This is a genomic window from Sanguibacter sp. A247 (assembly GCF_052324925.1).
Lineage (GTDB): Bacteria > Actinomycetota > Actinomycetes > Actinomycetales > Cellulomonadaceae > Flavimobilis.
Window position 1 is genome coordinate 227,841 of record NZ_JBQPRE010000003.1, and the last position, 114,821, is coordinate 342,661.

The window sequence follows — 114,821 nt, forward strand, 5'->3', positions numbered from 1 at the left end:
TCAGCAGCGACGCCGGGTGCGTAAGAGGCGAGCCAGGGACGGTCGGCAAGATCCATGCCTCAAGGCTAACCTACGCATCCGTAGGTTACGGACGCGCGGGCGTGAAAAACGCGATCCCGCACCCCCGGCGAGGGGTGCGGGACCGCGTCCGGACCACAGTGACCTCAGCGCCCGAGGGTCGCCTTGAGGTCCATGATGCGCGCGAGCAGACCGTTGACGAACCCCGGCGATTCGTCGGTCGACAGGCCCGAGGCAAGCTCGACGGCCTCGTCGATCGCGACGGCATCGGGCACGTCGTCGTTGTAGACGATCTCCCACGTCGCAAGTCGCAGGATCGCGCGGTCGACCGCAGGCATGCGGTCGAGCGTCCAGCCGTTCGAGTACGTCTCGAGGACCTCATCGATGCGAGCCGCGTTCGCGTCGTACCCCTCGACGAGCTCGCACGCATACTGCGGCAGCGCCGCTTCCGTCCCGGGGGACGTGATGCGATCGGCAAGCATCGTCAGGGGTGCGACATCGCGCTGCTCGGCCTCGAAGAGGACGTCGACGGCCCGCTTGCGGGCCTTGCTCCGGGCTGCCACGTCAGTCGGTCACACGGCCCAGGTAGGACCCGTCACGCGTGTCGACCTTGACCTTGGTGCCCTGCTCGAGGAACAGCGGAACCTGGATCTCGGCGCCCGTCTCGAGCGTCGCGGGCTTCGTGCCACCCGTCGAGCGGTCACCCTGCAGGCCCGGCTCGGTGTACGTGATCTCGAGCACGACGGAGGCGGGAAGCTCGATGTACAGCGGAGTGCCGTCGTTCTGCGCGACGAGGACCGACTGGTTCTCCAGCATGTAGTTGACAGCGTCACCGACGACGGTGGCCGACACGGGCACCTGGTCATAGGTGTCGGTGTCCATGAAGATGAAGTCGTCGCCGTCCTTGTACAGGTACTGGTAGTTGCGCTTGTCGACGTTCGCGGTCTCGATCTTGAGGCCAGCATTGAAGGTCTTGTCGACGGTCTTGCCCGTGACGACGTTCTTGATCTTCGTGCGGACGAACGCGCCGCCCTTGCCAGGCTTGACGTGCTGGAACTCGATGACGGTCCAGAGCTGGCCGTCGATTCGGAGCACGGTGCCGTTCTTGATGTCGTTCGTGGTCGCCACGGTTCAACTTCCTCTTGGGGGCCTCAAGTGTCGGTGTGCGGGCGGCCGGTGCGCCCCGAAGGGCGTTGGCCGAGACGGAGCCGCCGCAGGGGCGGCAGCCGCCGCAACTGGTCGAGTATACCGATCCGGCCCGCACGTCGCTGCCGAGGGCGCGGGTGGTGTGCGCCACCACGCGCGGTGCCGGGTGTCAGTCCGCGGCGAGCGCCGAGATCGCGAGCCGGTAGGAGTCGAGGCCGAAGCCCGCGATCGTCCCCGTCGCGACGGGGCCGATGACCGACAGGTGCCGGAAGGCCTCGCGCGCGTAGGGGTTGGAGATGTGCACCTCGATGAGCCGCAGCCCGACGTCGGTCACCTGCGCCGCAGCGTCACGCATCGCATACGAGTAGTGGGTGAACGCCGCGGGGTTGATGACGACGTCCGAGCGGGTGTCGACGGCCTCGTGGAGCCAGGCGACGATCTGCGACTCGTCATCGGTCTGACGGACGTCGGCCTCACGACCGTGCGCGGCGGCCCAGCGTTCGCACGCGGCCCGCAGGTCGTCGAGCGTCGCGTGACCGTAGACCTCGGGCTCACGCACGCCGAGGCGACCGAGGTTGGGACCGTTGAGGACCAGGACGCGCGTCATGCGGCGAGCGTAGCGAATCCCACCGGGCACCCGCGGCACGTCCCGCCCTGCGGTCGCGTCGGGCCGCGGACGGGAGTGCCGACGGCCCCCCGGTAGGTGCACTCCCGTACGTGGTCTCCACACACTTGAGCCCGCGGGCTCGCCCGCCGCGCCCACGGGCGCGCGCGTGGCTAGGCTCGCGCTGCCGCAGGGGTTGTGAGGCCCGACGCGGACGACGACGCCCGCACTCGAGAGGTCCCCGATGACTGCCACGTTCCGCGCCCCCGCTCGCTTCGGCGCCGCCCTTCTCGTCACGCTCGGGCTGACGCTCACGACCGCGTGCACGAGCGGTCCGGCGCCCGGGCCATCGCCCACGCCGACGGGGACGGTGTCGCTCGCACCGACGGTCAACGAGCTGCGCGGCCCGGACGGGACGCCCCTCGTCGCGACGACGGTCGACATCGCGACGGCCCAGCCGGCAGCCGAGGGCACGCAGTACTCGGTCGTCGCGGAGACCCCGCCGCTGACGGAGCAGGGCGATCCTGCGACCGCGTTCGGTGTGCAGCCCGACGGGACGGCGCTCCTCGCGGGCATTCCCGCCGACTTCGTGGCGAAGGACGCGACCCTCACGGGCGAAGCGACGTTCGGCGGGTACCTCGAGGGGACACTCACGGAGCTCACGCGCGCGAAGGCGCTTCCTGTTGGAGCATCCTCGACGGACGACGTCACGGTGTGGGTCGAGTCCCTCACGGGCGATGTGGCGAACGGCCGTTGGCGGATCCGCGCAGTCGAGGCCGGGGGTGCGGTGACGACGCTCGCCGAGTCGAAGGACCTCGGGGTTCCCGGCAATGTGCACGCGGCGATCGCGACGCCCCGCCCCGTCGTCCACGACGACCGCGTCTACTTCAACGCTGCGTACGTCGAGCAGGACGGGACGAGCCGCGTCCAGGTGCTGTCGGTTCCGGTCGCGGGTGGCAGTGTGCGCGTCGAGGTCAAGGGCGCGACGACACCTGTCGTGTTCGACGGAGGCGTCGCCGTGCTCCGCCTGGGTGACGGGCTCACGCCCGACGGCGCGCAGAACCCGCTCGACACCGTGGGGGTCGCCGTCCTGCTCGATGGCCGCTACCAGGAGATCGTGTCGGTGGGCGCGTCGGGCAACCCCGGCGCGCAGGGGACGATCTCGGACCTCGCCGGAGGCGGCGACACCCTGTCGTTCGCACGGCAGGGGGTGCTGTACGTGGTGGACGCTCGTGCGGGCACGGCGGTCGCGGTTGCTGCGCCGTCGGACACGACGTTCGTGGGCGTCGCGCAGTGCGGGTCGCGTCTCACGTGGTCGGCGCTCGGCCCGGAGGCAGGACAGTTCGTCTACGACGTCGACGACGGCGCGCTGTGGCGTGTTGCGGACGCGGCAGTGACAGGACGTTCGTTCTGCGCTGGTGACCTGCTCGCCTGGGACCACACGGACAACTGGTCGGAGAAGCACACCGTGACCCTCGTGACGCGCTGGGAGTGATACCAGCTCTGACGAGCGGGAGCCCGGCACCCGCGAGAGGGTGCCGGGCTCGGGTGCGTCGTGCCCGGTTGTGCGTCCAGCCGGGTCAGAGGCTCACGCTGTGGCCGCCTGCGGGCGTGTCCATGGCGATCTCCGCGTACGCGGAGACGAGGAGCGCCGGGTCGGGGCCCTCGAGGCGGCTGGGGCGGCCGAGCTCGTCGAGGATGACGAAGCGCAACGTGTCGCCGCGGCTCTTCTTGTCCCGACGCATCGCGCTGAGCAACTGGTCCCAGCGATCGCCGCGGTAGGTGGTCGGCAGGCCGAGGGCCGTGAGGACGGCACGTTGGCGGTCGACGTCGGCCTCGCTCAGCCGTCCCGCAAGGCGGGCGAGCTCGGCCACGAAGACCATGCCGACGGACACTGCCGCGCCGTGGCGCCACTGGTAGCGCTCGACGTGCTCAATCGCGTGCCCGAACGTGTGGCCGTAGTTGAGGAACTCGCGTGGGCCAGACTCCTTGAGGTCCTCGGCGACGACCGCCGCCTTCCACGCGACGGCGCGCTCGATGAGCTCGACGAGCACGTCCTCGGGGACGCCCGCTGCGCCCTGAGTGAGCTCGGCGGCGTGGGTCTCGATGAGCTCGAGGACCCGCGCGTCGTGCACGAATCCGCACTTGACGATCTCGGCGAGCCCCGCGACGAAATCCCAGCGCGGCAGGGTCTGGAGGGCATCGATGTCGCACAGGACCCCGGCCGGCGGATGGAACGCGCCAACGAGGTTCTTGCCCTCGGCGGTGTTGATCCCCGTCTTGCCGCCGACGGCCGCGTCGACCATCGCGAGGATCGTCGTCGGGACCTGGACGACCTTGATGCCGCGCAGCCAGGTCGCGGCGACGAACCCGCCGAGGTCCGTCGTCGCGCCGCCGCCGACGGCGACGATCGCGTCGGACCGCGTAAATCCAGCCTGGCCGAGGACCTGCCAGCAGAACGCGGCGACCTGCGCCGTCTTGGACTCCTCGGCGTCGGGCACCTCCGCCTGGATCGCCTCGTAGCCCTGTTCGACGAGGTCCGCGCGGATCGCCTCGGCGGTCGCGCCGAGCGCGGCCGGGGCGAGGACGAGAACACGGCGAACGTCGGGACCCAGCATCGTGGGCAGCTCGCCGAGCAGGTGGCGCCCGATGACGACGTCGTAGGGCGCCTCGCCGTTGACGGTGACGCGGACGGGTGCAGTGCTCACTTCTGGTCCCCCTCGATGGGTGCGGAGTCCCCGAGCTGCGGGGCAGGAGCCGCGTCGAGCGCGGCAAGGATCGTCGCTGCGACCTCGTCGGGCGTGAGCGTGTCGGTGTCGACGCGCAGCGTCGCAACGGACTCGTAGACGGGCCGGCGGGCCGTCATGAGCTGCTGCCACTGCGCGCGCGGGTTGCCGACGAGCAAGGGACGCGAGACGTTGAATCCGACGCGAGGGGCGGCCACGGCGAGCGAGACGTCGAGGAAGACGACTGTGCCGCCCGCAGCCGCGTACGTCGCAAGGACCGCCTGCGTCTCAGGAGCGAGCACCGCTCCCCCGCCAAGCGCAAGAACGCCGTCGTGCTCGGCGATCGCGGCCGCGACGGCGTCGCGCTCGAGCGCCCGGAACGCATCCTCGCCGTCGTCGAGGAAGATGTCGCTGATCGGCTTGCCCGCGCGGGCCTCGACGTCGGAGTCCGTGTCACGGACCGCCCAGCCCGTCGCAGCGCCGAGCGCCGCAGCGACCGTGGACTTACCGGAGCCGGGCGGACCGGCAAGGACGACGCGGGGCATGACGACGTTGGACACGTGGACGAGGGTACCCGCGCAGGCCGGACCGGTGCCGCCACGTCCGCGGGTGGCCTCTGTCCGACTCCCTCAACTTTCTCCCAGGACGTGCCGATGATCATGCGTTACCACTGGTACCGAGACTCACGTCACAAGGGGAACTCATGCGAACACCACGGATCGTCGCCGGGGCGACGGCCGCTGTCCTCGCGGTCGGGCTGCTCACCGCACTTCCGACAGCGGCCGCGGCGACGGACATCGTCCAGGTCGACACGACCCGGACATCAACGACGTCGACCGGTCAGGTCCGGCTCGCGTGGAAGGCGACGCCCGGGGCGACGACCTACACGGTCCAGGTGTCCGACGACCGCGGCTTCGGCTCCGCGAACATCGTCGACTCGGCAACGACGTCAGCGCTCGGCTGGGTCCCGACATCTGGCCTGTGGGGCGGGACGGCGGCACGCACACTGTTCTGGCGAGTCATTCCCAATGGCGTCGGCGCCCTCCCGCAGGACGCAACCGTCCGGTCGTTCACTCGTGCAGCCGCGCCCGTGCCTGTCGCCTCCGCGCCTGCATCTGGCTCGACGGTCACCCACCCCACGCCTGTGACGTTCAGCTGGCAGCCCGTTCCCGGCGCCGCGTCGTACACCCTGACCTACGGAACGGGAGCCGGCACTCCCACGACGGTCTCCGGCATCACGACGACCGCGTTCGCGCCCGCCGCCCCGCTCGGTCTGGGGTCGTGGCAGTGGAGCGTTCGCGCCCACTTCCCAGTCCCCGGCTCGGCGACGGCAACGTTCGCTGGTCCCGAGACGACCCTCCAGCGGTTGTCCGTGGTGTGGCCCGACGCGGCTTCGCGTCCGAACCTCATCTCACCTGCCGACGGTGCTCGTCTCAACGACGTCACCCTCACGTGGTCTCAGGTTGCCGGAGCCTCGAAGTACCTCGTCGAGCTCTCGGCCGACGAGGAGTTCTCTCTCGTCAGCCTCTCGAGCGAGGTCTCGGGCACCGCATTCACGCTCACTCGGCCGCTGCCGAGCTCGACGTACTACTGGCGGGTCCGGGCGTACGACGCTCAAGGGAACGCCGCACGCAACCCCTCCGCACCACGTCAGTTCCGCAAGATCATGAGCGACAGCGCGGCCTCCGTCGTCGCCGCGAGTGCCACGACCACGAAGCCGGTTCTCGAGACCGGGTCAACGGACTCCGGCTCGCCGACCGCTATCGGCTTCGACGACTTTGCCATCACCTGGCAGCCGGTTCCGCGTGCGTCGTTCTACCAGGTCACGGTTGCCCAGATCAATGGTGGGGCGCCCCTGACGTGCAAGACCGCGAGCACGACCGCGACGATCATCGCCAGCTATGTCGCCGACGGTAACCAGACGTCGGCACACTCCTCGCCGGCCACGTGCCTCTGGTCGACGACGCCCAACCGCGCCATCAGGCCGGGCGCCATGTACAGCGTCAACGTGACCGCGGTCAACGTTGCGGCTGACAGCACGACGAACTACCAGTCGAAGTTCTCGACGGACAAGGATGTCGTTCCGAGCGCAACCTCCGAGACGCGTTACTTCACGGTGACCGCGGAGGGACGTGCAACGGCGACGAACGCAGTCGTTCCCGATCAGACGAGCCTCGTCACGTCGTCCAAGGTCAGCCCGTCGTTCTCGTGGGCGCCCACGCTCGTGGTCGACGGAGCGGCGGAGGAGCGCGCGACCGGCTACCTCGTCGAGCTGTACACCGACGCGAGCAAGTCCTCGAAGATCGGCACTCTCATGACGCCGACACCCCGCTACACCTCGAACGGAGTCTTTGCGCGGAACACCACGACCGCCTCTGATGACGCGTACTACGCCGAGATCTCGGCGATGCGCGGCGGCCCGACGACGACGCCGACGGACTGGTCCAAGCTCGTCAAGGCGTCGACGGGCTCGGTCGCGTGGAAGCGCACCGGATCTGCCCCCGCCGCCGGCACCACGATCAACGCGGCCGGCCAGACCGTACTCACGATGGCGCCGACCACCGCAGCCGCGCTCGGCGGCGCCAACCGCGGCTATCGAGTCCTCATCCACGAGCCGCGCAGCACGTCGGTCGTCGCCACGCTCAATGTCGATCAGCCGTCGACGCTCGCGGCGAGCAAGATCTCCTACGCCACCTCCGGCCGCGTCACGCTGTCCACACTGCCAGCGGGATCGTACGAGTACCGCTATGCGATTCTCGACGGCGCCGGACTTCCGGGCCCTTACTCGGAACGGAGTCCGTTCAAGGTCGGCGACTCGACAGTCACGTCCCTGACCGAGACGGTCCTGCCCGGCCGCACGGGTGTGCGTCTCGGCTGGAGCCCGGTCGTCAGTGCCACGTCCTACGAGGTGACCGTCACACCGCAGGGCGGCCAACCGACGACGTACAAGTCACAGCAGACGTCCCTCGTCCTCACTGACCGCACGCCGGGCCTCGCCTACACGTGGTCGGTCGTGTCGCGCGACAAGGACTCCAACCGCTCGCTGTCCTCGGCCGCTCGGACGTTCAAGGCCCCGGTCGCCGTCGTGGCGACCAGCGGTGTCGCGACGTCGCCCGCCTCAGTGCTGCGGTTCGACTGGTCGCCCGTGGCAGGAGCCTCGCGCTACGTCGTCAGCGTCCGCAAGCAGGGCACGACGACACCGGTCGAGGCGGCGGAAACCAGCTCGACGTCGTGGACTCCCACGAAGCCTCTGGTGTACGGGACAGCGTACGTCTGGGACGTGCGTGCGGTCCCCGAGAAGTCGTTCCCCCTCACCTCGGCGACGCGGCCCGTCATCGCGCGGTCGCTCGAGACGCGCCTCACGGTCACGACGCCCCCAGCCACCCCTTCAGGGCTCAAGCTTGTGGGCGGCAAGGGAACCGTCGCTGCCAGCTGGACGCGGCTGGCGGGAGCGTCCATGGGGAGCCCGACTGCCCCCGGTTACGTCCTCCGCTTCGGCGTCGCCCGCCCGGATGGGCTCGACCCTGCATGGTCGGGCACCGTCGCCGTCGGTTCTGCGGCTGCGCGCACCCTCTCGGGGCTCAAGCCGGCGACGTCGTACGTCGTGCAGATTGCCGCGGCGAACGCGGTCGGCCAAAGTGCGTGGAGCAGGTCCGTCTCGGTCACGACGGCCCACACCGCACCGTCCGCGCCCCGCGCGCTGAGGGTGACCCGCGGCAACAAGCAGGTCACGGCACGGTGGTCGGCACCCTCGAGCGCCGGCTCGAGCGGCATCACGGGCTACCGGATCCAGACTCGCACCTATGCCAAGGGCAAGTGGTCCGCGTGGAAGACGGTGAGCGCCGCGGCGACATCTCGTTCTGCCAAGGTCACAGGCCTGAAGAACGGCGTGAGGACCGAGGTGCGCGTCATCGCGACGTCGAAGGTCGGCACCAGCCCGGCCACTGCGTCGAAGGTCGTCACGCCCGCGAGCAAGCCGCTCGCCTCGACGAAGGTCAGTGCGAAGTCCACCAAGAAGCGCTCGGTCAAGGTCGCGTGGAAGGCCGCAGCGTCGAACGGGTCGAAGGTGACGGGCTACCGCGTCCAGTACTCGTCCAACGGCAAGAAGTGGAAGACGCTGAAGTCCACGAAGTCGAGCGTGCGCTCGTACACCTGGAAGAAGGGGAAGTCGAAGAAGACCGCGTACTTCCGCGTCCAGGCGAAGAACGCCCTCGGCTGGGGCAAGGTCTCGCGGACCGTGAAGGTCACAGTCAGGTGATGAGGGCCGGGGCGGGCAGCAATCGCTGCTCGCCCCGGGTCACCGGGCAGCATGAACGACGTAGGGGCGGGATCCAGACGGATCCCGCCCCTACGTCGTTCGTCGTCACGCTCAGCGCATGTGCTCCGGGATCGCGGCGACGTACGCCTCGTAGTTACGGCGGACCTCGGCGACCGAGTCGCCGCCGAACTTCTCGAGGACAGCGTCTGCGAGCGTGAGCGCCACCATGGCCTCAGCGATGACGGCGGCCGGTGCGACGGCGCACACGTCGGAGCGCTGGTGCTGCGCCTGGGCGGCCTCCCCCGTCGCGACGTCGACGGTGCGCAGGGCGCGGGGAACGGTCGAGATGGGCTTCATGGCGCCGCGCACACGCAGCACCTCACCGTTCGACATGCCACCCTCGACGCCGCCGGCGCGGTTCGTCGCACGCGTGATGCGGCCGCTGACGACGTCGATCTCGTCGTGCGCCTGCGAGCCGCGGCGGGTCGCAGTGCGGAAGCCGTCACCGACCTCGACGCCCTTGAACGCCTGGATGCCCATGATCGCCGCCGCGAGGCGAGCGTCGAGGCGTCGGTCGGAGTGCACGTACGTGCCGAGGCCCGACGGAACACCGTACGCGAGGACCTCGACGACGCCGCCGAGCGTGTCCCCGGCCTTGTGACAGTCATCGATCTCAGCAACCATCGCGGCCGACGAGCCTGCGTCGAAGCAGCGCACCGGGTCGGCGTCGAGCGCCGCCACATCATCGGGAGCGGGGAGAACCGCATCCTCCGGGACCACGACGGGCCCGATCGCGACGACGTGGGAGACCAACCGCACACCGACGGCCTGCTCGAGGAACGCGGCCGCGTAGACGCCGAGCGCGACGCGCGTCGCGGTCTCACGCGCCGAGGCGCGCTCGAGCACGGGCCTGGCGTCGTCGAAACCGTACTTGCGCATGCCGACGAGGTCGGCGTGCCCAGGTCGGGGACGCGTGATCTTCTTGTTGCGCGCGATCTCACGGACGTCACCGGTGCCGGCGTCGACGTGGAGCGCCGAGGCGTCCACCGGGTCAGGTGCCATGACGTCGACCCACTTGGGCCACTCGGAGTTCGCGATCTCGAACGTCACGGGTCCGCCCTGCGTGACGCCGTGGCGCACGCCGGCGAGCACCCGGAGCTCGTCCTGCTCGAACTTCTGGCGCGCCCCGCGTCCGTAGCCGAGACGGCGTCGTGCGAGCGCGTCGCGGACGTCCGTGCTCGTCACCTCGACACCCGCGGGAAGGCCCTCGATCACTCCGACGAGTGACGGGCCGTGGGACTCACCTGAGGTCATCCAGCGCAGCATGGCGCGATCCTTTCACGTGGGACGACGACGCCCCCGCCCCGTCCGCAGTGCGGTCGGGGCAGGGGCGTCGGTCATGGCATGCCCGTTCCGTCAGCTGGCGCCGTCCGCCTTGAGCTCACGGCTGAACGGGTTGTCGGACGCCTTGCGCTCTGGGAGCTTGATCTCGCCGTCGTCGACCGGGTCGAGGTCAAGCGTCTTGTCCGTGAGGATGTAGAAGGCACCCGACACGACGTACTCGACGTCGCCGTCGTCAAGGTCGCGATCCAGGATCTTGTCCTTCGTGAGAGACGTCGCCTCAACGCTCGACACGAGGAAGTAGCGCGGAAGCTTCTTCTGAATCGCGTCGAGGTAGTCGTTCGCCTCGTTGTACGTCCCGTAGAACGTCAGGGTCGTCCCGAAGGCGACGAGCTTGTCCCCAGCGGGGTCGGGCTTCTTGGAGGCCGGCTTCGCAGCCTTGTTCTCCCCCTCCTTGACCGCCTCGCCGTCGGCGCCGGCCGACTCCTTCTCCGTGTCCTTCTTCGCGTCCTTGCCGGCCGATCCCTTGATCGTGTCGGAGACCGAGTCGGCCTCCTTCACGCGGTCGCCGCTCAGCGTGACGACCTCCTGCGCGTCAGAGACGACCGCCGAGATCTGAAGGACCCCGGCATCGTCGGCCAGCTTGTCGAGGTCCGCGAGGAGCTGGGGAACCGCGCCGTCGGCCGGGAGGCGCACCTTGAGTGCCGCGAGCTCCGCCCGGAAGGCGTCGATGTTGTCGAACTGCTTCGCGAGCGTCGCTACCTTGGCGGCGAGCTGCACGTTCCCCGAGTGAAGCTGGTCAGCCTGCGTGTTGAGCTCAGCGGCCTTCTCGCGCTTGGGCTGCACGAGGACAAACCAACCGAGAGCCATGAGGACAAGCGCGAGGACGACCGCACCCGCGATCCACGCCTTGCGAGGGTTACGCATCAGCGCATCTCCTTCGGGAACGTCGTGCCAGAGAGCGCACGCAGGTTGACGGTCACCGACGCGATCGTCGAGTAGAAGAGGTCGTTCCCGTCACCCTCGATCGTCTCCGCCACCGCAAGGCGCGCGGACTCGATCGTCGGGAGGGCCTCGAGCGCCGCAAGAAGCTCGCTCGCGTCGGGCTTCGCCTTCGAGACGAAGTCGAGCGAGACACGTGCGTGCAGGACCGAGCTCTGCGACGGGTCGTTGAGGCTCACGGATCCGAGAGCTGCCTCCCAGCCCTCGATGACAACCTTGCGCAGCTCGGTGTCCTGGGGCAGCTGAACAGTGATCGCATCCAGCAGTGCGACCCACTGGATGTCGCCCATACCGGCCCGGAAGAGCGCCTTCTCCGTGTCCGAGATCTTGCCGAGGACCACGGGGACCTCAGCGTACTTACGCTGCTCGGTCTGCAGGCGGGCTGTCTCGACGTTCTCAGCGTCGACCCGGTCCTGGGCACGTGAGACCTGGCCCATAGCAAGCACCGTGACCCCGCCGATGGCGAGGAGCACGACGACGACCGCTGCGAGAAGCACGATCTTGAGCTTCTTCAGGCTCCGCGCCTCTGTCACATCGGTCGGGAGCAGGTTGACCTGCGGCAAGCGACTCGCGCCAATGTCCTTCTGCGTCCGCGCAGAGGAGCCTGAGGCGGCGCCTGTCTTCTTCAACGCGAGGCTCATGATGCGACTCCATACGCGAGGCCGACGGGGAGCGCGATCCGGGAATCAACGGCCCTGGCGTCCGTGGCGGTGCGCGCCACGTCCAGGTGCTGCAGGGGACTTCCCAGTGCGACGGGAAGTCGCGTCGCGCTCGCGACGAACTGACCGAGACCTGGAAGCATGACGGCGCCGCCAGCAAGGATGAGCGTCTCGACGGGGGTCTGCGGGTTGCTCTGAGCGAAGTAGCCGAGCGTTCCGCGCACAGCCTCGACGAGCGTCGTCGACACGTGGGTGATCGACTGTGCCGCTGGTGCAAGCTCGGGGTTGAAGCCGTGACCGATGCCGATCTCGCGCTTGAGCCGCTCAGCCTCGACCTGCGTCGTCCGCAACGCCGACGCGACTCCGTCAGTGATGTTGTCGCCACCCTGCGCGAGGTAGCGCACGAGACGCGGCTTGCCCTGGCTGACGATGACGATCGTCGTGATGCGGGCACCGATCTCGACGATGCCCACGGTGCGCTGAGCGAGATCCTGCTGGACGAGCGCTCGTGTCAGCGCGAACGCGTTGAGGTCGACGATCTCGGGGGTCAGGCCGGCTGCCTCGCACGCGAGGACGTTCTGGGTCACGGTCTCGCGAACGGCGGCGACGAACAGGCCCTGTGCCACGCGGCCCGTCTCGTTGACCGACTCCCCGGTCGGATAGAAGTCGAGCAGCGCGCTGTCGACAGCGACGGGGAGCAGCTCCTGCGCCTGGAACGGGAGCGTCTTGCGGATCGCCGCAAGCGGCATCCAGGGCAGTTCGAGGTCACGCACGATCACGCGCTGATTACCGACCCCGATGTTGACCTTCTTGGACGAGAAGCCGCCCTTCTGCCACAGCTGTCGCAGTGCGCCGGCCACGGTCGAGGTCTCGACAACCTCCCCGTCACGCACGGCGCCCACGGGCAGCGTGATCTCTGCGAACCGGTGGAGCGTCGCACGCGACGCACCCGGTCCGCCTGAGCCGAACTCGATCTCGGCGGCGCGTACGGCGCTCGTTCCGATGTCGAGGCCGACGACTCTCGTCTTAGCCACAGTCATCCTCCGGAGGTGTCGGCGTGTTCACGCACGCCATCGCAGTTATCGGCGCTCGGGCCGTCCACCTTGAGCCCACTGACGGAACTCCTCGGCGCCTCACCCAAGAAGCCGGAGATAGGCGGCAGCGATCTGCTCGCCATAGGCGATGCCGACCGCGGCCCCCAACGCCATCCACGGCCCGAAGGGCACACCCGACTTGCGGGTCGCCTTGCCGAGCGCTATGAGGACGACGCTCAGCACGCCGCCGAGCAGGAACGCTCCGAACGCACCGACGACAAGGCTCCCCCACCCGACGTAGCCCATCCCGAGACCCAGGCTGAGCGCGAACTTCACGTCGCCGAATCCCATCCCGGCGGGATAGATGACGAGGAGCACGAAGTAGAACGTGAAGAGAGCGGCAGAGCCGATGAGGGCCCGCCATAGCGCCCCCCAGTCCCCGGACACTGCGCTCGCGGCGACAAAGATGGCGAGCAGGACAGGGACGACTCCGAGCGTCAACGGGTCCGGGAGCCGGTGCGTGTCGAGATCGATGAGCGCAAGAGCCCACACGACGGCCGCGAGGACGAGGAACGCCACGAGCTCAACAACGACTCCGAAGCGCAGGAGCACCAGGACGAAGAGCGCCGACGTGGCCACCTCGACGAGCGGATAGCGCACGGAGATCGGCTCACCACAGTCGCGACAGCGTCCACGCAAAAGAGCCCAGGACAGGACGGGCACGTTGTCGCGAGGCCGGATGGCATGGCCGCACCGAGGACACGCGCTCGGCGGTGAGACGACCGACTCCCCCCTCGGGACCCGCCAGATGACGACGTTGAGGAACGAGCCGATCGCCAGCCCAAGAGCGGCGACGAGGATGTAGAGAGGAATCACGGGCGGACGTCGAACCTCATGACCGGGGCGAAGTTGTACTTCTGGTCGCCATCGTCGGTCATTCCGGGAGGCGTGCCGTCGGAGTAGGTGATGTGGGTGTCGACCGAGACATTGGTCTCGCAGGCGTAGAGCGAGCCGTGGAACTTCACGCCGTTGGTCAGCGTCGCCTTACCGTTGGTGTAGACGAACGTCGCGACATTCGCGTCGAAAGCGGTACCACCGGAGTTGATCGTAATGTCGCCACGGCCGCCGCCGGCCCCTGTGCAGGACTGCGCTCCGGCCGGCAGCGGAACGATGAAACGGACCACATAGCTCTTGGTCGGGTCCGCGCCCTTGATGAGCAGACCGTTCGAGGACGTGAAGCTCTTGACGACGAGCGTCGTGTCGGCTCGCACGGTGAGCCTGAGACCACCGTCCGACCCGTTGAAGCGCACCTCGCAGTTGCGCGCATCGATCACCGATGCGGCCGAGGGGCCGACCAGGTGTCCGTTGAGGCTGTAGGACGCGTTGGCGACCTCACCGGTGCAGGTCGTCCCCGACCGCAGTGTTGACCACGTCGGTGCGTTGTTCGCGACCGCATTGTCCTTGATCCAGGAGCCATAGTTGACGACGTCCGGGTTCCCGGCGGAGGAACCAATGAGGTCGCTCCAGTAGATCGTCGGCATCTTTTGGTTGACAGGGGATGCCGGCGGGTCCGACGGAAGGTTCTCGACGCGTGCCGAGCCGACCGTGCCACCCGTGACGGTCGTGGCGGCCTGCGCCCAACCCGTGATCGTCGAGTCGCTCTGCTGGTGGATGTTGCCGCGCGCCGAGAGCGCGTTCCCCTTGACGACGGTGTTCTGCGTCTCAAAGGCCCCGTTGGTCCAGACGTCGCCGTTGAGCTTGCAGCCTGAGCTCGCATACGTTCGCGAGGGCGACGCAACCGTGAGCGTGCCATCGACTGTGGCCCCGCTGTTGCACTGCACCGCTCCCCCGGTCCACAGAGACTTGAGATAGCAGCTGTTCGACAGAGCGGCACTGCCGATCGCCACGACATCGCCGAAGACCTGCGCGTTCGAGTTGCAGGCAAAGTTTCCGTTGGTGAACACGCCGCCACCGTCGACCTTGAAGTTGTTCGTCGTGTGGAGGCTGCCGTTCGAGAAGAAGCCGTACTTGAACAGCGGCGGGAGCGGCTCGTCAGGGGTGATCTCAACCTTTTGCTTGACGGATCTCGCCACCGTCTTCGTCCCGCTCGTCGAGGTCACGTCCATCGTCGCGGTGGAGATCATCTCCGCCGCGACGACCTCGGTCCCGTTCGCGAACGCGCCCGGGCAGACATAGGGGTCGCTCTCGGCCGAGCCGGCGAGCCGGTAGGCGATCTTTGTGACGACGTCGGACGTCCCCGTCTCGGTGCTCACTGACGTGGTGATCTCGCACCGGAACATCGACTCCTCGCCGATGATGACGTTGTTGATCGCCTTGTGGGCGTTGTCGATCCCGAGGTCGGCGGCCGCCTGCGCCTGCACCCCGGCTCGAGCCTCAGTCGACACCTTCGAGGCGTACGTGCTCGAGATCGACATCGTCAGCGCGAGGATGAGGAAGGTGAACCCCAGGCCGATGACCATGATGAGCATGTTGCCGCTGTCGTCCGACCGCAGCGCTCGAAGTCTAGAGATACTCACCACAAGTCTCCTCACCGATTCCTGGACCCTGAATGCGCGGGATCACGGTCGTGTTGATGCGTACGGGGGCGTCGATGCGGGTTGACGAGTTGTCGAAGCGAATCATCGCTCCCCCGCCCACGCCGGTCGTCTTGAAGATCGGCACGAGGCTACCGGCCTCGTCCTTCGCTCGGTCGATGTTGTCCGCGACCATCCGCCACGTCTCGATCGCGGGCCGAGCGGTGAGACCGACCGTCGCAGATGCCGGCCCCGGAACGTCGACCTTCTCGTAGAGCGCGCGCGTCACGTCGTCGTAGAACCACGCCTTGCACCGCCAGCTCGCAGCAGCCTCGTTGTCTTCACCTACACGGGTCTTCACCACGAGCAGGTCACCGCTGAAGATGCTGGTGTCGACCTGGATCTTCGCGGCGTTACGGACGCTGCCCTCGATCGTCGCCGCCGCGAGCTGAGCGTTGTTCGACGCGTCGGCCAGCGAGTCCTGCGCCTGCTGCACGCTCCGCCCGTTGATGAAGGTCGTCGCGATGAGCGCGCTGAGGATCACCATCATGATGAGGTAGATGAGAAGCTCGGCGAGCGAGGCACCGCGGTCCGAGCGCAGGGCGTCGCGCAGGTCGGGGCTCCGGTGGGCTTGTGGCGTCCTAGTCATTGAGCCAGTACTCCGTCGTCACGTCGGCGAGAACCTTTGAGCCCTGCTTGACCTGCACCGTGAAGTCGACCGCTCGGTCGTCCGTCGCGTCACACGTGGCAGTGTGGCTCACGGTGAGGGGTGTCGCCGACCGACCGTCCGTGATCGACGTCGAGAGAACCGGGAACTCACCCGGCGTCTTCGCGAGCTCGTAACCGAGGGCCTGGATGAAGCGGACGCACCGCGGGTCGTCGTTCACGGGCAGCTGGAGCGTCCGCGCTGCCTCAACTTGCGAGTTCGCAATCCGTGAGGCCGTCGTCACGCTCGCCGACCGGTTCGTGAGCGACAACGACTGCACGAAGACCGGGATGAGACCAAGGAGCAGGACCATGAAGAGCATCATGGCGACGAGGATCTCGACGAGGCTGAAACCCTCGTCGAAGTTCTTGCTGTCATGAGGCTGCACGGCTGACCCTTCGTTGCACTGGACGGACACGCCAACGCGGGGCGCCGTGGAGGCGCCCCGCGTTGACACGAGTGATCCTAGAATCAGGAGCAGTCGGCCGACTCGAAGATCTTGCCGGTCTCGTTGGTCGAGAACGTCTTGACCTTGCCGTTGGCAGCGGTGGCCTCGAGGCAGAACGTTCCAGCGCCGATGTCCGACGTCACGATCGACGACAAGACACCGTCAGAGCCGTTGAAGCCAGCGGTAGCAAGGTCAGCCGGGAACGCGGTCGGGTCGTCGACGAGCGCGGTCGCGATCGCGATGCGCGCGTTGGCGAGGTCGGACTTCGCAGCGGCGTCAGCGGCCTTCTTCTGCTGGTCCATGTAGAGCGGGATCGCGATCGCGGCGAGGATGCCGATGATGATCACGACGACGAGGAGCTCGACGAGGGTGAAGCCCTTGTCGCCGTCCTTCTTGTTGAGAGCCTTGGAAACGCGAGCGATCATGATGATCTCCTTGCAGTTCTGATCTGAGTGGTGGTGGGGCTCAAGCCGTTCCCGGCCTGTGCGCCACCCCCTACTTCGGCAGCAAGAGCCGGGGACTTGAGCATGTGACGCAAGAAACTTCTGACGAGTTTCGCGTGCTCAGCCCATGAGCTCGAAGATCGAGAAGATCGGCATGTAGAGGGCGACGATCATGCCGCCGATGACCACGCCGAGGAACGCGATCATGAGCGGCTCGATGAGTGCAGTGAGCTGCTCCGTCGCGGCCTCGACCTCCTGGTCGTAGAACTCCGCGACCTTGTGGAGCATCGTCTCCATCGCACCCGAGTCTTCACCCACCGCCATCATCTGCACGACCATCGGTGGGAAGACGGGATGCTGCGCAAGCGGCTTGGAGAGCGCGTGTCCGTTCCGGACCGAGCTCTGGACATCTTCGATCGCCTTCTCGATGACCCAGTTGCCTGAGGTCTCCCCGACGATGTCGAGGGCCTGAAGGATCGGAACACCAGCGCCGAGCATCGTCGCGAAGTTACGCGTGAACCGAGCGATCGCAACCTTCTGAAAGAGCGAGCCGAAGACGGGCATCTTGATCTTCGCGGGATCAACCTTCGAGCGCACCGCGTCCGAGTTCTTGTTCTTGTTCCACCACACCATGAACACGATCGCCGCGACCACGAGCACGGGAGCGAGCCACTTCATCACACCCGAGAGCCAGACGAGGAAGAGCGTGGGGGCCGGCAGCGTCCCGCCCAGGCCGTCGAACATCTTCTCGAAGACGGGAACGATGAACAGCAGCATGCCGATGACCGCAAGGATCGCCATGAACAGCACGACCACCGGATACGTCATGGCCGACTTGATCTTGGCGCGGAGCTTGACCTCAGCCTCGTAGTTGCTCGCCACCGACAGCAGCGCCTTCTCGAGGAATCCACCCGTCTCACCAGCGCGGATGATGTTCGCCATGAGGGGCGGGAAGACATCCGGGAACTTGCGCATCGCGCTCGAGAGCGAACCACCGGTCTCGACGTCGTTGCGCACCTGACCGAGCGTCGTGGCCAGCTTCTTGTTCTCGGTCTGGTCGGCGAGGATGTTGAGCGCGCGCAGGAGGGAGAGGCCCGCCGAGACCATCGTCGCGAACTGACGCGACATGACCGCAAGGTCCTTGAGCCCGACCTTGCCCTCGCCGAAAGAGATCTCCTGCTGGAGACCCGACGTCTTGACCTCATCGATCGACATGGGCGCAAGACCCATGGTCCGCAGGCGCCCGACAACGGCGGCCTCGTTGGCCGCCTCGAGCCGGCCCTTGACGATTCGACCCTTGGTGTCACGAACCGTGTACTCGTACTGCTTCGTACCGATGTTAGACATCAGAAGCCTCCCATGACAGCAGCATCATTGTTGAACCCGCCGCCAGCCATGCCGCCCGAGCGGCCCGAGAGTCGGTTGAAGTCCTCGACATGGTGGCACTTCTCCAACCCTGTCTCGTACGAGATCCGGCCCTGCTGCACGAGGTCAGCGAGGTGCTGGTCCATCGTGTGCATGCCTTCAGCCTTGCCCGCCTGCATCGAGGAGTAGATCTGGTGGGTCTTGCCCTCACGGATGAGGTTGCCGACCGCGGGCGTCGCGATCATGATCTCGGTCGCGACGGCGCGCCCCGGTCCGTCCGCACGCTTGCACAACGTCTGACAGACGACACCGCGGATCGTCGATGCGAGCTGAACGCGGATCTGGTCCTGCTGCGAGGGCGGGAAGACGTCGATCACGCGGTCGATCGTCTGTGCCGCATCCTGCGTGTGCAGCGTCGCGAAGACGAGGTGACCCGTCTCAGCCGCGGTGAGCGCGGTCGAGATCGTCTCCTGGTCGCGGAGCTCACCGATGAGGATGACGTCGGGGTCCTGACGCAGCACGTGCTTGAGCGCCTGGGCGAACGAATGCGTGTCCGTGCCCACCTCGCGCTGGTTGACCAGCGACTTCTTGTGCGGGTGCAGGAACTCGATCGGGTCCTCAACCGTCATGATGTGGTCGGCTCGTGTGCGGTTCGCCAGGTCGACGATCGCCGCAAGCGTCGTCGACTTGCCCGAACCCGTCGGGCCCGTGACGAGCACGAGACCACGCGGCAGGTTGGCGAACGAGCCCACCACGGGCGGGACACCGAGCTCTTCGAGCGCCTTGATCTCCGAGGGGATCACGCGGAAGGCCGCACCCACAGCGTCACGCTGCTGGTAGATGTTGACACGGAAGCGCGACCCGCCACGCACCTGATATGCGAAGTCAAGCTCGAGGTTCTCCTCGAACGTCTCGCGCTGCTTCTGCGTGAGGATCCGATAGATCGAGCGACGCAGACCGATGCTCTCGAGCTCCGGGTACCCGTCGACGTCGACGAGCGCGCCGTCACGACGGATCTTCGGGGCCGAGCGCGCCGTGAGGTGCAGGTCTGAGCCGCGATAGGTGACCACGTCGCGCAGGAGCGAGTCGATGTCGACGTCGCCCTCCTCGAGTCCCTGCGAGAGCGCGACGCGCGCGCTACCAGAGACGCCCGTCGCGGCCTGGGCAGGCCGTTGCGCGGCCTGGGCCGGGGCCTGCTGCGCGGCGGGACCCTGCGGTGCCGCGGGCAGGGTCGCCGACGCAGCGGCCGCAGCGGGGCGCTGAGGCGCGACGCCTGCGGGCGGCTGGCTCCACGACGCGGGCGCGCCACCCGGCGCTCCGGTAGGAGCCGAACTCGACATCGTCGGCTTCATGGGGCTCACAGCCTCCGGCGCCCGACGCATCTCCTGGGGCGGCGCAGCCGGAGCGACACCGTCGGGGAGGAAGCTCGCGACCGGCGTCCGCTGAACCACAGGCGCAGCAGCGGGGGCCTCGACGCGTCCCATCCCGACCGCAAACGCGCTTGCGGCACTCGGCGGTGGGGCGACTCCCGCGGCTCCCGCACCCGAGGGCGCCCACTGCGCCGCAGCAGACCCTGCATCTGAGCGCCCAGGGAAGCCCTGAGCGGTCCACCGAGAGTCTGACGGTGGCATCGTGTCGTTCATCGAAAACCTCTCGTTCCGCGGCGCACACTACGCACGCAGCGATTATCGGCGTACTTGCCGCTCGACTTGAGCCTCGCCCGGTCACCGAGCCCTACGCGACGACGCGCAGAATCTCCTCGATCGTCGTGCGGCCCTCGATGACCTTCTCCCAGCCGTCGTGCCGCAGCGTCTGCATCCCCGCGGACTGCGCGTCGCGCGCGATGTCTGCTGACGACGCTCCGGCGACCGCTTGACGCTCGATCGCCTCGGTCACCTGCATGACCTCGTGAAGCGCGAGACGCCCGCGATATCCGGTTCCAGAGCATGTCGTGCAGCCGACGGGGCGTTGAAGAACTGGCTTCTGCTCCCCCGCGATCCACGGGAACCGTGCTCCGGTGAGCTCCTCGTCGGCAGGGATGTACGGTTCCTTGCACTTCTCGCACAACTTGCGCGCAAGACGCTGCGCGACGACGCAATCGAGCGCGGAGCCGACGAGGAAGGGCTCGATCCCCATCTCGACGAGACGCGTGACAGCTGAGGGCGCATCGTTCGTGTGGAGCGTCGAGAGCACGAGGTGACCCGTGAGTGCCGCCTCGATCGCGATCTGCGCGGTCTCGTGGTCACGGATCTCGCCGAGGAGCACGACGTCAGGGTCAGAACGCAGGATCGACCGCAGCGCGCTCGCGAACGTGAGGCCCGCCTTGGGGTTGACCTGCACCTGGTTGATGCCGTCGAGCCGGTACTCGACCGGGTCCTCGACCGTGATGACATTGATCTCGGGCTTCGAGACAGCGTTGAGCGTCGCGTACAAGGTCGTCGACTTGCCCGAGCCCGTCGGGCCGGTCACGAGGATCATGCCGTACGGCTTCTTGTACGACTCCTGGTAGATCTGGAAGTTCGACTCGCTGAACGACAGGTCGCGCAGGTCGAGGCGCGCCGTGGAGTTGTCGAGGATTCGCATGACGATCTTCTCGCCCCACACCGTCGGCAGCGTGGCGACACGGAGGTCGATCTTCTTGCCGTTGTGCGTGACCGACATGCGGCCGTCCTGAGGCTTGCGACGCTCAGCGATGTCAATGTCCGAGAGGATCTTCACGCGCGAGATGACGCCACCAGCGATCTGCTTGGGCGACCGCTGCATCTCGTGAAGAACGCCGTCGATGCGGTACCTCACGCGGAGGTCCTTCTCGGTCGGCTCGATGTGGATGTCCGACGCACGGTCAGTGATGGCCTGGGTGACAAGAAGATTGACGTACCGCACGATCGGCGCGTCGTCAGCCACGGAGCTGCCGAGGTTGGACAGGTCGATCTCAACCTCGTCCTGCTCCTCCTCGAGCGCGCCGGCAAGCTCGTCGATCTCGTGGTCCGCGCGCACGTAACGGTCGATCGCACGGCCGAGGTTGTCGTGCGACGCAACGACGGGCATGACCTGCATGCGCGCGGTCTGCCGGATGTCGTCGAGCGCCATGACGTTGCCCGGGTCAGACATCGCGACGACGAGCACATCGTCGCGGAACTGGATCGGCAGAACGGTGTACTTGCGAGCCACCGCGGCAGAGACGAGCGCGACCGCCGCCCGGTCCACCGGGTACTCGTCGAGGTCGACGTACTCGAGCCCCACTTGCTGCGCGAGCGCACGCACGAGGTTCTCCTCGTTGAGGATGCCCAGCTCCACGAGCACCCGACCGAGGGAGGAGCCCCGTTCGATCTGGACGTCGAGCGCGTGCATGAGCTGGGACTCGTCAACGAGTCCCTCCTCGAGCAGGATCTCCCCGAGCTGCTTCATCTTCTTCGTCCCTCCATCGCACACCGGACGGTGCAACAGTCGTTATCGGCAGGCGAGGGCCGCGCCTGAAGTCTCGGGCGCGCTTTGCACAGGATCTCCAAAGGGACGTCGCGCACGTCGCGGTCCGCGCCGGGGAACGCGGTATGGCCTGAGCGACGAACGCCGCCTTCAGGCGCGGGCAGCGAGCTCCGCTTCGAGCGCATCGCTCATCGCTCCGAGCGGAGCGGGGTGCCCCGTCATGAGCCGGACCTGCTCGGCCGCCTGGTGCAGGAGCATCCGCTCCCCCGGCGCAGACGTGCCGCCCAGGCTCAGCCACGCTGACTGCAGCGGCGTGGGGCGCGGGTCGTAGACGACGTCGAGCAGCAGGCCGGGCATCTCGGCGCCGCGCGCCGCGATGCCCTCGGCCACCGCGTCCCCGCCCGTGCCGGGCACGGTCGAGATCACCAGGTCGGCGTCAGCAAGCACCGCCGGCGCGTCGTCGAGCCGACCGAAGGTCGGCTCGACGCCCATCCGATGTGCGGCGCGCCGGAGGGAACCGGTGCGCGCGAGGGAACGCACAAGCACGGACGCGTCGGTGATGCCCAGCTCGCCGAGGGCGGCCAGCGTCGAGGCCGCGGTCGCGCCCGCGCCGAGCACGACGGCGCGCGCCCGGCGCCCGTCGGGGGCGACGTACCCGGCCTCGCGCACCGCGGCGACGATTCCGTGGACGTCCGTGTTTGCGCCCACAACCGTGCGCACGCGGCCCGACGTCTGCAGCAGGACCGTGTTGACCGCGCCCACCACCTCGGCAAGCGGCTCGACGTGGTCGCACATGCTGAGAATCGTCTGCTTGAGCGGCATGGTGAGGCTCAAGCCCATCCACTCCGGCCCGCACGACTCGAGGAAGGCGCTCAGGCCATCCTCGGGGACGTCGTGCCGGTCGTAGTGCCAGTCGAGCCCGAGAGCCGCGTACGCGGCACGGTGGAGGACGGGAGAGAGCGAGTGCTCGATGGGGTGTCCGAGGACGCCCGCACGCTTCACTCCGACTCCTCCTTCTCCTTCTTGGCCATGCGCTCGTTGTAGTCCTTCTGCCAGGCGCGCAGCTTCGCGAGCGATCCCTGACGCTCTGCATCCGTGACCGCGAAGTCCGTCTCACCGGTCTCGCCGTTGACGGTCGTGAAGAACATCCACTCACCGGGCTCCGGGTTGAGCGCCGCCTCAAGAGCCGCCTTGCCGGGCGAGCCGATGGGGCCCGGAGGGAGGCCCGAGAACTTGTACGTGTTGTAGGGGTTGTCGATCTTCGTGTCGGCGTTCGACGTGAACATGTCCGCCGTGCGCTTGCCGTTGATGAAGTGGATCGTCGAGTCCATGCCGAGCGTCCAGCCCTGCTCAAGACGGTTCTCGATGACGCGCGCAACCTTGCCGCGGTGATCAGCCGGAGCCTCAGCTTCGACGATCGACGCCTTGGTCAGGAGCTCCTGCGCGTCCTTCATCTCGACGTCCAGGTCCTTGAGGACCGTCACCTGCTTCGCGATCATCGTCGTGAGCAGGTCGACGGCCGTCGTGTCCTCCTCGAACGGGTACGTCGCCGGGGCGAGCCATCCCTCGAGGTCATCGTTGGCCTCCTTGGGAAGGCCGAGCGCCTCGGTGTCCTTGGCCGCCTTCTCGAAGTCGGCGAGGGGGATCCCCGTGACCGTCGAGAGGCGTTCGAACGTCTCCGAGACCCAACGCCCCTCCGGGACGGTCACGCCGTCCTGCTTGAGGTTCTTGCGGTCGAGCATCGCGGCGAGCGCGTCCTTCGCGGGCATGCCCGTCTTGAGCGAGTACGTGCCGTAGCTGAGCACCGCAGACTTACCGTTGGCCGTCGCGTGCGCGGTGAGCGCCTCGGTGAACGCCTCCTGCGACTTCACGACCCCGGCGTCGACGAGCGCCGCCCCGATCGCCGAGCTCGACGCCCCGCGGGGCACCTTGACGAGCGCCTCGCCCGCACCCGGGCCCTCGAAGTCCGCAGCAGCCGCGGGCTTCGACTCGAACATGTCCGGGAGCGACTTCGCGAGGAACGCGCCCGCGCCGCCGACGATCGCGAGGCACGCGACAAGGATGACCGCGAGGCGCGTGCGCCGCTGCTTGCGACGGCGGCGGGCCGCCGGGTTGTTCCGGCTCGCAGCTCGGGTACGCGCGGACTGCGCTGCTGGCGCCGTGCTGGGTTCGGGCTGGGGGAACAGGTCGGTCACGCTCGGTCCTTCGTTTTCAGTCGTCGGACGGAACTGGGACGTCGACGAGGATGCCGGAACGGCGGGCGCTCGCGCGCTCGCCGTCAAGGGCGGTCTGCAGAATGATGACGGCAGCCACCTGGTCGACGACCGCACGATGCTTCCGTCCCGCGCGTCCCGACGCATGAAGCGCTTGGTGCGCCGAGACAGAGGTCATCCGCTCGTCGACGAGACGAACCTCGACGGGAGCCACGAGAACCGCGAGCCGTTCCGCATATGCACGCGCAGACTCGGCAGCGGCGCCCTCAGTCCCCTTGAGGTGCCTCGGCAAGCCAACGTACACCACGGCTGCGGCGCGTTCACCGACCTCGGAAGCGATCCTCACAAGATCTGACGGCACCGAGCCGTCGGCACGCACGGCGTCGCGCGCCAGGGTCTCGACCGGGGTCGCGACGAGACCGTCGGGGTCGCTCGCCGCGAGGCCGACGCGGACCGAGCCCACGTCGACCCCGAGGCGAGCGCCCCGCACGAGCCCGTCGGTCATCGGCCTGCGACCGCCGCAGTCACGGCCTCGAGAGCCGCACCCACCGCAGACGCATCCGTCCCGCCACCCTGCGCGAGGTCGTCCTTGCCGCCGCCGCCGCCGCCGAGGACGGCGGTGGCCTCCTTGACGAGCGCACCGGCGCGAACGCCCGCGTCGCGCGCGGCGCCATTGGTCGCGACAACGACGAGGGGCCTGCCCCCCGTCGTTCCCGCAACCGCGACAACCGCGCCGGACGCGTCGCCCAGGCGGCCGCGCACGTCGAGCGCAAGCGCACGGAGGTCATCGGCTCCGGCGACCTCGCCCGCGTCGTGCGCCACGACGCGCACGCCGGCCGAGTCGGTGGCCGACGACGCGAGGGTCCCCGCACCCGCGAGCAGCTGCGTCTGACGCAGGGTCGCGAGCTCCTTCTCCGCGTCCTTGAGTCGCGCCATGAGGCCCGCGACCCGCTCGGCGACCTCGTCGCCACGCGCGCCAAGGAGCCCCGACACCTGGTTGACGATCGCGCGCTCCTTCGCGTGGGACGCGTAGGCACCCGCTCCGACGAGCGCGTCGACACGTCGCACACCCGAGCCGATCGACGACTCACCGAGAAGCGTGACGAGCCCGAGCTCGCCCGAGCGCTGCACATGCGTTCCCGCGCACAGCTCACGTGACCAGTCCCCGCCGATCGAGACGACACGGACGCGCTCGCCGTACTTCTCGCCGAACAGCGCCATGGCCCCCGAGGCGCGAGCCTCGTCGAGCGTCATGACGGCCTCGGTCACCTCGAGGTCCTCCTGGAGGCGCGCGTTGACCCGCTCCTCGATCTCGGCGAGAGCCGAGCCCGGGACGGCCGAGCCCCTGCGGAAGTCGAAGCGCACACGGCTCGGTGCGTTCTCCGAGCCCGCCTGCGTCGCGTCCTTGCCGAGCGACTCCTGAAGCGCCTTGTGGATGAGGTGCGTCGCCGAGTGGGCGCGCGCGATCGCACCGCGTCGCGCGGTGTCGATCGTCGACTGGCCCGACTCGCCGACCGTGAGCGTCCCGTCGACGAGACGCCCCCGGTGGACGTTGAGCCCCTTGATGGGAGCCTGGACGTCGTCGACCTCGACCACGGCGCCGCCGTCGAGACGGATGACACCCTCGTCCGCGAGCTGGCCGCCGGCCTCGGCGTAGAACGGCGTGCGGTCAAGCACGATCTCGACGTTCGCCGGGGCCGTCGCCGCGGGCGCGGGCACGCCGTCGACGAGCAGGCCGACGATCGAGCCGCGCGCGGTCGACTCGGTGTACCCGAGGAACGCGACGGGCGCCGCCATGGCGGACCTGATGGACTCCCATGCCGCGAGATCGGTGTGGCCCGCCTTCTTGGCGACAGCGTCGGCACGCGCGCGCGCCTTCTGCTCCGCCATGAGCGAGCGGAACGCGGGCTCGTCCACCTGCACGCCGTGCTCGGCTGCCATCTCGAGCGTGAGGTCGATCGGGAAGCCGTACGTGTCGTGCAGCGCGAACGCCTCGCTGCCGCCGAGGACGGGCGTGCCGTCGCCAGCAGCGGCCACAGCCTTCGACACCGCGGTGTCGAGGATCGTCGTGCCCGAGGCGAGCGTGCGCAGGAACGCGTCCTCCTCGCCGTAGACGACGTCAGCGATGCGGTCGAAGTCCGCACCGATCTCCGGGTAGGACGCCATCATCTGGTCGCGCGACACCGGGAGCAGGTGCGGCAGCACGGCCTCCTGCACGCCGAGCAGGCGCAGCGAACGGACCGTGCGGCGCAGCAGACGACGCAGGACGTACCCGCGCCCCTCGTTGGACGGGCGCACGCCGTCACCCACGAGCATGAGCGAGGACCGCACGTGGTCAGCGATGACGCGCATCCGCACGTCGTCCTCGCCGCCGTTCCCGTACACCTTGCCCGTGAGCTCCTGGGCAGCGGCGATGACGGGGTAGACCTCGTCGATCTCGTACATGTTCTGCTTGTCCTGCAGCAGGAAGGCGATGCGCTCGAGGCCCGCACCGGTGTCGATCGCCTTCTGGTCGAGCTCGCGCAGCAGCGGATAGTCCTTGCCCCGCCCCTCGCCGCGCAGGTACTGGTCGAAGACGAGGTTCCAGATCTCGAGGTAGCGGTCGCCGCCCGGGTCGACGTTGCCCCCCACTGCGTCGGGGCCGTACTGCGGACCGCGGTCGTAGTGGAACTCCGCGCACGGCCCCGCGGGGCCGGGCTGGCCCGTGTCCCAGAAGTTCTCCTCGCGCGGGAGCCGGACGATGTGCTGGGGGTCGAGCCCGATCTTGCGCGTGAGGACGTCGAACGACTCGGTGTCCTGGTCCCACAGCGTCACCCACATGCGGTCGCCGTCGAAACCGTAGCCGCCCGACTCCTGCGAGGTCGTGAGCAGCTCCCACGCCAGGTCGATCGCACCTTCCTTGAAGTAGTCGCCAAACGAGAAGTTGCCGTTCATCTGGAAGAACGTGCCATGACGCGTGGTGCGCCCGACGTTCTCGATGTCGTTCGTCCGGATGCACTTCTGGACCGAGGCGATGCGCGGGTAGGGCGCGGGCTCCGTACCGATGATGTAGGGGATGAAGGGCACCATGCCGGCGACGGTGAACAGCAGCGACGGGTCCGGCGAGATGAGCGATGCGCTCGGCGCAATGTGGTGTCCTCGACCCTCGAAGTGGTCGAGCCAACGCTGGCGGATGTCGGCGGTACGCATGGTGTCCTCGTGTGTCGTGTGGTCGTGCATGGGGCGGCGCTCACGCGCCGCAGGTCAAGGGTAGGGCCCGAGGGGCCCTAGAAGGAGTACGGGAGGTCGTCCTCGTCGTCGACCCGCGTCGTGCGGCCGGGGTAGTCCCCGCCCGACGTCTGCGGATCGACGCGCTCGGCGTCCCACCGTGCCGCGCTGCGCGCCTGCTCACGCAGGTGGCGCGCCTGGCCCCGGGCGTCCGTGCGGTCAGCGGGCGCCCGGCCCTCAGCCGCAAGCGCCGCATGGAGCTCGGCCTCGCGCCGGTCACGCGCCTCAGCAAGGTCGCTCCCGAACGCGGCCGCGGCCTCCCGCACCCGCCCGATGACGGTCGTGGCCTGTGCGCTCGCCCCCTTGACCGCGCGGTCGACGACCGCCGGCGGGCTGTAACGCTCGCGCAAGACGCCCACGCGCCGTGCGACAACGATCGCGGCGCCTGCGCCGACAGCAACCCAGAACAGTCGCTTCATCGGAGGCCGCCCCGACGACCACGGAGGTCAGGTGCTGGGCTCGCGGGTACCGCGTCGTCCGGGTCGAGGCCGCGCACGCGTGCGGACGCGCGCGCAAGAGCCTTGCGCATCCCGTGCGCCGTGCTCGCGACCGCGATGAGGGGCCCGCCCAGAACCGAGGCGTACAGCCCCGTGAGCGCCGAGACGTTCTCGGCGACCTGGGCCGCCGACGTCGTCACCGTGTCGACCTTCGCGAGCTGGGTGTTCGTCTCGGCAACGGTCGTCATGGCCTCGTCGAGGATCGGAACCGTGTGCTCCGTGAGCTCTCGCACCGCGTCGCGCGTCTCGTCGAGAACGCGACCGAGCTTGAGCAGCGGCACCGCGAGCAGGCCGACGAGCAGGACGAACGCGATCGCGGCGATGAGTCCAGCGACGTCTCCGAGAGAATTCATCCGTGCGTCCTTCCGGTGCGGGGACCCCGGTCCGGGGCACCCGGTCACTCTACCTGCCGAGCGCAGAACGCTCCGAGGAGCGACGTGCGCCGCTCCCGCATGGGTGGGGGTACGCGAACGCCCCGCTCGCTGCGGTGCAGCGGCGGGGCGTCCGGCGAAGAAACTCGGGGCGATCAGCGCGAGTAGTGCTCGACGACGAGCTGGACCTCGCACGTCACGGGAACCTCGACGCGCTTGGGACGGCGCACGAGCGTGAACGAGAGCTTCTCGAGCTGGACGTCGAGGTACGCGGGGACGGCCGGAAGGACGTCGCGGTGCGCACCGGCAGCGGCCACCTGGAAGGGGACGGTCGCCTGGCTCTTCGGCTTGACCTGGACCGTCTGGCCCGGCTTCACCTGGAACGAGGGGCGGTCGACGATCTTGCCGTCGACGAGGATGTGACGGTGCACGACGGCCTGGCGGGCCTGAAGGATCGTGCGGGCGAAGCCCGTCCGAAGGACGAGCGCGTCAAGACGCGTCTCGAGGAACTCGACGAGCGCCTCACCGGTCAGACCGGAGTCCTTCTTGGCAACCTCGAACGCACGGGCCATCTGCTTCTCGCGGAGGCCGTACTGCGCGCGCAGACGCTGCTTCTCACGGAGGCGGACCGCGTAGTCCGACTCGGTGCGACGACGGGCGCGGCCGTGCTCACCCGGGGGGTAGGGGCGCTTCTCGAAGTGCTTGACGGCCTTGGGGGTGAGCGCGATGCCCAGGGCACGGCTCAGACGCACCTGGCGGCGCGAACGGGTCACAGAGGACACGGTAGATCCATCCTGTCGTGGAGAATATTGACGTCACACTCGGCAGACCGAGTGCGGGACCAGCCGACGCGCCGCGCGCTCGTCAGGCGACGAGGAGCAGCAACAGGGCCGAGGTCCCAGGCGTGCCCGCATGGGCAACCTGTCGATCATACCTGACGAGGGGCGCGAGCAAGAATCTCGCGGACCGCCTCGAGCCGCTGCCCCACCTGGCGTTCGAAGCCTCGGTCGCTCGGCTCGTAGTAGCGCGCGCCCACGAGCGTGTCCGGCAAGTACTGCTGAGCCGCGACAGCGTGCGGCTCGTCGTGCGCGTACAGGTACTCGACGCCGTGCCCCATACGCTTCGCGCCGGAGTAATGAGCATCACGCAGATGCACGGGCACGGAGCCCGCGCGCCCGGCTCGGACATCGGCGATCGCCGCATCGATCCCGAGGTAGGCGGCGTTCGACTTCGGGGCCGTCGCGAGGTGCACGACCGCCTCGGCGAGGACGATGCGACCCTCCGGCATCCCGATGAGCGCAACCGCCTGCGCCGCCGCGGTCGCTGTCTGCAGCGCGCTCGGATCCGCCAGACCGATGTCCTCGGCCGCCGAGATGACGAGCCGACGCGCGATGAAGCGCGGATCCTCCCCTGCCACGATCATGTGCGCGAGGTAGTGCAGGGCGGCATCGACGTCCGAGCCACGGATCGACTTGATGAACGCCGAGATGACGTCGTAGTGCTGATCGCCGTCGCGGTCGTAGCGCACCGCGGCGACGTCGACGGCCTTCTCGATCGTCTCGAGATCGATGCGCGCACCACGACCGCCCGAGTCGAGCGCGGCGCCCGCCGCGGCCTCGAGCACCGTGAGCGCCTTGCGGGCATCGCCTCCGGCGAGGCGGAGCAGGTGGTCGAGCGCGTCCTCGTCGAGCTCGACCTCGCCGCCCAAGCCGCGATCGTCGGCCACAGCACGCTCGACGAGCGTGCGCACGTCGTCGTCCGACAGGGGCTGGAGCGTGAGCAGGAGGGAACGCGACAGCAGCGGGGAGTTCACCGAGAAGCTCGGGTTCTCCGTCGTCGCCGCGACCAGCGTCACCCACCGGTTCTCGACGCTCGGCAGCAGCGCATCCTGCTGCGTCTTCGAGAAGCGATGGACCTCGTCGACGAACAGCACCGTCTCGTCGCCGCCCGCGACGAGCCTGCGCCGCGCGTCCTCGATGACGGTCCGCACGTCCTTGACGCCCGCCGTCACCGCCGAGAGCTCGACGAACCGGCGCCCCGACGCGCGCGCCACCAGGTACGCGAGCGTCGTCTTGCCGGTCCCCGGCGGGCCCCACAGCACGACCGACGACGGGGCCGCCCGCCCCGCGGCCACCGCAGGCTCCACGAGCCTGCGCAACGGAGACCCGGGCTCGAGCAGGTGCGCCTGCCCCGCCACCTCGTCGAGCGAGCGAGGCCGCATCCGCACCGCGAGCGGCGCGCCGCGTGACGGCTCCGGGACGCCCACGGCATCCGTGCCCGCAGTCTCGAACAGGTCCATGGCCCGAGCCTACGGTGCAGGAGCCCAGCCCCCGACCTCCCGGGCGTCGTGGCGGCCACAGTCCTCACGATGGGATAGTGGGGCTCGTGTTCGCAACGCTCGGTCGACGTCTCATCCGCCACCCCCGCAGATCGTTGGCGGTATGGGCGCTCCTCACTGCGCTCGGACTCGTCCTCGCGCTGCTCGGAACGGGCGGCGGGAACCTCTTCGACCGCCTCACGACGGGCGAGCCGGTCATCGCCGGCTCCGAGAGCGCCGCCGGCAACCAGATCCTCGCCGAGAACACGACCTCAGGCCCGACCATCACCATGATGGTCACGGGCGTCGACCCGGCCTCGGACGCGCTCGCGGCGCCCGTCGCCGAGGCCCGCACCGCGGTGGCGGCCGTTCCGGGCGTGGCGAGCGTCGTCGACCCCTATGCCCTGCCCGACGGCATCGCCAACCCTGCCGCCGCTCCCCTGCTCGCCGTCTCCGGGACGGGCTTCGTCATGGTCGCCGAGCTCGACCCCGCACTCGACGACGACGCGCGCGCCGTCACCGAACGCTCCGTCGTCACGGCGTTCGACGCGGCGGGCGACGCCCTCGCGGCAGCCGCACCGGGAGCCACGACACTCGTCGGAGGCGCCTCGCTCGTCCTCGACGCGGTCACCGACCAGATCAAGACGGACCTCGTGACGGGCGAGCTCATCGCACTGCCCATCGCGCTGCTCGTCATGGTCCTCGTCTTCGGCGGCTTCCTCACCGCATCGATGCCCCTGGTCGGGGCGTTTGCTTCGATCGGCGCGGGGCTCAGCGTGGTCTACGCGCTCACTTACGTCATCGACGTCGACTCCTCGCTCGTCAACGTCGTCACCCTGCTCTCGATCGGCCTCTCGATCGACTACGGCCTGCTCATCGTGTCCCGCTACCGCGAAGAGCTCACGCGCGCCCGCGCCGACGAGGCGAGCGGAGCCAGGCGACGGCGCCGCGGCGACGGCGCCGTCCAGGTGGCACTCGTCCGCACGATGTCGACCGCTGGGCGCACCGTCGCGTTCTCGGCTCTCACCGTCGCCATGTCGATCGCGGGCCTCGTCGTGTTCGACCCCACGATCCTGCGCGCGATCGGCGTCGCGGGCCTCGCGATCGTCCTCATCGCGGTCGCCACCGCCCTCACCCTCGTTCCGACCCTCCTGCTGTTCGCAGGGGCCCGCCTCGAACGCCCCGGGATCCTCACCCGCATCCCGGCCTTCTCACGGGTCCTTGCCGGGACCGCCGACGTGGAGAGCGACGAGGGCGTCTTCTCGCGCCTCGCCGAGCGCGTGCAGCGCCGACCCTGGTGGGTGCTCGTCGGCTGCGTCGTCCTGCTCGGAGCGATGGCACTCCCCCTCGGACATCTCCACCTGCGCAGCTCGGGCGTCGACCTCTTGCCGCGTTCGGACTCCCAGCGGCAGTTCGTCGAGCAGCTCTCGGTCGAGTACCCGGCAACCGCCGGCTCCGACCTCGTCGTCGTCGTCGAGGGCACGCTCGAGGAGGCGGCCGGCTGGGCAGGCGACCTCAAGGCGCTGCCCCTCGTCCTCGATGTCCGCGGCCCCTCGGCCCTCGGCTCGTACGCCGTTCTCTCGGTCGACACGGTCGACGACGACGCGGGCGGCGCCGACTCCGCCCGGGCCGTCCGCGAGATCCGTGCGCTCGACCCGCCCCACCGCGCATGGGTCACGGGCCAGGCCGCCAGTCAGGTCGACTTCCTCGATGCGCTCACCGCCCGTGCCCCCTGGGCCATCGGCATCGTCGCGGTCGCGACGTTCCTCTTGCTCTTCCTCATGACGGGCTCGATCGTCGTCCCGGCCAAGGCGCTGCTGACGAACACGCTCTCCCTCGCGGCCTCGATGGGGGTGCTCGTCCTCGCGTTCCAGGACGGTTGGCTCGAGGGGATCCTCGGCTTCGCGTCGACCGGCGGCATCGAGACCTACGTCTTCGCGCTCGTCCTCGCGTTCGCCTTCGGCCTCGCGATGGACTACGAGGTCTTCCTGCTCGCCCGCATCAAGGAGCTCGTCGATGCGGGCCACGAGCCCGAGGCCGCAGTGCGCCTCGGGCTGCAACGCTCGGGACGCATCATCACGTCGGCCGCCGCGATCATCGTCGTTGTCTTCGCCGGATTCGTCGCGGGAGACCTGCTCGTCATCAAGGAGGTGGGCTTCGCCCTCGCCTTCGCGGTCGCGCTCGACGCAACCCTCGTTCGCATGCTGCTCGTCCCCGCCACCATGACGCTCCTGGGAACCCACAACTGGTGGGCACCCGCGCCGCTGCGGCGCCTGCACACCCGCTTCGGGATCGAGCACTGACCGTGGCGGACGTCCCCGAGGCCGTCGACGCTGCGGACGCCGCGCAGCGCGACCAGGCCGAGCGGATGCTCGCCGCAGCACTCCTCGCGCGACGGAACGACGCACGCATCGCCGAGCACGAGTCCGCTCGGTCCCGCCACAGGGTGCGGCGGCACTGGCTCGTCCTCCTGACGACGGTCGTCGGCGCCTACGAGCTCGTGTGGTGGATCGCCGCGTTCCAGTCCCGCGACGACGCACTCGACGCGAGTGACATCGAGGTGCTCCTGCGCAACCTCCAGGCCTGGACGACCGTCGCGGGTGCGCACTGGTTCTTCACGGTCGCCGCGTTCGTCACGCTCGGCGTCCTGTGGCGACGCCACGTCCGGCGGCGTCCCGTCGCCCCGTGTCTCGAGCTCGCCCTTGACGACCCTGCCCGTCGGCACCCGAGCTTCGGCCCCGACGCGACGGCCAGGCGCCGGATCATCTAGCGGATCGCCCACGGGCGCCGCACCACGCACGGCACCCCTCGCCGGGCGACGCACGACGCCCCGGCCCGCGCGTGAGCGCGCACCGGGGCGTCGTGGACGGAGCCGCTAGGCGCCCGCTGGCTCCTGGGAGTCCGCGGCCGCGGGGGTCTCACCCCTGGGCCGAGGCGCCGACGCATCGACCCCAGCCTCCTTGCGCTGCTGCGCCGTGATGGGCGCAGGCGCCTGCGTGAGCGGGTCGAAGCCGCCGCCGGACTTCGGGAACGCGATGACGTCGCGGATCGAGTCCGAACCCGTGAGCAGCATGAGGATGCGGTCCCAGCCGAACGCGATACCGCCGTGAGGGGGCGCGCCGAACTTGAACGCGTCGAGCAGGAAGCCGAACTTCTCCTGCGCTTCCTCCTCGCCGATGCCCATCATCCGGAAGACGCGCTCCTGCACGTCCCGGCGGTGGATACGGATCGAGCCGCCACCGATCTCGTTGCCGTTGCACACGATGTCGTACGCGTACGCGAGAGCCTCGCCCGGGTTCTCCTCGAACGTGTCGATCCACTCGGGCGTGGGCGACGTGAAGGCGTGGTGGACTGCCGTCCAGGCGCCCTCGCCCACCGCGACGTCGTCGTCCTCACCCGTGGGCTTGAACAGCGGCGCGTCCACGACCCACACGAACGCCCAGGCCGACTCGTCGATGAGCCCGGCCTTGCGCCCGACCTCGAGACGAGCGGCACCAAGGAGCGCACGCGAGTCCGTCGCGCGGCCCGCGGCGAAGAACACCGCGTCACCGGGCTCGGCGCCTGTCGCGGCGGCAAGGCCCTCGCGCTCGGCGTCGGAGAGGTTCTTCGCCACCGGGCCGCCGAGCTCGCCGTCGGCCCCGAACGTCACGTACGCGAGACCGCGAGCCCCACGCTGCTTGGCCCACTCCTGCCACGCGTCAAACCCACGACGCGGCGTCGCAGCGCCGCCGGGGAAGCGGATCGCGCCGACGTACGGCGCCTGGAAGACACGGAACGTCGTGTCGGCGAAGTAGGCGGTGAGGTCCGTGAGCTCAAGCCCGAAGCGCAGGTCGGGCTTGTCCGAGCCGAAACGCTCCATGGCGTCCTTGAACGTCATGCGCGGGATCGGCAGCGAGATCTCGTGCCCACCCAGGCGCCACAGCTCGACGAGGATCTCCTCGGCAACCTCGATGACGTCGTCCTGCTCGACGAAGCTCATCTCGACATCAAGCTGAGTGAACTCGGGCTGGCGGTCGGCGCGGAAGTCCTCGTCGCGGTAGCAGCGCGCGATCTGGTAGTAACGCTCCATGCCGGAGACCATGAGCAGCTGCTTGAACAGCTGAGGCGACTGCGGGAGCGCGTACCACGAGCCGGGCGCGAGGCGCGCCGGGACGAGGAAGTCGCGCGCGCCCTCGGGCGTCGAGCGCGTGAGCGTCGGCGTCTCGATCTCGACGAACTCGTGAGCGTCGAGCACGCGACGCGCAGCGGCGTTCGCCTTGGCGCGCATCCGCAGCGCGGCCGCGGGCGCGGGACGGCGCAGGTCGAGGTAGCGGTGGCGCAGACGCGCCTCCTCACCGATCTGCTCGGTTCCGTCGAGCGCGGTCGACACCTGGAACGGCAGCGGAGCGGACTCGTTGAGCACGGTCACGACGTCGGCCACGACCTCGATCGCGCCCGTCGGCAGGTTCGCGTTCTCATTGCCATGAGGGCGCGGGTTGACCGTTCCGGTCACCTGGAGCACGTACTCGGCGCGCAACGGGTGAGCAACGGCCTCGTCACGAATGACGACCTGGGCGATGCCCGAGGCATCACGCAGGTCGATGAAGGCCACGCCACCGTGGTCACGGCGACGGTCGACCCAGCCCGTGAGGGTGACGGTCTGACCGGCGTGCTCGGCCCTGAGGGAGCCGGCGGGGTGTGTGCGGAGCACTGAGATCTTCCTTCCGGGAAGCTGGAGGCAGTCCGCCGAGACGGGGCGGTGCCGCGGGATGAGTGCACGCCGCGAGGCGGCGCACACGCCGCCCATCGTATCCTCGGCCCGCGTCGTCCCACGGCGCGCGGTCCCGGACACCGATGGTGCGACGGGTCGTCGACGCCGGGCATCTGCCGGCGTCGACGCGAGAACCTCTAGTCGCGTGCGGCGCGAACGGACGGCCGGGCATCTGCCGCGGGCGGCGCCCACGACGACGGATCCGCGTCGCCCTGCTCCCCCGAGCGGATGTCCTTCACCTGGTGACCCTGAGCCGGGACGACCGTGCCATCGGCACGCTCGTGCTCGGGCGTCGGCGGGAACCACACGAACGGGATCGACCGGCGGTCGGCGTAACGGATCTGCTTACCGAACTTCGCGGCCGACGGGGCGACCTCGCACGCGATCCCGCGTGCGCGCAGCGCCGCTGCGACGTCGTCGGACACCGGCCGCTCGGCCTCGTCGTTCACCGCGACGAGGACCGCGCTCGGGACCCCGCGCGACGCCGTGACGAGACCGTCGGCGAGCAGCCGCGAGACAAGACGCGAGACGCCGATCGAGAGCCCGACGCCAGGGAAGGTGCGCTTGCCGTCGGAGGCGAGCGTGTCGTAGCGCCCGCCCGAGCAGATCGACCCCAGTCCCTCGTGTCCGACGAGCACGGTCTCGTAGACCGAGCCCGTGTAGTAGTCGAGACCGCGCGCGATCTTCATGTCAGCGATCACGACGCCCGGCGCACGCACCGCAGCCGCCGCGACGAGCGCACCGAGCTCTGCGAGCCCCTCCTCGAGGAGATCTGTCACCGCGCCCTGCGACTCGGCAAGACTGCGGACCCGGTCGATGACCGTGATGTCGGAGCCCGAGATCGCCGCGAGAGCGAGGCACGCGGCAGCCTGCGCAGCGTTCGCGCCCGCCTCGGTCGCAAGGAGCTCAGCGACCGCGTCCGGCCCGATCTTGTCGAGCTTGTCGATCGTGCGCAGGACTGCCTCGACGTCGTCCAGTCCCAGACCGCGGTAGAAGCCCTCGGCGACCTTGCGGTTGTTCACGAGGATGCGCACCTCGGGCACGCCGATCTCGCGGAGCCGGCCGAGCGCGTCCGCCATGACGAGCGGGAGCTCGACCTCGTAGTGGTAGGGCAGCTCACCGTCACCGACCACGTCGACGTCGGCCTGGATGAACTCGCGGAACCGGCCGTCCTGGGGGCGCTCGCCGCGCCACACCTTCTGCATCTGGTAGCGCTTGAACGGGAACGCGAGGTGACCAGCGTTCTCGAGCACCCAGCGCGCGAACGGAACCGTGAGATCGAAGTGCAGACCCAGCTGCTTGTCCGGCTCGGCGCCCTCCTCCTCCTGGAGGCGGCGCAGCACGTAGACCTCCTTGGAGGTCTCTCCCTTGCGCAGGAGCTGGTCGAGCGGCTCGACCGCACGCGTCTCGATCCCAGCAAAACCATGGAGCTCGAAGGTCTCACGCAGGACGTCAAGCACGTGCTGCTCGACGACGCGCCCCTCGGGGCGCCACTCGGGGAATCCGGACAGGGGGGTGGGGCGGGCCATGGTCCCCGATCTTACCGGCGCGCGAGGTAAGGGTTCGTCGCCGTCTCGTGGGCCATGGTCGACGCGGGGCCGTGACCCGGCAGAATCAGCGCGTCGGCGGGCAACGCCCCGACGATCCCGCGCAGCGTAGCCGCCATGACCGCGGGGTCGCCCCCGGGAAGGTCGGTGCGCCCGACGCTCCCCGCGAAGAGCACGTCGCCCGAGAAGACCGTCGACGCTCGGGCGCCACGCGGACGCCCCGGGTGCGGCAGGACGGACGCGTCGTCGGGCACCCCCGAGACGACGTAGAGCGTCGACCCCTGCGTGTGGCCCGGCGCATGCACCGCGTCGAGCGTGAGGCCACCGAGGACCGCGGTGCCGACAAGCCCGCCCGGCCCGACGATCCTCGTCCGCTCCCCCGTGAACGTCACGACCCGCTCGGGGACACGCACCTCGTCTGGGCGAACACCCTGCTGCACGAGCACCTGGACGAGCGGGCCACTCGGCCCCGACGGGTCGAGGGTCCCGAACGGGTCCGTCAGCCGGTGCGCGTCGTCGTCGTGGAGCACGACGGCCACGCCCGCGTCGCGGGCGACGAGCGCGGCATCCCACACGTGGTCGAGGTGCCCGTGCGTCGCGAGCACCGCAACCGGCTCGAGCCCGTTCGCGGCCAGGTGCTCGGAGAGAGCCGGAGCGACGCCCCCACCCGCATCGATGACGAGGCACGGACCCGATCCAGCGGCCGAGATCACGTAGCACGACGCTCCGAGAACGGGAGCGACGAGGGTCGTGAGACGGAACGTGGGAACGCCAGTGACAGCCATGGCCCCAGGCTAGCGACCTCACGCGCACGTCATCCGGCGGCGAACGGCGCCCCGTCGCGCGCACGCGAAGGCTTCAGCATGCCTAGACTGGACACGGCCGTGTTCATCACTGAGGCGGCGCCCACCGGTCCCCTCACGGGGACAGTCGCTGATGCCGTCCCGGTCGCGCCGACCGTCACGCGTCACAACCCGAGGAGTGATGCCCTGTGTCCGAGACCACCCCCACCGCCGACGACTCCGCCGTCGAGCCCACCGAGGGCACCGCTCCCGAGACCGCTGAGGCCACCGAGGTTGCTCAGGCCGCCGAGGCTCCCGCGTCCGAGCAGACCACGACGGAGGCGGCGACGCCCACGTCGGCACCCGAGCCCGCGGAGTCCGCCGAGACCCCCGCCCCGGCCGCGCCCGCTACGCCTCGTCCGACGCCGCGCCCCATGCCGCGTCCCGTCCCCTCACCCGCCGCGATCGCCCAGGCACGTCCCGCCGAGGCTGCCCCCCTGAGCGTTCCCGACGACGCCGCTGAGGCCCTCGCCGCGACCGCCTTCGGCCGCGTCGACGACGACGGAACCGTCTACGTGCGCGAGGGTGAGACCGAGCGCGCCGTCGGCCAGTTCCCGGGGGTGAGCCCCGACGAGGCGATGGCCCTCTACGTGCGCCGATTCCTCGAGATCCAGTCGAAGGTCGCTCTGTTCGAGGTGCGTCTCGGTTCCGCCGACCTCGCCGTCAAGGAGATCGACCAGACTCTCGCGCGCCTCGCCGAGGACCTCGCCGAGCCGTCAGCCGTCGGCGACCTCGCCGCGCTGCGCGCACGCCTCGACGGCGTGCGCGAACGCGCCGCACAGCGTCGCTCGGAGCTCGACGCCGAACGGACCGCCGCCCGCGCCGCCGCGGTCGCAAGCCGCACCGCGATCGTCGAGGCCGCCGAAGAGATCGCCGGGACCGACCCGTCACGCATCCAGTGGCGTCCCTCGGGCGACCGCCTCCGCCAGCTCCTCGACGAGTGGAAGACCGCGCAGCGCAATGGACCGCGCATCGACCGCCCCACCGAGGAGTCGCTGTGGAAGCGGTTCAGCCACGCCCGCACGACATTCGACCGCGAACGCCGTCACTTCTTCGCCGAGCTCGAGACGCGCAACTCCTCGGCAAAGTCGACCAAGGAGGCTCTCGTCGCTGAGGCCGAGGCGCTCGCGACCTCGACCGACTGGGGCGCGACCGCTGGCGCATACCGCGCTCTCATGGACCAGTGGAAGGCCGCGGGCCGCGCCAACCGCAAGGACGACGACGCCCTGTGGGCCCGCTTCCGCGGCGCCCAGGACCGCTTCTTCGCCGCTCGCGACGCTGACAACGCCGCCCTCGACGCCGAGTACGAGTCCAACCTCACGGTCAAGGAAGCCCTGCTCGTCGAGGCCGAGGCGCTCCTGCCCGTGACCGACCTCGGCCGGGCCAAGGCCGCGCTGCGCGACATCCAGGAGCGCTGGGAAGAAGCAGGCAAGGTCCCCCGCAATGCGATGGGCCGCGTCGAGGCCCGCCTGCGCGCCGTCGAGACCACGATCCGTGATTCGGAGCAGGCACAGTGGGTGCGCACCAACCCCGAGACGCGTGCGCGCGCCGAGGGCGCCGCGGCTCAGCTCGAAGAGTCCATCGCGCAGCTCGAGGCTGACCTCGAGGCCGCTCGCGCCAAGGGCGACGACCGCGCCGTCCGCACGATCGACGAGGCCGTGACGGCCAAGCGTGCGTGGCTCGAGCAGATCGTCCGCGCGGCGCAGGACGCCCGCGGCTGATCCGTCATCCACAACTCGACGGCCCCGGTGGTGATCCACCGGGGCCGTCGTCCACTCTGGGGTCCATGCTCCTGCGTCGGCTCCTCACACCACCACCGGACACGGCTCCCCGCACCGTCCGCCCCCAGGACGTGGGGGGCGAGATCGCCTTCGACTCCCTCCACGCGAGCGGGCACCTCCTCACCCTCGCACCGGGCATCGGTGTGCTGCCGGGCCTCGTGACAACGCCGACCGACCGACTTCTCGCGATCGGACCGCGGATCCCCCCACGCACCGTCGTCGGGCGCCTGAGCGCCGAGTGGGTCCATACGGGACATGGCGCGCCGACCCCGCTCACGGTCCTCTACTCCCCCCGCGCGCACCGGCCGCCCTTGAGCGCTGGCATCCAGACGCACCAGGCGACCCTCGCACCCGACGACGTCGCCGGAGTCGGGTCGCTGCGCATCACAAGCCCGCTGCGCACCGCGCTCGACCTCACGCGGCACGTCGCCCGCTCCGAGTCGCTGCCCGCGCTCGAACGCCTCTACGCAACCGGGCTCCTCGACCTCGAGGAGCTACGCACCCGCGTGCACGAGCAGCCTCACGGGCCGCTCACCTCCGAGTCCGCGGACATCGTCGCAACGCTGAGCGCGCGCGTCAGCCCTTGTGGACCGCGCGCGATCCGGTGACGCGGTAGACGTCGAAGACGCCTTCGACCTTGCGGACCGCCTTGAGAACCGTCGCGAGGTGAGCCGGCTCGGCCATCTCGAAGACGAACCGTGACGTCGCGACACGGTCGGAGGAGGTCGAGACGGACGCCGACAGAATGTTCACGTGGTTGTCCGAGAGCACACGGGTGACATCCGAGAGCAGCCGCGCACGGTCGAGCGCCTCGACCTGGATCTGCACGAGGAACAGCGTGCTCGCACCCGAGCTCCACGCGACGTCGACGAACCGCTCGGGCTGGTCGCGCAGAGCCTCGACGTTGACGCAGTCCGCGCGGTGCACCGAGACGCCCTGCCCCCGGGTGATGAAGCCGACGATCTCGTCGCCCGGAACGGGCGTGCAGCACTTCGCGAGCTTGACCCAGATGTCTTCGACGCCCTTGACGACGACGCCGGGGTCACCCTGACGCGACCTGCGTCGCGGCCCGCCGGGGAGCGCGACCTCGGCGAGGTCCTCCTGCGCGCCCTCCTCGCCACCGAAGGACTGTGCGAGGCGCGTGACGACCGTCTGCGCCGAGACCTGAGCCTCGCCCACGGCCGCGTACAGCGCCGAGACGTCCGCGTACCGCATGTCGGAGGCGAGGCCAGCAAGTGCCTCGTGGCTGAGCAGTCGCTGAATCGGCAGGTTCTGCTTGCGCATCGCCTTCGCGATCGCTTCCTTGCCGTGCTCGACCGCCTCTTCGCGGCGCCCCTTGGAGAACCACTGCTTGATCTTGTTGCGCGCCCGGGGGCTCTTGACGAACGCAAGCCAGTCCTGGCTCGGCCCGGCGGTCTCAGACTTTGAGGTGAGGACGTCAACGACGTCCCCGTTGTCGAGCGTCGAGTCGAGCGAGACGAGCCGCCCGTTGACGCGCGCGCCCATCGTTCGATGCCCGACCTCGGTGTGGACCGCGTACGCGAAGTCGACCGGGGTCGACCCGGCCGGCAGCGCCATCACCTCGCCCTTCGGCGTGAAGACGTAGACCTCCTGGCCCGCCATCTCGAACCGCAGCGAGTCGAGGAACTCCGTCGGGTCCGCGGTCTCGCGCTGCCAGTCGACGAGCTGACGCAACCACTGCATGTCGCTCGCACCCGCGTCGGGGCCGCCCGCACCCGGCTTAGCGGCTTCCTTGTACTTCCAGTGTGCGGCGACGCCATACTCGGCGCGCCGGTGCATCTCGAACGTGCGGATCTGAATCTCGACGGGCTTGCCGCCGGGGCCGATGACCGTCGTATGGAGCGACTGGTACATGTTGAACTTCGGCATCGCGATGTAGTCCTTGAACCGGCCCGGGACCGGATTCCATCGCGCGTGCAGCGCGCCGAGCGCCGCGTAGCAGTCCCGCACCGAGTCGACGAGGACTCGCGTCCCGACGAGGTCGTAGATGTCCTCGAAGTCATGCCCGCGCACGATCATCTTCTGGTACACCGAGTAGTAGTGCTTGGGCCGCCCCGTGACCGTCGCCTTGATCTTCGCTGAGCGCAGGTCGGCCATGATCTGCTCGCGCACGACCGTGAGGTACTCCTCGCGCGCCGGGGTGCGTTCGGCGACGAGCCGCACGATCTCCTCGTAGACCTTCGGGTAGAGGGTCTGGAACGAGAGGTCCTCGAGCTCCCACTTGATCGTGTTCATGCCGAGGCGGTGTGCGAGCGGCGCGTAGATCTCGAGCGTCTCGCGGGCCTTGCGCCCGGCCGACTCCGCGGGCACGAACTTCCAGGTGCGAGCGTTGTGGAGGCGATCGGCGAGCTTGATGACGAGCACTCGGATGTCGCGCGACATCGCGACGACCATCTTGCGGACCGTCTCGGCCTGCGCGGCATCCCCGAACTTCACCTTGTCGAGCTTTGTCACGCCGTCGACGAGCATCGCGATCTCGTCGCCGTACTCGCGCGTCAGCTGGTCGAGCGAGTAATCGGTGTCCTCGACGGTGTCGTGCAGCAGCGCCGCTGCGACCGTCGGCTCGGTCATGCCGAGCTCGGCGAGGATCGTCGCGACCGCGACGGGGTGGGTGATGTAGGGATCGCCCGAGCGACGCTTCTGGCCGCGGTGCGCCTTTTCAGCGGTGACGTAAGCGCGTTCGAGGAGGCCGAGGTCAGCCTTGGGATGATTGGTGCGCACCGCTTGCAGCACGGGCTCGATAGCCGGCGAGACGCCCGCTCGCGGCGTCAGCCAGCGCATGAGGGTCGAGGTCCGGGCCGGCGTGGCCGCCGTAGGCGCCCCCCCGGACGCGCGTCGGGCAGGGGTCGGGACCTTTGCGTCGTCTGCCATCTCACCCTCCCGCCTGTCCCCGCACCCGGGGCGCTTGCGCCCGGGGTGCCGCCCCGGACGTCATTGAACGTTGTGCAGGTGGACAGTCTACGGCGCTCGCGCCGTCGACCTGCGCGCACGAGGAGGCGCCCCCGGTTCGGGGGCGCCTCCTCGTGCGAACGAGGTCAGACGATGAGGGAACGCACCTCGCGGCCGGAGAGCCGCTCGCGTCCGCCGAGCTCGGGAATCTCGAAGAGGAACGCCAGCCCGACGACGACGCCGCCCGCACGTTCCACGAGGTCCGCGCCCGCCGAGGCGGTTCCACCCGTTGCAAGGATGTCGTCCAGCACGAGAACTCGCGCCCCCGGCGGGATCGTGCCGTCCCGGATCTCGAGCGTCGCGGTCCCGTACTCGAGCTCGTACGTCGCCGCGAGCACGGGAGGCGGCAGCTTGCCCGCCTTGCGCACGGGGATGAAGCCGGTCCCGAGGAGCGTGGCGAGCGGCGCTCCGAAGAGGAACCCCCGCGCCTCCATGCCGGCGACGAGGTCGAACTCACCCAGCTCACCCGCGAGATCGGCGAGCGCCCGTGTCGCGGCCGCAAATCCCTCGCCCGAGGCGAGCACGCCCGCGACGTCCCGGAAGAGAACACCGGGCTGGGGGAAGTCAGGAACCTCCCGCAACAGATCTTCGACGATCGCGATGTCGGCCGAGCGACGATCCGTCATGCTCACTTCTTGCGCCGCCTCGGCTGGGCCGTGTGACCCTGGTGCTGGCCCGGGAGCAGCTTGCCTGCCGCTGCGTAGGCCGACACCTCGACGTCGCCGCCCTCGCCCGCACGCGCTGCGAGAACCTTGGCGGTGTGCTCGGCGATCGCCGGCTCACGGTCGCGCAGCGCGACCTCGAGCGGCGTTGCCAGGAAGATCGAGGAGTACGTGCCGGCGGCCATGCCGACGAAGAGCGCGAGCGCGATGTCGCGCAGCGTCCCGGCGCCGAGGATGAACGCGCCGATGAAGAGGATCGAGCTGACGGGCAGGAGCGCGACGACCGAGGTGTTGATGGAACGCACGAGCGTCTGGTTGACGGCGAGGTTCGCCTGCTCCTCGTACGTCGAACGCTTCTGAGCGAGGATGCCCTGGGTGTTCTCACGGACCTTGTCGAAGACCACGACGGTGTCGTAGATCGAGTAGCCGAGGATCGTGAGGAAGCCGATCATCGTCGCGGGGGTGACCTCCCAGCCGACGAGCGCGTACACGCCGAGCGTGAGGATGAGGTCGTGGAAGAGCGCGATGATCGCACCCGCGGCCATGCGCCAGTTACGGAAGTAGGCGGTCATGACGAGCGTGACGAGCAGCACGAAGACGATGAGGCCCTGGATCGTCTTCTGCGAGACGTCCTGACCCCACGTCGCACCGATCGTCGTCACGGTGACGGCGTCGGCTGCGACGCCGTACGCCTCAGCGAGCCCCGACTTGATCTCGGCGATCTGGCCTTCTTCGAGAGGAACCGTCTGGACCCGCACAGACGACGAGCCGAGCGAGGACACACGTGCGGCCTCGGTGACACCGGCCTCCGAGACGACGTCCGTCGCGGTGCTCTGCGCCGTGTCGGCCACGCCCGCGACGGTGAACTCAGCACCGCCCGTGAACTCGATCCCGAAGTTGAAGCCTCGGATGCCGAGGACGAGCGCACACAGCGCGACGATGATGAGCGACGCAGCGAAGAAACGCTTGCGCTGGCCCACGATGTTGTACGAGCGACGGCCCGTGTGGAGGTCGTTGCCCCACTGGGAGAATCCGCGGCGTGCCATCAGTGCTTCTCCTCGTCTGCGCCGTCGACCACGGTGGTCTCGGCTTCAGGTGCATCGTCCAGGGTCGTCTCGGTCGCCTCTGCAGCGCGGGCCTGAGCCCTGCGCTCAGCGATCGTGAGCGGTCGCTCGCTGTCGTCGACCGAGGGTGCCGCGTCGAGCGTCGCGAGAGCGCCGGATGCCGACGCGCTGGCCTTGGCCTTGGGCGCGTCCTTCGCCGCACGCACACGACCGCGACCCTGGTAGACGGCGGCGCGTCCGCCGAGCTGGCGGGGATCGAGCCCCGACGCCGGGTGCCCGGCTCCGAAGAACTTCGTCCGTGCGAGCAGGTGCATGAGCGGGTGCGTGAAGAAGAAGACGACGAGGACGTCGATGACGGTCGTGAGACCGAGCGTGTACGCGAACCCGCGCACACCGCCGACGGCCAGGAAGTACAAGACCGCTGCGGCGAGCAGGTTGACCGCGTCGGACGCGAGGATCGTGCGGCGTGCGCGGTCCCAGCCCTTCTCGACCGACCCGACGAGTGCGCGCCCGTCCCGCAGCTCGTCGCGGATGCGTTCGAAGTACACGATGAACGAGTCCGCCGTGATACCGATCGCGACGATGAGTCCCGTGACACCCGCGAGCGAGAGTCGGTAGCCCTGGAGCCACGAGAGGTACGTGATGACGAGGTACGTGACGACGGTCGCGACGATGAGCGAGGCCACCGTGACGAAACCGAGCACGCGGTACTGGAAAAGCGAGTAGATGACGACGAGCAGCAGGCCGACGAGGCCTGCGAGCAGACCCTTCTGGAGCTGCTCCGAACCGAGCGTCGCGGAGATCTCGCTCTCGCTCTGGACCTTGAAGTCGAGGGGCAGCGAACCGAAGTTCAGCTGGTTGGCGAGAGCCGCCGAGCTCGCACGAGTGAAGTCGCCCGAGATCTCGGCTCGGCCGTCCGGGATCGCCTCGGTCACCTGGGGTGCCGAGATGACGAGACCGTCGAGAACCATCGCGAAGAGGTTCGGTGCGACGTCAGCGCCGGCCAGGCCCTGCGTGTACTGCTCAGCGAGGCGCTTGGTCGTCGCGTAGAACGCGTCGCGACCTTCGTTGGTGAACTCGATGTTGACGACGCTCTCGTTCGTCGTCGCGCCGTTGACGACCCGCAGGCCCGACTGGGCGTTCTTGATCTGCGTCCCGGGGATCTCGACGGGGCCGAGGATGTACTTGTACAGACCGTCGTCGGAGCAGGTGATGAGGACGGCGTTCGGGTCGCCCGAGTCACCGCCCGTGAGCTTCGACGGGTCGCACACGAGGTCCTCGAACTTCTTGCTCACGGCGTCCGTGATCTGCGCGAGGTCCGAGGGATTGGCGGTCGTCGGCGCGGGCGCCTCCGTCGGCTTCTCGGTCGCGGGCTCGCTCGTCGTCGGGTCGTCCGTGGGCGTCGCGGTCTCGGTCGCCGTAGCGGCCGCAGCCTTCGAGCCGCCGCCCGACGCGCCCTCGGACGCGCCGTCGGTGGGCTCGTCGGTCGCGGTGGGCTCGTCGGTCGCGGTGGGCTCGTCCGACGGCTCCGGCGTGGGCTCGGCCTGGAAGCCGTAGGCCTGGGCGAGCACGGGACGGAAGTTCATCTGCGCCGAGCGGCGCACGAGGTCGAGGGTCGTCTGGTCGGGACGACCCGGCAGCGCGACGACAATGTTCTGACCACCCTGGCTCGAGATCTCCGCCTCAGCGACACCGGTCGCGTCCACACGCTGGCGGATGACGTTGATCGCTTGGCGGATGTCCTCCTCGGTGATGGCCGAGCCGTCGGTCGTGACCGGCGTGAGGATGATCTGCGTGCCACCCTCGAGGTCGAGCGCCAGGTTCGGCGTCCAGTCCGCGTCTCCCCACTTGACGCCCGCGGCAAGGCCGCCGACCGCAAGAGCGATGAGGATCGCGAGACTGATGAGCGTCCGCAGCGGACGTGTCTTCTTCGTACTGCTCGCCACCAGAGTGATCTCTTCCCGTGTGCGGACCAGTGCGCCTGGTCCGGGTTCGTCGACGTGCGCCCCGAGGGCCGCGCGCCGAGCCTACTCGTTCGCCGGACGACCGTCCTGCGGCGTCCCGGGCGTGTCTGTCCCGTCCTGGCTGCCCGCGCTGTCGTCGTCGGCCTCATCGGTGAGGTCGTCGCCGTCGACCAGGGTGTCCGGCTCGACCGGATCAACGATCTTCGCGATCGCCTGACGGATCCAGACCGAACGTGCGCCGTCGAGCGCCGCGAGCGTCACGCGGTCACCGTCGACCGCGACGATCGTGCCGAAGAAGCCCGAGCCTGTCATGACCTCGGTGCCCACCTCGAGGCTGTCGCGGAAGGCCGCAGCCTCTCGCTGCTGCTTGCGCGAGCGACGCGACCCGAAGAACATCATGAGCACGAGCGCGCCCAGAATGACGTAGAGGAAGATGTCGCTGCCGCCCCCGGCAGCGCCGGCAGCGAGGTTCGAGACGTCGGTCATCACGGGTGGACTCCTTGAGAAATGTGAAACGCCTGCCGCAGTCTATCGGCGGGTCACGACAACCAACGCGCGCGGGCCCGTCGCGGTTCCCTCAGCGGGTCATTCGGGGGCACGGAGCCCGAGGTGCGCCCACGCAGCAGGGGTCGCGACCCGGCCGCGCGGCGTGCGACCCATGAGTCCCTCGCGGACGAGGAACGGCTCGGCCACGGTCTCGACCGTCTCTGGCTCCTCGCCGACCGCGACCGCCAGGGTCGAGAGGCCGACGGGTCCGCCTCCGAAACGCGTGCACAGCGCCAGGAGGACGCCCCTGTCGAGCCGGTCGAGGCCGAGAGCGTCAACCTCGTACACCTCGAGCGCCTGTTGCGCGGCGTGCAGGTCGAGCCGGCCGTCACCGCGCACCTGGGCCCAGTCACGCACGCGGCGCAGGAGCCGGTTGGCGATGCGCGGCGTGCCGCGCGAGCGGCTCGCGATCTCGGCCGCGGCATCGACGTCGAGCGTCGTCCCGAGAAGTCCCGCGCTGCGCAGCAGCACGCGCTCAAGCTCAGCAGCGTCGTAGAAGTCAAGATGCCCGGTGAAGCCGAAACGATCGCGCAACGGCGCGGGGAGGAGCCCCGCGCGGGTCGTCGCGCCGACCGTGACGAACGGCGGGAGCGACAGCGGAATCGCGCTCGCACCCGGCCCCTTGCCCACGACGACGTCGACGCGAAAGTCCTCCATCGCCATATAGAGCAGCTCTTCTGCGGGCCGCGCGAGCCGGTGGATCTCATCGATGAAGAGCACCTCACCCTCGTCGAGCGAGGACAGGACCGCCGCGAGGTCACCCGCGTGAGTGATCGCCGGACCCGATGTGATCCGCAACGACGTGCCGAGCTCGGCGGCGATGATCATGGCGAGCGTCGTCTTGCCGAGTCCGGGCGGCCCCGAGAGCAGCACGTGGTCGGGGCTCACGCCGCGACCGAGGGCCGCGTGCAGCACGAGCGAGAGCTGGTCGCGCACGACGGTCTGCCCGACGAACTCCTCGAGACGGCGGGGCCGCAGCGCGGCCTCGGCAGCGCGTTCGACGTCGTCCGCACCCCCGTCGAGCACACGCTCCACGGGCGCCTCAGCCACGACGTCCGCCGAGCGAGCGCAGCGCAGCGCGCAGGACGTCGGGCACGTCACCCGCGGCGAGCGGGTCGTCCGCGCCCATGCCACGCCCGGCCAGGACGTCGGTCACCGCGTCCTCGGCCGTCCGCGCGGTCCAGCCCAGGCCCTCGAGCGCCTCGACAACCTGCGCCCGGTGGTCGGCCGCGGCAGTCACGGCCGCGCCCGTCTCACCCCGCACGGGCCCGAGCTTGTCAGCGAGCTCCAGGACCAGGCGCTGCGCACCCTTGCGTCCGATGCCGGGGACCTTCATGAGCGTCGTGAGGTTGCCCTCGGCAACCGCTGCGCGCAGCGCGTCCGGCGAGAGCACCGCGAGCATCGCGAGCGCGGTCCGTGGACCGATGCCCGAGACCGTCTGCACGGTCTCGAAAGCACCGCGCTCGTCCGCGTCAGCAAAACCGAACAGCGTGAGCGAGTCCTCCCGGACGACGAGCGTCGTATGCAGTCGGGCGCGCTCCCCCACGCGCAGCAGCGCGAGAGTCGACGGAGCCGCCAGGACTGCGAGGCCCACGCCACCCGTCTCGATGACCGCACGGTCGATCCCGACCGTGAGCACCTCGCCATTGATCGACGCGATCACAACGCTCCCTCCGCGGCGGGCACCCTCACGACGGGCACGCCGACTTCAAACACCTGTACGAACACGCCACCACCGTAGCAAGGCCTACCGACGCCCCGAACCACGGCGCGCCGCGAGGTCAGCCGCGGCCCAGGCCCGCTGGGCAGGCGTGAGCTCGTGGTTGTCGCCACCCTCAAGAGCACCGGAGGGCCGCCACAGGTGGCAGACCGCAAGCGCGAGCGCATCGGCCGCGTCCGCGGGCCGCGGCGTCTCCGTGAGCCCGAGGATGCGCACGATCATCGCCTGGACCTGGGCCTTGCCTGCCCGTCCGCTACCGGTCACGGCAGCCTTGACCTCGGAGGGCGTGTGCAGCGCGACGGGGATGCTCCGGCGCGCGGCCGCCACCATCGCGAGCCCGGCAGCCTGCGCCGTTCCCATGACGGTTGACACATTGTTCTGCGCGAAGACCCGCTCAACCGCCACGACATCGGGACGATGGGTGTCGAGCCACGCATCAAGCCCGTCCGCGATCATGGCGAGCCGACGATCGACCGACATCGCGGGTGGCGACTCGATGACGCCCACCGCCACGAGCCGTGCCTTGCGGCCCGGAAGCGAGTCGACGACGCCGACACCGCAGCGCGTCAGGCCGGGGTCAACCCCAAGCACCCTCACGGCGCCGCCCTTCTGTCCGGGCCCGGGGACGACGACGGCGCGTCGACCCGCAGGCCGACGCGCCGCCGCGCACACATGCGAATCAGTCGTCCTCGAGCGCCGCGAGCACCTCGTCCGAGGCGTCGAAGTTCGAGTAGACGTTCTGGACGTCGTCCGAGTCCTCGAGAGCGTCGATGAGCCGCAGCACCGCACGGGCCCGGTCGACGTCGACCTCGATCTCCATCGACGGGTGGAAGACCGTGTCCGCAGAGTCGTACTCGATGCCCGCGTCCTGGAGTGCCGAACGGACGGCGACGAGGTCGGTCGCCTCGGTGAGGATCTCGAAGATCTCGCCCTCGTCGTTCACCTCTTCGGCGCCCGCGTCGAGAGTTGCCTCCATGACGGCATCCTCGTCCGTGCCGTCCTTGGGGACGACGATGATGCCCTTGCGGGAGAAGAGGTACGAGACCGAGCCCGGGTCGGCCATCTGGCCCCCGTTGCGCGTGAACGCGATGCGCACCTCGGCGGCAGCGCGGTTCTTGTTGTCGGTGAGGCACTCGACGAGCACCGCGATCCCGCCCGGGGCATAGCCCTCGTACATGATCGTCTGGTAGTCCGCGCCGCCGGCCTCAGCACCCGAGCCGCGCTTGACGGCGCGGTCGATGTTGTCGTTGGGCACCGACGTCTTCTTCGCCTTCTGAATGGCGTCGAAGAGCGTGGGGTTGCCCGCGGGGTCACCTCCGCCCGTGCGGGCGGCCACCTCGATGTTCTTGATGAGCTTGGCGAAGAGCTTGCCGCGCTTAGCGTCGATGGCAGCCTTCTTGTGCTTGGTGGTAGCCCACTTGGAGTGACCGGACATGCCTTACCGCTCCCTAGTAACGAGTCGGACGAACATTGCGTGAACCCTGGCGTCCCCGGTGATCTCGGGATGGAACGACGTCGCCATCAACGGGCCCTGCGCGACTGCAACGATCCTACCGGCGGCGGGCCCCTCGGTGACGGAGGCGAGCACCTCGACACCGTCACCCACCTCTTCAACCCACGGCGCGCGGATGAATGTCGCGGGCACAGGACCGTCGTCGATACCCCGAACCTCGAGCGAGGTCTCGAAGGAGTCGACCTGGCGTCCGAACGCGTTGCGGCGCACCGTCATGTCAATTCCGCCGAGCGTGCGCTGGTCGGACGTGCCGTCGAGCACCCGGTCCGCGAGGAGGATCATGCCCGCGCACGAGCCGTAGGCGGGCATGCCCTCGCGCAGCCGTTCGAGAAGTGGCTCGCGGAGCTCGAAGACAGACAGGAGACGGTCGATCGTCGTCGACTCCCCGCCGGGAAGAACGAGCCCGTCCACCTGGGAGAGCTCGTCGGCGCGTCGGACGCGCACGGTCCGCGCGCCGGCGGCCTCGAGCGCGCGGACGTGCTCGGGGACATCGCCCTGGAGAGCCAGGACGCCGATCGTCGGGTTCACGTCGCACCATGCTACGGGCAAGAGAACACCCGGTCCGCGACACGCCCCGCTCCCTGGGCGTCCTGCCTCTCGCCAGAGGCGCGCATCCTGCTACTTTTGCGCCATGACGACGCCGGGACACGACCCCTTCCTCACTCCGCCTCCGCCCTCTGGCGCTCCGGCCTACGGAACGCCAGGCCAGCCGTCCGGCGCACCGGACCCGCAGCACGGGGCGCCCATCCCGCCGTACAGCGGGCCTACCCAGCCGTACGGCGCGCCCGCCCAGGCGTATGGCGCGCCCGCCTGGCAGCAGCCCGCACCGCGCCTGCGCAAGACGCTCGGGGCCAAGATCTTCACCTTCCTCGGCGCGGCCTTGAGCATCGGCGGCATCGTCATGGCCGCCTCGGGCATCTCGAGCGTCCAGGAGGCCATGCCCGACGACCCGTCTCAGTGGGCACAGACGCTCACCTCGATTGAGTCCCCCGGCACGGGCACCTTCACGGCAACCGCGGGCACGACGTATGAGCTCATCACCTCGGGCGAGGTGTCGAGCACGGACTACGAGTACGTCGTCGTCCAGAGCCCCTCGGGCGTCGACGTCGAGCTCTCGTCCGCAGCGGACGTGGTGCTCGCGACCAACGGCGTTGATGTCGCGCGGTTCGCACGGTTCACGGCGACCGAGACCGGCCTTCACACGATCGAGGTCGCCGACGGTTTCGACGGCGTCGTCGTCGCCCAGAGCGGCGTCTTCGACGACGCGTTCAGTGCGTTGGCGGTCGGCGCCGGTCTCATCGTCGGCGCGGTCCTCGTCGGCGGGCTCGGCTTCGTCTTCCTGCTCATCGGCGTCATCTGGTGGATCGTCGCAGCCTCGAACAACCGCAAGATCCGCGCCTTGAGCGGTGGTCCGACCCCGGGTGGGCCGGTCCACTACCCCGGCATGTAACCCTGGCACGACGACATGCCGCTGCCCGGGACGGTTCGCCGTCCCGGGCAGCGGCATGTGAGGTCACGGCCACGCGTCGCCCTTGGGCGCGCGCCACGCGTCTCAGTCGGCGACGTGCCGCTTCGGGTCCGTCTCGAGGCCGATCTCCTCGACCGACCCGTCCCAGCCACCCACCAGACCGCGCACGATGCGTCCGAGCGTCGCAGGGAACACCTCGTCGCGGCTCTCGTCGAGCTCGTCCGCGGTGAGCCAGCTCATCTCATCGACAAAGCTCTCCTCGAGCGGCGTCCACCCGGCACGGCTGAGCTCCGGACGCTGCGCGACGCGCAGGACGAAGAACTCCTCATGCTGCCGACAGTGCTCGCGTGCGAAGTCGAAGATCGCCGACCTGCGCAGCACCGGCCCCTCGAGGTCCCGGGGGTCCACCTTGAGGCCCGTCTCTTCACGCAGCTCGCGCGCAGCGGCCTCGCGCGGGGTCTCGCCCGGATCGATCCCGCCACCCACCGAGAACCACCAGTGGCGGTCCGGCTCGTCCGCGTCGTGCCCGCGCACGAGCAGAACCGCACCCGTGCTGTCGAGCACGAGCACCCGCGCGGCTGAGCGCTCGCGCACGCCGTCGGGCGCCCGCACCCAGCCCTCGTCGAGATGCAGCGGGGCGTCCGCCTCGCGCGAGCCCGCCGACGCGGGCGCAGCCGCGCTCGACGGCGCCGGGCGCGCGCCAGGAGCGGGCCTCGGCACACGACCGAGACCCGCTGCCGACGTCCCACTGACGCTCATGTCACCAGCCGCGGTCCTGCAGGCGGTGCGCGACAGGCACGTCGTCGACATTGATGCCGACCATGGCCTCACCGAGTCCGCGCGACACCGTGGCGATGACCGCGGGGTCGTCGTAGAACGTCGTCGCCTTGACGATCGCCGCGGCACGCGCCGCCGGGTCGCCCGACTTGAAGATCCCCGAACCCACGAAGACACCCTCGGCGCCCAGCTGCATCATCATGGCGGCGTCCGCGGGCGTCGCGATGCCGCCAGCGGTGAAGAGGACGACCGGGAGACGGCCCGCCTCGGCGACCTCCTTGACGAGGTCGTAAGGCGCCTGAAGCTCCTTCGCGGCGACGTACAGCTCATCGTGCGACATGGAGGTGAGGCGCGCGATGTCGGCACGCAGCGTGCGCATGTGCGTCGTCGCGTTCGAGACGTCGCCCGTTCCTGCCTCGCCCTTCGAGCGGATCATGGCCGCACCCTCGGTGATGCGGCGCAGCGCCTCACCGAGGTTCGTCGCACCGCAGACAAACGGCGTCGTGAAGGCCCACTTGTCGATGTGGTGCGTGAAGTCGGCCGGGGTGAGGACCTCCGACTCGTCGACGTAGTCGACGCCCAGCGCCTCGAGCACCTGCGCCTCGACGAAGTGGCCGATGCGCGCCTTGGCCATGACGGGGATCGAGACGGCCTCAATGATGCCCGCGATCATGTCCGGGTCACTCATGCGCGCGACGCCACCCTGCGCGCGGATATCTGCCGGCACCCGCTCGAGCGCCATGACGGCGACCGCCCCGGCGTCTTCAGCGATCTTCGCCTGCTCGGGCGTGACGACGTCCATGATGACGCCGCCCTTGAGCATCTCCGCCATGCCGCGCTTGACGTGCGACGTCCCGACGACGGGTGCGGAGGAGTTCTCGGTGCTCACGATAGGTACCTCATTCAGAAGTTCGGGTGCACGGGACGGACGTCCCCTGCCGACGCAGACATGTTAGGGCTCTTCGGGGTGAACGTGACTGCCCGGGCGCCCCAGTCCCACGGGCCAAGCATCATCGAGCTCGACCGTCTGCGGCATCGCGGCCCGACCGGCGAGACGCGCGGCCCGCACCCACCCCTTGGCGCGCATGCGCTGGGTCTGGGCAACCGCCTCGTTGTGGAAGCGTCGGGCCAGCTGGACTCGGAACCACGCGGCCGAGAGCGACTCGAGCAGCTCGGCGGTCCCAGGGCTCGTCTGCAGCTGCGCAACCGCCTCGGGGCTGTCGAGCACCCCGCGCAGCGCTGCCGAGAGATCGGACTCGGCGTCCGTCCGCTCCGGGCCCAGCCCTTCGCCGAGCGCCTCGCCGATGACTCGGCCCGTCGCGACCCCACGCACCTCGTCCGCGAGGTCGGGAACGGCGACCGCGAGCTCGTGGCCACCCTGGCCTCCGCTGCCGCCCGTCGCGACGACCGCGTCGGCGAGGAGCAGCGCCTCGACCGGCTCGAGCACGCCCGCGACGACGAGGTCGCCCGCCGCGCTCGCCCGCCGCACGAGCTGTGCGTCGAGCGCGATGCGCGACGCGACGACCTTGCGGTGCAGGCGGTCGAGCCGCGTCGCGGCGCGCCACCCCACGACGAGAAGGACGCCGACGACGGCGACCACGATGACGACAACCTCGGACCACGTCATGAGGCGCTCCCCTCGATCCCCAGCAGGCCGCCCCGGCCGTCCGCGACGCGCACGGTCGCGTTCGAGGCCGCGAGCACCATCTCGTACACCGTGAGAACCTCGTCCGTGACGACCGACCAGTCGTAGCGGCGCACGGCCGCCGCGCCCCGACCAGCCACCTCGGCACGCCGATCGTCGTCGCCGAGGACCTCGAGCAGCGTGCGCGCCAGATCGGCGCTGTCACCCGTGCGGAACAGGACGCCCGCCGTGCCCTCGTCGAGGACGCGACGGAATGCACCCAGATCGCTCGCCACGACGCACGTGCCCGCGCTCATCGCCTCGACGAGCACGATGCCGAAGCTCTCGCCGCCCGTCTGGGGCGCGACGTAGACGTCCACGGACGTGAGAAGAGCCGCCTTGTCGTCGTCGGAGATGCCCCCGAGGAACTCGACGTGCCGGGCAAGGTCGCCGAGCTCGGCGTTTGCTGCGTCCCGGCCCGCATCGCCACGCCCCGCGACGAGGAATCGCGCACCCGGGATCGCCGCGACGACCTCACGCACCGCTCCCACGAGCACGGGCAGGCCCTTGCGCGGCTCGTCGAGCCGACCGAGGAACGCGATCGTCGGCGCCTCATGCGTGCCCGTGAACCGCGCGTCCGGCTGCGCGTCGCGGAACGGCTCGACGTAGACGCCGTTCGGGATGACGACAGCGTCGCCCCCCAGGTGGTCGATGAGCGTGCGCCGCGCGTCCTCAGACACCGCGATCCGGGCGTCGATCTTCTCGAGCGCGGGGCGCACGAGAGGTGAGACCATCTGCAGCGCGCGCGAGCGGACCATCGACGTATGGAACGTCGCGACCGTCGGGCCCGTCGCGTTCCACAGCGCGAGGAGGGACAGGCTCGGGGTCACAGGCTCGTGCAGGTGAAGGATGTCGAAGTCGCCCTGGTCGAGCCAGCGCCGCACCTTCGCCGCGACGAGCGGACCGAACGAGAGCCGCGCGACCGAGCCGTTGAATCGCAGCGGGAGCGAGCTCCCGGCCGAGGTCATGTACGGCGCGATCGGGGTGTCGTCGTCCGCAGCGATGAGCACACCGACCTCGTGACCGCGCGCCATGAGCGCCTCAGCGAGATCGCGCACGTGGAACTGCACGCCGCCCGGGACGTCGTAGGAGTACGGGCACACGATGCCGACGCGCAGCCGTCGGCCGTCGAGCGGAGCATTCATTCGGCTGCCCCCTCACCGGGCGCGGCCTCGTCCGAGCGGCCGGCAGCACGCTCGAGCGTGCGCGCGTACCGCGCCGGGTCGAGGTCCTCGACGAAGACGTGCTGAAGCATGTGCCAGTCCTCCGGCTTCTCGGCGATCACGCTCGCAAGCGTGTCGACCCACCCCTGGGTCGCGGCCTCGATCCGCTGCTTGCGCGGGAGCGACGGGTCCGTCGTCACCTCGGGGTGGAAACGGATGATGATGCCCCAGGGCGTTCCCGCGCGGCGGCGGCGCTCCCCCGTGAGCCGTTCGTACGTGATCGAGATCGGCACGAGCGCGACGCCCGTCGCGACGCTGAGCGCCGCGGGGCCCGCTGCCACCCGTGCACGGTGCCCGCACAGGTCGACCTCGATGCCCGACGCCGCCAGGTCGCGGTCGGCCAGGAGCGGCACGAGCCGCGGCGGGGTCGCGCGCGCAGACCGCAGGAGCGACTGGAAGACGCCGTCGTCGCCGAGCGCGAGGATCTCCATGCCGAGGTCCTCGCGGAAGGCGAGGAACTCCTCGAACAGGCGCGGCGGCTCGAGCCGCTCGGCGACGGTCGTCACGGGCATGATGTGCGTCCCCGCGTACGCGCCGGCCAGGTCCCAGTTGCCGAGGTGCCCGAGCGCGCCGACGATCCCGCGGCCCGCGTCCCGCGCCGCGAAGATGTGGTCGGGCATCTCAAGCCGCACCCGCGCTTCGATCTGCTCGGCGGTTGCCGCGCGCAGCGTAAACGCCTCGCCGTAGTACCGCAGGTAGGAGCGCATGCCAGCGAACGACAGGCGTCGCAGCTCGCGACGGCTGAGGCCCGGGCGGACACGCGCATAGTTCGCCTCGAGGCGCCGCACCCCGGCTGGCCGGACGAGCCACGCGACGTCAGCGGCGAGCGCGAACGCGCCCCGTACGACGGGCGGGGGCACGCGCGGCAGGTAGTCCCACGCAAGCTGGAAGAGTCGGCCAGTGTCCATGCGTCACTCCCCCTGGGCTGCGGCGGCCGACGCGGCAGGCGCGGCGGCCGCCGCACGCGCCTGCGAGTGAACGGTTGCCATGCGCTGCACGACCGTGATCGCCGAGAGCGCAGCGAGCACGCCGAGCGTCCAGACGAGCACCGCGAGCGGTGCGCCATACCCGACGACGAGCGCCGCGACGAGCGCGATCGCGAGCCGGTCCGCGCGCTCGGCGACACCGACCGCGGCCGTCATCCCCAGGCCCTCAGCACGCGCCCGGGCATACGGGACGACGCCGCCCAGAGCGAGGCAAGCCAGTGCGACCGTGACGCCCGCGTCCGAGCCCTCGCGCAAGAAGAAGAGCAGCAGCCCGCCGAAGATCGCCGCATCCGCGACGCGGTCAAGGGTCGAGTCGAGGAAGGCTCCCCACGGTCCCGACCGCCCCGCGGTCCGCGCCATGATGCCGTCGAGCGCGTCGGCGAGCACGAGCGCTCCGATCGTCCACGCCCCCGCGACGAGATGACCCGTCGGGAAGAGCCACAGCGCGACCACGACCGTGCCGAACGTTCCCGCGATCGTCACGGCGTCAGGCGTAACACCCAGCCTGAGGAGCAGCTTGGCCACGGGCGTGAAGAGCCACGTGGACAGCGAGCGCAGGTTGTCGAGCACCGTCGTCCTTCCGTCAGCGGGCCGGAGCCCAGGAACCGGGCGGACCCGGCTGTCAGCCCGCTCTCGCGGGCCCGCGCGCTGTGCGCGCCGTCGTTCAGTCTGTCTCGTCGGGCCACGCCGACGCGAGCCGCGCCCGCGTGTCCGCGAGCAGCTCGGGAAGCGCCTTGGTACGCCCGACGACAGGCAGGAAGTTCATGTCGCCGAGCCATCGTGGCACGACGTGCTGGTGCAGGTGCGCGGCGATGCCCGCACCCGCCACCTCACCCTGGTTCATGCCGAGGTTGAAGCCCGCCGGACCCGAGACCGCGCGCACGACGCGCATCGCCGTCTGCGTGAGTGCGGCGACCTCGTGGGTCTCGTCCGCGGTGAGGTCGGTGTAGTCCGACACGTGCCGGTACGGGCAGACGAGCAGGTGCCCACCGTTGTACGGGTAGAGGTTGAGGACGACGTACGACGTCACCCCGCGGTGCACGATGAGCGCGTCGACGTCACTGCGCCCCGGAGCGACGCAGAAGGGGCACGAGTCCTCACCCGCGTCCGACGGCTTGTTCTCCCCCTGGATGTACGCCATGCGGTGAGGCGTCCACAAGCGGCCGAAGCCGTCCGGGACACCCGCGAGCCCCGAGGTCGGCTCGACCTCGGGGCTGCGGGCGTCGTCGGGCGTCGGCACGCGTCAGACCTGCGCCCGGTCGCGGATCGCCGCGGTGATCCGCGCGATCGCGTCGGCCACCGGGATGCCGTTCTCCTGGCTGCCGTCGCGGAAGCGGAACGAGACCGCACCGTTCTCGACATCCTCGCCGCCGGCGATGAGCGTGAACGGGACCTTCTGCGTCGAGGCCGTGCGGATCTTCTTGGCGAAGCGGTCGCTCGAGTCGTCGAGCTCCGCCCGCACGCCCTGGGCGCGCAGCTGCCCGACGACGTCGGCGAGGTAGTCGTTGAACGGCTCGGCCACGGGGACCGCGAGGACCTGGACGGGCGCGAGCCACGCCGGGAACGCGCCCGCGTAGTGCTCGAGGAGCACGCCGAAGAAACGCTCGATCGAGCCGAACAGCGCACGGTGGATCATCACGGGGCGCTGGCGGGTGCCGTCAGCTGCCGCGTACTCGAGGTCGAAGCGCTCGGGCAGGTTGAAGTCGAGCTGGATCGTCGACATCTGCCACGTGCGGCCGATCGCGTCGCGCGCCTGCACCGAGATCTTCGGGCCGTAGAACGCGGCGCCGCCCGGGTCCGGGACGAGGTCGAGACCCGACGCGGTCGCAACCTCTTCGAGGGTGCGGGTCGCCTCGTCCCACACGTCGTCGTCGCCCACGAACTTCTCGGGGTTCTTCGTCGAGAGCTCGAGGTAGAAGTCGTCGAGGCCGTAGTCGGCGAGCAGGTCGAGCACAAACTTCAGCGTGTTCGCGAGCTCGTCCTTCATCTGCTCCTTGGTGCAGTAGATGTGGGCGTCGTCCTGCGTGAGGCCACGAACCCGCGTGAGGCCGTGCACGACGCCCGACTTCTCATAGCGGTAGACCGTGCCGAACTCGAACAGCCGCAACGGCAGCTCGCGGTAGGACCGGCCGCGCGCGTCGAAGATGAGGTTGTGCATGGGGCAGTTCATGGGCTTGAGGTAGTAGTCCTGGCCCGGCTTCGTCACGACGCCCGCGTCATCGACCTCCTCGTCGACGTGCATCGCGGGGAACATCCCGTCGCGGTACCAGTCGAGGTGACCCGAGATCTCGTAGAGGTGGCCCTTGGTGATGTGCGGAGTGTTGACGAAGGAGTAGCCCGCCTCGATGTGCCGGCGGCGCGAGTAGTTCTCCATCTCCGTGCGGATGACACCGCCCTTGGGGTGGAACACGGGCAGGCCTGAGCCGATCGCGTCCGGGAAGGAGAACAGGTCCATCTCGGCGCCGAGGCGACGGTGGTCGCGGCGCTCGGCCTCGGCAAGGCGGTCGAGGTAGGCGGTGAGCTCGTCCTTCGACGGCCACGCCGTCCCGTAGAGACGCTGGAGCTGCGGGTTCTTCTCGGAGCCGCGCCAGTAGGCCGCGGCCGACCGCATGATCTTGAAGCCGTTGCCGATGAGCTTGGTCGACGGCAGGTGCGGGCCACGGCACAAGTCCTGCCAGACGACGTCACCGCCCCGGCGCACGTTCTGGTAGATCGAGAGCCCACCCTCGCCGACCTCGACGGACGCGCCCTCGGCGGCGTCGGCGCTCGAGGACTTCAGGCCGATGAGCTCGATCTTGTAGGGCTCCTGCGCGCACTGCGCGAGCGCCTCGGCGTCCGTGACCTCGACGCGGCGGAAGGTCTGGCCCTCCTTGACGATGCGCATCATGGCCTTCTCGAGGGCCTTGAGGTCGTCGGGCGTGAACGGCTCGGTGACGTCGAAGTCGTAGTAGAAGCCGTCCTTGATGGGCGGCCCGATGCCGAGCTTGGCGTCCGGGTTGACCTGCTGCACGGCCTGCGCCATGACGTGGGCGGCCGAGTGCCGCAGCACGGCGAGGCCGTCGGCGGAATCGATCGTCACGCCCTCCACGACAGCACCGCCGGCGAGCACGGTGGCGAGGTCGACGAGCTCACCGTCGATCCGCAGGACGACGACGTCGCGGCGGTCGGCGAAGACCTCGGTGCCCGTCGTCCCCGTCGTCACCGTGGTCTCGACGCCGTCGATGGTGAGGGTGATCTGGGGTTCTACGGACACGGGTGCTCCTTGTGGTTGCGGGCGGCCATACCGGGGCCGTCCGTGCGTGGATCGGTTCTCGTGCAGCGGGCCGCACCCGACGATGCTACCGGCGACGCACGCCGCGTGACGCGACCGCGGTCGTCGGATCGTGGGGCCAGTCGTGCTTGGGGTAGCGGCCGCGGAGCTCCGCGCGCACCTGCGGGTAGCCCTGCTGCCAGAACGAGGCGAGGTCGCTCGTCACCGCGGTCGGTCGGCGCGCGGGCGAGAGCAGGTGGAGGACGACCGGCACACGGCCGTCGACCAGCCGGGGCGTGACGTCCCAGCCGAAGACTTCCTGGACCTTGGCCGCGAGCACGGGCACATCCCCCGCATAGTCGACCGCGGCACTCGTCCCCGCGGGCAGCGAGAGCCGCTCCGGGACAAGCTCGTCGAGCCGCGCGGCCTCGGGCCACGGCAGGAGCCTGCGCAGGGCAGCAGAGTCGCGGCGCGTGAAGTCTGCGGGCGTCCGCAGGTCGCCGAGGTCTGGCCCGAGCCAGTCCTCGAGCCGGCCGAGGAGAGCCTCGTCGGAGACGTCGGGCCACGGCTCCCCCAGCGTGCGGTGGACGAGCGCGAGGCGCGCTCGCAGCCGGCTCGCGGACTCGGAGAGAGGCGGAAGCCCGTCGCGGCGCAGGCCGTCGCGGACCGCGGCAGCAACCGTCGCGCGGTCGGGCCGGGGCAGGCGTTCCTCGACGAGGGTGATGGCACCCAGCTGGGTGCGTCGCAACGCGAGCAGATGTCCGTCGCGCCGCTCGAGGCTCGTCTCCTCGTGCAGCAGCCCGCCCGCGGCGTCGAGCGCGCTGTCCTCGTCGAGCGGCGCGGCCGCGCGCACGAGCGCGTCGGAACGTCCCGGGCCTCGGTCGGCGTCGGCGATCGCAAGCCACTGCGCACCCGCGAGGGCCGAGCCCGCTGGGAGGGCCGCACCGGTTCCGCTCGCCATGAGGTACCCACGGCCTCCCGGGCGACGTCGGGCGATGCGTTCGGGATGGGCGAGCGCCACGACGAGGCCCGCAGCCGCGTCGTCACCGAGCCGGTGCTCGGGGGCACCCGCTGCGCCGAGACGGTCCGCGAGGCGCCGGGACTGGCGGCGCCAGTCCTCGCTGCCCGGGCCGCCCTGCCGGATGCGGCGCCACGCCGCGACGAGGTCTGCTCCCGGCGCGCTGGGAGCGGAGTCGAGCAGGGCGACGATCTCGGCGGCGCGACGCGCGCCGACCGCGTCGGCCCCGTCGAGCAGGGCCCGGGCGAGACGCGGATCGGTTCCCAGGGCGTCGATGCGGCGACCGCGCGGGGTGACGTGGCCGTCGTCGTCGAGCGCCCCGAGGGCGTGCAGGGTCGCGCGGGCTGAGGCGAGCGCTGCGGGAGGGGGTGCGTCGAGAAGCGCGAGGTCGGCCGGCGAGCCGCCCCAGCAGGCGGCCGAGAGCACGAATGCGGCGAGGTCGGCCGTGCGGATCTCGGGTTCGGCGAAGGGCCGCAGTCGCGGATGGTCGTTCTCGGCCCAGCATCGCCATGCCGTCCCGGGCCCGAGGCGCCCCGCGCGTCCTGCGCGCTGGTCGGCGCCCGCGCGGCTCACCGAAACCGTGACGAGCCCGGCGAGCCCGCGGACGTGATCGGTGCGCGGCTCGCGGGCGAGGCCCGCGTCGACGACGGTCCGCACGCCCGGGACGGTGAGCGAGGACTCGGCGACCGCGGTCGCGACGACGATGCGTCGCCGCGGGCCCTCGCGCAGCGCGAGGTCCTGCTCGGAGCCGGGAAGGCGTCCGTGCAGGCGGCGCACGTCGACGGTGCCTCCGGAGGCGTCGCGTGCGCCGTCGAGAGCCCGGGCGATCGTGTCCACCTCGCGGGCCCCGGGCACGATGACGAGGACGTCACCGGGAGCGTCCGCGAGCGCAGCGCGTGTCGTCGCGGCGACGTGGTCGAGGAAGCCGCGCGTCGGTCCGCGTTCGTCGAGCCGCGCGACGCGCGCGGGTGGCGGTGCCCAGTGCATCGTGACGGGGTGGGTCTCGGCGGCGATGTTGACGATGGGCGCGGGGGCGTCGTCCCCGATGAGGTCCGCGAGCGCGTCGATGTCGATGGTCGCGGACATGACGACGATCCGGAGCTCGGGGCGGAGCGTGCGGCGTACCTCGAGGAGGAGCGCGAGGAGGAGGTCGGCGTCGAGGTGGCGTTCGTGGACCTCGTCGAGGACGACGACATCGACGCCGTCGAGCCCCGGGTCGGACTGGACCCTGCGCAGGACGAGGCCTGCGGTCGCCACCTCGATGCGGGTGCGTGCGCTGCGGCGGACGTCGCCGCGCACGGCGTGCCCGACGATGCCGCCGACCTCGTCGCCGCAGAGCTCGGCGAGGCGGCGGGCGGCTGCGCGCGCCGCGACGCGGCGGGGTTGGGTGACGAGGACGCGTCCGGTGACGTCGGCGGCGAGGGCGGGCGGGACGAGGGTGGTCTTTCCTGTTCCGGGTGGGGCTGCGACGACGAGGACGCCGGCCTGCGCGAGGCGGGCGCGTACCTCGCCCAGGTGCTGCGCGACCGGGAGGTCGGGCGGTGCCGCGAGGAGTCGGGCGATGGGGTCGGTCACGGGCACCATCCTCTCGTGCCCCGACGTCTGCCGGGGTGGCCTGCCCCGGGGTGCCTGTTGCGGTGCGAGATGTGAGGGTTCTCTCACGCTCGGGACCTGTGGCGACAGCGCGGTGCTTGCGCGGAGAGAGAAGATGGCAGACATGACCTCTTCTGACGAGCGGCCCTGGGTCGCGCACTATCAGCCGGGCGTTCCCGCCGACATCGAGATGCCGACGGACTCGCTCGTGGCCATGTTCGAGCGGTCCGTGCGCGAGGCAGGGCCCTTGCCGGCGACGGAGTTCTTCGGACGTCGCACGACGTACACGGAGCTGGGCGCCAAGGTTGATCGCGCGGCCGAGGGCCTGCGGCGCCTCGGTGTGCGGGCGGGCGACCGTGTCGCGATCATCCTGCCGAACTGTCCTCAGCACATCGTGGCGTTCTATGCCGTGCTGCGGCTCGGGGCGATCGTCGTCGAGCACAACCCGCTCTACACCGCGCGGGAGCTGCGGCACCTGTTCGAGTCGCACCAGGCGCGTGTTGTCATCGCGTGGGACAAGTCGGTGGCTGCGCTCCAGACGTTCCCCACGGACATGTCGGTTCCGACGATCGTCGCGGTCGACCTCCTCGCGGAGTTCCCTGCGATCAAGCGTGCGGCCCTGCGCCTGCCGGTGGCGAAGCTGCGCGAGACGCGCCGTGGCCTGACGGCGCGCACGACGGGCACCGTCGCGTGGCGCGATCTGCTCGCGTCCTCGCCGATCGCGGCCGAGCACCCGTACCCGGCGCTCGAGGATCTTGCGGTCATCCAGTACACGTCGGGGACGACGGGCCGTCCCAAGGGCGCGATGCTCACGCATCTCAACCTGCACGCGAACGCCCTGCAGGGTGAGGCGTGGATGCGTGGCGCCGAGCTCCGCAAGGAGGTCATCTACGCGATCCTGCCGATGTTCCACGCGTTTGGGATGACCCTCTACCTGACGTTCGGCGTCCTCAAGCAGGCACTGCTCGTCATGTTCCCCAAGTTCGACCCGGCCATGGTGCTCGACGCGTGGAAGAAGTCTCCGGCGACGGTCTACTGCGCGGTCCCGCCGATCTACGAGCGCACGGCGCTCGCGGCCAAGGAGCGGGGCCAGTCGCTGCAGTCGGCGAAGTTCTGCATCTCGGGTGCGATGAACCTGCCGAGCCACGTCGTCGAGCTGTGGGAGTCGATGTCGAGCGGGCTGCTCGTCGAGGGCTATGGCATGACGGAGTCCTCGCCCGTCGCGCTGGGCAACCCGTTCCACGCGTCGCGTCGGACGGGGACGATCGGGGTGCCCTTCCCTTCGACGTGGATGAAGGTCGTCGACCCGGACGACCTGACCCGTGAGGTCGCCCCGGGTGAGCGTGGCGAGCTGTTGCTCAAGGGGCCGCAGGTGTTCCGGGGGTACTGGAACGAGCCGGACGAGACCGCGGCGACGCTCCTCGAGGGCGGGTGGCTGCGCACGGGGGACATCGTCACGGTGGATGCTGACGGCTTCACGACGATCGTCGACCGTGTCAAGGAGCTCGTCATCACGGGCGGCTTCAACGTCGCCCCCTCCGAGGTCGAGGAGGTCCTGCGCCAGCATGCGTCGGTCAAGGATGCGGCGGTCGTCGGCAAGCCGCTCGAGCGTGGTGGCGAGATGGTTGTCGCGGCGGTCGAGCTCGAGGAGGGTGCGACCCTCGACGAGGAGGTGCTGCGGGCCTTCTGTCGCGAGCGTCTTGCGGCCTACAAGGTTCCGCGCCGCATCGTTGCCGTCGAGGAGACGCCGCGGTCGATGCTCGGCAAGGTGCTGCGCGCCAAGGTGCGAGAGCTGATCCTCCCCCTCGTCTGAGACGGGTGCGCTCCCCCCGGCGGGCACTGGGCGTCGGGGGGGGAGGCTGGACCTGATTTCACACCTCGCGGGTTCGCGCGCTAGAGTCGTCCCCGCACCACGCGGGCGATTGGCGCAGTGGTAGCGCGCTTCGTTCACACCGAAGAGGTCACTGGTTCGAACCCAGTATCGCCCACACGATCGAAGGCCCTTCCCGTTCCGGGAGGGGCCTTCGTCGGTGTGAGGGCTGGCGCGGAGCTGCTAGGCGTGAGGCGCGCGCAGGGCCGTCGGCCCATGGGCCGACGCTGCGACGTCCGGGCGGCCGACGAGGCCTGGCCACTGCTCCACGGTCCACGGGAACACCCAGACGAAGAGCACAGCGACGAGCGCTGCCATCGCGAGCACCACGACCAGGACGCGCACGAGCGTCGGGCCGGGCAGGTGCCGGAAGAGCCACGTCCACATCAGGGTGCCTCCAGGTGAGCGACGACGTCGGGGGTTCCAGCCGCTCGCGGGAGCCAGCCCTCGAGCTTCGCGTGCACGATCCACCGGTGGTCGTTGCCGAAGGCGCCGTAGCGCAGCGAGTGGCATGTCGTGAGCGTGAGCAGGCGCTCGGTCGGAACGGCGCCGGGGTGTTCCGGGACGGGTGCGACGACGTCGACGCGGTCTGGCGTCACCACGTCGTGCCGGGTGACGCGGTAGACGAACCATGTCTCGGCGGTCTCGACGACGACGGCGTCCCCTGGCGCGAGGTCGGGCACGTGCTGGAAGCTGTTCCCGTAGGAGCGACGGTGCCCGGCGAGCGAGAAGTTCCCGACCTGCCCGGGCGTCGCGGACTCGGGGTAGTGCCCGGCGAACGCTCGGTCGAGGACGTCGGGGCTCACTCCTTCGACGATCGGCATGCGGTTCTGGGTCCGGCCGGCCCACTCGGGGACGACGAGGATCCCGAGGGTGACGCCGTGGCCCACGGGGGCGACGTCCGGAACATCATCGGTCCTCAGCGCGCTCGACGCGACGGGCTCGGGCGCTGCGGGCGCCGTGCTGGCATAGAACTCGATCATGTGCTCGTGCGCCTCGGCGGTGGGGCCGAGGCCGGTCCACCACAGCTGCCAGACGACAAAGAGGCCGACCACGCCACCGAGCGTGAGCAGGAGCTCGCCGAAGAACCCGAGGACGCCGACGCGCGGGGGGACGCGTCCGGCTCCGCGCCGCAGGGCGTGGTTCGCACGCATGAGGGTCCTCCTTGCCGGATCGCCACGGGGTGGCAACGCCCACGGTATCGCGCACGTCTGAGCGCCCGACGGCGTGGCCGCGCTCGGGTCGGCGCTGCCGCGCGGGTTGCGCCGGTGGTGGCTACGGATCGAGGTGGTCGTCGCGAAGTGCGGCGAAGGCTGCGGCGAGTGTCACGAGGCGCATGTCGGCGGGAAGCTCCTTGCCGTCGAGGGCGACGGCGGGGGCGACACCCTGCACGGACGACGTCACGGCGAGCGCCCGTCCGTCGAGCGCGTCGAAGGGGAGATCGCGCTCGCGCACCCGGGCCGGAAGGTCGCTCGACCAGGCGAGGAGAAGTGCGCGCGTCACGCCCGGGAGGCACCCTGTCGCGAGGCTCGGGGTGCAGAAAGCCTCGTCGTCGGAGACGAGCACGTTCGAGGTTGCGCCCTCGCTCAGGCGACCCGTCGTGTCCGCGAGGAGGGCCTCGGAGGCGCCGTGGCGCTCGGCCGCGGCACGTGCGACGACGTTCTCCTGGTACGACGTGGACTTCACGCCCGCGATCGGCGACCGTTCGTTGCGCACCCACGGAGCACGCCAGAGGCGCACGGGCCGAGCAGGTGGCGCGGCCGACGCCGTGACGAGCAGCCGGCCGGGACCTTCGCCGCGCGCGGGTCCCGCGGGCCCGTCCCCCGCAGTCCACGTGACGCGCAGTCGCCCTGCCCCGGGGCTGGCCTGCATGACGGCGGCGAGCGCACCGCGCACGACGTCCGGATCGGGGGCGTCGAGGCCGACGGTCGTGGCAGCCGCGACGAGCCGCGCGACGTGCCGGGTGACGGCGAAGGGCACTCCGCGTACGACGGTGAGCGTCTCGAAGACGCCGTCGCCGAGCGTGACCGCGTGGTCGAGCACGGGCAGGGCCGCGCCCGTTGCCTCGTGCAGCCTCCCGTCGAGCCAGACCGTCGTCATCGCACGTCTCCTCTCGCTGGTGAGGGCGTCGAGGCGAGCCCGACGAGGATCGAGGCCTTCAGCTGTGTCTCGCGCCATTCCGCCTCAGGGTCGGAGCCCCAGGTGATGCCGGCGCCCGTGCCGAAGCGCAGGGCGCCGTCCGCCCACCAGAACGTGCGGATGCCGACGGCGAGCCGCGCACGGCCCGCATCGGCGTCGATCCACCCGAAGGCACCGCAGTACGGACCGCGCGGCGTGGGTTCGAGCTCGCCGATGAGGCGCAGCGCGGCGGCCTTGGGCGCTCCGGAGACCGACGCGGGCGGGAAGGTCGCGCCGAGGATCTCGTCCCACCTGGTCCCCTGCGTGAGGGCACCTGTCACGGTCGTCACGAGGTGGACGAGGCCCGGGTGGTGCTCGACGGCGAGCAGCTGCTCGACGCTCACGGTGCCCGGCACGCACACGCGCTGCAGGTCATTGCGGACGAGGTCGGTGATCATGATGTTCTCGGCCTCGTCCTTGGGGGTGAGGCCGTCGGGAGTTGCTGCGGTGCCCTTGATCGGGGCGGACGACAGGTGCCCGTCCTCGAGCGCGAGGAAGAGCTCGGGCGAGGCGGGGACGACCCAGGCCGGCGGAACCGGGCGACCGCCCGGCAGCGACTGCCCGGCAGGGACGTGGAGGTGACCGCCGTAGGGCGCGGGGTTGCCCGCTGCGAGTCGCGCGTCGAGCGCAGCTGCGTCGGGCTCCTGTGGGTCGTGGGCGTGAGCCGTGACAGGGCCGAGCGGTGCGGCAGGGTCGAGCGGTGCCGCGAGCACGCGGCACAGGTTGACCTGGTAGACCTCGCCCTCGCGAACAGCGGAGCGGATCGCGCGCACCCCGGTGCGGTACTCCTCGGCGTCCAACGAGGTCACCCAGGCCTCGGGCGCCGGCCCGTGCCACGGGGAGGCAGCGGGCACGCCGTCGTCGGAACCGACCTCCGCCATGCGCCAGGCGGCGCACTCCCCCTCGAACGTCGCCTGCACGAACCACGTGCCGCCCTGAGCAAGCCGCAACGCGCCTGCCTGCGTCGATGGATCCACGACGTCGACGACACCCCGCGCACGGATCCCGCCGAACCGCGCGGTCGCGCGGACGCTGGATCCGGAGGTGGGGGTCACGGCGCCACGATATCCCGGCCCGACGTGCACGCCGAGGCCGTCCGGACGCGGGTCACACCGGTGTGAGTTGGACGTCGGCCCAACTGTGGACTAATGTTCTGCGAGTGCCACGGCGCCGGGGAGACTCGGTGGCCGATGTCATGCGGATGTGGCTCAGTGGTAGAGCATCACCTTGCCAAGGTGAGGGTCGCGGGTTCGAATCCCGTCATCCGCTCGGAGACGAGCACCGGTTCGCCGGTTTCGTAGTCCACGGTGGAGTGGCCGAGAGGCGAGGCAGCGGCCTGCAAAGCCGTATACACGGGTTCGAATCCCGTCTCCACCTCGCAGTTTCACCTCCGGGCGATTGGCGCAGCGGTAGCGCGCTTCCCTGACACGGAAGAGGTCACTGGTTCGATCCCAGTATCGCCCACACACGCGTAGGCCACCCTTCGGGGTGGCCTTCGTCGTTCCCGGAACCGTCCGCGGGCCTCTCGCCAGGGTTGGCCCGAGCCCCGCGCACCGGTTCGTCGTGACCGTGACACGACCCCGGACGTGAGGCACCCCACGATGGCGCTGTCGTTTTGGAAAACTGCGGGTCAGTGGACTATCTTTGGTGAGCACCGCGCGGCCCGGGAGACCGGAACGCGATGGCGTGCGGATGTGGCTCAGTGGTAGAGCATCACCTTGCCAAGGTGAGGGTCGCGGGTTCGAATCCCGTCATCCGCTCGGAGAAGTTCCCCACCCGAGCCGTCCTCGTGGCGGCTCGTCGTGCGGATCCCCCCAGCGCCTGGCAACAGGCACGGGCGATTGGCGCAGCGGTAGCGCGCTTCCCTGACACGGAAGAGGTCACTGGTTCGATCCCAGTATCGCCCACCAGCCGAAGGCCACCCCACGGGGTGGCGTTCGTCGTCTCCAGGCCACGCTCCCCGCGGGAATCTGTGGACCGAAGTCCCACGAATGCCCCAGCACCGCCGTCAATAATCGACGCATGAGCAACCGTCGCGTCACCACGTACCGTGCGCTCGCGTCGGCGAGCAGGGTCGCTCTGCTCGACGCCCTCCAGCACCGTGACGGGATGACCGTCAACGAGCTCGCTGAGATCGCCGGCATCCACCCGAACACCGCACGCGAGCACCTGGGGCGGCTCATCGACGCAGGCTTCGTCGCGTGCGAGCCCGAGGAGCGCCGCACGAGGGGCCGTCCGCGCATGCTCTACCGCATGGTCGCCACCCCCGACCCCGTCGCCACCCCCGGGCGCGCGGCCGACGAGCGTGACGCGACCGCGCGCGAAGAGCTCCTGCGTCTTCTCGTCCAGGGATTCGGGACGGGGACCCCCGCCGACGTCGAGCGAGCACGCGACCTGGGGCGTGGCGCGGCTCTCGATCCCGGGACCCTGCTCGGTTCCCCCTCTCACGGGCCCCGCTTCGACGACACTCACTCCGCCTCCGCGGACATCGAAGACGATGGCCGCACACAGATCGCGCTGCTCGAGGATCACCTCGTGGCGACGGGCTTCGACCCGGCCGTGAGCGAGAACGGCATGGAGTACACGACGCACGGGTGCCCGTTCTTCGACCTCGCGCGCAAGCATCCAGACGTCGTCTGTCGGCTTCACGAGGGACTCCTCGAGGGCGTGCTCGCCCGCAGCCGCGGCCCGTGGATGCTCGACCGCATCGGGATGTTCGCCGCTCCCGGACAGTGCGTCGTCCGCCTCACACGCTCGGACGACACCGGCCACCGCTCCGCCGTGCACCCCTCGGCGTCCTTCCCCGAACGCGCCGCAACGACCCGCACCGAGCTTCCCACCCGCCCCCACGCCTAGGCTCGGCACGGCCCGGCCGGGTGCGTCATACTCACCGTGAAGGCGCTGCAACGACGCAGCCTCGCGGGAGAGGGAGTCACCATGGGAAAGAAGACGCACGAACGGCTCGCCGCTCTCGACCACCTCGCCCACGCGCTGCGCGTCGCTCCCGAGCCGGGCACGTTCGTCCTCGCGGACCTCGACCGTGCCGCGACGCCCTGCGTCGAGGACGCGGCGACCGCAGAGAAGCTGCGTGTGGCGCTGGGCGACGAGCTGTCCGACCTCCAAGAACGGCTCTACGCCGAGGGCCGCACGGGCGGGACCCGGTCGATCCTGCTCGTCATCCAGGGACTCGACACGGCCGGCAAGGGCGGCATCATCCGTCACGTCGCGGGCATGGTCGACCCCCAGGGACTCTCGATCACGGCGTTCGGGGTGCCGACACCGGAGGAACGCGAGCACGACTATCTGTGGCGGATCCGCCGCGCGCTCCCCGCGCCCGGACGGATCGGCATCTTCGACCGGTCGCACTACGAGGACGTCCTCGTCGCGCGCGTCGCCGGCCTCGTCCCGCGCGAGGTGTGGGAGGCGCGGTACGACGAGATCGTCGCGTTCGAGCGCGAGCTCGTCGCGCAGGGCACGACGATCATCAAGGTCGCCCTCATGGTCTCCCGCGACGAGCAGTACGAGCGGCTCGCTGAGCGGCTCGAACGCCCCGACAAGCTGTGGAAGTACAAGCCGGGAGACGTCGACACGCGCCTGCAGTGGGACGCCTACCAGGAGGCCTATCAGGCGATCTTCGACCGGACGAGCACTCCCGACGCACCGTGGTACGTCATCCCCGCCGACTCCAAGGACTACGCGCGGCTCGCGGTCACGCGACTCCTCCTCGACACGCTGCGCTCGCTCGACCTCGGATGGCCCGCCGCCGACTATGACGTCGAGGTCGAGAAGAAGCGGCTCGCCGCGACCCGGTCGGCCGCCGAGTAGCCGCTCTCGCCGGACCGCTCAGGGCGTGCAGCTCAGGGCGTGCAGCTCACGGTGTGTGCGACGTGCTGCGCGTCCCGGCCTCGACCAGGGCACGCCCCTCGTGCGCGAGCGCGCCGAGGCGTGAGAGCGTGCGCAGGTACTTCTTGCGGTATCCGCCCGTGAGCATCTGCTGGGTGAAGAGCGCGGTGCGCGCGTCGCCTCCGAGCAGCACGGGAACCCCACGGTCGTAGAGCCGGTCCGCGAGGACGACGAACCGCAGCGCCTCGTCCTGGTGCTCGATCGTCCGCACGCCACGCAGCGCGACGAGCTCGACACCGTCGAGAAGCGCGCCGTACCGGCTCGGGTGGACCGTCCGCAGGTGGGCGAGCAGGTCGTCGAAGAAGTCGCACGTCGTGCCCGGGGTGTGCGCGGCGGCCTCGACCAGGACACTGTCCGGCAGCGGGTGGGTCTCGGTGACGACGGCGCGCTGACGGTAGTCCTCACCGTCGACCCGGAGCACCTCGAAGCGCGCCGAGAGCGCCTGGATCTCGCGCAGGAAGTCCTCGGCCGCGAAGCGCCCCTCGCCCAGGGCGTCCGGCAGCGTGTTCGACGTCGCGGCGAGCGCGACATCGCGGTCGGCGAGCTCGCGCAGCAGGCGCGAGACGAGGACGGTGTCGCCCGGGTCGTCGAGCTCGAACTCGTCGATGCAGACGAGGTCGAGCGCACCGAGCGCGTCGACCGTGGCAGCGAACCCGAGCGCGCCCACGAGGTTCGTGTACGCGACGAACGTGCCGAACGCTGCTCGCTCGGGTCCCAGCGTGTGGGCGAGGGCCGCGAGGAGGTGCGTCTTGCCGACCCCGAACCCGCCGTCAAGGTAGACGGACGGAGCAGCTGTGCGCCGCCTGCGCAGCAATGCGCCGAGCCCCCGCGCCGGCGACGTGAGGCGCGCGGCAAGCTCGGCCAGGCGCTCGACCGCGGCCTGCTGCGTGGGATGCGCGGGGTCGGGCGCGTAGGAGGCGAAGGATGCGTCGTCGAAGTAGCGCGGAGGGACGAGATCGGTGAGGAGCCGCTCGCGCCCCACCACGGGACGCACGTCGCACAGCGCGGTCGGTGAGGTCACCCGTTCACGGTAGCTGCGCTCGGTCACCAGCCCGGGCCTCGTCCCACCGCACACAATGCGACGCGCATCACACCGGGCGGGGTGGCGACGACGCGCTGCCGGCTCCGGGTACCGGCGGCCCGCTCCCCCGCCTACGCTCGGACCATGCCCGACGACGCGCCCACCCTGCCCGCTCTCGACATCCTCCTGCCGGCGACAGCCGCCGCGACGGGGGTCGCCGCGGTGCCCGACGAGCCCGTCCTCGGGCCGCTCCTCGCGCACCCTGCCGCGAGCGACCGTCCCGGAGCCGTCGCGGACGTCTGGGTGCGGGCCAACATGATCTCGACGATCGACGGCGCCGCGTGGGGCCACGACCACCTCTCCGGGTCGATCAACGGGCCCGCCGACCTGCGGGTCTTCGAAGTGCTGCGCGCACTGGCCGACGTCGTCCTCGTGGGCGCGGGCACCGTGCGGGCCGAGGGCTACGGTCCGGTCGAGGTGGCCGAGCGTGTGCGCGGACTGCGCCGCACCGCCGGACGCGACGATACCCTGTGGCTCGCGATCGTCACGCGCTCGGGCGAGGTGCCCGCGGCTCTCGCATCTGACCCGTCGGTCGTCGTCGCGACGGGGGTCCTCGGAGCCGCGCGGCTCGAGGGCCTCATCGACCCGGAGCGGCTCCTGGTCTGCGGGACCGATGACATCGATCTCAGGGATGTCCTCGGCTCGTTGGCCGAGCGCGGGCTGGGGCGGGTCCTCACCGAGGGTGGACCTCACCTGCTCGCTGCGTTGCTCGCGGCGGACCTCGTCGACGACCTGTGCGTGACGACGAGCCCGCACGCGGTCGGCCCCGGAGCGGGGCGGATCGTTGCCGGGGAGTCAGCCGAGGCGCATCCCGCCGCGGTGCACCTTGCAACGCTGCTGCGCGCGGACGACGTCCTCATGACGCGGTGGACGGTCGCCTAGCGGCGACGGGCGGCCAGACGGCCTGCCGAGCGTCAGACCTCGTGCCGAACCGTGCCGCCCGCGTGTCGGATCGTCGCGCGCGCCAGCTGGTCGGTCGAGTCGATGTAGAGCGGATCCGCGAGCAGATGGTGGTCGACGGCGATGACCGAGAGCTCGGTGCACCCGAGCACGATGATCTGCGCACCGCGCGCCACGAGGCGCTCGACGACGCCGCGCAGCGCGTCGAGATCGGCGGGGAGGCCAGCCTTGACCTGGTCGTAGATGATCGACGAGACGATCGCCTGGTCGGCCTCGTCGGGCGTGAGGGTGGTGACGTCGTGCGCGTCGAACGCGTCCTGGTAGACCCCCGACGACGCCGTGCCGCTCGTCGCGAGCAGTCCGACCGCCCGTAGCCCCGCGACGCGTTCGCGCGCCGCGTCGACCGTCGTCGCGATGATCGAGACGAACGGCACCGTGATGGCGTCGAGGACCTGCTGCGTGAAGTAGTGCGCGGTGTTGCACGGCATGACGAGGAAGTCGGCACCGAACGCCTCGAGACGCTGGGCGTCGCGCGCGAGCACGGGGCCCGGATCGTCCGCGGAGGCACCGAGGATGAAGGCGGTACGGTCCGGGATCGTCGCGTGGTTGAGCACGATCATGTCGACGTGGTCCTGGTCGCGCTCGGCGACCGTGAGCCTGACGACGTGATTGAGGAAGTATGCGGTGGCGAGCGGACCCACCCCGCCGATCACTCCGACGAGGCCGTGCATCCTGAGGTTCTGCTGGTCACCGCTCACCCGCACATCTTAGGCGCGTGCCCTGGGCAGGTAGCGCGCGAACTTGCGGACCTGGTTGAGCTGGGCGACGACGAGGTAGGCGATGCGGCGCGGGTCGGTCTCGGCTCGGTACCACAGCGGGTTCGTGGCGCGGCCCGACCGGCCCAGGCCCGTGACCTTCGCGCGCAGGCTCGCGTCGGCGACGTGGCGACGCACGAGGAACTTCGGGATCATCGCGTACAGATGCTCTCCGAGGAGGTGGCTCGGTGCGCCCTCGGGAAGCGGGGGCAGGTTCTGGATGAGCTCGCGCACGTACAGCTCGACGTGGTTGACGCCGGCCGCCGTGATGTAGAAGTTCGAGCGGCCCAGGCGCGGGTTGAGCTCGAAGAACACGGTGCGTCCGTCGCGCGGGTCGTACTTCATGTCGAAGTTCGCGTACCCGCGCCAGCCGACCTTGCGCAAGAGCGCGCTCGCCTGAGCAACCGTCTCGGGGTCGTGGCCCGTGATGATCGCGGCGGGGTTGCCGAGCGCGCCGGGCGTGTGCTCCTCGAGCAGCACGTGACCCGATGCGGAGAAGACGACCTCGCCCGCTGCGTCGACGTAGCACGTGAGGATGCGCATGCCCGAGTCGTCGCCCGGGATGAAGTCCTGGACGAGGAACGTGCCGGTGTACCCGGCCGCGCGCACGCGCGCAAGCAGGTCGTCGAGGTCGCCGGGTGTGGCGACGTTGAAGACCTTCTTCTTCCCGGGGAACTCCACGTGGTGGTAGAGGCTCGAGTCGGCGGCCTTGGCGATCACGGGGAAGCGCAGGGCCGAGGCATCGATCGGCTCGGTCGAGCGCACGTCGTGCACGATCGTCGTGGGGTGGGAGATGCCGAGCTCGGCGCACAGGGAGCCGAAGCGCTCCTTGTCCGTCATGACGTCGAGCGGACCTTGTTCGACGTACGGGATCGTGTAGGCGGGGTCGATGCGGTCGCGCTGCTCGACGATCGTGCGCACGTGCCAGTCCGCGGAGCCCAGCAGGATGAGCTGGGAGTCACGGTGCTCGGCGGCGATGCGCGCAAGCACGGCGACCGCCGCGTCGGCGTCGTCAAGGTGAGGCTCGACGACGTGCTCGAGGATCCGAGAGTGCCGCACGAGGCCGGTCGAGACCGACGAGACGACGATCGCGCGGACGCCGTAAGCCTCGTGAAAGGTGCGGGCGAGGGAGTACGCACCGATGTCCCCGCCCAGCACGACCGGCTGGAGGCGCTGAGCGGGGACGAGGGCGCGCTGGGCGCGACGTGTCATGCGGGCTGCTCGGAGCGGTCCCCCGACCACTCCGTGTGGAACACGCCGTCGGTATCGACCCGCTGGTAGGTGTGCGCTCCGAAGAAGTCGCGCTGCGCCTGGATGAGGTTCGCGGGAAGACGCTCGGCACGGACGCCGTCGTAGTACGCGAGCGACGACGAGAACGCGGGGGTGGGCACCCCGTTGAGCGCCGCCTGCGCGACGATGCGACGCCAGGCGCTGACGCCCTGGCCGACCTGCTCCGTGAAGTACGGGTCGGCGAGCAGGAGCGAAAGCTCAGGGTTGCGCTCGTAGGCCTCGGTGATGCGGTTGAGGAAGCGGGCTCGGATGATGCAGCCCCCGCGCCAGATGCGCGCCATGGCACCGCGGTCGATGTTCCAGCCGAGCTCGGCCGATGCCGCGGCGATCTGGTCGAAGCCCTGGGAGTACGCGACGACCTTGGAGGAGTAGAGCGCGAGGCGGACGTCCTCGATGAACGCGGCGCGGTCGCTGACCTGCCACGTTCCGGCCTCGGCCTGCAGGACACGACCGGCCTCGCGCTGCGGGACGGAGCCGGACAGCGCGCGGGCGAACGTGGCCTCGGCGATGCCCGTGATCGGCACGCCGAGGTCGAGTGCGTTCTGGACGGTCCAGCGGCCCGTGCCCTTCTGCTCGGCGCGGTCGAGCACGACGTCGACGAACGCCTTGCCGGTCGCGGCGTCGACGTGAGCGAGGACGTCGGCGGTGATCTCGATGAGGAAGGACTCAAGGTCACCCTTGTTCCACTCGGCGAAGATCTCGCCGATCTCCTTCGCGGAGGCACCCAGGCCCTGCTTGAGCAGGTCGTAGGCCTCGGCGATGAGCTGCATGTCGGCGTACTCGATGCCGTTGTGGACCATCTTGACGAAGTGGCCGGCGCCGTCGGGGCCGACGTACGTGCAGCAGGGAACACCGTCGACCTTGGCCGAGATGTCCTCGAGGATCGGGCCCAGCCACTCGTAGGACTCGGGTGAGCCGCCCGGCATGATCGAAGGACCGTTGAGCGCGCCCTCCTCGCCGCCGGAGACGCCCGCGCCGACGAAGTGCAGGCCGTGCGCCTTGAGCTCGACCTCGCGCCGACGCGTGTCGGGGAAGTGAGCGTTGCCGGCGTCGATGACGATGTCGCCCTCGTCGAGGAGCGGAATGAGCTCGGCGATGACAGCGTCGGTTGCCGCGCCCGCCTTCACCATGATGACGACCTTGCGAGGCCGCGCGAGCGAGGCGACGAAGTCAGCCATCGACTCCGAGGCCACGAAGTCGCCGTCGTCGCCGTGATCGGCGATGAGGGACTCGGTCTTGGCGTACGACCGGTTGTGAACTGCCACGGTGTACCCGTGACGGGCGAAGTTGCGGGCCAGGTTGCGACCCATCACCGCTAGCCCGGTGACACCGATCTGCGCACGTGCCGTCATCGTGTGAACTCTCCCTCCGGATGAACAAGTACCACCAGCGAGGATATCCCTCGCGGTTCTCTGCCCGCCCGGACGACCAGCATGTGTCAGTGACCGTCCGCGGCGTGGCGCACGGACCGCTCGGCGGCCTCCTGCCTACAGTGGCGCCATGGTCGCCACCGCGCTTGCGCACGTGCCCGCGCAGTTCGCGCAGGCACTCGTCTCGTTGCGCTCGGCGGCCGCGGGCACGGGCATCGCGCTCACGGAGATCCCGGCCCCGTCGCGTGCGGCGGCGTACGCGGTCGCTCTGTCGGGTTCGCTCGTGCGGCCCGAGGCTCCCGACGACGAGGTTGCCGACGGCACCTTCGTCGTTCTCTACGACCCGCCGGTCACGCCCGTCGACGACGGCGCGTTCCGCGTCATCGTCCTCATCCGTGCAGCGCTCGACGAGGAGATGTCGGGCGACCCGATGCTGCCCGAGGTCGCGTGGGACTGGATGCTCGAGGCGCTCGAGGGGTGCCCCGTCCCGGGGATCGAGGCGGGCGGCTCGGTGACGCGCACGATCACGACGCACCACGGTGCGGTTGCGGGGCGGCCCGAAGAGGTCGAGCTCGAGCTGCGCGCCTCGTGGTCCACGAAGGACCCCGAGGTCGGCGCGTTCCTCGTGTCCTGGGCGCGTGTCATGCGTCAGTTCGCGGGGGTCCCCCCTCTCGGCATCACAGCTCTCGACGACCGTCGCTAAGGCTCGGGCGCCCTCTGTCACGCAGGTGGGTCCGAGTCGCTCCCGGGGACGAGCCCGACTCGGGTCTAGCCTGGAGCCCATGAGCCAGCCCGCGCCGTCCGCTTCCGCGGTCGAGGAGCCCGACGTCGTCCCGCTGACGACCCCCGCCGACGGCGTTCCCGATCTCATCGTCACGCAGTCAGCCCTCGAGCGGGCGATCAACGCGTTCGCTGAGGGTTCCGGCCCCGTCGCCGTCGACGCCGAGCGGGCGTCGGGCTACCGCTACGGCCAGCAGAACTACCTGGTGCAGCTGCGTCGCGCAGGCGCGGGGACCGCACTGATCGACCCGGTGCCGCTGCCCGACCTCTCAGGCCTCAACGCCGCCCTCAAGGGAACGGAGTGGGTCTTCCACGCGGCCTCGCAGGACCTGCAGCCGCTGAGTGTGCAGGGGCTCGTGCCTGACGCGGTCTTCGACACCGAGCTCGCAGCGCGCCTGCTCGGGCTCCAGCGGGTGGGCCTCGCGTCCGTCGTGAGCGAGGTGCTCGGTCTCGGGCTCGCGAAGGAGCACTCCGCGGTCGACTGGTCGGTCAGGCCCCTGCCCGAGTCCTGGCTCACCTACGCAGCGCTCGACGTCGAGGTGCTCGTCGACTTGCGCGACGCGCTGAGCGAGCGGCTCGAGGACGCGGGCAAGGCGGAGTGGGCGCGGCAGGAGTTCGAGGCCGTACGCCTCGCGCTGCCCCCCGCTCCTCGTGTCGATCCCTGGCGCCGGGTCTCGGGTGCCTCGAGCCTGCGCTCGCGTCGTCAGCTCGCGGTCGTCCGGTCGCTGTGGCAGACGCGTGAGGACAACGCCAAGCGACGCGACATCTCTCCGGGTCGGGTGCTCCCGGACCGCGCCATCATCGCAGCAGCTCAGGCGATGCCGCGCAACGTCGGCGGCCTGACCGCGCTCCCGTTGTTCTCGGGGCGCGGAACAGCGCGCCGGGCGACGTTGTGGCAGTCCGCGATCGACGCAGCGCTCGCGCTCCCTGAGGAGGAGCTGCCTCCGCTGCGGGGCCCTCGCACGGACGCTCCCCCGCCTGCCCGCGCGTGGGCCGATCGCGAGCCGGACGCTGCCGCACGCCTCGAGGTGGCCCGTGCGCTCGTCGCCACGCGTTCCGAGGAGCTTCTCGTCCCGGTCGAGAACCTCGTGCAGCCCGACGCTCTGCGTCGCCTGTGCTGGGCTCCCCCGGCCGTGCTCACGGCCGACTCGGTTGCGGCGTTCCTCGCGGAGCGGGGCGCTCGTCCGTGGCAGAGAGAGCTTCTTGCCGGGGACCTTGCGACGGCGATCGCCGCAGCCTAGGTCCGCGTCCTCGACGGCTCCTCGCGCACCCTGCGCGGGGAGCCGTTCGTGTGCCGTGTCGAGGGACTTCCGTCCCGCCCCTTGCGCTCTTTACTGATACTGACGGTATCGTGTACCTGAACGAGCGAACCGCTCCGGACACCGTCGTCCAGATCAGGAGAAGCCATGCCCGGGACCTCACCCACCCGCCGTCGCCACGTACGCGACGTCGTCTTCGTCGAGGGGGTGCGCTCGCCCTTCGGCAAGGCGCGCCCCGACGGCCTCTATGCCGAGACGCGCGCCGACGACCTCGCCGTTGCCGTCCTGCGTGGGCTCCTCGACCGCGTGCCCACACTCCCGCACGACCGCATCGACGAGGTCGCGATCGCAGCAACGACCCAGACGGGCGACCAGGGCCTCACCCTCGGCCGCTCCGTCGGCGTCCTCGCGGGACTCCCGCGCACTGTTCCGGGCTTCGCGATCGACCGCATGTGCGCAGGCGCCATGACGGCCGTCACGACGACAGCCTCAGCCATCGCCACGTGGCAGCAGGACGTGACGATCGCGGGCGGCGTCGAGCACATGGGCCATCACCCCATGGGCTTTGACGCCGACCCCAACCCGCGCTTCGTCACCGAAAAGCTCGTCGCGGGCGACGCGCTCGTCATGGGTGCGACCGCCGAGACGATCCACGACCGTCTGCCGCACCTCACCAAGGAACGCGCGGACGCCTACGGCGTCGAGTCCCAGCGCCGTTACGCGGCCGCGCTCGCCGCGGGTCGCATCGAACCCGACCTCGTACCCGTCGCCGTGCGCTCGTCAGAGCTCGGCTGGGGCCTCGCCACCGCGGACGAGCTCCCCCGCCCTGGGACGACGCTCGAGGACGTGCGGGACCTGCGCACGCCCTTCCGCTCGGGCGGACGCGTCTCGGCGGGCAACGCGTCACCCCTCACGGACGGCTCGACGATGTGCCTCCTCGCTGCGGGCGACGTCGCCGACGAGCTCGGCCTCCCCGCGCGCATGCGCCTCGTCTCCTTCGCCTACGCGGGCGTCGACCCGGAGGTCATGGGCCTCGGCCCCATCCCCTCGACCGAGCGCGCCCTGCGCAACGCGGGCCTGACGATCGACGACATCGGCCTCATCGAGATCAACGAGGCGTTCGCGATCCAGGTCCTCGCCTTCTGCGACCACTTCGGCCTCGCAGACGACGACGCCCGCCTCAACCCCGACGGCGGCGCGATCGCCGTCGGCCACCCGCTCGCCTCGTCGGGCGTGCGTCTCATGACCCAGCTGGCCCGTCACTTCGCTGCCCACCCGGAGGTCCGCTACGGCCTCACGACCATGTGCGTCGGCCTCGGCATGGGCGGCACGGTCGTGTGGGAGAACCCGCACCACGCTGACTACTCGGGCCACGCGTCCGCCACGACCGAGGGAGCCGACCGATGAACCAGCCGTCCGCACGTACCGAACGCGTCGCCTCTGCGCTCGTCCGCGACGTGACGATGCCCGGCGGCGCCGGGCTCATGGCACTCGTCACGCTCGACAACGGTCTTGACCACACGAAGCCCACGACCCTCGGCCCCGAGGGTCTCGGCAACCTGCGCACGGCCCTCGAGGCCGTGCGCGAGCGCGCCGCGACGGGCGAGATCCAGGCGATCGGCGTGACGGGCAAGCCGTATGTCCTCGCAGCGGGAGCCGACCTCACGCAGGCAGCAGACCTCCCGACGCGCGAGGCAGCACGTGAGCTCGGGCGCGCGGGGCACGCCGCGTACACGCTCTTGCACGACGCCGGGGTCCCGACGTTCGCCTTCGTCAACGGCGTCGCGCTCGGAGGCGGCCTTGAGCTCGCGCTCGCGTGCGACTACCGCACCGTCTCGACCGCGGCCGGGGCACTTGCCCTCCCCGAGACCTCACTCGGGCTCGTGCCCGGGTGGGGCGGGGCGCATACCGTTCCGCGCCTCGTGGGGATTGAGCGCGCGTGCGAGGTCATCCTCGTGCGTCCCGCACAGAACAAGCCCTACCGCCCGGCCGAGGCCGTCGACATCGGCCTCGGGGACGTCCTCATCGAGAGTGCGGACTTCCTCGCGCGGTCGATCGCCTGGGCGGCATCGGTCGTGCGCGGCGAGACGGTCGTCACGCGACCCGAGCCGGTCGAGGCCGACGAGTGGGCCGCGGTCGTCGCCCGCGCCCGCGCGCAGGTCGACATGGTCGTCGCGGGCGCCCGTCCGGCGCCCTACCGCGCGCTCGACCTCCTGGCCATGGGCCCGGACGTCACGCGCGAGGAGGGCTACGCGGCCGAGGACGAGGCCCTCGCGGACCTCCTCATGACCGACGAGCTCCGGGCGAGCGTCTATGCCTTCACCTCGGTCTCGGGAGCCAAGCGGCCCCAGGGCGCACCTGCCAAGGAGCTCGCGCGACGAGTCACCCGCGTCGGCGTCATCGGCGCGGGCCTCATGGCCGCCCAGCTGGCGCTCATCTTCGCGCAGCGCCTCGGCGTGCCCGTCATCATGCGCGACCTCGACGACGAGCGCGTGGCCCACGGCCTCGCGCACGTGCACGGGACGGTCGACAAGCTCGTGAGGAGCGGACGCATGTCACCCGACGCGGGCGCGCGCATCGTCGCGTCCGTCCACGGCACGACGGCGCTCGAGGACATGGCCGGCTGCGACTTCGTCATCGAGGCGGTCACCGAGGTGCTCGCTCTCAAGAAGCGCGTGCTCGCCGAGATCGAGGACGTCGTGGGTCCCGAGGCGGTTCTCGCGACGAACACCTCGGCGCTCTCGGTCACCGCGATGAGCGCAGAGCTGCGCAACCCCGAGCGCGTCGTCGGAGTGCACTTCTTCAACCCCGTCGCGCAGATGCCGCTCGTCGAGGTCGTGCGGTCCGCGGCAACCGACGAGGCGACTCTTGCGACGGCGTTCGAGATCGTGCGCACGCTGCGCAAGACGGCGGTCGGCGTGGCCGACCGTCCAGGCTTCGTCGTCAACCGCCTGCTCGTGCTGCTGCTGGGTGAGATCGTCCGAGCGGTCGAGGAGGGAACGCCGGTCGAGGTGGCCGACCGCGCACTGCGGCCGTTGTGCCTCCCCATGGGCCCGTTCGCGCTCTTCGACCTCGTCGGCCCGGCCGTCGGCCTGCACGTCCTCACCTCGCTGCGCGAGGACCTGGGCGATCGCTTCGCGGCGTCCCCGGGGCTCGAGCGGATCGTCGCCGAGGGGATCAAGGTCGTCCTGCCGCCCGTCGCGCCGGGTCTTCCGGCGCGGGTCGATCCCGCGATCCAGGAGGTCTTCGGACCCGCTGGCGGGCCGGGGGCGCTCGACGAGGCCGGGGTGCTCACCCGGGTGCTCGACGCCCTCGCGGTCGAGATCGGCCACATGCTCGACGAAGGGGTCGTCGCCGACGCGACGCAGATCGACATCTGCATGATCCTCGGAGCGGGCTGGCACTTCGCGACGGGCGGCATCGTGCCCTACCTCGACCGCACGGGGACCTCTGAGCGGGTCCTCGGCCGTCGTCTGCTGGCCGACGGCGTCGCGAACGTCCCCCACGCGGGCTGAGGAGCGCCGGGTCACGCATGATCGGACGGGGGTCGGGGACGGACGTTCCCGGCCCCCGTCCGGCTGTCGTCCCATCCGCGCGGCCGACTGTTTCACGATGCGAGACATTGTGACGATCGCCGGTGATCCTGAGCATCACGGTCTACTTTCTGGTCCAGAAGAGCGGACGCCCGACCGGGGCGCCCCGGAACCAGGAGGACCACAATGGCTCGCACCGACGTTCTCGTCACGGCCGACTGGGCCGAGGCCAACCTCGCAGCCCCCGGCATCGTCTTCGTCGAGGTCGACGAAGACACGACCGCCTACGACGGCGCGCACATCCCCGGCGCCGTCAAGCTCGACTGGAAGCTCGACCTCCAGGACGCGGTCCGCCGCGACTTCGTCGACCGCGCCGGCTTCGAGAAGCTCCTCTCCGAGCGTGGCATCGCGAACGACGACACCGTCGTCCTCTACGGCGGCAACAACAACTGGTTCGCGGCCTACGCGTTCTGGTACTTCAAGCTCTACGGCCACCAGGACGTCCGCCTCATCGACGGCGGCCGCAAGAAGTGGGAGCTCGACGGCCGTCCGCTCGACGGCGCCACCGTCACGCGTCCCGCCACGCAGTACGTCGCAACCGAGCAGGACCTCACGCTCCGCGCCTTCCGCGACGAGGTCGTCGCCTCGATCGGCACGAAGAACCTCGTCGACGTGCGCTCCCCCGAGGAGTTCGCGGGCAAGATCCTCGGCCCCGCCCACCTCCCGCAGGAGCACGCCCAGCGCGGCGGTCACGTCCCCGGCGCGATCAACGTCCCGTGGTCGAAGGCCGCGAACGACGACGGCACCTTCCGCTCGGACGCCGAGCTCGCTGAGCTCTACGGCGCTGCCGGCATCGACTCCGACCGCTCGACCATCGCCTACTGCCGCATCGGTGAGCGTTCGAGCCACACGTGGTTCGTCCTCTCGCAGATCCTCGGCCTGCCGGACGTCAAGAACTACGACGGTTCGTGGGTCGAGTACGGCTCGCTCGTCGGCGCCCCGATCGAGGTTCCGGCCTCGGCCTGAGCCTGGCCTCTCCCCGCCTCCCCACGACACGTCCAGGAGAATGACCATGAGCAGCTGCGGAGCACCCGCCCAGACCGGGCAGGTCGCGCTCGCCCCCGGGGCGACGATCATCGACGGCACCGTGACGGCTGAGGGCAGCCCCGTGCGCGGCGCCTACGTCCGTCTCCACGACGCGGACGGTGAGTTCACCGCCGAGGTCGTCACGGGCGAGACCGGGCAGTTCACGTTCTACGCGCGGCCCGCCTCCTGGGAGCTGCGCGTGCTCTCACGCGTCGGGAACACCTCCACGAACGTGACAGCAACCGAGGGCCGCACCACGGTCACGGTTGGTCTCTGACCAGCCCGACCACCCCCACGGCGCGGTCCGGCAGCCATCGGCCACGTCGTGTTCAGGCCCCGGGCCCGACCGACCGGCTCCGCACCCGAGCGACGACCCCTCGCAGGTGGCCTCACCCGAGTCGGACGGACATCAAGGAAGCGCCCCGCACCTCACGGTGCGGGGCGCTTCTTGCAGGCCTAGTAGACGGTGAGACCACGGGCGCGGAACTGCTCGCGCACCCGGTCGACCTCGGCGTTCGACGGAGGAGCCGTGTCACCGAGCTCGTAGGGCATGCCGAGGCTGTCCCACTTGTCCTTCCCCATCTGGTGGAACGGCAGCACCTCGACGCGCGAGACGGTCGAGAGTGTCGCCGCGTAGTCGGCCACCTTCTCGACGTTCTCAAAGTCATCCGTGAGACCCGGCACGAGCACGAAGCGCAGCCAGATCTCCGTTCCGGATGCGGCGAGCCGACGACCGAAGGCCAGCGTCGGCTCGAGGGCACGACCCGTGACCTTCTTGTACGTCTCCGGGTCGCCCGACTTCACGTCGAGCAGGACGAGGTCGATGTCGTCAAGCATCGCGTCCGTGCACGCCGCGCCGAGGTAGCCGGAGGTGTCGATCGCCGTGTGGATCCCCATCTCCTTGGCCCCGCGCAGCAGGCGAGCGGCAAACGTCGGCTGCATGAGCACCTCGCCACCCGAGAGCGTGAGGCCACCGCCCGAGCTCGCGAAGATGCGCCGGTAGCGCTTGACGCGGCGCAACAGCTCAGCAGCCTCGACCGGCTCGCCGTTGCGCATCGCCATCGTGTCGGGGTTGTGGCAGTACAGGCACCGCAGCGGGCACCCCGAGAGGAAGATCGTCATGCGCGTGCCCGGCCCGTCGACGGCCGTGACGAGCTCCCAGGAGTGCACGGAGCCGAGTGATCCTTCACGCATGAGGGCGAACTTCTCCGACCGGTCCGCGTCGCTCAGCTCGATCCCGCCGAGACCCGCGCCCGCGGCGCGGCCCACGGGAGCCTCGAAGCCCTGGTCACCGCTCGCGCCGTCCGCTGCGGCCTGGGGGACGAGCTCGATGATCGACATGATCGCGGATCCTTCCTCGGGTCGTGCTGCAGGGCTGATGCGGTGAGCCTGCGGGCCGCGAGGCCACGCGGGGCGGAAAGGCGGGGGCGGGGATCCGTGCAGATCCCCGCCCCGATGTCTCAGGCGCTCTGGTGGAACGTCCGCGACAGAACGTCAAGCTGCTGCTCACGCGTGAGCTTGACGAAGTTCACGGCGTAGCCGGAGACGCGCACCGTGAGCTGGGGGTACTTCTCGGGGTGCTCCATCGCGTCCTCGAGCGTCTCCTTGTTGAGCACGTTGATGTTCGCGTGGTAGAGCCCCTTGACGCCACCACCCGCATCACGGGCAGCCTTCATGTCGGCAACGCGCTCGTCGTAGGTCTTAGCCATGATGAGTCCCTTTCTTGGAGTCAGTGGTGCGGTCAGTCCTGCGGGACGAAGCCCGAGTCGAGGATGCCGACGAGGTTGCCGATCTGCTCCTCCTTGGTGCGACCGAGGCCGGCCGGAGTGATCGTGTTCGTCAACGAGATGCCATCGAGCGCGTCGTTGTAGTCGAGCTTGCCGACCGAGAGCATCGACGCGACCATGCCGTGCGTGTCAGCGCCGTTCTCCGGGTTCGCGCCAGGCGCGAAGGGCATGCCGGCCTCGTGCCCCGAGGGGAAGGAGCCGGTCGCCTTGCCGTAGACGACGTTCGACGTGATCGTGAGGACCGACTGCGTCGGGATGGCGTCCCGGTACATCGGGATCGCCTTGATCTTCGCCATGACCGTGTGGACGATCGTCGCGGCGATGTCGTCGGCGAGGTCGTCGTCGTTGCCGTACGTCGGGAAGTCACCCTCGGTGACGTAGTCGACGATGAGGCCCGTCTCGTCCCGCACGGGCGTGACCTTCGCGTGCTTGATCGCCGAGAGCGAGTCAGCGACGATCGAGAGGCCAGCGATGCCGCAACCCATCGTGCGGATGATCTCGGAGTCGTGGAGGGCCATCTCCATGGCCTCGTACGCGTACTTGTCGTGGCTGTAGTGAATGATGTTGAGCGCTTCGACGTACGTGCCCACGACCCAGTCGAGCATCTTCTCGTAACGGTTCCACACGTCGTTGAAGTCGAGCGGGCCATCACCCACGACGGGCTCGTAGCCCGAGACGATCTGCTTGCCGGAGACCTCGTCGCGGCCACCGTTGATCGCGTAGAGGAGCGCCTTGGCGGCGTTGACGCGAGCTCCGAAGAACTGCATCTGCTTGCCGACCTTCATCGGGGACACGCAGCAGGCGATCGCCGCGTCGTCGCCCCAGCGCTCGCGGATCTGCTCGTCGGACTCGTACTGGATCGCGCTCGTCTCGATCGAGATCGCGGCGCAGAAGTCCTTGTAGCCGTCGGGCAGGGTCTCGTCCCAGAAGATCGTGATGTTCGGCTCGGGCGCCGGGCCGAGGTTCCGGAGGGTCTGCAAGAGGCGGAACGACGTCTTGGTGACGAGCGTGCGGCCGTCTTCGCCGAGGCCACCGTCGGACCAGGTCGCCCAGTAGGGGTCGCCCGAGAAGATCTGGTCGTAGTCGATCGTCCGCAGGAAGCGCACGATACGGAGCTTGATGACGAGCGCGTCGATCATCTCCTGGGCGTCGGACTCGGTGATCGTGCCCTCGGCGAGGTCGCGCTCGAAGTAGGCGTCGAAGAAGCCCGAGAGACGACCGATCGACATCGCGGCGCCGTCCTGGGACTTCACGGAGGCGAGGTAGCCGAAGTACGTCCACTGGACGGCTTCCTGGGCCGTGGCGGCCGGGCGACCGAGGTCGAAGCCGTACTGGGCGCCGAGGTTCTTGAGCTTCTTGAGCGCCTTGACCTGCTCGGAGTGCTCCTCGCGGTAGCGGGCCCAGTGCTCGGTGAACGGCTGGTCGGCGACCGCGTCCTTGTCCTTGAGCTTCTCAGAGATGAGGAAGTCGACGCCGTAGAGCGCGACGCGGCGGTAGTCGCCGATGATCCGGCCGCGCCCGTAGGCGTCGGGCAGGCCCGTGATGATGTGCGACGAGCGCGCGGCGCGGATGCGCGGCGTGTAGATGTCGAAGACCCCTTCGTTGTGGGTCTTGCGGTACTTCGTGAAGATGTCCTTGACGGCGTCGTTCGGCTCCTTGCCGGCCTCACGGATCGCGGTCTCGACCATGCGCCAGCCGCCCGACGGCATCATCGCGCGCTTGAGCGGGACGTCGGTCTGAAGACCGACGATGACGTCGTCGTCCGCGCTGATGTAGCCCGCGGGGAACGCGTCGACGTCGGCCGGGGTGTCGGTGTCGATGTCGTAGACGCGGCGCTCGCGCTCAACGGAGAGGTAGTCGCGCTCGAGGGTCTCCCAGACCGCGAGGGTCTTGGGAGTGGCGCCCGCGAGGAACGACGCGTCGCCCTCGAATGGCGTGTAGTTCTTGAGGATGAAGTCACGCAGGTCGACCGACTCGGTCCAAGGACCGGTCTCGAACCCGCGCCAGGGGTCAAGGGGCGCCGCACCGTCGGTGGTGGTGCTCGTCTCCGTCGTCGTCATCGCCGTCTCCGTAGGTCGCTCGATCACTGTTTGATCTTGAGACCAACGTACTGAGAAATTCGTGGGATGACTTGGGACCTAAGGCCGCCGAGGGGTGCTGGCCCCTGAGTTGTGCATCACAGCGCCGGTCAGCGACCGAGCGCACGCACGACGTCGGCGACGACGTCCCCCACGGTCATGCGGTGCGCCTCGACGATGAGATCGCGCGACGCGTGATCGAGGAACGTCGTCGGCAGGCCGACGGTCTGCACGGGCGTCCGCACCCCGTCGCGCGCGCAGGTCTCGGCGATGAGCGCCCCGATGCCGCCCTGGGCAAGCCCGTCCTCGAGGGTCACGACGAGGTCGTGCTCGCCCGCCGACTTCACGACACCCGACGGGATCGGAAGCACCCACGTCGGCGCGAGCACCGTCGCCGCAACCCCGAGGGCCGCGAGCTCGTTCGCCGCGGCGAGCGCGGTCGGAACCATCGAGCCGACCCCGACGAGCAGGACGCGCGGGCCCTGCCCCGCGTGCTCCGCGAGCACGTCGACATCGTCGATCGTCCCGACCGCGGGGATCGGGTCGCCGAGCGCGCCCTTGGGGTACCGGACCACCGTCGGCGCGTCGTCGACCGCAACCGCGTCACGCAGCGCCGAACGCAGCGTCGCCTCGTCACGCGGCGCGGCCAGGCGCAGACCCGGCACGATGCGCAGCATCGCCAGGTCCCACATGCCGTTGTGGCTCGCGCCGTCGTCGCCCGTGATGCCCGCGCGGTCGAGCACGAACGTCACGCCCGCCTTGTGGAGCGCCACGTCCATGAGGAGCTGGTCGAAGGCGCGGTTGAGGAACGTCGCATAGAGCGCGATGACCGGGTGCAGGCCGGCGAACGCCATGCCCGCGGCGGCCGTGACGGCGTGCTGCTCCGCGATACCGACGTCGAACGTGCGCTCCGGGAACTCCTCGGCGAACGGAGCGAGCCCCACGGGCGCGAGCATCGCTGCCGTCATGCCGACGACGTCCGGCCGCGCGCGGCCGATCGAGACGATCTCGTCGGCAAAGACGCTCGTCCACCCGAAGCGCGACGGCGCCACGGGAAGTCCCGTCTCCGGGTGGATCTGGCCGACCGCGTGGAAGCGGTCCGCGATGTCCTGCTCAGCTGGGGTGTACCCGCGGCCCTTCTCCGTCATCACGTGGACGAGCACGGGCCCGCCGTACGCCTTCGCCGAGGCCAGCGCGCGCTCGAGCGACTCGACGTCATGGCCGTCGACCGGCCCGATGTACTTGAGGCCAAGGTCTTCAAACAGGCCCTGCGGCGCAAGGACGTCCTTGACGCCCTTCTTGAGCGCGTGCAACGCGTCATACGCCATGCGGCCCGGGATCCCCGAGCGTGTGAGTGTGCGCTTGCCCCAGCGCAAGAACTCCTCGTAGCCGCGCGTCGTGCGCAGCGTGTCGAGGTGGTGAGCCAGGCCGCCGATCGTGGGGGCATAGCTGCGACCGTTGTCGTTGACGACAATGACGAGCCGCTCGACCTGCGAGGCAGCGATGTTGTTGAGCGCCTCCCAGGCCATGCCGCCCGTGAGCGCGCCGTCCCCGATGACCGCGACGACGTGCCTGTCCGTGTGACCCGCGAGCACGTTGGCCTTGGCGATGCCGTCGGCCCATGACAGCGAGGTCGAGGCGTGGGAGTTCTCGACCACGTCGTGCTCGGACTCGGCACGGCTCGGGTACCCCGAGAGGCCGCCGCTGCGTCGTAGCGCGGAGAAGTCCTTGCGACCGGTGAGCAGCTTGTGCACGTACGCCTGGTGACCTGTGTCAAACACCATCGTGTCGCGGGGCGACTCGAAGACGCGGTGCATCGCGATCGTCAGCTCGACGACGCCGAGGTTCGGGCCCAGGTGCCCGCCCGTGCGCGAGACGGCGGAGACGAGGAAGTCTCGGATCTCGCCGGCGAGCACGCGGCACTGCGCGGGGCTGAGGTCCCGGAGGTCGTCGGGTCCTTCGACGTGCTCGAGCAGGCTCATGCCGACCCCGTTCTCGGTCGTGCCCGGACTTCCGGACTCCGGTGTGCTGACCGTCCACTCTACGTCGCAACGGCCCCCACATGCGCCACGGGACGTGCCGCAGCGCGGCACGTCCCGTGGCGTTCACGTGCAGATGTTCAGTGCCCGCCCGAGACGATCCAGACGATGCCCGCGATGACCGCGATGGCGACGACGGCGAACGCGACGCCTGCCATCGTGCGGCCCGCGGCCGTCACCGCGAGCGTGCCGTCGGGCCGTGCCTCGGTGCGCGCCAAGCCCTTGAGCCCGAGCGCGAAGATCACGGGGAGACCAGCGCCCAGGGTGATGCCCACGACGAGGACCTTGACGAGCGAAAGACCGATGTCAGCGAAGTTCATGGCGGATCCTCTCAGGCCGGGGTCGCGATGCGCGGGGTCGACTCGACATGTGCGTCGAGGGGAAGCGGGACCTCGGGTGCCTCATCGAGCACCGTGATCGTCGCGAGCTTCTCAGCCGGGGCCGCGGCGGCAGGCTCGAGCCCGTCCTCCCAGTCGGCATTGACGTTGTCAGGGTTGACCGGCGCCTTGCGCGAGCGCACCCACATGGCCGCGCACGCTGCGGCGAGGATCGCGAAGACCGCGAGCATCCCGGTCGCCCCACCGATGAGGTGCGCGACGCCCCACGCTGCGGCACCCATGGCGCCCGCTGCGGGGAGCGTGACGAGCCACGCGACGCCCATGCGGCCTGCCACGCCCCAGCGCACCTGCGCGCCCGGACGGCCCACGCCCGAGCCGAGGATCGAGCCGGTCGCGACGTGCGTCGTCGACAGGGGCAGACCGAGGCTCGAGGACGTGAGGATGATGGCGGCAGAGGACGTCTCGGCAGCCATGCCCTGCGCGGGCGAGATCTCGACAAGTCCCTTGCCGAGCGTACGGATGACACGCCAGCCACCGAGGTACGTCCCGAGGCCGATGACGATCGCGCACGCCGCGATGACCCAGAACGGAATGGTGTCGTCCGCGGTCACGGAGCCGTGCGCGACGAGCGCGAGGAAGATGACGCCCATCGTCTTCTGCGCATCGTTCGTGCCGTGCGCGAGGGAGACGAGCGAGGCGGAGCCGACCTGGCCCCAGCGGAAGCCAACCTCCTGCGTCTTCTCGGGGACCGTCCGCACAGCACGGTGGACGAACCACGAGCCGAGCCCCGCCACGAGGCCCGCCACGACCGGAGCAAGCAGAGCCGGGAAGACGATCTTCGCGACGACGCCGTTCCACAGGACTCCCGACGTTCCGAGCGCGACGATCGCGGCGCCGATGAGGCCACCGAAGAGTGCGTGCGAGGAGCTCGAGGGGATTCCGAAGAGCCACGTGAGGACGTTCCAGAGGATCGCACCGACGAGGCCCGCGAGAACGATGCGGAGCAAGTCCTGCCCGCCGACGCCGTCGAGGTTGACGATGCCGCGGGCAACCGTCGCAGCGACTGCGACGGAGAGGAACGCGCCGACAAGGTTGAGGACCGCGGAGAGGCCCACGGCGACCTTGGGCTTGAGGGCCCCGGTCGCGATGGAGGTCGCCATGGCGTTCCCCGTGTCGTGGAAGCCATTCGTGAAGTCGAAAGCGAGGGCGGTGATGATCACCAGCAGGAGGATGAGGGTCTCGGCCACATGACCATTGAGGGCTACGGGACGCCCGCTGTCCACCTCCTCGACACGCTGTCACGCGAGATCACGTCAACGACGCGCGACCTTTCATGCCTCGTTTACCTGGCGTTCACTTTGCGGAGCTCGCGTTCACCGTCGGGCCGGGTCGGGAGCCGTTCAACCGCGTGGGACCAAGGTCCTCTGCGGATCCCATCCCATGCCCACGACGCGACGTACGCTCGAGACATGCGCTTCCTCGACGACCACCGCCCTGCCTACGACCTCACCTACGGCGACGTCTTCCTCGTCCCGTCACGGTCCGAGGTCACGTCACGCTTCGACGTCGACCTCTCGACCACGGACGGCACGGGAACGACGATCCCGATCGTCGTCGCCAACATGACCGCGGTCGCGGGACGACGCATGGCAGAGACCGTTGCGAGGCGCGGCGCGATGGCAGTCATTCCCCAAGACACCCCGGTGAGCGTCGTCACGGACGTCATCGCGGACGTCAAGTCCAAGCACACGGTCATCGAGACCCCCGTGACGGTGGGGCTCCACGACACGGTCCACACGATCCTCTCGCTCATGGGCAAGCGCGCTCACGGCGCGGCGCTCGTCGTCGAGGACAGCACGTTGCGGGGCATCGTCACGGCCGACGACTGCCGGGATGTTGATCGCTTCACGCAGGCACGCGACGTCATGTCGCACGACCCCGCGACCATCGAGCTCGACGTGCTCGAGGGCGCCGATGGGCTCAGGCTCGCGTACGAGCAGCTCCACAGCGCACGTCGGCGCATCGTTCCCGTCGTCGACCGGGGCCAGGTCGTTGGCGTCCTCACACGCAAGGGCGCCGTCCGCTCCGATGTCTACGCCCCCGCGCTCGACGACTCAGGACGTCTGCGCATCGCAGCGGCAGTGGGCATCAACGGTGACGTGCGCGGCAAGGCCGAGGCGCTCGTCGCCGCTGGCGCCGACACGCTCGTCGTCGACACCGCTCACGGGCACCAGCGCACCATGCTCGACGCGCTCGCGCAGGTCCGGGCAGCCGACCCGCGCGTGCCGATCGTCGCGGGCAACGTCGTCACCGCAGGCGGCGTTCGGGATCTTGTCGACGCGGGCGCCACGATCGTCAAGGTCGGGGTGGGCCCGGGCGCCATGTGCACGACTCGCATGATGACGGGTGTCGGGCGTCCGCAGCTCTCGGCAGTCCTCGAGTGTGCGGCCGCGGCCCGCGAGCTCGGCGCACACGTCTGGGCGGACGGCGGGGTACGGCACCCGCGCGACGTCGCGCTCGCCCTCGCGGTCGGCGCGAGCCAGGTGATGATCGGCTCGTGGTTCGCCGGAACTCACGAGTCGCCCGGCGACCTGCACGACGACGGGACGGGACGCCTGTACAAGGAGTCGTTCGGCATGGCCTCAGCCCGCGCGGTCGCGGCACGGACCGCACGTGACTCAGCGTTCGAGCGCGCACGCAAGGGGCTCTACGAGGAGGGGATCTCGAGCTCGCGCATGTATCTCGACTCCGCCCGTCCCGGCGTCGAGGACCTCCTCGACGAGATCACCGCGGGTTTGCGCTCCTCGTGCACCTACGCGGGCGCCCGCACGCTTGCGGAGTTCCACGAGCGCGCAGTGCTCGGGGTGCAGTCGGCCGCCGGCTATGAGGAGGGACGTCCGCTCCCCGCGGGCTGGTGAGACACCGCTCGGGGCACGACCCACGGCGCCTCGAGCACGGCTCTCCGAGCACGGCGCGACGTAGGGTCAAGACGTGACGACGACCGACGATGCGCTTGCCCAGCTCCGCGCTCTTGCCCGCACGGGCGTCGACTGGGGCGCACGGACCGGCGCCGTCGTGCGGACGGGTACGGGCCGGCGCCCCGCTGCTGTCCTCGTGCTGCTCGGCCGCCTCGACGCGGTCGCCGCGCACCACGACACCCCGCTCGTCCCCGCAGATCTCGACGTGCTGCTCGTGCGGCGTGCGACGACGCTCCGCCAGCACCCCGGCCAGGTCGCGTTTCCCGGCGGGCGCCAAGACCCGAGCGACCCGGGGCCCGTCGCCGCTGCGTTACGCGAGGCCCAGGAAGAGACAGGTCTGGATCCGGCGGGCGTCGAGGTCCTGGGGACGCTCGGCTCACTTCCGCTGCCCGTGAGCGACCACCTCGTCACCCCGGTTCTCGGGTGGTGGGCACGCCCGACGCCCGTCGCGGTCGTCGACCACGGCGAGTCGGCGGAGGTGTTCCGTGCACCCGTTGCCGACCTCGTCGACCCCGAGCTGCGCCGGACCGCGACGTTCACGCGAGGCGCGCGCACCTACCGCGGACCCGCGTTCCTCGTGGGTGACAACCTCGTGTGGGGCTTCACGGCGCTCGTCCTCACGGAGCTGCTCGGCGCACTGGGCTGGGACGAGCCCTGGGACGACTCCCGCCTCGTCGAGGTCGCACCGTGAGCGGCCCGCTCACAGGATCTGCGCCACCGGCTGACCTCGACATCACGACCCAGCTCGTTGCCGCGCTTCTCGCCGAGCAGCATCCGGACCTGGCTCATCGTCCGCTCGAGATCGTCGCGCACGGCTGGGACAACGTCATCGTCCGCCTCGGGTCCGACCTCGCAGTACGCCTGCCGAGGCGGGCGCCTGCGGCCACGCTGGTTGCCCACGAGCTCGCGTCGCTGCCGCTGCTCGCGCCCCTCCTGCCCACGCCCGTGCCGTGCGCGGTCCGGGCCGGGACTCCTTCGATGCGGCTCGGTTATCCGTGGGTGTGGGCGGTCGTGCCGTGGTTCGACGGTGTGCGCGTCGCCTCGCTCCCCCGCACCGCCCGGGTCGGGCTCGCGGAGCCGCTCGCGGAGCTGCTCGCGGCTCTCCACAGGCCCGCCCCGGCGACCGCTCCGCACAATGCGTTTCGTGGCGGTCCCCTCATCCGTCGTGACGCGGCCGTCAGGGAGCGCCTCGCTGCCCTCGCTGTCCCGGGCGGCTTCCTCAGCAGGAGCGGGCTCCTCACGCCCGCAGGTCTCCCCCAGAGCGTCGACAACCTGCGCACTGCGCTCACAGCGATCTGGGACGACGGACTCGCGGCGCAGCCGTATGCGGGGCCATCCGTGTGGCTTCACGGCGACCTGCACGCGGCCAATCTCATCGCGACGGCCGCCGCGCCTCACCGCCTCGTGGCAGTCGCCGACTGGGGCGACGTGACCGCGGGCGACCCAGCGACGGATCTCGCGGTGGCGTGGCTCGTGCTCAGCGAGGAGGCCGGTGCGACGTTCCGCACGCGCCTGGTGGAGCTGACGCATCCGTGTGCAGCCGATGTCGATGCCTGGCGTCGTGCGCGCGCGTGGGCCGTCACGATGGCGACCTCGATGGCGCAGCACGCAGATGTCGGCGCCGAACACTGTGCGCTTGCCCAGGGTGCGCTGGCGCGGGTGCTCGGCACGCGGGCGCCATCCGGCGCCCGCTGAGCGTGCGTGCGGTCTGCTCCCTGGCTGCGTCGGCGCGAGGAGCGGGTCGAGGACTGACGCGGTGACGGCACGCCGATGGGGCGCACACCCGCAGGTGTACGCCCCATCGGGGACGAGCAGAATGCGTCAGGCTGCGACGAGCTGGCGCAGCACGTACTGGAGGATGCCGCCATTGCGGTAGTAGTCGGCCTCTCCGGGGGTGTCGATGCGCACGACCGCGTCGAACGCGACGACCGAGCCGTCCGCCTTGGCGGCACGCACGGCGACCGTCTGCGGGGTCGTGCCGCTGTTGAGCTCGGTGATGCCCGTGATCTCGAACGTCTCCGTCCCGTCGAGCCCGAGGCTCGTGGCGTTCTCGCCCTCGGGGAACTGCAGCGGGAGCACGCCCATGCCGATGAGGTTCGAGCGGTGGATCCGCTCGAAGCTCTCGGTGATGACGGCCCTGACGCCGAGGAGCGCGGTGCCCTTGGCTGCCCAGTCGCGCGACGAGCCGGAGCCGTACTCCTTGCCGCCGAGGATGACGAGCGGGGTGCCCGCTGCCGCGTAGTTCTGTGCGGCGTCGTAGATCGCTGCCTGCTCGCCCGTCGTGAAGTCGAACGTGTAGCCGCCCTCGACCCCGTCGAGGAGCTGGTTGCGCAGGCGGATGTTCGCGAACGTGCCGCGGATCATCACCTCGTGGTTGCCACGACGCGACCCGTAGGAGTTGAAGTCCCGGCGCTCGACGCCGTGCTCTGCGAGGTAGCGGCCGGCCGGCGAGTCGACCTTGATCGCGCCCGCGGGCGAGATGTGGTCCGTCGTCACCGAGTCGCCCAGCTTCGCCAGGACGCGTGCGCCCGCGATGTCGGTCACCGGGTCCGGCGTCATCGTCATGCCCTCGAAGTACGGGGGCTTGCGGACGTACGTCGAGTCGACGTCCCACTCGAAGACGTCGCCCTCGGGCGTCTGGAGCGCGCGCCACTTGTCGTCGCCCGCGAAGACGTCCGCGTAGTCCTTCTCGAACATCGCGCGGTCGATCGACGCGTCGATCGTCGTCTGGACCTCGTCGGTCGAGGGCCAGATGTCGCGGAGGAAGATCGGCGCACCGGACTCGTCACGGCCGAGCGGCTCGTGCTCGAAGTCGAACTCCATCGTCCCGGCGAGCGCATACGCGATGACGAGCGGCGGGGACGCGAGGTAGTTCATCTTGACGTCGGGGTTGATGCGACCCTCGAAGTTGCGGTTGCCCGAGAGCACCGAGACGACCGCAAGGTCGTGCTCGTTGACGACCGCCGAGACCTCGTCCGCGAGGGGACCCGAGTTACCGATGCAGGTCGTGCAGCCGTAGCCGACGAGGTGGAAGCCGAGCTTCTCGAGGTAGGGCCACAGACCAGCGCGCTCGTAGTAGTTCGTCACGACCTGCGAGCCGGGAGCCATCGACGTCTTCACCCAGGGCTTCGCGACGAGGCCCTTCTCGACGGCCTTCTTCGCGAGGAGCCCGGCGGCCATCATGACCGACGGGTTCGACGTGTTGGTGCACGAGGTGATCGAAGCGATCGCGACCGCGCCGTGGAAGAGGTCGTACGTCGTGCCCTCGGGGGTCGTCACGGGGAACGTCGGGCGGACCTTGTCCGAGAACGCGGGCGAGTCCGACGCGGGGAACGACTCGATCTCAGCCTGGTCGATCGGGTTGACGAGGCCGGGGACGTACGTCGGCAGGTCACGCTCGAACGCGGACTTGGCGTGCGCGAGCTCGATGCGGTCCTGCGGACGCTTGGGGCCGGCGATCGAGGGGACGACGGTGGCGAGGTCGAGCTCGAGGTACTCCGAGTAGACGGCGTCGGGCGCCGTCGGGTCGAGCCACAGGCCTTGCTCCTTGGCGTAGGCCTCGACGAGCGCGACCGCGTCATCGCTGCGGCCGGTGAGGCGCAGGTAGTCGAGCGTCACGTCGTCGATCGGGAAGATCGCTGCGGTCGAGCCGAACTCGGGGCTCATGTTGCCGATCGTGGCACGGTTGGCCAGCGGGACCTGGGCGACGCCCTCGCCGTAGAACTCGACGAACTTGCCGACGACGCCGTGCTCGCGCAGGAGCTGCGTGATCGTGAGGACGACGTCGGTCGCGGTGACGCCCGAGGGGATCTGGCCCGCGAGCTTGAAGCCGACGACGCGCGGGATGAGCATCGAGACGGGCTGGCCGAGCATCGCGGCCTCGGCCTCGATGCCGCCGACGCCCCAGCCGAGGACGCCGAGGCCGTTGACCATCGTCGTGTGGGAGTCGGTTCCGACGCACGTGTCGGGGTAGGCGCGCAGGACGCCGTCGACCTCGCGCGTCATGACGACGCGTGCGAGGAACTCGATGTTCACCTGGTGCACGATCCCGGTGCCCGGGGGGACGACCTTGAAGTCGTCGAACGCGGTCTGGCCCCAGCGGAGGAACTGGTAGCGCTCATGGTTGCGCTCGTACTCGATCTCGACGTTGCGACGGAACGCGTCGGCGCGGCCGGCGACGTCGATCTGCACGGAGTGGTCGATGACGAGCTCAGCCGGGGCGAGCGGGTTGATGCGGCTCGGGTTGCCGCCGAGGTCGGCGACCGCCTCGCGCATGGTGGCGAGGTCGACGACGCACGGGACACCCGTGAAGTCCTGCATGACGACACGCCCGGGCGTGAACTGGATCTCGGTGTCGGGCTGCGCGTCAGGGTCCCAGCCGGCGATGGCTCGGACGTGGTCGGCGGTGATGTTGGCGCCGTCCTCGGTGCGCAGGAGGTTCTCTGCGAGCACCTTGAGCGCGTACGGAAGGCGCGCAACGCCTTCGACGGCGCTGAGTCGGAAGATCTCGTACGAGTTCCCTCCGACGTCGAGCGTTCCCTTGGCACCGAACGAGTCGACTGTGCTCACGATGGCTCCTCACTCCTCACGGTCGTCCGTGGCGAGCGCGTGCTTCGCTCACGGGTCTTGTCGCGCGGGCGAGCCCGCGATGACCCCGGACAGGCGTCTACCTCGACGGTACCCGCGGTCGCTTCACCCTACCATTTATCTTGACGTCAAGATAAGTCACGCGCCGCTGACGTTATTCACCCACGGTCCAGCACTCGGACCGACCGCGAACCGACCACGGCCACGCCCCTCACCGCGGGTCGGAGCCCGACGTCGTGAGCACCGCGACGCACTCCACATGGTGCGTCATCGGGAACAGATCGAACGCCCGCAGCTCTCCGAGCTCATACCCGGCCTCTCCGAACAGACCCACGTCGCGCGCGAGCGCCGCGGGGTCACACGCGACGTAGACGACACGACGCGGCGCGAGACCGACGATCGCATCGACGACACCTCGACCGGCCCCTGCACGCGGCGGATCGAGCACGACGACGTCGGCGCCGCCGGCTGCCCCGTGCTCCCCTGCCGCGAGCGTCCGCGCGACGTCTCCCCTGTGCAGCTCGACGTTCGCGACGCTGTGCAGCGTCCGGCGCGCATCACGGACGGCACGCTCGTCACCCTCGACCGTGACGACCCGCCCCGCAGCACCCACCGCATCCGCGAGCGGCGCCGAGAAGAGGCCAGCCCCGGAGAAGAGATCGACGACCCGTCCGCCGTCGACCTCACCGACCGAGTCGACGACCGTGGCCGCGAGCAGCCCGGGCGCCTCGCGGTGCACCTGCCAGAAGCCGTCGGCCGCGACCCTGTACGTGTACTCCCTGCCCGCCACCGCAACCGTCTCCATGACGGAACGGCGCGCGTGCGGACGCTTGTCGGGCGTCCCGAGGTGACCGGGGACCCCGTCGACGAGCAGCAGCCCGGGCGCCCCTCCCGCAGGTGCGACAACCTCGAGACGCGCCCCCGGCCGCCAGCGCCGCGAGAAGACGCCCTCCGCGCGCGCGAGCGCGGCGACCTCGGCCGTCGCGAGCGGCATCGACCTCAGGCGCTGCACGTCGTGCGAGCGGTGCCCCAGCATGCCCGCGCGGCCCTCGTCGTCGGCCACCAGATCGATCCGCGTGCGCCAGCCGAGCCCCCCACGCTCGTCGTCGCCTGGGGCGGCCTCGACCGTCACCTCACGCTCGATGCGGGCGAGCCGCGCGAGCTGCTCGGCGACGACCGTCGCCTTCCACGCACGCTGAGCAGGCAGCGCGACGTGCGACAGCTCCGCACCGCCCACTCCCCCGGGGCCCGCCTCAGGCCACGCAGGGGTGACACGATCAGCGCTCGCCTCGAGCACCTCGACCGCGTCGCCCCGCCAGAAGCGATCCTTCTCCGCTGCCTGCGTGAGCCGCACGCGCACACGCTCGCCCGGCAGCGCATGGCGCACGAAGATCACTCGACCCTCGTGCCTGGCCACGCAGTGCCCGCCGTGCGCCACGGGACCGACCTCGACCTCTACGAGCGGAAGGTCGACGGGAGCCGCGGGACGCGCTGGACGTGCAGAACCGCGGCCGGCTCCGCGAGACGGACGTGCTGAAGTCATGAGGAAGGGCCCTTCGGGGGGTAGAGCTGAGAGTCAGGCCGCGCGCCCGTGACCGACGACGCGAGGCGCCACGGTACGGAGGCGACGACAACGCCCGGGGTGAACAGGAGTCGCCCCTTGAGGCGCAAGGCGCTCTGGTTGTGGAGCAGCTGCTCCCACCAGTGGCCGACGACGTACTCGGGAATGTAGACGACCACGAGGTCGCGCGGGCTCTCCCGACGCACAGAACGCACGTAAGAGAGAACGGGACGCGTGATCTCACGGAACGGAGAGTCAAGGACGCGCAACGTCACGGGCAGGCCAAGGGTCTCCCACTGCGCGACGACCCCCGCGGTGTCAGCAGGGTCGACCGCAACCGTGACCGCCTCGAGCGTCGAGGGCCGCGTCGCGCGCGCATAGGCGATCGCCCGCATGACGGGCTTGTGGATCTTCGAGACGAGCACGATCGCATGGACCCTGCTCGGCAGCGCACGTTCCGTGTCGACGTCCTCGTCGAGCTCGAGCTCGGCCGCGACCGCGTCGTAGTGGTGCCGGATCTTGCGCATGACGACGAACGCGAGGGCCATCGCGAGGATCGCGATCCACGCTCCATGGAGGAACTTCGTGAGGAGCACGACGACGAGCACCGTCGCCGTGAGGCCGAAGCCCACGACGTTGACCGCGCGCGAGCGCTTCATGCGCGAGCGGACCCGCGGGTCGTAGGCGAGCCGCAGCGCCGACGTCCAGTGCCGCACCATGCCGAGCTGCGAGAGCGTGAAGCTCACGAACACCCCGACGATGTAGAGCTGGATGAGGCGTGTCACCTGGGCGTCGAACGCGACGATGAGGATGATCGCGCCCACGGCGAGCGAGATGATGCCGTTCGAGAACGCGAGCCTGTCACCACGCGTGTGCAGCTGGCGCGGCAGGTAGCCGTCCTTGGCGAGGATCGAGCCGAGGACCGGGAAGCCATTGAACGCCGTGTTGGCCGCGAGCACGAGGATCACGCCGGTCACGGCCGAGAGCAGGTAGAACATCGGCGGGAACGACGCGAAGACGGTGTGCGCAAGCTGCGAGAGCACGGGGACCTGCACGTAGTTGATCGGCGCATGGCCGTCGATCCTCAGGTCACGCGCGGGGTCCTCGACGTACGTCGCTCCGGTCGAGATCGCGAGCAGCAGGATCGATCCGAGCATGAACGCTGAGATCGCGCCGAGGAGCGCAAGCGTCGCGGCCGCGTTGCGAGACTTCGGAGGACGGAACGCGGGCACGCCGTTCGAGATGGCCTCGACGCCCGTGAGCGCTGCGCAGCCCGACGCGAAGGCACGGGCGACGAGGAAGGCACCGGCGACGCCGACGAGCCCCTGCTCGTAGGCCGCGCTCGGCACGACCTCGAAGCCGGCCGACTCCGCTCGCCCGAGAGTTCCCGTGACGAACTGGACGAAGCCCACGACCGCGGTCGTCCCGACCGCAAACATGAAGAGGTAGACGGGCACGGCGAAGAACCGCCCCGACTCCTTGACGCCACGGAGGTTCATGAACGTGAGCAGGACGACGAGGCCCACCGCGATGAGCGTCTCGTGGCCCCGCAACCCGGGGATGGCGGTCGCCGCGTACTGGGCGCCCGACGAGATTGACACGGCGACCGTGAGGACGTAGTCGACGAGGAGCGCGCTCGCGACCGTGAGGCCGGGCGCCTTGCCGAGGTTCTCCGTCGCGATCTCGTAGTCGCCACCCCCCGAGGGGTAGGCGTGCACGTTCTGGCGGTAGGACAGCACGACCGTGACGAGCACAAGGACGACCCCGAGGCCCACCCACGGCGAGAGCGCCGTCGCTGCAACGCCGGCGAGCGCGAGCGTCAGGAGGATCTCGTCGGGCGCATACGCGACCGACGAGAGAGCGTCCGATGCAAAGATCGGCAGCGCGATGCGCTTGGGCAGCAGCGTGTGGCCGAGGCCGTCGCTACGCATCGGCCGCCCGAGGAGGAGACGCTTACCAGCGTCCACGATGTCTGACACAAGGACCCATGCTAGGCCCGCCGAGCCCCAAGCGGCGCCGGTCGAGCGTCGGCGATGTCGACACAGGACTTCTGACGACGACGCGGCGGCCTCGCGGGGCATACGCTCATCCCGTGCACTTCGTCATCATGGGCTGCGGCCGGGTCGGGGCGACGCTCGCCCACTCGCTCGAGCGAAAAGGCCACTCCGTGGCGATCATCGACCAGAATCCCGATGCGTTCCGGCGGCTGCCGGCGACGTTCTCGGGCAAGAAGGTCACCGGTATCGGCTTCGACCGTGACACGCTCAAGCAAGCCGAGATCGATGACGCCTACGCGTTCGCGGCCGTGTCCGACGGCGACAACTCCAACATCGTGGCGGCGCGCGTCGTCCGCGAGACCTTCGGCGTCGACAACGTCGTCGCCCGGATCTACGACTCCCACCGGGCCGAGGTCTACGAGCGCCTGGGCATCCCGACGGTCGCAACCGTGCGGTGGACCTCCGACCAGGTGCTGCGGCGCATGCTGCCGCTCGGGACGAGCGACGAGTACCGGGATCCCACGGGCTCGGTGCGCCTCTGCCAGGTCGACCACCACCCCGACTGGGTCGGAAAGAGGCTCACCGCGCTCGAGGCTGCGACAGGCGCACGCATCGCCTTCGTCACGCGTTTCGGGACGGCCGAGCTTCCGATGCCCGACTCCGTGCTCCAGGACGGCGATCTTCTCCACGTCCTCGCACGCACGCTCGACCTCATCGAGGTCGAGCGCATCCTCACCCACGCCCCCGAGCAGGAGAACTGATGCGCGTCGTCATCGCCGGAGCCGGCTCGGTCGGCCGCTCCATCGCCCGCGAGCTCCTGGGCCACGACCATGAGATCACGCTCATCGACCGCTCACCCACGGCCATGCGCGTCGCTCAGGTGGCGGACGCCGACTGGTTGCTCGCGGACGCGTGCGAGATCTCGACGCTGTCCGAGGCCGCAGTCGGTGAGTGCGACGTCATCGTCGCCGCGACGGGTGACGACAAGGCCAACCTCGTCATCTCGCTCCTCGCGAAGACCGAGTTCGGTGTGCCGCGCACGGTGGCCCGCGTCAACAACCCGAAGAACGAGTGGATGTTCGACGAGTCGTGGGGCGTCGACGTCGCCGTGTCGACGCCGCGCATCATGACGGCCATGGTCGAGGAGGCCGTCGCGGTCGGCGACCTCGTCCGGATCTTCACGTTCCACCAGTCGGGCGCCGACATCCACGAGATCACGCTCCCCGCGGACTCCCACCTCGTGGGCGCGCGCGTCGGCTCGGTCGCGTGGCCCGCGGACTGCGTCCTCGCGGCCGTCGTGCGGGACAAGACGCCGATCACACCGGCCGACGACGACACGCTCGAGGCAGGTGACGAGCTGCTGCTCGTCACCGGTGAGGGCTCCGACCTCGGCGCGCTCCAGGCGCTCCTGTCAGGGCAAGAGCCCGCCGCGGCCTCAGTCGGAGGAGACGCTTCCGCGTCGTGACGCGCGCACGAGCGGGTGGACGACGATCCACGTCGCCCACAGCGTGAGCGCCCACAGAGGGACGCCCAGGACGAGGTGGGCGATGCCGAGCCACTCGGTCGTCGCGTCGAGGTAGAGCGGTGTCTTGACCGCGAGCCTCACCCCGAAGAGCGCGACCCAGAACCACGTCGCGACCGCATAGCGGCGCACGTGCGTCGGATCGGCCCGCCAGTGGGACCAGCCGCCGAAGACGTCGCGTGCACTCGGCTCGGGGCGTTCGCGCTCCTCGGCAGCGTCGACCTGCGCGTCAGCGTCGGTCGGCGCGTCGTTCTCGCGGCCTGCAGTGAGGCCCGTGCGGAGCAGCTCGGCGACGATGCCGACGGCCGGCCAGCGCACGAGGATGCTCACGAGGCAGACGAGCAGGTAGGCCGCGTTGGTGAGCAGCGAGAAGAGGAAGAAGTCCTCCACCTCCCCCGACCGCCACGCCCACACGACACCGATCGCAACGCCCAGCACGCCTGAGAAGGCCTGGGTGACGGGCGTGCGCTGCACGAGCCGGACCACGACCGCGAGCAGTGCGACGCCGAGCGCAGAGAAGATCGTCGGCTTGAGCTCGCCCGTCGCGATGTAGACGACGACGAAGACGACGCCCGGCAGGAGCGTCTCGATGACGCCCCGCAGGCCGCCGACCGAGTCCGACAGCGAGAACTCGTCGGCAGCGAGCTGGCGCATGCCGCGCGCGGGCTCGGGAGGGGAGGTGGTCACGGTGTCCTTCCGGTCGCGTCGCACGTTGGTGCGGCTGCCTGGGGCGGTGCGTGGCTAGAGCTGGGCGTCGGCGTTGGCAACGAGCTCGTAGCGCGGGTTGTAGATGACGCGACGGCCGTCGACGACGGTGACGAGTCCGCGGACGCGGACGCGCCTGCCGGGCTCCACGCCGGGGATCCGGCGACGTCCGAGCCAGCGCAACTCGATCGAGCCCGAGCCGTCGTACAGCTCGGCCTCGACGACACGCACCTTCTCGGAGGGACGCAGGATGACGGAGCGCAGGACGCCTGAGACGAGGACCGACGTGCGTTCGTCCACGTCGGCGACGGCCTGGGTCCCGACGCGGGCCGCGTGCACGCGCTCTTCGTCAGCCTCGACCTCGTCGCGGCCTGCGACGAGCGAGCGCCATACGGTGCGGAGCGACACGTCAGCCGATCTGCGTGATCTCTGGACCGCGCTCGGGCGGCGTGATCGGTGCGCGCGGCGTCTCGTCGACCTTGGCGACACCGGTTCCGCCCGAGCCGAGGCGCGGCTCGTGCAGCTCGAGGAGCTCGCGCGGTGCGCGTGCCACGTCGTCTCGGACGACGACGATCTCGCGGAAGATCGCCTCGACGTGTGCTGCGCCGTCGGTCGCGATCTCGGCCGGGCCGTTGATGACGCCGCGCAGGAACCAGCGGGGGCCGTCGACGCCGAGGAAGCGGATGACGCGGAGCGTCTTCGCGCCGTTCTCCTCGCGGAAGGTTGCGCGCGCGAGGAGTTCGCGCCCGAAGGGCCCGACGATGTCGTCGACGGATGCGCCCTGCTCCGTGAGCGACGTCGAGATCTCTTCGCGGATCTCGTCCCAGATCCCGGTGGTGCGCGGGGCTGCGAAGACCTGGACCTGCAGGCTGACGCCGTCGACCATGACCGCGACGCCCGCGACCTGGTTGGTCGCCTTGTCGATCTCCATGCGCATCTGCATCCCGGGAACACCCGGGAGCCACACCGCGCCGAGGTCGATGCGCCCGTCGTCGTTCTCGACGTCGCTGCGGTCCCACGGACCGTGCGTGGCTTCCTCAGGAACGACCGCCTCTGGTGTGGCGACCACCTCGTCGACAGGCGCCTCTTCACGCTTCGCGCTTGTCCCTCGTCGACCGAAAAGACCCACTCGTCCCAACTCCGTCCGTCTGGGCGCCCCGGAGGCGCACCGTCCAAGCCTATGCGTTCAGGAGGGGCGCTGTCCCCACCCCGTGGGGTCAGGCCCCTGCCCAGCCGCCCGACGAACCAAAACCGCCCGCACCTCGGTGCGAGCCGGGCAGCCTCTCGGCCCGCACGAAGCGAGCGCGCTCAACCTTCTGGATGACCAGCTGCGCGATCCGATCACCACGGCGAAGCGTCACCGCCTCCGAAGAATCCGTGTTGTGCAACGTCACCGCGATCTCACCCCGATAACCGGCGTCGACCGTCCCCGGCGCATTGACGATCGTCACGCCGTGGCGCGAGGCAAGGCCCGACCGCGGGTGCACGAACGCCGCGTAGCCGTCGGGCAGGGCGATCGACACCCCCGTCGGAACCGTCGCCCGCGCACCCGGCGCGAGCTCGACATCGACGCGCGCGACGAGGTCGGCCCCGGCGTCACCCGGGTGCGCGTATGCGGGCTCGGGGAGGTCGGGATCGAGCATGACGAGGAGAACCTCGAGGGTGCCCTCAGCGGGGCCAGCAGCGTGCGTCACGCCCGGCATCGTAGCCCGTCGACTGGCCCCGGCGCGCGTCGCGGACTGGCATGCTGAACCCATGAGCACCACGCCGTCCCCTGCGCCCGCGCCGCCCTCGTACCGCGAACGACTGCTCCCCGGAGCGGCAGGGATCGGTGCCGTCGTCCTCTTCGCTCTCATGAGCGCGGTCGTCGTGCTCGTGTCCAACACCCTCGCGGCCATCGTCACGGGCGTCGTCGTGGCGATCGTGGGCCTCGCTCTGGTCGCCCTCACGTCACCCGTCGTCGAGGTCCGCGGAGGTGAGCTGCACGCGGGGCGTGCACACATCCCCGTGAGCCTCCTCGGCCCGGTCGAGACACTCGACGCAGCAGGTGTGCGCACCGCGCTCGGCCCCGGCTACGACCCGCGATCGTTCGCGTGCCTGCGGACGTGGACGAAGGGCGCCATCCGCGCCGACGTGGTCGACCCTGCCGACCCCACGCCCTCGTGGCTCGTCTCGACGCGCCACCCGGCCACGCTGCACGCGGCCATCGACGCAGCCCGCGACATCGCGGCCGTCTGACCCCGTCCACACGAGCGCGGCCCCGGGGACGTGGGCGTCCCCACAACGACGTGAGGGTCGCAGATCGAAGTGATCTGCGACCCTCACGACAGTGTCGTTGTGCCTAGCCTGCGCACTCCGTGCACACCTGCTGGCCGTTCTTCTCAGAGGCGAGCTGGCTGCGGTGGTGCACGAGGAAACAGCTTGAGCACGTGAACTCGTCCGCCTGTCGCGGCAGGACACGCACCGAGAGCTCCTCGCCGGAGAGGTCCGCGCCGGGGAGCTCAAAGCCCTCGGCCGCCTCGGTCTCGTCCTCGTCGACGACGCCCGAGGACTTGTCGGACCGCCGCGCCTTCAGCTCCTCGAGCGAGTCCTCCGAAAGGTCTTCCTCGCTCTTGCGCGGTGCGTCGTAGTCGGTTGCCATCTGTCGCTGTGCTCCAGTCGTCGTTCGTCCGGGACCGCGTTCGGTGGCCCCGCCTTGATGCCGCACGGCGCGCGATCCCCTCCGGGTCGCGTGCCGGTTCCCCCTGCCGCAGCGAGAGCAGCGGCGAAGGGGATTGTGCACCATCTCGAGCGTTGATGCACGTGTGCCCTGACCTACGGGGCGCAGAACGTGGTGATGCTCGTCCGCACAAGCCCCTCAACCAGGGTCTGTCGCATGCCGAACGCTTGGGTTCACAGCGTTGTTCCCGTGAGCCTGACGGGGCGTCGTGCGGTCCGTCACACCGTGGTCGAGAACCCCTGCGTGGTGCCGGGTCGCCGTCCCACATCCAACCGCGTCAGGAGCGGTTCGGCCACCGCAAGAGTCCCGGCGGGACCAGCGACGACGAGCGCACGCCCTGGAGGCCGCCCCGCGGCGCCGTGCACGACCCCTCCGGCTTCCTCGACGATGAGCGTCCCCGCCGCGTAGTCCCACGGCGAGAGACCCTCCTCGTAGTACGCGTCGAGTCTGCCGTCCGCGACGCGGCACAGGTCGAGCGCGGCCGAGCCGAACCGCCGCACGTCACGCACGTGCGCGAGCAGCTCCCCGACGCTGCGACCCTGACCGGCACGCAAGGTGTCGTCGTAGTGGAAGCCCGTGCCGACGAGCGCGTGCCGCAGGTCCGTCGCCTCCCGCACCCGGATCGGCGCGCCGTCCCGCGTCGCGCCGCGTCCGCGCGCGGCCGACCACGTCACGCCCGTCGGGATCTCGCACACCGCACCCGCGAGCAGCGTCCACGTCTCAGGGTCGGGCGCGCCACGCACGACGGCTACGGACACCGAGCAGGAGCCCAGCCCGTAGAGGTAGTTGACGGTGCCGTCGATCGGGTCGACGACCCACGTGAGCCCGCTCGTGCCGTCGGTCGCGCCGCCCTCCTCGCCGAGGATCGCGTCGTCCGGTCGCCAGCGCGCGAGCTCCGCACGCACGTGGTCCTCGGCTGCGCGGTCCGCGCGCGTCACCACGTCAAGATCGTTGTGCTTGGTCGCGGCGACCTCGACCTGGTCCGGGGTCTCCTGACGCACGCGCTCGGCGGTCGAGGAGGCGACGTGCTCGCACAGGGCCCTCAGGCCGGTGAGCGTCGTGTCCGCGGGGATCGGCGTCACAGCGGCGGCCTCGGCTCGACGGACTCGGGCCGGCGCCCGGCAGCGTGGTGGCGCCTGAGCCGGCGCGGCGTACGCCGCGGAACACCGAAGCCCTGCCACGGCCCGGGCGCACGCCAACGCAAGCGCAACGAGACGAGGCGCACCGCGAAGATCACGACGCAGATGAGCCCGCCCGTGAAGTAGTTGAGGTGGCCCGTCACCCCGACCCAGGCCGCGAGGATCGCGCCCCCTGTGGCCGGGATCGCGTAGAGCTCACGGTCGCGCAGCACGATCGGTGCCTCGTCGACGAGCAGGTCACGGACGAGGCCGCCCCCGATGCCCGTGAACACACCGACGAACGCGGCCGCGAGCGGGCCGACGCCGTACTCGAGCCCCTTGTGCGTGCCGATGACGACGAACATGGCGAGCGCGCCCGCGTCGAAGACGATGATCGCGCGGCGCAGCCGGTCGAGCCGCACATGGAAGAGATGGACGAGCGCTCCCGCGAGGAGCGCGGCCGCGACGTACTTCCACTGGGTGATCCCGACGGGGGGCACGGCTCCGATGAGCACGTCGCGCATGAGCCCGCCGCCCAGACCTGTCACCCACGCGAGCAGCAGGACCGAGAAGATGTCGAAGTTCTTGCGCACGGCAGCCAGTGCACCCGAGACTCCTGCAAAGAAGATCGCGGCAAGCTCGAGCCACATGTAGGCGCCGTCGAGCAGAGCGGTCCCGTCGATTTCGAGGTGCACGCCACCATTCTGGCAGGCGCCGGTGCGGGAGGTGGACGTTGCTCACACGCGGCGCACCGGCCCGCCTCCGCTCCGGAGGGACTCGTGGATGGCACCGTAGGGGATGAGAGAACGTCGGAGGGACCTCATGGCTGAGCTTGAGCTCATCGGACTTGCCGACGACGGCGAGCACCTCGTGCTCACGTCGGCGGACGGAACGCGCTTTACCGTGCGTATCGACGAACCTTTGCGCGCCGCCGTGCGTCGCAACCGCCCCCACCTCGAACAGCTGCGTGCCGCAGACGCCGGCACGATGCCTCCGCGTGAGATCCAGGCGCAGGTCCGCGCCGGCATGTCGACCGACGAGGTCGCGCGGCTGGGCGGAGTGAGTGTCGAGCAGGTCCGCCGCTACGAGGGCCCGGTGCTCGCGGAGCGCGAGTTTGTCGCGACGCAGGCGCGGGGCACGGTCGTCGGGCGCGACGGCGACTCCCCCGTCCTCGGCGACCTCGTCACCGATCGGCTCGCCGCCCGGCACGTCGACACCTCCGAGCTCGTGTGGGACGCGTGGCGTCCCGTGGGCGAACGCTGGCACGTGTCGGTCTCTTACGAGGTCGGGACCGAGTCACGCCGCGCGACGTGGACGTTCGACCAGCAGACACGCACACTCACGGCGGTCGATGACGAGGGCCGCTGGTTCTCCGAGACACGCATCGTCGACGAGCCTGTGCGTCGCCACCTCGAGCCCGTGCGGTCACGGGTGTTCGACGCCGTGCCCTACGACCACGAGACGGACCCGCGCGGACCCGCGACCGGTGCCGGCTCCGAGGGCGAGGAGGCCCCCGCGGCCCCTGCCGACCCGACCCGGGCGCTCCTCGACGACCTCAGTGCCCGCCGCGGAGTGCGCCAAGAGATCGATGTCGAGGAGGAAGAGCTCGACGACCCCTCGGACGACGAGGCGGCGCGCTCAGCGCACACCGAGACCTCCGACACCCCGGCCGACGACGACGCACCCCTTCCCGGCGCGCGCCTCTACTCGCTTCTCGACCGGTCGCGCACCTCCCCGGCGGGCACGGCCCCGGCCTCCCCCGGCTCGGCCGCGGGAGCTGACGCCTCGGACGACGCGGCCCCCGGGCTCAGCGTCGTCGCCCCGGGCACCGCGGGGACGTCGGACGACGGGACGCTCGACATTCCCGTCGAGGAGTCCACGCCTCCTCCGCTCGAGCGCTCCAAGCCTCGCGGCGGCAAGGGCCGGCCGAAGGTTCCCAGCTGGGACGAGATCGTCTTCGGCGCGCGCAGCGACGACTAGGACCCGCTGACTCGCTAGACCTTGAGCGCGAGGTAAGGAACGTCGGTCTCGGCGTGCGTGAGCGAGCCGTGCACGCCGACGAGCCCGATCGAGCCGGGTGACTGCGTCCGCGAGTCGACGACGGTCGCACGGCCGGTTGCGAGAACGAGCAGGTCGCCGATCGTCGGCTCGACGTGCTCGGCGACGGGCCCGAAGAGCCCGCCCCCCATCGCCTCGTCGCGCGTGAGCACGACGGCGTCGTCGCCCAGGATGTCCTGCCAGCGCTCCGCGACCACGCCCGGGTCAGCGCCCCCGGCGGTGTAGAGGTGCGTCATGCGTGGCTCGCCCGCGACCATCGCGACGCCCTCGGCGAGCCCGGGTGTCGAGGCGACGTCGTGGCGGTGGGCTGGGTCGACGTCGACCATGCCGTGGTCGGCGGTGACGAGCACGAGGGTTCCGCGCGGCACGACCCTGAGCAGGCGTCCGAGCGCGCGGTCGACGTCGGCGAGCGCGTCGCCCCAGCCGTCGGACTGCCATCCGTCGTGGTGACCCACCTGGTCGACCTCGCCGAAGTAGAGATAGACGAGCCCCGGCGTGCGGAGCGCGTGGGCCGCCGCGTCGGCGCGGGCTCCGAGGTCGTCGACGCCGACGTGCTGGGCTCCACGGAGCACGGCGCGCGTGAGCCCTGAGCCGTCGAAGCGCGTGAGCCCGACCGAGGTGACGCGAACGCCCGCGGCTGCGGCCCGCTCGAAGACCGTGGGCTCGCGCTGCACCGTGCTCGGGGCGCCGAGGCCCGTCCACGAGACGAAGTTCCCGAGGCTGCCGCTCGTGGTGCGCGCGGTGTACCCGACCAAGCCGCTCAGGCCCGGCGCGCATCCTGTTCCGAGGAGGCCGAGCGAGGCGGCAGTCGTCGAGGGGAAGGCCGAGCAGAGCGCGCGGGCACCGTCGAGGTAGGGACGCAGGGTGGGCGCGTGGCCGCGCCGCGCGCGCACCTGTTCGAGTCCGAGCCCGTCGACGAGGACCACGACGACGCGCTCAGCGCGCGGCAGGCGCAGGAGGGCGCGGGCCTCGGCTCCCGAGCGCGGGCCGGGGGCGTCCTCGGCCGCAGGCAGGTCGGCGCCCGCTGCGTCCGCGGCCGCGAGCAGGACGGCGCCGAGCGAGTTCTCGTGGTCCGGAACCCGCAGGCCCGCGCGCTCGAGCGTCGGAGCGATGCGTCCGGGGAGTGTCACAGCGCTCGGGCCCGGTCAGCCGTGGCGTCCGGTCGCGGCGGCGAGCGCACCAGCGAACGCGAGCGCCTCGCTCACCGCCCCGACGCCCTCGGCCTGAGCGCTCACGCGCAGGACGACGTCGTCCGGCGACATCGTTCCGGTGAGGCCGTGGTCCGCCTCGCACGCGGGATCGCCGCAGGTCGCCGGCTCCAGCTCGACACGGTTGACGGAACCCCAGGCGACGGCGATCGTCACCTCGGCCGGGACAGCACCGGGAACGTGGTCGGCGGGCGAGGTGACGACGTGCGTCGTCACGACCGACCGCACGGCCGCGAGCGGGAGCACCTCGCTCGTCGCGATCGCGCTCCCGACCGCGTGCTCGGCATCGGCAGGCTGGTCGTCGACGTGCACGCACACGAGGCGCGTCGGCGTGAGGACGAGCACCGTGACGTGACGGTGGACCTCGTCGGCCGCGAACGTCGTCTCGACGTGGACGAGCGAGTCGCTCATCGTCTCGCCGACGACCGCACCTTCGACGACGTCGTTGACGAACTCTGGGTAGTACCCGGCCCGCTGGAGGCGGGCGCGCAGAACTTCACGGTGATCGGTGCTCGAAGAGGTCACTCCCCCATCATCCCAGACGGGCGGGCAGCGCTGCGCGTCGCCCACAGGCCCGAGCTAGCGGGGCGGTGCGGGCATCGCCCGCCGTGACTCGTCGGGCCTCAGCGTGCGTCCCAGGGTCGCGCGTGCCTGCAGGACCCGCGCGCCCGTGCGCCCGACGACGATCGGGTAGAGCTCGAGCGAGCGCAGGACGGGCAGGTCGTCGGCGAGTCGCGCGACGCGTGCGAGAACGTCCTCGACGGCCGCGGAGTCCATGGGCGGCAGGCCCTGGTAGCCGAAGAGCCTGGGCGCCGCCTTGACCGAACGCACGATCTCGTCGATGTCGACGTCGGTGAGCGGCGGGATGCCGTAGGAGACGTCGCCGAGCAGGTCGATCGCGTCCCCCGCGAGCCCGAACGCGACGACGGGACCGAAGAGCGGGTCCTCGACGCTGCGCACGACGCACGCCACGCCGGCGGGCACCATGGCCTGGACCTCGAGCCGCACGTCGGTCCCGAAGCGTTCGTGGCCCTCGGCGCGCATCGCGTCGAACGCATCGCGCAGGTCGTCGGGCCCCTGCAGACCGAGGCGGACCCCGCCGAGATCCTGGCGGTGCCGCATGGCCTCGTCCATGGTCTTGAGAGCGACGGGCCACCCCAGCTCGCTCGCGGCGTCGATCGCCTCGGCGACCGTGCGCACCTCGAGAGCGGGTTCGACCTCGATGCCGTAGTGGGCGAGCAGCTCGGCGACCTGCGCGGACGTGAGCCTCACGTCGGCGTCGGACCGCGTCCAGCTCTCGGCGAGAGCGAGAGCGCCCGCCTGGTCGGCCTCGGGCCGCAGGTACTCGCCGTGGTCGCGTTCGCGCCACGCCGCGTACCGGGCGACGGAGGCGAGCGCGAGGACCGCGTCCTCGGGCGTCGCGTAGGCCGGGACCTGGACGACGCGGCCGTCGCCCGACGCGCTCACGAGCTCAGGGACGAGCCCGTGGCGGCCCAGGACGCACGCGACCGTCGTGCGGCCCGTCCGTGCCGCAGCACGCGCCACGGCGCGCGTGAACGCGCCGTCGCCCAGGCCCAGCACGGGGATGTCGACCGCGACGAGCGCATCGATGTCGCCGGCCGCAACCTCGTCGACGATCGCGGCCGCGATCTCGTCGTCCGCCGACTCCCCCACGATCCCGACGTGCGACGTCACGATGAGGCCGGCCGAGCTCGCGGCCTCCGCGACCAACGAGGCGAGCGCGCCCGAGGACGTGACGATCCCCACGCGCCTGCCCTGCGGGAGCGGCTGCGTGTCGAGCAGCTGGGCGACGTCGGCCATCTGGTGCGTGTTCTCCACCCGGATGACGCCCGACTGCCGCAGCATCTCCTCGAGCGTGCGCCGCGGAGCGTGCGAGGCACGCACCGCGTGCCCGGGCGGCACGACGTGACCCGACCGCCCCGCCGTCACGACGACGACCGGCTTGACGGTCGACAAGCGTCTGGCGATGCGCGAGAACTTGCGCGGGTTGCCGATCGACTCGAGGTAGAGGCACACGACGTCGGTCGCCGCGTCCTCGTGCCAGAACTGCATGAGGTCGTTGCCCGAGACATCGGCGCGATTGCCTGCCGAGAGGAACGTCGAGAGCCCGAGGCCGCGCCTCGCGAACGTCGTCTGGAGCGTCACCGCGGTCGGCGCCGACTGGCAGAAGAGGCCGATCCGGCCGGGTGCGGGGGCCGCGGCCGCGATCGTCGCGGCGACGGGCACCTCACCGGCGAGGCGCGCGAGCCCGTAAGAGCCCGGCCCGACGACGCGCATCCCGGCCGTGCGCGCGGTATGGAGCAGATCGCGCTGCAGGGCAAGGCCCGCCGTCCCCGTCTCCGCAAAGCCCTCGCTCAGCACGACGACGCCGCGCGTGCCGAGGTGCGCAAGCGTGCGCACCGCGTCGATCGTCGCCGCAGCGTCGAGCGCCAGGACCGCAAGGTCGACGCTCGTGCGCGAGGCGCGCAGGTCCTCGAGCGTCGCGTGGTACGTGACCTCCAACGGGTTCCACAGCCGGCTCGCGCCAGCGAGCCCGACGACGTCGATGCGCAGCGGACTCGGCGCCGAGAGTCGCGTCGTCGCGACGAGCGACTCGACCGCACGCTCCGCGAGCAGCGCCACGGGCCCACCCGCAGCCGCCTCGGGCGACGTGACGACGACGACCGAGCGCACCTCGAGCAGACCCTGGACCGACCGCGCCTCAGCACGCCGCTCACGCTCCGCCATGACGATCCGCGAGCGCTCCGTGAGACTGAGGTCGAACGACACGGCGACGATGCCGTCCTCGACGCGCTGGGAGACGTCGTACCCAGCCTCGCGGAAGACTGCGAGCATGCGCGAGTTCTGGGGCAGCACCTCGGCGACGAACTTGCGGACGCCGCGCTCGCGGGCCGCGGCGGCGACGTGCTCGAGGAGGACCGAGCCCAGGCCGCGGCCCTGGACGGAGTCAGCGATGTTGAACGCGACCTCGGCCTCGTCGGGCGAGATGCGGTCGTAGCGGGCGACGCCGAGGATGCGCTCGTCGGGCGGCGGGGTCCCGTCCGCGAGCGCGAGCGGCTCGGCTGCTGTGGTCGTCGAGGACGCGACCGCGATGAGCGCGACGCGGTCCGTGTGGTCGACGTGCGTGAAGCGTTCGAGGTCACGGTCCGAGAGCCGCTTGAGCGGCGCGAAGAACCGCATGTAGATCGATCGTTCGGACTGCGCGACGTGGAAGGCTTGGAGCGCGTCGGCGTCCCCGGGCGTGATGGGGCGCAGATGGGTCGTCGACCCATCGCGCAGGATGACGTCCGCCTCCCACTCCACGGGGTAGCGGGCGGCGCCGTCCGGCGTCGTCTGTGTCACAGGCTCAGGCTAGCCTGACGCGGCCTGTCGCCCCCCGCTCGAGGGCGGCGCGGCGCGCCGTTCGCGCGGCACGCCGTCGTACGGCGACAATGGCCGCTGATTGCCGAGCGTGAGGAGCGCACCCACCCATGGCCCGCAGGACCGCCAAGACCGTCGATTCCGGCGAGGACTACGTCGAGAAGATCGTTGACATCGATGTCGGCGACGAGATGCGCGGATCCTTCCTCGAGTACGCGTACTCGGTCATCTATGCGCGTGCCCTGCCTGACGCGCGCGACGGGCTCAAGCCCGTTCAGCGGCGCATCCTCTTCCAGATGGCTGACATGGGGCTGCGGCCGGAGCGGCCGTACGTGAAGTCGGCGCGCGTGACCGGTGAGGTCATGGGCAAGCTCCACCCTCACGGTGACGTGGCGATCTACGACGCGCTCGTGAGGCTCGCGCAGGACTTCTCGCTGCGGCTTCCGCTCGTCGACGGCCACGGCAACTTCGGTTCGCTCGACGACGGCCCGGCCGCGCCGCGGTACACCGAGGCACGCCTGGCTGCGGCCGCGATGGCGATGACGGCCGACCTGGGCGAGGACGTCGTCGACTTCGTCCCCAACTACGACAACAAGCTCACGCAGCCCGAGGTCCTCCCGGCCGCGATCCCCAACCTCCTCGTCAACGGCACGAGCGGCATCGCCGTCGGCATGGCGACGAACATGGCGCCGCACAACCTCGTCGAGGTCGTCGCCGCTGCCCGGCACCTGCTCGAGAACCCGGACGCCGAGCTCGAGGAGCTCATGCGCTTCGTCCCGGGCCCCGACCTTCCCGGTGGCGGCAAGATCGTCGGGCTCGACGGCGTGCGCGACGCCTATCGCACGGGCCGTGGCTCGTTCCGTACGCGTGCGACGGCGCGGATCGAGAACGTCACGGCGAAGCGCAAGGGCATCGTCATCACGGAGCTCCCCTATCAGGTGGGCCCCGAGAAGGTCATCGAGAAGATCGCCGACGGCGTCAAGAGCAAGAAGATCTCGGGGATCTCGGCAGCGACCGACCTGACGGACCGCGAGCACGGCCTGCGGATCGTCATCGAGGTGAAGACGGGCTTCAACCCTGAGGCCGTGCTCGAGCAGCTCTACCGGCTCACGCCGCTCGAGGACTCGTTCGGCATGAACAACGTCGCGCTCGTCGACGGTCAGCCGCGCACGCTCGGGCTCAAGGAGCTCTTGCAGGTGTGGGTCGACCACCGTCTCGACGTGGTGCGGCGCCGGTGCACGTACCGGCTGGACCGGCGGCGCGAGCGCCTCCACCTTGTCGAGGGTCTGCTCGTGGCGATCCTCGACATCGACGAGGTCATCGAGGTCATCCGCTCGTCCGACGATGCCGAGGCTGCGCGGACGCGCCTCATGCAGGTCTTCGACCTCTCGACGCTGCAGGCCGACTACATCCTTGAGCTGCGTTTGCGTCGTCTCACGAAGTTCTCGCGCATCGAGCTTGAGGACGAGCAGGCGCGTCTGCGCGCTGAGATCGCCGAGCTCGAGGCGATCCTCGCCTCGGAGCCGCGCTTGCGCGGTGTGGTGTCCGAGGAGATGGCGGAGGCTGCTCGGGCGCATGGCACGCCGCGGCGCACGATCTTGCTCGAGTCGTCGGGCGGTGAGACTCCCGCGGCCCGCAAGGCGTCGGCGACGCCCCTCGAGGTTGCGGACTCACCGTGCTGGGTCCTGCTCTCGGCGACGGGCCTGCTCGCGCGGACCGCAGACGGGGACGAGCCCGTTCGCAGCGAGACTCGCACGTCCCATGACGCGATCGCGGCGCACGTCGCTGCGACCGCGCGCGGTCAGGTGGGCGCCGTGACGAACCGCGGCCGCATCGTCCGCGTCGACGTGCTCGAGCTTCCGGCTCTGCCGCCGACCGACGGTGCTCCGTCGCTCGGTGGCGGCGCGCCCGTCGGCGAGATCGTCGCGCTCGAGGCGGGTGAACGCGTACTCACGCTCGTCTCGCTCGACTCGTTCGCGCCGACGGTCGTGCTCGGCACGCGCCAGGGCGTCGTCAAGCGCGTCGCGCAGGACGACGTGCCGGGCAAGGACAGCTGGGACGTCATCTCGCTCAAGGACGGTGACGAGGTGGTCGGTGCGGGCGCGTGCACGGACGACGACGACCTCGTGCTCATCTCGACTGACGCCTCCCTCCTCCACTTCTCGGCCTCACAGGTGCGGCCGCAGGGCCGCAGCGCCGGCGGTATGGCGGGCGTGCGCCTCGTCGACGGGCACACGGTACGTTTCTTCGGCGTCGTCCCGGCGGGGTTGGGCCCGCAGTCGGTCGTCGTCACGGTCGCGGGCTCGTCGGCGGCTCTGCCCGGGACCGAGGCGGGCGCGGCCAAGGTGACGCCGTACACGGCGTACCCGTCGAAGGGTCGGGCGACCGGTGGCGTCCGTTCTCACCGGTTCCTCAAGGGTGAGGACACGCTCCTGCACGCCTGGGTGGGGCCCGCTCCCGCGCACGGCGTCGCGTCGGGCGGTCAGGCCGTTGCCCTGCCCGAGGTTGACGAACGCCGCGACGGCTCGGGGGTTGCGCTCAAGGTTCCGCTGCACGCGATCGGCTGACGCGCCTAGGTCACCGCACGCCGGAGGTGGTCCGCGAGGACGACGGCCTGGGAGATGTCGAGCGCCTTGCTCGCCGTGAGCAGGACGACGTCATGGCTGCGCGCGAGGGCGGTGAGCTCGGCGAGCGGGGTGGCGTGGTCGTCGTCGGCCAGCTCGGCCGCGTACCGGCGCGTGAACTCCTCGAACTTCGCCGGGTCGTGCCCGTACCAGGTGCGCAGGTCGGTCGACGGGGCGACGTCGCGCGCCCAGGTGTGCAGCGCTGCGCGCTCCTTGGACAGGCCGCGCGGCCAGATCCGGTCGACGAGCACCCGCAGGCCGTCGCTCGGCACGGGGTCGTCGTACACGCGGGCGAGACGGATCTCGTGTGCGGTCATCCCTCA

Annotated in this window: 101 protein-coding genes and 6 tRNA genes (1 of these 107 only partly in view); 31 read left to right on the forward strand and 76 right to left on the reverse strand. The window is 70.4% G+C overall.

Features of this window, described 5'->3' with window-relative positions; all coding sequences use genetic code 11:
• From ACTVCO_RS09240 to aroQ, 4 genes are all read right to left on the reverse strand, one after another.
• Nucleotides 1-56 carry the beginning of an AMP-binding protein gene (locus tag ACTVCO_RS09240; protein WP_443728130.1) on the reverse strand. It extends 1,684 nt beyond the left edge of the window, so only the first 56 of its 1,740 coding nucleotides appear in the window; it begins with the start codon at nt 54-56; its stop codon lies beyond the left edge, outside the window.
• 108 nt (nt 57-164) lie between these two features.
• Nucleotides 165-581, reverse strand: a complete 417-nt coding sequence (gene nusB / locus ACTVCO_RS09245) for a transcription antitermination factor NusB (RefSeq protein WP_443728131.1) — start codon at nt 579-581, stop codon at nt 165-167.
• A 1-nt stretch (nt 582) separates the two neighbouring features.
• On the reverse strand, nt 583-1,146 hold the full coding sequence (gene efp, locus ACTVCO_RS09250) for an elongation factor P (RefSeq protein WP_443728132.1): 564 nt from the start codon (nt 1,144-1,146) through the stop codon (nt 583-585).
• Nucleotides 1,147-1,333: 187 nt separating this feature from the next.
• Nucleotides 1,334-1,771 (reverse strand): type II 3-dehydroquinate dehydratase, encoded by a 438-nt coding sequence (aroQ, locus tag ACTVCO_RS09255; RefSeq protein WP_443728133.1) that lies wholly within the window; start codon nt 1,769-1,771, stop codon nt 1,334-1,336.
• A gap of 241 nt (nt 1,772-2,012) precedes the next feature.
• Between aroQ and ACTVCO_RS09260 the strand changes: the two genes are divergently transcribed.
• On the forward strand, nt 2,013-3,263 hold the full coding sequence (locus ACTVCO_RS09260) for a hypothetical protein (protein WP_443728134.1): 1,251 nt from the start codon (nt 2,013-2,015) through the stop codon (nt 3,261-3,263).
• A gap of 85 nt (nt 3,264-3,348) precedes the next feature.
• Here ACTVCO_RS09260 and aroB read toward each other — a convergent pair whose 3' ends face one another.
• Nucleotides 3,349-4,476: a 3-dehydroquinate synthase gene (gene aroB, locus ACTVCO_RS09265; protein WP_443728135.1), complete on the reverse strand. Its 1,128-nt coding sequence runs from the start codon at nt 4,474-4,476 to the stop codon at nt 3,349-3,351.
• Nucleotides 4,473-5,039: a shikimate kinase gene (locus ACTVCO_RS09270; RefSeq protein ID WP_443728308.1), complete on the reverse strand. Its 567-nt coding sequence runs from the start codon at nt 5,037-5,039 to the stop codon at nt 4,473-4,475. The genes aroB and ACTVCO_RS09270 overlap by 4 nt, the downstream gene beginning before the upstream one ends.
• Nucleotides 5,040-5,197: 158 nt before the next feature.
• On the opposite strand from ACTVCO_RS09270, the gene ACTVCO_RS09275 reads away from it, so the two are divergent.
• Complete coding sequence (locus ACTVCO_RS09275) at nt 5,198-8,752, forward strand: fibronectin type III domain-containing protein (RefSeq protein ID WP_443728136.1); 3,555 nt, start codon at nt 5,198-5,200, stop codon at nt 8,750-8,752.
• A gap of 111 nt (nt 8,753-8,863) precedes the next feature.
• Here ACTVCO_RS09275 and aroC read toward each other — a convergent pair whose 3' ends face one another.
• The 20 genes from aroC to ACTVCO_RS09375 all read right to left on the reverse strand — a co-directional run bounded on the left by aroC (nt 8,864) and on the right by ACTVCO_RS09375 (nt 30,357).
• Nucleotides 8,864-10,078: a chorismate synthase gene (gene aroC / locus ACTVCO_RS09280; protein WP_443728137.1), complete on the reverse strand. Its 1,215-nt coding sequence runs from the start codon at nt 10,076-10,078 to the stop codon at nt 8,864-8,866.
• A 90-nt stretch (nt 10,079-10,168) separates the two neighbouring features.
• Nucleotides 10,169-11,020, reverse strand: a complete 852-nt coding sequence (locus tag ACTVCO_RS09285; protein WP_443728138.1) for a hypothetical protein — start codon at nt 11,018-11,020, stop codon at nt 10,169-10,171.
• Complete coding sequence (locus ACTVCO_RS09290; protein ID WP_443728139.1) at nt 11,020-11,736, reverse strand: hypothetical protein; 717 nt, start codon at nt 11,734-11,736, stop codon at nt 11,020-11,022. Before ACTVCO_RS09290 ends, ACTVCO_RS09285 begins: the two co-directional genes overlap by 1 nt.
• On the reverse strand, nt 11,733-12,788 hold the full coding sequence (gene pilM, locus ACTVCO_RS09295; protein WP_443728140.1) for a type IV pilus assembly protein PilM: 1,056 nt from the start codon (nt 12,786-12,788) through the stop codon (nt 11,733-11,735). Before pilM ends, ACTVCO_RS09290 begins: the two co-directional genes overlap by 4 nt.
• A 99-nt stretch (nt 12,789-12,887) precedes the next feature.
• Complete coding sequence (locus tag ACTVCO_RS09300; RefSeq protein WP_443728141.1) at nt 12,888-13,664, reverse strand: prepilin peptidase; 777 nt, start codon at nt 13,662-13,664, stop codon at nt 12,888-12,890.
• Nucleotides 13,661-15,325, reverse strand: a complete 1,665-nt coding sequence (locus ACTVCO_RS09305) for a hypothetical protein (protein ID WP_443728142.1) — start codon at nt 15,323-15,325, stop codon at nt 13,661-13,663. The genes ACTVCO_RS09300 and ACTVCO_RS09305 overlap by 4 nt, the downstream gene beginning before the upstream one ends.
• The gene (locus ACTVCO_RS09310; protein WP_443728143.1) at nt 15,312-15,971 is read right to left on the reverse strand and encodes a hypothetical protein; all 660 of its coding nucleotides are present in this window, start codon (nt 15,969-15,971) and stop codon (nt 15,312-15,314) included. The genes ACTVCO_RS09305 and ACTVCO_RS09310 overlap by 14 nt, the downstream gene beginning before the upstream one ends.
• A complete protein-coding gene (locus tag ACTVCO_RS09315) occupies nt 15,964-16,416 on the reverse strand; it encodes a type IV pilus modification PilV family protein (protein ID WP_443728144.1) in 453 nt (150 codons plus the stop codon). The genes ACTVCO_RS09310 and ACTVCO_RS09315 overlap by 8 nt, the downstream gene beginning before the upstream one ends.
• Before the next feature lie 83 nt (nt 16,417-16,499).
• On the reverse strand, nt 16,500-16,901 hold the full coding sequence (locus tag ACTVCO_RS09320) for a prepilin-type N-terminal cleavage/methylation domain-containing protein (RefSeq protein WP_443728145.1): 402 nt from the start codon (nt 16,899-16,901) through the stop codon (nt 16,500-16,502).
• 138 nt (nt 16,902-17,039) lie between these two features.
• Entirely contained in the window at nt 17,040-18,266 is a 1,227-nt protein-coding gene (locus ACTVCO_RS09325) for a type II secretion system F family protein (protein ID WP_443728146.1), read from the reverse strand.
• On the reverse strand, nt 18,266-19,927 hold the full coding sequence (locus tag ACTVCO_RS09330; protein ID WP_443728147.1) for a PilT/PilU family type 4a pilus ATPase: 1,662 nt from the start codon (nt 19,925-19,927) through the stop codon (nt 18,266-18,268). Before ACTVCO_RS09330 ends, ACTVCO_RS09325 begins: the two co-directional genes overlap by 1 nt.
• A 91-nt stretch (nt 19,928-20,018) precedes the next feature.
• Nucleotides 20,019-21,692, reverse strand: a complete 1,674-nt coding sequence (locus tag ACTVCO_RS09335; RefSeq protein ID WP_443728148.1) for a GspE/PulE family protein — start codon at nt 21,690-21,692, stop codon at nt 20,019-20,021.
• A gap of 168 nt (nt 21,693-21,860) precedes the next feature.
• A complete protein-coding gene (locus ACTVCO_RS09340; RefSeq protein ID WP_443728149.1) occupies nt 21,861-22,712 on the reverse strand; it encodes a shikimate dehydrogenase in 852 nt (283 codons plus the stop codon).
• Nucleotides 22,709-23,905, reverse strand: coding sequence for an endolytic transglycosylase MltG (gene mltG / locus ACTVCO_RS09345; RefSeq protein ID WP_443728150.1), 1,197 nt, complete (start codon nt 23,903-23,905; stop codon nt 22,709-22,711). The genes ACTVCO_RS09340 and mltG overlap by 4 nt, the downstream gene beginning before the upstream one ends.
• A gap of 16 nt (nt 23,906-23,921) precedes the next feature.
• Nucleotides 23,922-24,428 carry a Holliday junction resolvase RuvX gene (gene ruvX, locus ACTVCO_RS09350; RefSeq protein ID WP_443728151.1) on the reverse strand — a complete coding sequence of 169 codons (507 nt, stop codon included), beginning with the start codon at nt 24,426-24,428 and terminating at the stop codon, nt 23,922-23,924.
• Nucleotides 24,425-27,112 carry an alanine--tRNA ligase gene (gene alaS / locus ACTVCO_RS09355; protein WP_443728152.1) on the reverse strand — a complete coding sequence of 896 codons (2,688 nt, stop codon included), beginning with the start codon at nt 27,110-27,112 and terminating at the stop codon, nt 24,425-24,427. The genes ruvX and alaS overlap by 4 nt, the downstream gene beginning before the upstream one ends.
• Before the next feature lie 77 nt (nt 27,113-27,189).
• Complete coding sequence (locus ACTVCO_RS09360; RefSeq protein WP_443728153.1) at nt 27,190-27,609, reverse strand: hypothetical protein; 420 nt, start codon at nt 27,607-27,609, stop codon at nt 27,190-27,192.
• Nucleotides 27,606-28,040 (reverse strand): DUF948 domain-containing protein, encoded by a 435-nt coding sequence (locus ACTVCO_RS09365; RefSeq protein ID WP_443728154.1) that lies wholly within the window; start codon nt 28,038-28,040, stop codon nt 27,606-27,608. The genes ACTVCO_RS09360 and ACTVCO_RS09365 overlap by 4 nt, the downstream gene beginning before the upstream one ends.
• A gap of 173 nt (nt 28,041-28,213) precedes the next feature.
• Nucleotides 28,214-28,840 carry a 30S ribosomal protein S4 gene (gene rpsD / locus ACTVCO_RS09370; protein WP_443728155.1) on the reverse strand — a complete coding sequence of 209 codons (627 nt, stop codon included), beginning with the start codon at nt 28,838-28,840 and terminating at the stop codon, nt 28,214-28,216.
• Between the two features lie 146 nt (nt 28,841-28,986).
• Nucleotides 28,987-30,357, reverse strand: coding sequence for a replication-associated recombination protein A (locus ACTVCO_RS09375; RefSeq protein ID WP_443728156.1), 1,371 nt, complete (start codon nt 30,355-30,357; stop codon nt 28,987-28,989).
• Nucleotides 30,358-30,443: 86 nt separating this feature from the next.
• Here ACTVCO_RS09375 and ACTVCO_RS09380 point away from each other — a divergent pair, with 86 nt between their 5' ends.
• Complete coding sequence (locus ACTVCO_RS09380) at nt 30,444-32,678, forward strand: MMPL family transporter (protein WP_443728157.1); 2,235 nt, start codon at nt 30,444-30,446, stop codon at nt 32,676-32,678.
• 2 nt (nt 32,679-32,680) lie between these two features.
• Nucleotides 32,681-33,145: a hypothetical protein gene (locus ACTVCO_RS09385; RefSeq protein WP_443728158.1), complete on the forward strand. Its 465-nt coding sequence runs from the start codon at nt 32,681-32,683 to the stop codon at nt 33,143-33,145.
• A 105-nt stretch (nt 33,146-33,250) separates the two neighbouring features.
• Here the strand turns inward: ACTVCO_RS09385 and aspS are convergent, their stop codons facing one another.
• The 3 genes from aspS to ACTVCO_RS09400 form a co-directional block, all read right to left on the reverse strand.
• Nucleotides 33,251-35,065 carry an aspartate--tRNA ligase gene (gene aspS, locus ACTVCO_RS09390; RefSeq protein WP_443728159.1) on the reverse strand — a complete coding sequence of 605 codons (1,815 nt, stop codon included), beginning with the start codon at nt 35,063-35,065 and terminating at the stop codon, nt 33,251-33,253.
• A 197-nt stretch (nt 35,066-35,262) separates the two neighbouring features.
• Nucleotides 35,263-36,654, reverse strand: coding sequence for a histidine--tRNA ligase (hisS, locus tag ACTVCO_RS09395; protein WP_443728160.1), 1,392 nt, complete (start codon nt 36,652-36,654; stop codon nt 35,263-35,265).
• 11 nt (nt 36,655-36,665) lie between these two features.
• Nucleotides 36,666-37,457, reverse strand: a complete 792-nt coding sequence (locus ACTVCO_RS09400) for an MBL fold metallo-hydrolase (RefSeq protein WP_443728161.1) — start codon at nt 37,455-37,457, stop codon at nt 36,666-36,668.
• A 206-nt stretch (nt 37,458-37,663) separates the two neighbouring features.
• Between ACTVCO_RS09400 and ACTVCO_RS09405 the strand changes: the two genes are divergently transcribed.
• Nucleotides 37,664-39,235 (forward strand): DUF349 domain-containing protein, encoded by a 1,572-nt coding sequence (locus ACTVCO_RS09405; RefSeq protein WP_443728162.1) that lies wholly within the window; start codon nt 37,664-37,666, stop codon nt 39,233-39,235.
• A gap of 65 nt (nt 39,236-39,300) precedes the next feature.
• Nucleotides 39,301-39,903 carry a hypothetical protein gene (locus ACTVCO_RS09410; RefSeq protein WP_443728163.1) on the forward strand — a complete coding sequence of 201 codons (603 nt, stop codon included), beginning with the start codon at nt 39,301-39,303 and terminating at the stop codon, nt 39,901-39,903.
• Here the strand turns inward: ACTVCO_RS09410 and ACTVCO_RS09415 are convergent.
• The 10 genes from ACTVCO_RS09415 to pdxT form a co-directional block, all read right to left on the reverse strand.
• Complete coding sequence (locus ACTVCO_RS09415; protein ID WP_443728164.1) at nt 39,872-42,187, reverse strand: RelA/SpoT family protein; 2,316 nt, start codon at nt 42,185-42,187, stop codon at nt 39,872-39,874. The two genes, ACTVCO_RS09410 and ACTVCO_RS09415, sit on opposite strands and share 32 nt — an antisense overlap.
• A gap of 164 nt (nt 42,188-42,351) precedes the next feature.
• Entirely contained in the window at nt 42,352-42,891 is a 540-nt protein-coding gene (locus ACTVCO_RS09420) for an adenine phosphoribosyltransferase (protein ID WP_443728165.1), read from the reverse strand.
• A 2-nt stretch (nt 42,892-42,893) separates the two neighbouring features.
• Nucleotides 42,894-43,973 (reverse strand): protein translocase subunit SecF, encoded by a 1,080-nt coding sequence (secF, locus tag ACTVCO_RS09425; RefSeq protein WP_443728166.1) that lies wholly within the window; start codon nt 43,971-43,973, stop codon nt 42,894-42,896.
• Nucleotides 43,973-45,937 (reverse strand): protein translocase subunit SecD, encoded by a 1,965-nt coding sequence (gene secD, locus ACTVCO_RS09430; protein WP_443728167.1) that lies wholly within the window; start codon nt 45,935-45,937, stop codon nt 43,973-43,975. Before secD ends, secF begins: the two co-directional genes overlap by 1 nt.
• Nucleotides 45,938-46,018: 81 nt before the next feature.
• Nucleotides 46,019-46,441 carry a preprotein translocase subunit YajC gene (gene yajC / locus ACTVCO_RS09435; protein WP_443728309.1) on the reverse strand — a complete coding sequence of 141 codons (423 nt, stop codon included), beginning with the start codon at nt 46,439-46,441 and terminating at the stop codon, nt 46,019-46,021.
• 99 nt (nt 46,442-46,540) lie between these two features.
• Nucleotides 46,541-47,551, reverse strand: a complete 1,011-nt coding sequence (ruvB, locus tag ACTVCO_RS09440; RefSeq protein ID WP_443728168.1) for a Holliday junction branch migration DNA helicase RuvB — start codon at nt 47,549-47,551, stop codon at nt 46,541-46,543.
• Complete coding sequence (gene ruvA, locus ACTVCO_RS09445) at nt 47,544-48,164, reverse strand: Holliday junction branch migration protein RuvA (RefSeq protein ID WP_443728169.1); 621 nt, start codon at nt 48,162-48,164, stop codon at nt 47,544-47,546. The genes ruvB and ruvA overlap by 8 nt, the downstream gene beginning before the upstream one ends.
• Before the next feature lie 84 nt (nt 48,165-48,248).
• Complete coding sequence (ruvC, locus tag ACTVCO_RS09450) at nt 48,249-48,818, reverse strand: crossover junction endodeoxyribonuclease RuvC (RefSeq protein ID WP_443728170.1); 570 nt, start codon at nt 48,816-48,818, stop codon at nt 48,249-48,251.
• Nucleotides 48,819-48,900: 82 nt separating this feature from the next.
• A complete protein-coding gene (locus ACTVCO_RS09455) occupies nt 48,901-49,656 on the reverse strand; it encodes a YebC/PmpR family DNA-binding transcriptional regulator (protein WP_443728171.1) in 756 nt (251 codons plus the stop codon).
• A 3-nt stretch (nt 49,657-49,659) separates the two neighbouring features.
• On the reverse strand, nt 49,660-50,262 hold the full coding sequence (pdxT, locus tag ACTVCO_RS09460; protein ID WP_443728172.1) for a pyridoxal 5'-phosphate synthase glutaminase subunit PdxT: 603 nt from the start codon (nt 50,260-50,262) through the stop codon (nt 49,660-49,662).
• Nucleotides 50,263-50,365: 103 nt separating this feature from the next.
• Here pdxT and ACTVCO_RS09465 point away from each other — a divergent pair, with 103 nt between their 5' ends.
• Nucleotides 50,366-51,184 (forward strand): hypothetical protein, encoded by an 819-nt coding sequence (locus tag ACTVCO_RS09465; protein WP_443728173.1) that lies wholly within the window; start codon nt 50,366-50,368, stop codon nt 51,182-51,184.
• Nucleotides 51,185-51,286: 102 nt separating this feature from the next.
• Here ACTVCO_RS09465 and ACTVCO_RS09470 read toward each other — a convergent pair whose 3' ends face one another.
• From ACTVCO_RS09470 to hrpB, 9 genes are all read right to left on the reverse strand, one after another.
• Nucleotides 51,287-51,961 (reverse strand): NUDIX hydrolase, encoded by a 675-nt coding sequence (locus tag ACTVCO_RS09470; RefSeq protein ID WP_443728174.1) that lies wholly within the window; start codon nt 51,959-51,961, stop codon nt 51,287-51,289.
• Nucleotide 51,962: 1 nt separating this feature from the next.
• Complete coding sequence (gene pdxS, locus ACTVCO_RS09475; protein ID WP_443728175.1) at nt 51,963-52,868, reverse strand: pyridoxal 5'-phosphate synthase lyase subunit PdxS; 906 nt, start codon at nt 52,866-52,868, stop codon at nt 51,963-51,965.
• Between the two features lie 63 nt (nt 52,869-52,931).
• A complete protein-coding gene (locus ACTVCO_RS09480) occupies nt 52,932-53,606 on the reverse strand; it encodes a hypothetical protein (RefSeq protein WP_443728176.1) in 675 nt (224 codons plus the stop codon).
• Nucleotides 53,603-54,808: a glycosyltransferase family 4 protein gene (locus tag ACTVCO_RS09485; RefSeq protein WP_443728177.1), complete on the reverse strand. Its 1,206-nt coding sequence runs from the start codon at nt 54,806-54,808 to the stop codon at nt 53,603-53,605. The genes ACTVCO_RS09480 and ACTVCO_RS09485 overlap by 4 nt, the downstream gene beginning before the upstream one ends.
• Nucleotides 54,805-55,794, reverse strand: coding sequence for a phosphatidylinositol mannoside acyltransferase (locus ACTVCO_RS09490; RefSeq protein WP_443728178.1), 990 nt, complete (start codon nt 55,792-55,794; stop codon nt 54,805-54,807). The genes ACTVCO_RS09485 and ACTVCO_RS09490 overlap by 4 nt, the downstream gene beginning before the upstream one ends.
• 3 nt (nt 55,795-55,797) lie before the next feature.
• Complete coding sequence (gene pgsA / locus ACTVCO_RS09495) at nt 55,798-56,442, reverse strand: phosphatidylinositol phosphate synthase (protein WP_443728179.1); 645 nt, start codon at nt 56,440-56,442, stop codon at nt 55,798-55,800.
• 94 nt (nt 56,443-56,536) lie between these two features.
• Entirely contained in the window at nt 56,537-57,112 is a 576-nt protein-coding gene (locus ACTVCO_RS09500; RefSeq protein ID WP_443728180.1) for an HIT family protein, read from the reverse strand.
• 3 nt (nt 57,113-57,115) lie between these two features.
• On the reverse strand, nt 57,116-59,125 hold the full coding sequence (thrS, locus tag ACTVCO_RS09505) for a threonine--tRNA ligase (protein ID WP_443728181.1): 2,010 nt from the start codon (nt 59,123-59,125) through the stop codon (nt 57,116-57,118).
• Nucleotides 59,126-59,210: 85 nt separating this feature from the next.
• Nucleotides 59,211-61,724, reverse strand: coding sequence for an ATP-dependent helicase HrpB (gene hrpB, locus ACTVCO_RS09510; RefSeq protein ID WP_443728182.1), 2,514 nt, complete (start codon nt 61,722-61,724; stop codon nt 59,211-59,213).
• Nucleotides 61,725-61,857: 133 nt separating this feature from the next.
• On the opposite strand from hrpB, the gene ACTVCO_RS09515 reads away from it, so the two are divergent.
• On the forward strand, nt 61,858-63,546 hold the full coding sequence (locus ACTVCO_RS09515; RefSeq protein ID WP_443728183.1) for a long-chain-fatty-acid--CoA ligase: 1,689 nt from the start codon (nt 61,858-61,860) through the stop codon (nt 63,544-63,546).
• A 103-nt stretch (nt 63,547-63,649) separates the two neighbouring features.
• Nucleotides 63,650-63,721 (forward strand) — tRNA-Val (locus tag ACTVCO_RS09520).
• 65 nt (nt 63,722-63,786) lie between these two features.
• Here the strand turns inward: ACTVCO_RS09520 and ACTVCO_RS09525 are convergent.
• From ACTVCO_RS09525 to ACTVCO_RS09540, 4 genes are all read right to left on the reverse strand, one after another.
• Complete coding sequence (locus ACTVCO_RS09525) at nt 63,787-63,990, reverse strand: hypothetical protein (protein ID WP_443728184.1); 204 nt, start codon at nt 63,988-63,990, stop codon at nt 63,787-63,789.
• Nucleotides 63,990-64,757, reverse strand: a complete 768-nt coding sequence (locus ACTVCO_RS09530; RefSeq protein ID WP_443728185.1) for a class E sortase — start codon at nt 64,755-64,757, stop codon at nt 63,990-63,992. The genes ACTVCO_RS09525 and ACTVCO_RS09530 overlap by 1 nt, the downstream gene beginning before the upstream one ends.
• A gap of 121 nt (nt 64,758-64,878) precedes the next feature.
• The gene (locus ACTVCO_RS09535) at nt 64,879-65,703 is read right to left on the reverse strand and encodes an aminotransferase class IV (protein WP_443728186.1); all 825 of its coding nucleotides are present in this window, start codon (nt 65,701-65,703) and stop codon (nt 64,879-64,881) included.
• On the reverse strand, nt 65,700-66,836 hold the full coding sequence (locus ACTVCO_RS09540; RefSeq protein ID WP_443728187.1) for a chorismate-binding protein: 1,137 nt from the start codon (nt 66,834-66,836) through the stop codon (nt 65,700-65,702). Before ACTVCO_RS09540 ends, ACTVCO_RS09535 begins: the two co-directional genes overlap by 4 nt.
• A gap of 142 nt (nt 66,837-66,978) precedes the next feature.
• Here ACTVCO_RS09540 and ACTVCO_RS09545 point away from each other — a divergent pair.
• The 7 genes from ACTVCO_RS09545 (at nt 66,979) to ACTVCO_RS09575 (ending at nt 69,606) form a co-directional block, all read left to right on the forward strand.
• Nucleotides 66,979-67,050: transfer RNA gene (locus ACTVCO_RS09545), tRNA-Gly, on the forward strand.
• Nucleotides 67,051-67,087: 37 nt separating this feature from the next.
• A tRNA-Cys gene (locus ACTVCO_RS09550) sits at nt 67,088-67,158 on the forward strand.
• Nucleotides 67,159-67,173: 15 nt separating this feature from the next.
• Nucleotides 67,174-67,245 (forward strand) — tRNA-Val (locus ACTVCO_RS09555).
• Nucleotides 67,246-67,469: 224 nt separating this feature from the next.
• Nucleotides 67,470-67,541: transfer RNA gene (locus ACTVCO_RS09560), tRNA-Gly, on the forward strand.
• 75 nt (nt 67,542-67,616) lie between these two features.
• Nucleotides 67,617-67,691: transfer RNA gene (locus ACTVCO_RS09565), tRNA-Val, on the forward strand.
• 112 nt (nt 67,692-67,803) lie between these two features.
• Nucleotides 67,804-68,637: a helix-turn-helix transcriptional regulator gene (locus tag ACTVCO_RS09570; protein WP_443728188.1), complete on the forward strand. Its 834-nt coding sequence runs from the start codon at nt 67,804-67,806 to the stop codon at nt 68,635-68,637.
• Nucleotides 68,638-68,718: 81 nt separating this feature from the next.
• Nucleotides 68,719-69,606 (forward strand): PPK2 family polyphosphate kinase, encoded by an 888-nt coding sequence (locus ACTVCO_RS09575; RefSeq protein WP_443728189.1) that lies wholly within the window; start codon nt 68,719-68,721, stop codon nt 69,604-69,606.
• A 46-nt stretch (nt 69,607-69,652) separates the two neighbouring features.
• Here ACTVCO_RS09575 and zapE read toward each other — a convergent pair whose 3' ends face one another.
• The gene (gene zapE / locus ACTVCO_RS09580; protein ID WP_443728190.1) at nt 69,653-70,705 is read right to left on the reverse strand and encodes a cell division protein ZapE; all 1,053 of its coding nucleotides are present in this window, start codon (nt 70,703-70,705) and stop codon (nt 69,653-69,655) included.
• 144 nt (nt 70,706-70,849) lie between these two features.
• On the opposite strand from zapE, the gene ACTVCO_RS09585 reads away from it, so the two are divergent.
• Nucleotides 70,850-71,647: a dihydrofolate reductase family protein gene (locus tag ACTVCO_RS09585; protein WP_443728191.1), complete on the forward strand. Its 798-nt coding sequence runs from the start codon at nt 70,850-70,852 to the stop codon at nt 71,645-71,647.
• 32 nt (nt 71,648-71,679) lie between these two features.
• Here ACTVCO_RS09585 and ACTVCO_RS09590 read toward each other — a convergent pair whose 3' ends face one another.
• Genes ACTVCO_RS09590 through gndA form a run of 3 tightly spaced genes read right to left on the reverse strand, consistent with a single transcriptional unit; the run spans nt 71,680 to nt 75,122 of the window.
• The gene (locus ACTVCO_RS09590) at nt 71,680-72,423 is read right to left on the reverse strand and encodes an aspartate/glutamate racemase family protein (protein ID WP_443728192.1); all 744 of its coding nucleotides are present in this window, start codon (nt 72,421-72,423) and stop codon (nt 71,680-71,682) included.
• Nucleotides 72,424-72,432: 9 nt separating this feature from the next.
• A complete protein-coding gene (locus ACTVCO_RS09595; RefSeq protein ID WP_443728193.1) occupies nt 72,433-73,692 on the reverse strand; it encodes a carboxylate--amine ligase in 1,260 nt (419 codons plus the stop codon).
• A complete protein-coding gene (gene gndA / locus ACTVCO_RS09600; RefSeq protein ID WP_443728194.1) occupies nt 73,689-75,122 on the reverse strand; it encodes an NADP-dependent phosphogluconate dehydrogenase in 1,434 nt (477 codons plus the stop codon). The genes ACTVCO_RS09595 and gndA overlap by 4 nt, the downstream gene beginning before the upstream one ends.
• Before the next feature lie 148 nt (nt 75,123-75,270).
• Between gndA and ACTVCO_RS09605 the strand changes: the two genes are divergently transcribed.
• The 6 genes from ACTVCO_RS09605 (at nt 75,271) to ACTVCO_RS09630 (ending at nt 82,075) form a co-directional block, all read left to right on the forward strand.
• Nucleotides 75,271-75,843, forward strand: coding sequence for a DUF3000 family protein (locus ACTVCO_RS09605; protein ID WP_443728195.1), 573 nt, complete (start codon nt 75,271-75,273; stop codon nt 75,841-75,843).
• A 79-nt stretch (nt 75,844-75,922) separates the two neighbouring features.
• The gene (locus ACTVCO_RS09610) at nt 75,923-77,161 is read left to right on the forward strand and encodes a ribonuclease D (RefSeq protein WP_443728196.1); all 1,239 of its coding nucleotides are present in this window, start codon (nt 75,923-75,925) and stop codon (nt 77,159-77,161) included.
• Between the two features lie 165 nt (nt 77,162-77,326).
• The gene (locus tag ACTVCO_RS09615) at nt 77,327-78,586 is read left to right on the forward strand and encodes a thiolase family protein (protein ID WP_443728197.1); all 1,260 of its coding nucleotides are present in this window, start codon (nt 77,327-77,329) and stop codon (nt 78,584-78,586) included.
• On the forward strand, nt 78,583-80,694 hold the full coding sequence (locus ACTVCO_RS09620; protein WP_443728198.1) for a 3-hydroxyacyl-CoA dehydrogenase NAD-binding domain-containing protein: 2,112 nt from the start codon (nt 78,583-78,585) through the stop codon (nt 80,692-80,694). Before ACTVCO_RS09615 ends, ACTVCO_RS09620 begins: the two co-directional genes overlap by 4 nt.
• A 204-nt stretch (nt 80,695-80,898) precedes the next feature.
• Nucleotides 80,899-81,738 (forward strand): sulfurtransferase, encoded by an 840-nt coding sequence (locus tag ACTVCO_RS09625; protein WP_443728199.1) that lies wholly within the window; start codon nt 80,899-80,901, stop codon nt 81,736-81,738.
• A gap of 46 nt (nt 81,739-81,784) precedes the next feature.
• Complete coding sequence (locus ACTVCO_RS09630; protein WP_443728200.1) at nt 81,785-82,075, forward strand: DUF1416 domain-containing protein; 291 nt, start codon at nt 81,785-81,787, stop codon at nt 82,073-82,075.
• 179 nt (nt 82,076-82,254) lie between these two features.
• Here ACTVCO_RS09630 and pflA read toward each other — a convergent pair whose 3' ends face one another.
• The 6 genes from pflA to ACTVCO_RS09660 form a co-directional block, all read right to left on the reverse strand.
• Nucleotides 82,255-83,139: a pyruvate formate-lyase-activating protein gene (gene pflA / locus ACTVCO_RS09635; RefSeq protein WP_443728201.1), complete on the reverse strand. Its 885-nt coding sequence runs from the start codon at nt 83,137-83,139 to the stop codon at nt 82,255-82,257.
• Nucleotides 83,140-83,258: 119 nt separating this feature from the next.
• On the reverse strand, nt 83,259-83,543 hold the full coding sequence (gene grcA2, locus ACTVCO_RS09640) for an autonomous glycyl radical cofactor GrcA2 (RefSeq protein WP_443728310.1): 285 nt from the start codon (nt 83,541-83,543) through the stop codon (nt 83,259-83,261).
• Nucleotides 83,540-85,645, reverse strand: a complete 2,106-nt coding sequence (locus tag ACTVCO_RS09645) for a pyruvate formate lyase family protein (protein ID WP_443728202.1) — start codon at nt 85,643-85,645, stop codon at nt 83,540-83,542. Before ACTVCO_RS09645 ends, grcA2 begins: the two co-directional genes overlap by 4 nt.
• A gap of 128 nt (nt 85,646-85,773) precedes the next feature.
• The gene (gene dxs, locus ACTVCO_RS09650; RefSeq protein ID WP_443728203.1) at nt 85,774-87,645 is read right to left on the reverse strand and encodes a 1-deoxy-D-xylulose-5-phosphate synthase; all 1,872 of its coding nucleotides are present in this window, start codon (nt 87,643-87,645) and stop codon (nt 85,774-85,776) included.
• Between the two features lie 137 nt (nt 87,646-87,782).
• Nucleotides 87,783-88,022: a hypothetical protein gene (locus ACTVCO_RS09655; protein ID WP_443728204.1), complete on the reverse strand. Its 240-nt coding sequence runs from the start codon at nt 88,020-88,022 to the stop codon at nt 87,783-87,785.
• An 11-nt stretch (nt 88,023-88,033) separates the two neighbouring features.
• Nucleotides 88,034-89,287, reverse strand: coding sequence for an inorganic phosphate transporter (locus ACTVCO_RS09660; protein ID WP_443728205.1), 1,254 nt, complete (start codon nt 89,285-89,287; stop codon nt 88,034-88,036).
• A 222-nt stretch (nt 89,288-89,509) separates the two neighbouring features.
• Here ACTVCO_RS09660 and ACTVCO_RS09665 point away from each other — a divergent pair, with 222 nt between their 5' ends.
• The 3 genes from ACTVCO_RS09665 to ACTVCO_RS09675 all read left to right on the forward strand — a co-directional run bounded on the left by ACTVCO_RS09665 (nt 89,510) and on the right by ACTVCO_RS09675 (nt 92,713).
• On the forward strand, nt 89,510-90,958 hold the full coding sequence (locus ACTVCO_RS09665; RefSeq protein ID WP_443728206.1) for a GuaB1 family IMP dehydrogenase-related protein: 1,449 nt from the start codon (nt 89,510-89,512) through the stop codon (nt 90,956-90,958).
• Nucleotides 90,959-91,031: 73 nt separating this feature from the next.
• Nucleotides 91,032-91,709, forward strand: coding sequence for an NUDIX hydrolase (locus tag ACTVCO_RS09670; RefSeq protein ID WP_443728207.1), 678 nt, complete (start codon nt 91,032-91,034; stop codon nt 91,707-91,709).
• Entirely contained in the window at nt 91,706-92,713 is a 1,008-nt protein-coding gene (locus ACTVCO_RS09675; protein WP_443728208.1) for a phosphotransferase, read from the forward strand. The genes ACTVCO_RS09670 and ACTVCO_RS09675 overlap by 4 nt, the downstream gene beginning before the upstream one ends.
• 126 nt (nt 92,714-92,839) lie before the next feature.
• On the opposite strand, the gene acnA is transcribed toward ACTVCO_RS09675, so the two are convergent.
• From acnA to ACTVCO_RS09690, 3 genes are all read right to left on the reverse strand, one after another.
• Nucleotides 92,840-95,587: an aconitate hydratase AcnA gene (gene acnA / locus ACTVCO_RS09680; RefSeq protein WP_443728209.1), complete on the reverse strand. Its 2,748-nt coding sequence runs from the start codon at nt 95,585-95,587 to the stop codon at nt 92,840-92,842.
• A gap of 229 nt (nt 95,588-95,816) precedes the next feature.
• Nucleotides 95,817-97,148 carry a class I SAM-dependent RNA methyltransferase gene (locus ACTVCO_RS09685; RefSeq protein ID WP_443728210.1) on the reverse strand — a complete coding sequence of 444 codons (1,332 nt, stop codon included), beginning with the start codon at nt 97,146-97,148 and terminating at the stop codon, nt 95,817-95,819.
• Nucleotides 97,145-99,145, reverse strand: coding sequence for an APC family permease (locus ACTVCO_RS09690; RefSeq protein ID WP_443728211.1), 2,001 nt, complete (start codon nt 99,143-99,145; stop codon nt 97,145-97,147). Before ACTVCO_RS09690 ends, ACTVCO_RS09685 begins: the two co-directional genes overlap by 4 nt.
• Nucleotides 99,146-99,273: 128 nt before the next feature.
• On the opposite strand from ACTVCO_RS09690, the gene ACTVCO_RS09695 reads away from it, so the two are divergent.
• Both ACTVCO_RS09695 and ACTVCO_RS09700 read left to right on the forward strand, forming a co-directional pair.
• Entirely contained in the window at nt 99,274-99,924 is a 651-nt protein-coding gene (locus ACTVCO_RS09695; RefSeq protein ID WP_443728311.1) for a potassium channel family protein, read from the forward strand.
• Nucleotides 99,924-100,628: a potassium channel family protein gene (locus tag ACTVCO_RS09700; RefSeq protein WP_443728212.1), complete on the forward strand. Its 705-nt coding sequence runs from the start codon at nt 99,924-99,926 to the stop codon at nt 100,626-100,628. The genes ACTVCO_RS09695 and ACTVCO_RS09700 overlap by 1 nt, the downstream gene beginning before the upstream one ends.
• Here ACTVCO_RS09700 and ACTVCO_RS09705 read toward each other — a convergent pair.
• The 4 genes from ACTVCO_RS09705 to dut all read right to left on the reverse strand — a co-directional run bounded on the left by ACTVCO_RS09705 (nt 100,599) and on the right by dut (nt 103,093).
• Entirely contained in the window at nt 100,599-101,372 is a 774-nt protein-coding gene (locus ACTVCO_RS09705) for a DUF3159 domain-containing protein (RefSeq protein ID WP_443728213.1), read from the reverse strand. The two genes, ACTVCO_RS09700 and ACTVCO_RS09705, sit on opposite strands and share 30 nt — an antisense overlap.
• Nucleotides 101,373-101,426: 54 nt before the next feature.
• Entirely contained in the window at nt 101,427-101,798 is a 372-nt protein-coding gene (locus ACTVCO_RS09710) for an OB-fold nucleic acid binding domain-containing protein (RefSeq protein WP_443728214.1), read from the reverse strand.
• Nucleotide 101,799: 1 nt separating this feature from the next.
• Nucleotides 101,800-102,459 (reverse strand): DUF3710 domain-containing protein, encoded by a 660-nt coding sequence (locus ACTVCO_RS09715; protein ID WP_443728215.1) that lies wholly within the window; start codon nt 102,457-102,459, stop codon nt 101,800-101,802.
• A gap of 148 nt (nt 102,460-102,607) precedes the next feature.
• Nucleotides 102,608-103,093, reverse strand: a complete 486-nt coding sequence (dut, locus tag ACTVCO_RS09720) for a dUTP diphosphatase (RefSeq protein ID WP_443728216.1) — start codon at nt 103,091-103,093, stop codon at nt 102,608-102,610.
• A 52-nt stretch (nt 103,094-103,145) separates the two neighbouring features.
• Here dut and ACTVCO_RS09725 point away from each other — a divergent pair, with 52 nt between their 5' ends.
• Nucleotides 103,146-103,628: a DUF3093 domain-containing protein gene (locus ACTVCO_RS09725; RefSeq protein WP_443728217.1), complete on the forward strand. Its 483-nt coding sequence runs from the start codon at nt 103,146-103,148 to the stop codon at nt 103,626-103,628.
• A gap of 103 nt (nt 103,629-103,731) precedes the next feature.
• Here the strand turns inward: ACTVCO_RS09725 and ACTVCO_RS09730 are convergent, their stop codons facing one another.
• The 3 genes from ACTVCO_RS09730 to ACTVCO_RS09740 form a co-directional block, all read right to left on the reverse strand.
• Nucleotides 103,732-104,031 (reverse strand): DUF4193 domain-containing protein, encoded by a 300-nt coding sequence (locus tag ACTVCO_RS09730; RefSeq protein WP_443728218.1) that lies wholly within the window; start codon nt 104,029-104,031, stop codon nt 103,732-103,734.
• 296 nt (nt 104,032-104,327) lie between these two features.
• Entirely contained in the window at nt 104,328-105,191 is an 864-nt protein-coding gene (locus ACTVCO_RS09735; RefSeq protein WP_443728219.1) for an inositol monophosphatase family protein, read from the reverse strand.
• Nucleotides 105,188-105,922 (reverse strand): trimeric intracellular cation channel family protein, encoded by a 735-nt coding sequence (locus tag ACTVCO_RS09740; RefSeq protein WP_443728220.1) that lies wholly within the window; start codon nt 105,920-105,922, stop codon nt 105,188-105,190. Before ACTVCO_RS09740 ends, ACTVCO_RS09735 begins: the two co-directional genes overlap by 4 nt.
• A gap of 127 nt (nt 105,923-106,049) precedes the next feature.
• Between ACTVCO_RS09740 and sepH the strand changes: the two genes are divergently transcribed.
• Complete coding sequence (gene sepH / locus ACTVCO_RS09745; RefSeq protein ID WP_443728221.1) at nt 106,050-107,207, forward strand: septation protein SepH; 1,158 nt, start codon at nt 106,050-106,052, stop codon at nt 107,205-107,207.
• Between the two features lie 14 nt (nt 107,208-107,221).
• Here the strand turns inward: sepH and ACTVCO_RS09750 are convergent, their stop codons facing one another.
• The 3 genes from ACTVCO_RS09750 to ACTVCO_RS09760 are packed head-to-tail and all read right to left on the reverse strand — an operon-like array spanning nt 107,222 to nt 111,856.
• On the reverse strand, nt 107,222-108,415 hold the full coding sequence (locus ACTVCO_RS09750) for an alkaline phosphatase family protein (protein WP_443728222.1): 1,194 nt from the start codon (nt 108,413-108,415) through the stop codon (nt 107,222-107,224).
• A gap of 15 nt (nt 108,416-108,430) precedes the next feature.
• Nucleotides 108,431-109,018, reverse strand: coding sequence for a DUF5998 family protein (locus tag ACTVCO_RS09755; protein WP_443728223.1), 588 nt, complete (start codon nt 109,016-109,018; stop codon nt 108,431-108,433).
• Between the two features lie 54 nt (nt 109,019-109,072).
• Complete coding sequence (locus tag ACTVCO_RS09760; protein WP_443728224.1) at nt 109,073-111,856, reverse strand: GNAT family N-acetyltransferase; 2,784 nt, start codon at nt 111,854-111,856, stop codon at nt 109,073-109,075.
• Nucleotides 111,857-111,984: 128 nt separating this feature from the next.
• On the opposite strand from ACTVCO_RS09760, the gene ACTVCO_RS09765 reads away from it, so the two are divergent.
• Complete coding sequence (locus ACTVCO_RS09765; protein WP_443728225.1) at nt 111,985-114,441, forward strand: DNA gyrase/topoisomerase IV subunit A; 2,457 nt, start codon at nt 111,985-111,987, stop codon at nt 114,439-114,441.
• Between the two features lie 5 nt (nt 114,442-114,446).
• Here the strand turns inward: ACTVCO_RS09765 and ACTVCO_RS09770 are convergent, their stop codons facing one another.
• Nucleotides 114,447-114,815 carry a DUF488 domain-containing protein gene (locus tag ACTVCO_RS09770; protein WP_443728226.1) on the reverse strand — a complete coding sequence of 123 codons (369 nt, stop codon included), beginning with the start codon at nt 114,813-114,815 and terminating at the stop codon, nt 114,447-114,449.
• Nucleotides 114,816-114,821 lie beyond the last annotated feature (6 nt).

What these genes read in the sequence shown, in the direction of transcription:
- ACTVCO_RS09285 (WP_443728138.1), bottom strand. Translation starts at nt 11,020, where the DNA reads ATGCGTAACCCTCGCAAGGCGTGGATCGCGGGTGCGGTCGTCCTCGCG.
- ACTVCO_RS09770 (WP_443728226.1), bottom strand. Translation starts at nt 114,815, where the DNA reads ATGACCGCACACGAGATCCGTCTCGCCCGCGTGTACGACGACCCCGTG.
- ACTVCO_RS09360 (WP_443728153.1), bottom strand. Translation starts at nt 27,609, where the DNA reads ATGAAGCGACTGTTCTGGGTTGCTGTCGGCGCAGGCGCCGCGATCGTT.
- ACTVCO_RS09420 (WP_443728165.1), bottom strand. Translation starts at nt 42,891, where the DNA reads ATGACGGATCGTCGCTCGGCCGACATCGCGATCGTCGAAGATCTGTTG.
- ACTVCO_RS09610 (WP_443728196.1), top strand. Translation starts at nt 75,923, where the DNA reads ATGAGCCAGCCCGCGCCGTCCGCTTCCGCGGTCGAGGAGCCCGACGTC.
- secF (WP_443728166.1), bottom strand. Translation starts at nt 43,973, where the DNA reads ATGGCACGCCGCGGATTCTCCCAGTGGGGCAACGACCTCCACACGGGC.
- ACTVCO_RS09470 (WP_443728174.1), bottom strand. Translation starts at nt 51,961, where the DNA reads ATGAGCGTCAGTGGGACGTCGGCAGCGGGTCTCGGTCGTGTGCCGAGG.
- ACTVCO_RS09695 (WP_443728311.1), top strand. Translation starts at nt 99,274, where the DNA reads ATGGGCTGCGGCCGGGTCGGGGCGACGCTCGCCCACTCGCTCGAGCGA.
- ACTVCO_RS09570 (WP_443728188.1), top strand. Translation starts at nt 67,804, where the DNA reads ATGAGCAACCGTCGCGTCACCACGTACCGTGCGCTCGCGTCGGCGAGC.
- ACTVCO_RS09700 (WP_443728212.1), top strand. Translation starts at nt 99,924, where the DNA reads ATGCGCGTCGTCATCGCCGGAGCCGGCTCGGTCGGCCGCTCCATCGCC.
- ACTVCO_RS09290 (WP_443728139.1), bottom strand. Translation starts at nt 11,736, where the DNA reads ATGAGCCTCGCGTTGAAGAAGACAGGCGCCGCCTCAGGCTCCTCTGCG.
- ACTVCO_RS09325 (WP_443728146.1), bottom strand. Translation starts at nt 18,266, where the DNA reads ATGTCTAACATCGGTACGAAGCAGTACGAGTACACGGTTCGTGACACC.
- ACTVCO_RS09605 (WP_443728195.1), top strand. Translation starts at nt 75,271, where the DNA reads ATGGTCGCCACCGCGCTTGCGCACGTGCCCGCGCAGTTCGCGCAGGCA.
- ACTVCO_RS09685 (WP_443728210.1), bottom strand. Translation starts at nt 97,148, where the DNA reads ATGACTTCAGCACGTCCGTCTCGCGGAGCCGGCCGCGGTTCTGCACGT.
- ACTVCO_RS09515 (WP_443728183.1), top strand. Translation starts at nt 61,858, where the DNA reads ATGACCTCTTCTGACGAGCGGCCCTGGGTCGCGCACTATCAGCCGGGC.
- ACTVCO_RS09625 (WP_443728199.1), top strand. Translation starts at nt 80,899, where the DNA reads ATGGCTCGCACCGACGTTCTCGTCACGGCCGACTGGGCCGAGGCCAAC.
- ACTVCO_RS09730 (WP_443728218.1), bottom strand. Translation starts at nt 104,031, where the DNA reads ATGGCAACCGACTACGACGCACCGCGCAAGAGCGAGGAAGACCTTTCG.
- ACTVCO_RS09620 (WP_443728198.1), top strand. Translation starts at nt 78,583, where the DNA reads ATGAACCAGCCGTCCGCACGTACCGAACGCGTCGCCTCTGCGCTCGTC.
- sepH (WP_443728221.1), top strand. Translation starts at nt 106,050, where the DNA reads ATGGCTGAGCTTGAGCTCATCGGACTTGCCGACGACGGCGAGCACCTC.
- ACTVCO_RS09525 (WP_443728184.1), bottom strand. Translation starts at nt 63,990, where the DNA reads ATGTGGACGTGGCTCTTCCGGCACCTGCCCGGCCCGACGCTCGTGCGC.
- ACTVCO_RS09535 (WP_443728186.1), bottom strand. Translation starts at nt 65,703, where the DNA reads ATGACGACGGTCTGGCTCGACGGGAGGCTGCACGAGGCAACGGGCGCG.
- hrpB (WP_443728182.1), bottom strand. Translation starts at nt 61,724, where the DNA reads ATGGTGCCCGTGACCGACCCCATCGCCCGACTCCTCGCGGCACCGCCC.
- ACTVCO_RS09260 (WP_443728134.1), top strand. Translation starts at nt 2,013, where the DNA reads ATGACTGCCACGTTCCGCGCCCCCGCTCGCTTCGGCGCCGCCCTTCTC.
- ACTVCO_RS09615 (WP_443728197.1), top strand. Translation starts at nt 77,327, where the DNA reads ATGCCCGGGACCTCACCCACCCGCCGTCGCCACGTACGCGACGTCGTC.
- ACTVCO_RS09365 (WP_443728154.1), bottom strand. Translation starts at nt 28,040, where the DNA reads ATGAATTCTCTCGGAGACGTCGCTGGACTCATCGCCGCGATCGCGTTC.
- ACTVCO_RS09335 (WP_443728148.1), bottom strand. Translation starts at nt 21,692, where the DNA reads ATGAAGCAGCTCGGGGAGATCCTGCTCGAGGAGGGACTCGTTGACGAG.
- ACTVCO_RS09530 (WP_443728185.1), bottom strand. Translation starts at nt 64,757, where the DNA reads ATGCGTGCGAACCACGCCCTGCGGCGCGGAGCCGGACGCGTCCCCCCG.
- ACTVCO_RS09490 (WP_443728178.1), bottom strand. Translation starts at nt 55,794, where the DNA reads ATGGACACTGGCCGACTCTTCCAGCTTGCGTGGGACTACCTGCCGCGC.
- aroC (WP_443728137.1), bottom strand. Translation starts at nt 10,078, where the DNA reads ATGCTGCGCTGGATGACCTCAGGTGAGTCCCACGGCCCGTCACTCGTC.
- gndA (WP_443728194.1), bottom strand. Translation starts at nt 75,122, where the DNA reads ATGACGGCACGTGCGCAGATCGGTGTCACCGGGCTAGCGGTGATGGGT.
- ACTVCO_RS09320 (WP_443728145.1), bottom strand. Translation starts at nt 16,901, where the DNA reads ATGATCGCTCGCGTTTCCAAGGCTCTCAACAAGAAGGACGGCGACAAG.
- ACTVCO_RS09630 (WP_443728200.1), top strand. Translation starts at nt 81,785, where the DNA reads ATGAGCAGCTGCGGAGCACCCGCCCAGACCGGGCAGGTCGCGCTCGCC.
- ACTVCO_RS09465 (WP_443728173.1), top strand. Translation starts at nt 50,366, where the DNA reads ATGACGACGCCGGGACACGACCCCTTCCTCACTCCGCCTCCGCCCTCT.
- ACTVCO_RS09310 (WP_443728143.1), bottom strand. Translation starts at nt 15,971, where the DNA reads ATGACTAGGACGCCACAAGCCCACCGGAGCCCCGACCTGCGCGACGCC.
- ACTVCO_RS09410 (WP_443728163.1), top strand. Translation starts at nt 39,301, where the DNA reads ATGCTCCTGCGTCGGCTCCTCACACCACCACCGGACACGGCTCCCCGC.
- ACTVCO_RS09485 (WP_443728177.1), bottom strand. Translation starts at nt 54,808, where the DNA reads ATGAATGCTCCGCTCGACGGCCGACGGCTGCGCGTCGGCATCGTGTGC.
- pflA (WP_443728201.1), bottom strand. Translation starts at nt 83,139, where the DNA reads ATGTCGATCATCGAGCTCGTCCCCCAGGCCGCAGCGGACGGCGCGAGC.
- ACTVCO_RS09665 (WP_443728206.1), top strand. Translation starts at nt 89,510, where the DNA reads ATGCGCTTCCTCGACGACCACCGCCCTGCCTACGACCTCACCTACGGC.
- ACTVCO_RS09585 (WP_443728191.1), top strand. Translation starts at nt 70,850, where the DNA reads ATGCCCGACGACGCGCCCACCCTGCCCGCTCTCGACATCCTCCTGCCG.
- ACTVCO_RS09765 (WP_443728225.1), top strand. Translation starts at nt 111,985, where the DNA reads ATGGCCCGCAGGACCGCCAAGACCGTCGATTCCGGCGAGGACTACGTC.
- ACTVCO_RS09595 (WP_443728193.1), bottom strand. Translation starts at nt 73,692, where the DNA reads ATGACACGTCGCGCCCAGCGCGCCCTCGTCCCCGCTCAGCGCCTCCAG.
- aroQ (WP_443728133.1), bottom strand. Translation starts at nt 1,771, where the DNA reads ATGACGCGCGTCCTGGTCCTCAACGGTCCCAACCTCGGTCGCCTCGGC.
- hisS (WP_443728160.1), bottom strand. Translation starts at nt 36,654, where the DNA reads ATGGCCCGCCCCACCCCCCTGTCCGGATTCCCCGAGTGGCGCCCCGAG.
- ACTVCO_RS09575 (WP_443728189.1), top strand. Translation starts at nt 68,719, where the DNA reads ATGGGAAAGAAGACGCACGAACGGCTCGCCGCTCTCGACCACCTCGCC.
- ACTVCO_RS09330 (WP_443728147.1), bottom strand. Translation starts at nt 19,927, where the DNA reads ATGAACGACACGATGCCACCGTCAGACTCTCGGTGGACCGCTCAGGGC.
- ACTVCO_RS09645 (WP_443728202.1), bottom strand. Translation starts at nt 85,645, where the DNA reads ATGACGACGACGGAGACGAGCACCACCACCGACGGTGCGGCGCCCCTT.
- ACTVCO_RS09415 (WP_443728164.1), bottom strand. Translation starts at nt 42,187, where the DNA reads ATGGCAGACGACGCAAAGGTCCCGACCCCTGCCCGACGCGCGTCCGGG.
- ruvX (WP_443728151.1), bottom strand. Translation starts at nt 24,428, where the DNA reads ATGACCGACGGGCTCGTGCGGGGCGCTCGCCTCGGGGTCGACGTGGGC.
- ACTVCO_RS09655 (WP_443728204.1), bottom strand. Translation starts at nt 88,022, where the DNA reads ATGAACTTCGCTGACATCGGTCTTTCGCTCGTCAAGGTCCTCGTCGTG.
- ACTVCO_RS09455 (WP_443728171.1), bottom strand. Translation starts at nt 49,656, where the DNA reads ATGTCCGGTCACTCCAAGTGGGCTACCACCAAGCACAAGAAGGCTGCC.
- ACTVCO_RS09270 (WP_443728308.1), bottom strand. Translation starts at nt 5,039, where the DNA reads ATGCCCCGCGTCGTCCTTGCCGGTCCGCCCGGCTCCGGTAAGTCCACG.
- yajC (WP_443728309.1), bottom strand. Translation starts at nt 46,441, where the DNA reads ATGACCGACGTCTCGAACCTCGCTGCCGGCGCTGCCGGGGGCGGCAGC.
- ACTVCO_RS09400 (WP_443728161.1), bottom strand. Translation starts at nt 37,457, where the DNA reads ATGGCTGTCACTGGCGTTCCCACGTTCCGTCTCACGACCCTCGTCGCT.
- alaS (WP_443728152.1), bottom strand. Translation starts at nt 27,112, where the DNA reads ATGCGTACCGCCGACATCCGCCAGCGTTGGCTCGACCACTTCGAGGGT.
- ACTVCO_RS09725 (WP_443728217.1), top strand. Translation starts at nt 103,146, where the DNA reads ATGAGCACCACGCCGTCCCCTGCGCCCGCGCCGCCCTCGTACCGCGAA.
- dxs (WP_443728203.1), bottom strand. Translation starts at nt 87,645, where the DNA reads ATGAGCCTGCTCGAGCACGTCGAAGGACCCGACGACCTCCGGGACCTC.
- dut (WP_443728216.1), bottom strand. Translation starts at nt 103,093, where the DNA reads ATGCCGGGCGTGACGCACGCTGCTGGCCCCGCTGAGGGCACCCTCGAG.
- ACTVCO_RS09275 (WP_443728136.1), top strand. Translation starts at nt 5,198, where the DNA reads ATGCGAACACCACGGATCGTCGCCGGGGCGACGGCCGCTGTCCTCGCG.
- ACTVCO_RS09375 (WP_443728156.1), bottom strand. Translation starts at nt 30,357, where the DNA reads ATGGACCTGTTCGAGACTGCGGGCACGGATGCCGTGGGCGTCCCGGAG.
- ACTVCO_RS09480 (WP_443728176.1), bottom strand. Translation starts at nt 53,606, where the DNA reads ATGACGTGGTCCGAGGTTGTCGTCATCGTGGTCGCCGTCGTCGGCGTC.